116 protein-coding genes and 1 tRNA gene (1 of these 117 only partly in view) are annotated in these 113,310 nt (G+C 59.8%); 58 read left to right on the top strand and 59 right to left on the bottom strand.

The annotated features are described in order from the left end of the window. Positions 1–138 precede the first annotated feature (138 nt). Positions 139–270, top strand: a complete 132-nt coding sequence (locus tag SA339_05000; protein MDW5562566.1) for a hypothetical protein — start codon at positions 139–141, stop codon at positions 268–270. Between the two features lie 6 nt (positions 271–276). Then, positions 277–1,176, top strand: a complete 900-nt coding sequence (locus SA339_04995) for a site-specific integrase (protein ID MDW5562565.1) — start codon at positions 277–279, stop codon at positions 1,174–1,176. 445 nt (positions 1,177–1,621) lie between these two features. On the opposite strand, the gene SA339_04990 is transcribed toward SA339_04995, so the two are convergent. From SA339_04990 to SA339_04975, 4 genes are all read right to left on the bottom strand, one after another. Continuing rightward, positions 1,622–2,002: a transcriptional regulator gene (locus tag SA339_04990; GenBank protein ID MDW5562564.1), complete on the bottom strand. Its 381-nt coding sequence runs from the start codon at positions 2,000–2,002 to the stop codon at positions 1,622–1,624. 232 nt (positions 2,003–2,234) lie between these two features. Further along, the gene (locus tag SA339_04985) at positions 2,235–2,456 is read right to left on the bottom strand and encodes a sulfurtransferase TusA family protein (protein ID MDW5562563.1); all 222 of its coding nucleotides are present in this window, start codon (positions 2,454–2,456) and stop codon (positions 2,235–2,237) included. Between the two features lie 15 nt (positions 2,457–2,471). Further along, on the bottom strand, positions 2,472–3,284 hold the full coding sequence (locus tag SA339_04980; protein MDW5562562.1) for a hypothetical protein: 813 nt from the start codon (positions 3,282–3,284) through the stop codon (positions 2,472–2,474). Positions 3,285–3,678: 394 nt separating this feature from the next. Next, entirely contained in the window at positions 3,679–3,996 is a 318-nt protein-coding gene (locus SA339_04975) for a hypothetical protein (protein ID MDW5562561.1), read from the bottom strand. 466 nt (positions 3,997–4,462) lie between these two features. Between SA339_04975 and SA339_04970 the strand changes: the two genes are divergently transcribed. Next, positions 4,463–5,029 (top strand): hypothetical protein, encoded by a 567-nt coding sequence (locus SA339_04970; GenBank protein ID MDW5562560.1) that lies wholly within the window; start codon positions 4,463–4,465, stop codon positions 5,027–5,029. 3 nt (positions 5,030–5,032) lie between these two features. Here the strand turns inward: SA339_04970 and mcrC are convergent, their stop codons facing one another. Together mcrC and atwA are read right to left on the bottom strand one after the other, a co-directional pair. Further along, positions 5,033–5,635 carry a methyl-coenzyme M reductase I operon protein C gene (gene mcrC, locus SA339_04965; protein MDW5562559.1) on the bottom strand — a complete coding sequence of 201 codons (603 nt, stop codon included), beginning with the start codon at positions 5,633–5,635 and terminating at the stop codon, positions 5,033–5,035. Continuing rightward, the gene (atwA, locus tag SA339_04960; GenBank protein ID MDW5562558.1) at positions 5,632–7,257 is read right to left on the bottom strand and encodes a methyl coenzyme M reductase system, component A2; all 1,626 of its coding nucleotides are present in this window, start codon (positions 7,255–7,257) and stop codon (positions 5,632–5,634) included. The genes mcrC and atwA overlap by 4 nt, the downstream gene beginning before the upstream one ends. Before the next feature lie 235 nt (positions 7,258–7,492). On the opposite strand from atwA, the gene SA339_04955 reads away from it, so the two are divergent. Together SA339_04955 and SA339_04950 are read left to right on the top strand one after the other, a co-directional pair. Beyond that, entirely contained in the window at positions 7,493–8,470 is a 978-nt protein-coding gene (locus tag SA339_04955; protein ID MDW5562557.1) for a DUF2111 domain-containing protein, read from the top strand. Between the two features lie 55 nt (positions 8,471–8,525). Next, positions 8,526–8,864, top strand: a complete 339-nt coding sequence (locus SA339_04950; GenBank protein MDW5562556.1) for a hypothetical protein — start codon at positions 8,526–8,528, stop codon at positions 8,862–8,864. A gap of 7 nt (positions 8,865–8,871) precedes the next feature. Here SA339_04950 and SA339_04945 read toward each other — a convergent pair whose 3' ends face one another. After that, the gene (locus SA339_04945) at positions 8,872–9,165 is read right to left on the bottom strand and encodes a carboxymuconolactone decarboxylase family protein (GenBank protein ID MDW5562555.1); all 294 of its coding nucleotides are present in this window, start codon (positions 9,163–9,165) and stop codon (positions 8,872–8,874) included. A gap of 137 nt (positions 9,166–9,302) precedes the next feature. On the opposite strand from SA339_04945, the gene SA339_04940 reads away from it, so the two are divergent. Further along, positions 9,303–9,851 (top strand): hypothetical protein, encoded by a 549-nt coding sequence (locus tag SA339_04940; protein ID MDW5562554.1) that lies wholly within the window; start codon positions 9,303–9,305, stop codon positions 9,849–9,851. A 251-nt stretch (positions 9,852–10,102) separates the two neighbouring features. Here SA339_04940 and SA339_04935 read toward each other — a convergent pair whose 3' ends face one another. The 7 genes from SA339_04935 to SA339_04905 all read right to left on the bottom strand — a co-directional run bounded on the left by SA339_04935 (position 10,103) and on the right by SA339_04905 (position 16,687). Further along, positions 10,103–10,381, bottom strand: a complete 279-nt coding sequence (locus SA339_04935; protein ID MDW5562553.1) for a DUF2098 domain-containing protein — start codon at positions 10,379–10,381, stop codon at positions 10,103–10,105. Between the two features lie 5 nt (positions 10,382–10,386). Beyond that, on the bottom strand, positions 10,387–12,051 hold the full coding sequence (gene mcrA, locus SA339_04930) for a coenzyme-B sulfoethylthiotransferase subunit alpha (GenBank protein MDW5562552.1): 1,665 nt from the start codon (positions 12,049–12,051) through the stop codon (positions 10,387–10,389). A 4-nt stretch (positions 12,052–12,055) separates the two neighbouring features. Next, entirely contained in the window at positions 12,056–12,829 is a 774-nt protein-coding gene (mcrG, locus tag SA339_04925) for a coenzyme-B sulfoethylthiotransferase subunit gamma (protein ID MDW5562551.1), read from the bottom strand. 5 nt (positions 12,830–12,834) lie between these two features. After that, complete coding sequence (gene mcrD / locus SA339_04920; protein ID MDW5562550.1) at positions 12,835–13,257, bottom strand: methyl-coenzyme M reductase operon protein D; 423 nt, start codon at positions 13,255–13,257, stop codon at positions 12,835–12,837. Positions 13,258–13,275: 18 nt separating this feature from the next. Further along, positions 13,276–14,595, bottom strand: coding sequence for a coenzyme-B sulfoethylthiotransferase subunit beta (mcrB, locus tag SA339_04915; protein MDW5562549.1), 1,320 nt, complete (start codon positions 14,593–14,595; stop codon positions 13,276–13,278). A 248-nt stretch (positions 14,596–14,843) separates the two neighbouring features. Next, complete coding sequence (locus tag SA339_04910; protein ID MDW5562548.1) at positions 14,844–15,470, bottom strand: TfuA-related McrA-glycine thioamidation protein; 627 nt, start codon at positions 15,468–15,470, stop codon at positions 14,844–14,846. Positions 15,471–15,484: 14 nt separating this feature from the next. After that, positions 15,485–16,687 (bottom strand): YcaO-related McrA-glycine thioamidation protein, encoded by a 1,203-nt coding sequence (locus tag SA339_04905; GenBank protein MDW5562547.1) that lies wholly within the window; start codon positions 16,685–16,687, stop codon positions 15,485–15,487. Positions 16,688–16,788: 101 nt separating this feature from the next. On the opposite strand from SA339_04905, the gene SA339_04900 reads away from it, so the two are divergent. After that, complete coding sequence (locus SA339_04900) at positions 16,789–17,619, top strand: hypothetical protein (protein MDW5562546.1); 831 nt, start codon at positions 16,789–16,791, stop codon at positions 17,617–17,619. Here SA339_04900 and SA339_04895 read toward each other — a convergent pair whose 3' ends face one another. After that, entirely contained in the window at positions 17,620–18,093 is a 474-nt protein-coding gene (locus tag SA339_04895; GenBank protein ID MDW5562545.1) for an Lrp/AsnC family transcriptional regulator, read from the bottom strand. Between the two features lie 167 nt (positions 18,094–18,260). Continuing rightward, positions 18,261–19,901 carry a methylamine methyltransferase corrinoid protein reductive activase gene (locus SA339_04890; GenBank protein ID MDW5562544.1) on the bottom strand — a complete coding sequence of 547 codons (1,641 nt, stop codon included), beginning with the start codon at positions 19,899–19,901 and terminating at the stop codon, positions 18,261–18,263. A 106-nt stretch (positions 19,902–20,007) separates the two neighbouring features. Between SA339_04890 and SA339_04885 the strand changes: the two genes are divergently transcribed. Further along, complete coding sequence (locus SA339_04885) at positions 20,008–21,075, top strand: uroporphyrinogen decarboxylase family protein (protein ID MDW5562543.1); 1,068 nt, start codon at positions 20,008–20,010, stop codon at positions 21,073–21,075. A gap of 66 nt (positions 21,076–21,141) precedes the next feature. On the opposite strand, the gene SA339_04880 is transcribed toward SA339_04885, so the two are convergent. The 4 genes from SA339_04880 to SA339_04865 all read right to left on the bottom strand — a co-directional run bounded on the left by SA339_04880 (position 21,142) and on the right by SA339_04865 (position 25,013). Beyond that, entirely contained in the window at positions 21,142–22,140 is a 999-nt protein-coding gene (locus SA339_04880) for an MtaA/CmuA family methyltransferase (protein MDW5562542.1), read from the bottom strand. 270 nt (positions 22,141–22,410) lie between these two features. Continuing rightward, positions 22,411–23,298, bottom strand: a complete 888-nt coding sequence (ligD, locus tag SA339_04875) for a non-homologous end-joining DNA ligase (protein ID MDW5562541.1) — start codon at positions 23,296–23,298, stop codon at positions 22,411–22,413. Between the two features lie 117 nt (positions 23,299–23,415). After that, positions 23,416–24,054 carry a B12-binding domain-containing protein gene (locus SA339_04870; GenBank protein ID MDW5562540.1) on the bottom strand — a complete coding sequence of 213 codons (639 nt, stop codon included), beginning with the start codon at positions 24,052–24,054 and terminating at the stop codon, positions 23,416–23,418. A 233-nt stretch (positions 24,055–24,287) separates the two neighbouring features. Next, the gene (locus tag SA339_04865; GenBank protein ID MDW5562539.1) at positions 24,288–25,013 is read right to left on the bottom strand and encodes a metallophosphoesterase; all 726 of its coding nucleotides are present in this window, start codon (positions 25,011–25,013) and stop codon (positions 24,288–24,290) included. Between the two features lie 126 nt (positions 25,014–25,139). Between SA339_04865 and SA339_04860 the strand changes: the two genes are divergently transcribed. Together SA339_04860 and SA339_04855 are read left to right on the top strand one after the other, a co-directional pair. Beyond that, the gene (locus SA339_04860) at positions 25,140–25,916 is read left to right on the top strand and encodes a ribonuclease H-like domain-containing protein (GenBank protein ID MDW5562538.1); all 777 of its coding nucleotides are present in this window, start codon (positions 25,140–25,142) and stop codon (positions 25,914–25,916) included. Next, entirely contained in the window at positions 25,913–27,481 is a 1,569-nt protein-coding gene (locus SA339_04855) for a DHH family phosphoesterase (protein MDW5562537.1), read from the top strand. Before SA339_04860 ends, SA339_04855 begins: the two co-directional genes overlap by 4 nt. Here the strand turns inward: SA339_04855 and argF are convergent. Then, positions 27,471–28,382, bottom strand: coding sequence for an ornithine carbamoyltransferase (argF, locus tag SA339_04850; GenBank protein ID MDW5562536.1), 912 nt, complete (start codon positions 28,380–28,382; stop codon positions 27,471–27,473). The genes SA339_04855 and argF overlap by 11 nt on opposite strands. Before the next feature lie 294 nt (positions 28,383–28,676). On the opposite strand from argF, the gene SA339_04845 reads away from it, so the two are divergent. Further along, positions 28,677–28,749, top strand: a tRNA-His gene (locus tag SA339_04845). Positions 28,750–28,812: 63 nt separating this feature from the next. Here SA339_04845 and SA339_04840 read toward each other — a convergent pair. Next, positions 28,813–30,021 carry a DUF835 domain-containing protein gene (locus SA339_04840; protein ID MDW5562535.1) on the bottom strand — a complete coding sequence of 403 codons (1,209 nt, stop codon included), beginning with the start codon at positions 30,019–30,021 and terminating at the stop codon, positions 28,813–28,815. A gap of 91 nt (positions 30,022–30,112) precedes the next feature. Continuing rightward, on the bottom strand, positions 30,113–31,318 hold the full coding sequence (locus SA339_04835; GenBank protein MDW5562534.1) for a GNAT family N-acetyltransferase: 1,206 nt from the start codon (positions 31,316–31,318) through the stop codon (positions 30,113–30,115). A gap of 61 nt (positions 31,319–31,379) precedes the next feature. On the opposite strand from SA339_04835, the gene SA339_04830 reads away from it, so the two are divergent. Further along, positions 31,380–32,831, top strand: a complete 1,452-nt coding sequence (locus tag SA339_04830; protein MDW5562533.1) for an RtcB family protein — start codon at positions 31,380–31,382, stop codon at positions 32,829–32,831. Here the strand turns inward: SA339_04830 and SA339_04825 are convergent. The 4 genes from SA339_04825 to SA339_04810 form a co-directional block, all read right to left on the bottom strand. Continuing rightward, the gene (locus SA339_04825) at positions 32,828–34,138 is read right to left on the bottom strand and encodes an HD domain-containing protein (protein ID MDW5562532.1); all 1,311 of its coding nucleotides are present in this window, start codon (positions 34,136–34,138) and stop codon (positions 32,828–32,830) included. The two genes, SA339_04830 and SA339_04825, sit on opposite strands and share 4 nt — an antisense overlap. A 76-nt stretch (positions 34,139–34,214) precedes the next feature. Continuing rightward, entirely contained in the window at positions 34,215–34,598 is a 384-nt protein-coding gene (gene sepF, locus SA339_04820; GenBank protein ID MDW5562531.1) for a cell division protein SepF, read from the bottom strand. Between the two features lie 191 nt (positions 34,599–34,789). Beyond that, positions 34,790–35,287, bottom strand: a complete 498-nt coding sequence (locus SA339_04815; GenBank protein ID MDW5562530.1) for a PUA domain-containing protein — start codon at positions 35,285–35,287, stop codon at positions 34,790–34,792. Positions 35,288–35,328: 41 nt separating this feature from the next. Beyond that, positions 35,329–35,595: a hypothetical protein gene (locus SA339_04810; GenBank protein ID MDW5562529.1), complete on the bottom strand. Its 267-nt coding sequence runs from the start codon at positions 35,593–35,595 to the stop codon at positions 35,329–35,331. Positions 35,596–35,811: 216 nt separating this feature from the next. Here SA339_04810 and SA339_04805 point away from each other — a divergent pair, with 216 nt between their 5' ends. The 4 genes from SA339_04805 (at position 35,812) to SA339_04790 (ending at position 38,251) form a co-directional block, all read left to right on the top strand. After that, positions 35,812–36,561 (top strand): hypothetical protein, encoded by a 750-nt coding sequence (locus SA339_04805; protein ID MDW5562528.1) that lies wholly within the window; start codon positions 35,812–35,814, stop codon positions 36,559–36,561. Continuing rightward, positions 36,558–37,064: a hypothetical protein gene (locus tag SA339_04800; GenBank protein ID MDW5562527.1), complete on the top strand. Its 507-nt coding sequence runs from the start codon at positions 36,558–36,560 to the stop codon at positions 37,062–37,064. The genes SA339_04805 and SA339_04800 overlap by 4 nt, the downstream gene beginning before the upstream one ends. 96 nt (positions 37,065–37,160) lie before the next feature. Beyond that, positions 37,161–37,874 (top strand): hypothetical protein, encoded by a 714-nt coding sequence (locus SA339_04795; protein MDW5562526.1) that lies wholly within the window; start codon positions 37,161–37,163, stop codon positions 37,872–37,874. An 8-nt stretch (positions 37,875–37,882) separates the two neighbouring features. Beyond that, on the top strand, positions 37,883–38,251 hold the full coding sequence (locus SA339_04790; GenBank protein MDW5562525.1) for a PadR family transcriptional regulator: 369 nt from the start codon (positions 37,883–37,885) through the stop codon (positions 38,249–38,251). Between the two features lie 6 nt (positions 38,252–38,257). On the opposite strand, the gene SA339_04785 is transcribed toward SA339_04790, so the two are convergent. The 7 genes from SA339_04785 to SA339_04755 form a co-directional block, all read right to left on the bottom strand. Next, a complete protein-coding gene (locus SA339_04785) occupies positions 38,258–38,986 on the bottom strand; it encodes a HesA/MoeB/ThiF family protein (protein ID MDW5562524.1) in 729 nt (242 codons plus the stop codon). A gap of 101 nt (positions 38,987–39,087) precedes the next feature. Continuing rightward, positions 39,088–40,113 (bottom strand): ABC transporter permease subunit, encoded by a 1,026-nt coding sequence (locus SA339_04780; GenBank protein MDW5562523.1) that lies wholly within the window; start codon positions 40,111–40,113, stop codon positions 39,088–39,090. Beyond that, on the bottom strand, positions 40,110–41,033 hold the full coding sequence (locus SA339_04775; GenBank protein ID MDW5562522.1) for an ABC transporter ATP-binding protein: 924 nt from the start codon (positions 41,031–41,033) through the stop codon (positions 40,110–40,112). Before SA339_04775 ends, SA339_04780 begins: the two co-directional genes overlap by 4 nt. A gap of 181 nt (positions 41,034–41,214) precedes the next feature. Continuing rightward, positions 41,215–41,817 (bottom strand): hypothetical protein, encoded by a 603-nt coding sequence (locus tag SA339_04770; GenBank protein ID MDW5562521.1) that lies wholly within the window; start codon positions 41,815–41,817, stop codon positions 41,215–41,217. A gap of 46 nt (positions 41,818–41,863) precedes the next feature. After that, positions 41,864–43,447, bottom strand: coding sequence for an aldehyde dehydrogenase family protein (locus tag SA339_04765; GenBank protein MDW5562520.1), 1,584 nt, complete (start codon positions 43,445–43,447; stop codon positions 41,864–41,866). A 62-nt stretch (positions 43,448–43,509) separates the two neighbouring features. Beyond that, positions 43,510–44,784, bottom strand: coding sequence for an oligosaccharide flippase family protein (locus SA339_04760; protein ID MDW5562519.1), 1,275 nt, complete (start codon positions 44,782–44,784; stop codon positions 43,510–43,512). 152 nt (positions 44,785–44,936) lie between these two features. Next, positions 44,937–45,788: a universal stress protein gene (locus SA339_04755; protein ID MDW5562518.1), complete on the bottom strand. Its 852-nt coding sequence runs from the start codon at positions 45,786–45,788 to the stop codon at positions 44,937–44,939. Between the two features lie 156 nt (positions 45,789–45,944). Between SA339_04755 and SA339_04750 the strand changes: the two genes are divergently transcribed. Both SA339_04750 and SA339_04745 read left to right on the top strand, forming a co-directional pair. Further along, positions 45,945–46,859 carry a DMT family transporter gene (locus SA339_04750; GenBank protein ID MDW5562517.1) on the top strand — a complete coding sequence of 305 codons (915 nt, stop codon included), beginning with the start codon at positions 45,945–45,947 and terminating at the stop codon, positions 46,857–46,859. 458 nt (positions 46,860–47,317) lie between these two features. Then, positions 47,318–47,686, top strand: a complete 369-nt coding sequence (locus SA339_04745; GenBank protein ID MDW5562516.1) for a helix-turn-helix domain-containing protein — start codon at positions 47,318–47,320, stop codon at positions 47,684–47,686. Here SA339_04745 and SA339_04740 read toward each other — a convergent pair. Next, positions 47,683–48,582, bottom strand: a complete 900-nt coding sequence (locus SA339_04740; GenBank protein ID MDW5562515.1) for an NAD-dependent epimerase/dehydratase family protein — start codon at positions 48,580–48,582, stop codon at positions 47,683–47,685. The two genes, SA339_04745 and SA339_04740, sit on opposite strands and share 4 nt — an antisense overlap. 66 nt (positions 48,583–48,648) lie before the next feature. On the opposite strand from SA339_04740, the gene SA339_04735 reads away from it, so the two are divergent. Together SA339_04735 and SA339_04730 are read left to right on the top strand one after the other, a co-directional pair. Further along, entirely contained in the window at positions 48,649–48,900 is a 252-nt protein-coding gene (locus tag SA339_04735) for a hypothetical protein (protein MDW5562514.1), read from the top strand. A gap of 101 nt (positions 48,901–49,001) precedes the next feature. Next, the gene (locus tag SA339_04730; GenBank protein MDW5562513.1) at positions 49,002–49,316 is read left to right on the top strand and encodes a hypothetical protein; all 315 of its coding nucleotides are present in this window, start codon (positions 49,002–49,004) and stop codon (positions 49,314–49,316) included. A 16-nt stretch (positions 49,317–49,332) separates the two neighbouring features. Here the strand turns inward: SA339_04730 and SA339_04725 are convergent, their stop codons facing one another. The 8 genes from SA339_04725 to SA339_04690 form a co-directional block, all read right to left on the bottom strand. Further along, the gene (locus tag SA339_04725; protein ID MDW5562512.1) at positions 49,333–50,400 is read right to left on the bottom strand and encodes a DUF2117 domain-containing protein; all 1,068 of its coding nucleotides are present in this window, start codon (positions 50,398–50,400) and stop codon (positions 49,333–49,335) included. Positions 50,401–50,419: 19 nt separating this feature from the next. After that, positions 50,420–51,556, bottom strand: a complete 1,137-nt coding sequence (locus SA339_04720; GenBank protein MDW5562511.1) for a CBS domain-containing protein — start codon at positions 51,554–51,556, stop codon at positions 50,420–50,422. A 46-nt stretch (positions 51,557–51,602) separates the two neighbouring features. Next, a complete protein-coding gene (locus SA339_04715) occupies positions 51,603–52,364 on the bottom strand; it encodes a ZIP family metal transporter (protein ID MDW5562510.1) in 762 nt (253 codons plus the stop codon). A gap of 254 nt (positions 52,365–52,618) precedes the next feature. Then, on the bottom strand, positions 52,619–53,164 hold the full coding sequence (cobO, locus tag SA339_04710) for a cob(I)yrinic acid a,c-diamide adenosyltransferase (protein MDW5562509.1): 546 nt from the start codon (positions 53,162–53,164) through the stop codon (positions 52,619–52,621). A 45-nt stretch (positions 53,165–53,209) separates the two neighbouring features. Further along, positions 53,210–54,442, bottom strand: a complete 1,233-nt coding sequence (locus SA339_04705) for an NAD(P)/FAD-dependent oxidoreductase (GenBank protein ID MDW5562508.1) — start codon at positions 54,440–54,442, stop codon at positions 53,210–53,212. A 1-nt stretch (position 54,443) separates the two neighbouring features. Continuing rightward, positions 54,444–55,499: an NAD(P)/FAD-dependent oxidoreductase gene (locus SA339_04700; protein ID MDW5562507.1), complete on the bottom strand. Its 1,056-nt coding sequence runs from the start codon at positions 55,497–55,499 to the stop codon at positions 54,444–54,446. Further along, positions 55,492–56,160 (bottom strand): hypothetical protein, encoded by a 669-nt coding sequence (locus tag SA339_04695; GenBank protein ID MDW5562506.1) that lies wholly within the window; start codon positions 56,158–56,160, stop codon positions 55,492–55,494. The genes SA339_04700 and SA339_04695 overlap by 8 nt, the downstream gene beginning before the upstream one ends. Positions 56,161–56,429: 269 nt before the next feature. Continuing rightward, positions 56,430–57,008, bottom strand: a complete 579-nt coding sequence (locus SA339_04690) for a flavodoxin family protein (protein MDW5562505.1) — start codon at positions 57,006–57,008, stop codon at positions 56,430–56,432. A gap of 112 nt (positions 57,009–57,120) precedes the next feature. Here SA339_04690 and SA339_04685 point away from each other — a divergent pair, with 112 nt between their 5' ends. From SA339_04685 to SA339_04590, 20 genes are all read left to right on the top strand, one after another. Continuing rightward, positions 57,121–58,464 carry an anthranilate synthase component I family protein gene (locus tag SA339_04685; GenBank protein MDW5562504.1) on the top strand — a complete coding sequence of 448 codons (1,344 nt, stop codon included), beginning with the start codon at positions 57,121–57,123 and terminating at the stop codon, positions 58,462–58,464. Further along, positions 58,461–59,039, top strand: a complete 579-nt coding sequence (locus SA339_04680; GenBank protein MDW5562503.1) for an aminodeoxychorismate/anthranilate synthase component II — start codon at positions 58,461–58,463, stop codon at positions 59,037–59,039. Before SA339_04685 ends, SA339_04680 begins: the two co-directional genes overlap by 4 nt. Beyond that, positions 59,036–60,016 carry an anthranilate phosphoribosyltransferase gene (gene trpD, locus SA339_04675; GenBank protein ID MDW5562502.1) on the top strand — a complete coding sequence of 327 codons (981 nt, stop codon included), beginning with the start codon at positions 59,036–59,038 and terminating at the stop codon, positions 60,014–60,016. Before SA339_04680 ends, trpD begins: the two co-directional genes overlap by 4 nt. Positions 60,017–60,020: 4 nt before the next feature. Then, positions 60,021–60,788 carry an indole-3-glycerol-phosphate synthase gene (locus SA339_04670; protein MDW5562501.1) on the top strand — a complete coding sequence of 256 codons (768 nt, stop codon included), beginning with the start codon at positions 60,021–60,023 and terminating at the stop codon, positions 60,786–60,788. Next, positions 60,785–61,402 (top strand): phosphoribosylanthranilate isomerase, encoded by a 618-nt coding sequence (locus SA339_04665; GenBank protein MDW5562500.1) that lies wholly within the window; start codon positions 60,785–60,787, stop codon positions 61,400–61,402. The genes SA339_04670 and SA339_04665 overlap by 4 nt, the downstream gene beginning before the upstream one ends. Then, positions 61,393–62,577, top strand: a complete 1,185-nt coding sequence (gene trpB / locus SA339_04660; protein ID MDW5562499.1) for a tryptophan synthase subunit beta — start codon at positions 61,393–61,395, stop codon at positions 62,575–62,577. The genes SA339_04665 and trpB overlap by 10 nt, the downstream gene beginning before the upstream one ends. Next, complete coding sequence (gene trpA, locus SA339_04655; GenBank protein ID MDW5562498.1) at positions 62,577–63,347, top strand: tryptophan synthase subunit alpha; 771 nt, start codon at positions 62,577–62,579, stop codon at positions 63,345–63,347. Before trpB ends, trpA begins: the two co-directional genes overlap by 1 nt. Positions 63,348–63,717: 370 nt before the next feature. After that, entirely contained in the window at positions 63,718–64,488 is a 771-nt protein-coding gene (gene cbiM, locus SA339_04650; protein MDW5562497.1) for a cobalt transporter CbiM, read from the top strand. A 1-nt stretch (position 64,489) separates the two neighbouring features. Continuing rightward, positions 64,490–64,813 (top strand): hypothetical protein, encoded by a 324-nt coding sequence (locus tag SA339_04645; protein ID MDW5562496.1) that lies wholly within the window; start codon positions 64,490–64,492, stop codon positions 64,811–64,813. A 2-nt stretch (positions 64,814–64,815) separates the two neighbouring features. Continuing rightward, positions 64,816–65,679, top strand: coding sequence for a cobalt ECF transporter T component CbiQ (gene cbiQ / locus SA339_04640; GenBank protein MDW5562495.1), 864 nt, complete (start codon positions 64,816–64,818; stop codon positions 65,677–65,679). A 6-nt stretch (positions 65,680–65,685) separates the two neighbouring features. Continuing rightward, a complete protein-coding gene (locus SA339_04635) occupies positions 65,686–66,582 on the top strand; it encodes an ABC transporter ATP-binding protein (GenBank protein MDW5562494.1) in 897 nt (298 codons plus the stop codon). A gap of 213 nt (positions 66,583–66,795) precedes the next feature. After that, positions 66,796–67,320, top strand: coding sequence for an SAM-dependent methyltransferase (locus tag SA339_04630; protein ID MDW5562493.1), 525 nt, complete (start codon positions 66,796–66,798; stop codon positions 67,318–67,320). Then, the gene (locus tag SA339_04625; GenBank protein ID MDW5562492.1) at positions 67,320–67,928 is read left to right on the top strand and encodes a cobalt-factor II C(20)-methyltransferase; all 609 of its coding nucleotides are present in this window, start codon (positions 67,320–67,322) and stop codon (positions 67,926–67,928) included. The genes SA339_04630 and SA339_04625 overlap by 1 nt, the downstream gene beginning before the upstream one ends. 1 nt (position 67,929) lies before the next feature. Next, a complete protein-coding gene (locus SA339_04620) occupies positions 67,930–68,649 on the top strand; it encodes a cobalt-precorrin-4/precorrin-4 C(11)-methyltransferase (protein ID MDW5562491.1) in 720 nt (239 codons plus the stop codon). Then, positions 68,646–69,509 (top strand): cobalt-precorrin 5A hydrolase, encoded by an 864-nt coding sequence (gene cbiG, locus SA339_04615; protein ID MDW5562490.1) that lies wholly within the window; start codon positions 68,646–68,648, stop codon positions 69,507–69,509. The genes SA339_04620 and cbiG overlap by 4 nt, the downstream gene beginning before the upstream one ends. Further along, positions 69,484–70,278 (top strand): precorrin-3B C(17)-methyltransferase, encoded by a 795-nt coding sequence (gene cobJ / locus SA339_04610; GenBank protein MDW5562489.1) that lies wholly within the window; start codon positions 69,484–69,486, stop codon positions 70,276–70,278. The genes cbiG and cobJ overlap by 26 nt, the downstream gene beginning before the upstream one ends. After that, entirely contained in the window at positions 70,226–70,891 is a 666-nt protein-coding gene (locus SA339_04605; protein ID MDW5562488.1) for a precorrin-8X methylmutase, read from the top strand. Before cobJ ends, SA339_04605 begins: the two co-directional genes overlap by 53 nt. Then, positions 70,888–71,895 carry a cobalt-precorrin-5B (C(1))-methyltransferase gene (locus SA339_04600; GenBank protein ID MDW5562487.1) on the top strand — a complete coding sequence of 336 codons (1,008 nt, stop codon included), beginning with the start codon at positions 70,888–70,890 and terminating at the stop codon, positions 71,893–71,895. The genes SA339_04605 and SA339_04600 overlap by 4 nt, the downstream gene beginning before the upstream one ends. Next, on the top strand, positions 71,892–72,476 hold the full coding sequence (locus tag SA339_04595; GenBank protein ID MDW5562486.1) for a cobalt-precorrin-7 (C(5))-methyltransferase: 585 nt from the start codon (positions 71,892–71,894) through the stop codon (positions 72,474–72,476). The genes SA339_04600 and SA339_04595 overlap by 4 nt, the downstream gene beginning before the upstream one ends. A gap of 4 nt (positions 72,477–72,480) precedes the next feature. Next, complete coding sequence (locus SA339_04590) at positions 72,481–73,833, top strand: cobyrinate a,c-diamide synthase (protein ID MDW5562485.1); 1,353 nt, start codon at positions 72,481–72,483, stop codon at positions 73,831–73,833. Positions 73,834–73,903: 70 nt separating this feature from the next. Here the strand turns inward: SA339_04590 and SA339_04585 are convergent, their stop codons facing one another. From SA339_04585 to SA339_04555, 7 genes are read right to left on the bottom strand one after another with little or no spacing between them, the layout of a single operon-like run. After that, the gene (locus SA339_04585; GenBank protein MDW5562484.1) at positions 73,904–74,662 is read right to left on the bottom strand and encodes a uroporphyrinogen-III synthase; all 759 of its coding nucleotides are present in this window, start codon (positions 74,660–74,662) and stop codon (positions 73,904–73,906) included. An 11-nt stretch (positions 74,663–74,673) separates the two neighbouring features. Next, the gene (gene cobA, locus SA339_04580) at positions 74,674–75,420 is read right to left on the bottom strand and encodes a uroporphyrinogen-III C-methyltransferase (protein MDW5562483.1); all 747 of its coding nucleotides are present in this window, start codon (positions 75,418–75,420) and stop codon (positions 74,674–74,676) included. Next, a complete protein-coding gene (hemC, locus tag SA339_04575) occupies positions 75,407–76,297 on the bottom strand; it encodes a hydroxymethylbilane synthase (GenBank protein ID MDW5562482.1) in 891 nt (296 codons plus the stop codon). Before hemC ends, cobA begins: the two co-directional genes overlap by 14 nt. Next, complete coding sequence (hemL, locus tag SA339_04570; GenBank protein MDW5562481.1) at positions 76,294–77,568, bottom strand: glutamate-1-semialdehyde 2,1-aminomutase; 1,275 nt, start codon at positions 77,566–77,568, stop codon at positions 76,294–76,296. Before hemL ends, hemC begins: the two co-directional genes overlap by 4 nt. Further along, positions 77,565–78,506: a porphobilinogen synthase gene (gene hemB, locus SA339_04565; protein MDW5562480.1), complete on the bottom strand. Its 942-nt coding sequence runs from the start codon at positions 78,504–78,506 to the stop codon at positions 77,565–77,567. Before hemB ends, hemL begins: the two co-directional genes overlap by 4 nt. A 16-nt stretch (positions 78,507–78,522) precedes the next feature. Further along, positions 78,523–79,800: a glutamyl-tRNA reductase gene (hemA, locus tag SA339_04560; protein ID MDW5562479.1), complete on the bottom strand. Its 1,278-nt coding sequence runs from the start codon at positions 79,798–79,800 to the stop codon at positions 78,523–78,525. Then, a complete protein-coding gene (locus SA339_04555) occupies positions 79,801–80,409 on the bottom strand; it encodes an NAD(P)-dependent oxidoreductase (GenBank protein MDW5562478.1) in 609 nt (202 codons plus the stop codon). A gap of 198 nt (positions 80,410–80,607) precedes the next feature. Here SA339_04555 and cfbA point away from each other — a divergent pair, with 198 nt between their 5' ends. The 5 genes from cfbA to SA339_04530 are packed head-to-tail and all read left to right on the top strand — an operon-like array spanning position 80,608 to position 85,532. After that, on the top strand, positions 80,608–81,006 hold the full coding sequence (gene cfbA / locus SA339_04550) for a sirohydrochlorin nickelochelatase (GenBank protein ID MDW5562477.1): 399 nt from the start codon (positions 80,608–80,610) through the stop codon (positions 81,004–81,006). Positions 81,007–81,008: 2 nt separating this feature from the next. Beyond that, positions 81,009–82,304 (top strand): coenzyme F430 synthase, encoded by a 1,296-nt coding sequence (gene cfbE, locus SA339_04545; GenBank protein ID MDW5562476.1) that lies wholly within the window; start codon positions 81,009–81,011, stop codon positions 82,302–82,304. Beyond that, entirely contained in the window at positions 82,301–83,386 is a 1,086-nt protein-coding gene (gene cfbD / locus SA339_04540) for a Ni-sirohydrochlorin a,c-diamide reductive cyclase catalytic subunit (GenBank protein ID MDW5562475.1), read from the top strand. The genes cfbE and cfbD overlap by 4 nt, the downstream gene beginning before the upstream one ends. Then, the gene (locus SA339_04535; GenBank protein MDW5562474.1) at positions 83,383–84,162 is read left to right on the top strand and encodes a nitrogenase iron protein NifH; all 780 of its coding nucleotides are present in this window, start codon (positions 83,383–83,385) and stop codon (positions 84,160–84,162) included. Before cfbD ends, SA339_04535 begins: the two co-directional genes overlap by 4 nt. Continuing rightward, positions 84,159–85,532 carry a cobyrinate a,c-diamide synthase gene (locus tag SA339_04530; protein ID MDW5562473.1) on the top strand — a complete coding sequence of 458 codons (1,374 nt, stop codon included), beginning with the start codon at positions 84,159–84,161 and terminating at the stop codon, positions 85,530–85,532. Before SA339_04535 ends, SA339_04530 begins: the two co-directional genes overlap by 4 nt. Here the strand turns inward: SA339_04530 and SA339_04525 are convergent. Continuing rightward, a complete protein-coding gene (locus tag SA339_04525) occupies positions 85,523–86,560 on the bottom strand; it encodes an FAD-dependent oxidoreductase (GenBank protein MDW5562472.1) in 1,038 nt (345 codons plus the stop codon). The two genes, SA339_04530 and SA339_04525, sit on opposite strands and share 10 nt — an antisense overlap. 256 nt (positions 86,561–86,816) lie before the next feature. Between SA339_04525 and SA339_04520 the strand changes: the two genes are divergently transcribed. Together SA339_04520 and SA339_04515 are read left to right on the top strand one after the other, a co-directional pair. Then, a complete protein-coding gene (locus SA339_04520) occupies positions 86,817–88,262 on the top strand; it encodes an MFS transporter (GenBank protein MDW5562471.1) in 1,446 nt (481 codons plus the stop codon). Then, positions 88,262–88,423, top strand: coding sequence for a hypothetical protein (locus tag SA339_04515; protein ID MDW5562470.1), 162 nt, complete (start codon positions 88,262–88,264; stop codon positions 88,421–88,423). The genes SA339_04520 and SA339_04515 overlap by 1 nt, the downstream gene beginning before the upstream one ends. A 169-nt stretch (positions 88,424–88,592) precedes the next feature. Here SA339_04515 and SA339_04510 read toward each other — a convergent pair whose 3' ends face one another. Continuing rightward, a complete protein-coding gene (locus SA339_04510) occupies positions 88,593–89,321 on the bottom strand; it encodes a metal-dependent hydrolase (GenBank protein MDW5562469.1) in 729 nt (242 codons plus the stop codon). Between the two features lie 83 nt (positions 89,322–89,404). On the opposite strand from SA339_04510, the gene SA339_04505 reads away from it, so the two are divergent. From SA339_04505 to SA339_04485, 5 genes are all read left to right on the top strand, one after another. Next, on the top strand, positions 89,405–90,526 hold the full coding sequence (locus SA339_04505) for an acyltransferase (GenBank protein MDW5562468.1): 1,122 nt from the start codon (positions 89,405–89,407) through the stop codon (positions 90,524–90,526). 102 nt (positions 90,527–90,628) lie between these two features. After that, positions 90,629–91,378: an ABC transporter ATP-binding protein gene (locus SA339_04500; GenBank protein MDW5562467.1), complete on the top strand. Its 750-nt coding sequence runs from the start codon at positions 90,629–90,631 to the stop codon at positions 91,376–91,378. Continuing rightward, complete coding sequence (locus tag SA339_04495) at positions 91,354–92,580, top strand: SufD family Fe-S cluster assembly protein (GenBank protein ID MDW5562466.1); 1,227 nt, start codon at positions 91,354–91,356, stop codon at positions 92,578–92,580. The genes SA339_04500 and SA339_04495 overlap by 25 nt, the downstream gene beginning before the upstream one ends. Before the next feature lie 186 nt (positions 92,581–92,766). Continuing rightward, complete coding sequence (locus tag SA339_04490; protein ID MDW5562465.1) at positions 92,767–93,213, top strand: hypothetical protein; 447 nt, start codon at positions 92,767–92,769, stop codon at positions 93,211–93,213. Positions 93,214–93,420: 207 nt separating this feature from the next. Further along, complete coding sequence (locus SA339_04485; GenBank protein ID MDW5562464.1) at positions 93,421–96,129, top strand: hypothetical protein; 2,709 nt, start codon at positions 93,421–93,423, stop codon at positions 96,127–96,129. A 3-nt stretch (positions 96,130–96,132) separates the two neighbouring features. Here SA339_04485 and SA339_04480 read toward each other — a convergent pair whose 3' ends face one another. After that, complete coding sequence (locus SA339_04480; GenBank protein ID MDW5562463.1) at positions 96,133–96,549, bottom strand: VOC family protein; 417 nt, start codon at positions 96,547–96,549, stop codon at positions 96,133–96,135. Between the two features lie 107 nt (positions 96,550–96,656). On the opposite strand from SA339_04480, the gene SA339_04475 reads away from it, so the two are divergent. From SA339_04475 to SA339_04465, 3 genes are all read left to right on the top strand, one after another. Continuing rightward, positions 96,657–97,484 (top strand): ABC transporter permease, encoded by an 828-nt coding sequence (locus tag SA339_04475; protein MDW5562462.1) that lies wholly within the window; start codon positions 96,657–96,659, stop codon positions 97,482–97,484. Between the two features lie 119 nt (positions 97,485–97,603). After that, complete coding sequence (locus SA339_04470; protein MDW5562461.1) at positions 97,604–99,364, top strand: hypothetical protein; 1,761 nt, start codon at positions 97,604–97,606, stop codon at positions 99,362–99,364. Positions 99,365–99,400: 36 nt separating this feature from the next. Beyond that, on the top strand, positions 99,401–100,510 hold the full coding sequence (locus SA339_04465; GenBank protein MDW5562460.1) for a glycosyltransferase family 4 protein: 1,110 nt from the start codon (positions 99,401–99,403) through the stop codon (positions 100,508–100,510). Here SA339_04465 and SA339_04460 read toward each other — a convergent pair whose 3' ends face one another. Continuing rightward, positions 100,511–102,205, bottom strand: a complete 1,695-nt coding sequence (locus tag SA339_04460; GenBank protein MDW5562459.1) for a hypothetical protein — start codon at positions 102,203–102,205, stop codon at positions 100,511–100,513. A gap of 435 nt (positions 102,206–102,640) precedes the next feature. Here SA339_04460 and SA339_04455 point away from each other — a divergent pair, with 435 nt between their 5' ends. Continuing rightward, a complete protein-coding gene (locus SA339_04455; GenBank protein MDW5562458.1) occupies positions 102,641–104,065 on the top strand; it encodes a hypothetical protein in 1,425 nt (474 codons plus the stop codon). A gap of 57 nt (positions 104,066–104,122) precedes the next feature. After that, on the top strand, positions 104,123–105,322 hold the full coding sequence (locus SA339_04450) for a hypothetical protein (protein MDW5562457.1): 1,200 nt from the start codon (positions 104,123–104,125) through the stop codon (positions 105,320–105,322). Between the two features lie 98 nt (positions 105,323–105,420). Here the strand turns inward: SA339_04450 and SA339_04445 are convergent, their stop codons facing one another. Continuing rightward, the gene (locus SA339_04445) at positions 105,421–106,536 is read right to left on the bottom strand and encodes a GNAT family N-acetyltransferase (protein ID MDW5562456.1); all 1,116 of its coding nucleotides are present in this window, start codon (positions 106,534–106,536) and stop codon (positions 105,421–105,423) included. A gap of 13 nt (positions 106,537–106,549) precedes the next feature. After that, positions 106,550–107,443, bottom strand: coding sequence for a GNAT family N-acetyltransferase (locus tag SA339_04440; protein MDW5562455.1), 894 nt, complete (start codon positions 107,441–107,443; stop codon positions 106,550–106,552). A 723-nt stretch (positions 107,444–108,166) separates the two neighbouring features. Here SA339_04440 and SA339_04435 point away from each other — a divergent pair. Further along, positions 108,167–109,648 (top strand): oligosaccharide flippase family protein, encoded by a 1,482-nt coding sequence (locus SA339_04435; GenBank protein ID MDW5562454.1) that lies wholly within the window; start codon positions 108,167–108,169, stop codon positions 109,646–109,648. A 39-nt stretch (positions 109,649–109,687) separates the two neighbouring features. Here SA339_04435 and SA339_04430 read toward each other — a convergent pair whose 3' ends face one another. The 3 genes from SA339_04430 to SA339_04420 form a co-directional block, all read right to left on the bottom strand. After that, on the bottom strand, positions 109,688–110,803 hold the full coding sequence (locus tag SA339_04430; protein ID MDW5562453.1) for a GNAT family N-acetyltransferase: 1,116 nt from the start codon (positions 110,801–110,803) through the stop codon (positions 109,688–109,690). After that, positions 110,800–111,978 (bottom strand): GNAT family N-acetyltransferase, encoded by a 1,179-nt coding sequence (locus tag SA339_04425; protein ID MDW5562452.1) that lies wholly within the window; start codon positions 111,976–111,978, stop codon positions 110,800–110,802. The genes SA339_04430 and SA339_04425 overlap by 4 nt, the downstream gene beginning before the upstream one ends. A gap of 174 nt (positions 111,979–112,152) precedes the next feature. Continuing rightward, a protein-coding gene (locus SA339_04420) for a hypothetical protein (GenBank protein ID MDW5562451.1) crosses the window boundary here: on the bottom strand, positions 112,153–113,310 show its 3' portion. 255 nt of this gene lie beyond the right edge of the window; only the last 1,158 of its 1,413 coding nucleotides appear in the window; its start codon lies off the right edge, out of view; its stop codon occupies positions 112,153–112,155.

Here is a 113,310-nt window from a genome sequence, read left to right as displayed (position 1 = left end):
GGACTTTTCCAGGGCCTTGTCGGAAGCTTACCATCAGAAGGAACAGGGATGCAAGGTAAGCCTCAAAAGGGAAGTGGGAACCAACGACTGGACAGTTAAGGCCGTGGATAAGGAAGAGCGATACCTGGGGGCCTGAACATGGCACTCATCGAAAGCCACGGGATCCCGAAGATCATCTTAAGCCTGGATCAATGGAAATGCCTCCGCGCTACTGGCCAGGTAACGGTGGCGACCATCAGCGGGCCAGTAACCATCAAGCTGGGGGCCTGACTGTGAATGCCAAGGCGAAGCAAGTGGGCCGAGGACATGGACGCCTGGGAGGCGGCACTATTTGGGGAGGGGAAATCACCGAACACGGTGGAGACCTACCTGGAAGCGGCCGACTATGCGTTGAGGTTCGCAAAGGAACACGACTGGCCGCTGAATCCCCGTCAGTTAACCCCAGCACATGTTTACCAGTATTACGAGAACCTCCAGGGCTATCGGTCAAAGACCCAAGCAACGTACATGTTCGGCTTCATGCACCTCATGAAGTTCGTAAAGAACCCAGGCGTGAAGAGCCTGAAGCTGCACCTGAAACCGGAGCGCGGAGAGGTCTACTGGCTGGAACGAGAGCAAATAATGAAGCTCCTGGAGTGCTGGCCGACAGAACGGTTGCTGGCCGCCAGAGTATTGTGGATCTACACGGGGATAAGGGAGGTCGAAACCCGGCATCTAAGGAAGCGGAACTTGACAGAGAGATGGTTATCGGTAGAATCGGGCAAGGGTCGAAAGGCCAGGAAGATACCGATCGACGACGAGTTCTGGGCCATGATGCAGCCATATCTGACCTGGAGGGAGCAGTACGAAAGGAGATGGGGAAAGACAGACTACTTCCTGGCTCATCCGGAAGATCACCTTCACGTGAGGGGTCCGCTAAAGCCATTCAGCGAAGGAACCTTAAGCGAGATGTCGAAGGAACACGGTCGATCGATAGGGATAGAGCATGCGAATTCCCACCCGTTCCGGCGACAGTTCGGCCGAGATCTCTACTACAACCAGTGTCCGCCCACTCAGATCCAAGCCTACTACGGTCACACGACTCTGGAGCAGACCATGAGGTACATCGGAGTGGAGGAAGAGATCGCCTGGGAAGCGATGAAGAAATATCGGTCATCCTACCGGAGGAAGACCTAGGAACAGAAAACCTGAAAATTGTACCTGACGCCGCAAAGCCAGATTCCTTTTCCAACCTAGATATCCTTATCCCCCAAAGTTTACTGGCTGTTCAGAATATGAACCGTTATCGCATGGTTAAAACGCTCGTACACGCAACCGCCGAGAGGCATACTGTGCTTCTTGATGAGAATATTATCCCTGAAGGTCGTGCACTGAGGTTCAAATGGAGCTCTCTCCTCGAGAAAGGTCGGGAGGTGGGCCCTGAACAAGGAAGCGTTACCTGATCGCGATACCCTCAACTAACGGATGGACGGCAACAGCGGAGGTTGTCCCGAGGATCAGGTCAGGTAGTTAGGGCGGAATATGCTTGGCTTGCTCCCTTGCTCGTCACGAGGGCAGATAATGCCTCTACATATGCTATCTTAAAACGACAATCAGATTGTATGCTCGCAGCAAGAAAAAATTACTGTGGTTCGCAATTACCACAAATGCATGGGGGCACCTTGTTCCCAGAATAGAACTCATATAGCTGGGTCAATGTCCCTTTGGTCTTGACGAAACGGCATATGCGGCAGGTCTCATCACTAGGGTCCATGCCGTGATTGACGTTATCGATAGCCTTTTCGATCTCCGCTTTAAATTCCCTATTATTCAGCACGCCATCCATGATCTCATTTGACCGTTGCTTGGAATTAAGATATTGAGACATGGCAGCATCGGTCACACCAAAACGACGGGCAATTTCTGCCTGGGTCAGGCCATGGTTTTTTATCAGACCCTTTGCTATCTCTCTCCGGATATACGGTATCAGATAGCAGGCGATGAGTTCGCAAGGGGTCTTCATTTATCCTTGTGGACAATTTGAGGGTATTAAAATCTATATTGCCGATGTAGTCTGCGGCCACATTATTCAATTAATTAATTAAATAATAATGAGGAGCATGGTTGCTCCTCCCATTCCATCCCTCGACTGGGGAGATCTATAGGCCTGGAGTCTCAGTGTCTCATGACCATACTTCAGATGGATAGGTTAAGCGTGAGTGTTGTCGTAGTTAATTTATCCACTGGATCAGATATCATCTTAGTTTCTTGATCTGGTAGATGAAAATGCCATCTTCCACTGATGAGTTCAGGAGATCGTTGCCTGTCCGTTTGCACCAAATGGGGACATCCATTCTTGAACCTTCAGCGGTCGTCTTGAGGATCAGCTCTTCACCGACCTTCATCTTCTTCACTTTTTTTGCGAGATGAACGATGGGCATGGGGCACTCCAGTCCACAGCAGTCTAGTATTTCCATGCTATCCCCTTCCCATCAGTATTCCATTTTGGAACTTGCCTTTTTTTCTTCGCTCACACACTCGCATTCGGTAATGGTCCCATCGATCTTGGCCAGTTGGGACTCGTTTCCCATTTCGTTGTAGATGGCCTTGGCTCTCTGCAGGCGCTCATAGCCTTCCGTTTTATGACCCAGGTCGATGTTAGTCTCCGCATACCAACATGAGGCCAAGGCCTCAAGGTAAAGTCCATAACGGGATGCCCTCAGTGCTTGTATCGATTGCTGGAAGGCTTTTCCGCTTTCATCCCAGCTCGATTTCATTGCCAGGAGTTCCGCATAGACCAGGAACGCGATGCCCAGGTTGATCGGTTCTGGTGGCTCTACATCATTATTGATGAGGTCGGTAGCCTCCGCCATTAGGGACATGGCCTCGTCCAGACCTCCTCTTCGCAACCAAAGATGGGCGATGAATGCGGTAAGTCGTCCCTTTAGGGCCGGATCGCCATCACTCACCAGCTCCTTGGCCATTTCCAATTCTGCCAATGCCATGCATGGCTCCCGGTTGCGCTCGAACACCATGGCGTGATAGAAGTGGCCAAGAGCCTGGCCATAGCAATCATCGGCTCTCTCAGCCGTTTTAATATAATCGTCGATGTCCTGATGAGCGTCAAGTTCCCGTCCTAAGGCCAGATATGCCAATCCCCGGTAGAAGCACATCGATCCATGTGTCGACTCTTGTGCCATCCTATCGCAGATCGTTAGGGCTTCCTCGATGTTCTTCAATGCCAGAGATGCATTTCCTTGACACAAGTTACGCTGCGTCTTGGTGATCAGGACGTTGCTCAGCATTTCATAATCTTCCGATTTTCGGAAGACATCTTCTGCCTTTGATAGGGATGCTTCAGCATCGGTGTTCTGACGGATCGATATGAACAACTTTGCCCTCAGCAGTTCATACTCTCCCCTCTCAAGCCCAATTCGCCCCTCCATTTCCTCCAGCCCCTTTTACACCCGGCAATGCCGAAGAGCCCCAGCTACATCGTCCCTCGGACGAGGGCGTGGAACTCTAGGTGGCTCAAACGATGCGGGTCGATCCATACTGACAGCGATGATTTTTTCTAAGGGTTGATAAATATATCTGACGATTGTAAATTATTGGAAATATCGACAATTGTTAATAATGGCAATCAACGGATCGGTGCCAACCTTATTCTTGAAAAAAGTTCACGTAAAAACTGAGCAACTATTCCGGTTCGAGACTAAGCCAAAAGTCCTGCACTTCGGCGCTTTCGACCTTGATTGAGCACAATGACTCCGCGCCCAGCGATTTCAAAATGTTCTCATCGACCCCTTTCACGGATTGTTCCATCGATTCCTCGGAATTCCAGAACGTGATATAGATTGACGTGTCTTGGTCTTTCACCGATGATTGAATTATGTATCCTCGATAACCATCAGCCCATTGCTTGAAAATTTCTTCTGCCCTCCGATTGGCTAGTCTTCTCATCCCTGGCTTGAAGGATGCGATGACTATATGGGCGAAGATCCTCTCGGATTCCATCAATACAGTATCATTTCTTCAGAGATAAATGAAAGGCTTTACGATTGATTAATATTATCTAGATTAAATTAATTATATTTACAACCATGAGTTAGCTTTATTAACCGTGTTAATAAAATCAAGGTATGCCTCCGACCGGCATACCGTCAAGGGCATTTGTCCTTGTTGCCCATAAGATTCCCCAAAAATCCACTTAGCGCCGGCCGGGAGGTACCTTTTCGATAAGATGTCGCAGTTAATCTGGGAGGGAAGCGTACATGGTCCAGGGGTTCGTAATATTTCCTGTGGGCTGGGGTGGTGGACCGCATTACAGTATTGGGTTCCTTCGGATGACGAATATTGCATATTTTTAATCTTCGAGAATATGGGCTCATCCACGTCCTTCTCTGCCTCCTGGCAGGATGTACTATCCAACGATGAAAAACATTAACATAGGGCTAGCCCAATGGAGCCTGGGAGTGTACCGATGGACAGAGAGACCATCCTCGCGGCCGTGGAAGACAGGATAAAGGCGATACCTGGGGTCATGGACATGAGATATCTGGACCCTGCCCTCAAGGAGGAGGTCACCAACCTGGAGACCGAAGCGGAGAAGAATGGCGCCTGCGGCGGTCTTATGCCTTTTGTCAATAAGGGAGTATGGGAGGCCCTGGGTCGGGAGGTCAGCCTGATAATCGTCGGCGACGCTCATTTCCTCGTGGACAACAAGGGCCTGTTATACATGATGGATCAGAAGGGCCAGATCATGGGCGAGTACATCACTCCTGAGCAGAGGGAGAAGCTGTTGGAGGAGAAGCCGGATACCAAGTTCCTGTCCGAGGATTTTATCCTGCATCCCGAGGTCGAGATATTCGGTGAACCTTACTTCCTTATCGACGAGATCGGCTTCCAATACCTGGACGGCATCGAGGGAATTACTAGGGTCACCTCCGGTAGCATGTCCACACTGTCCGATGATTACATTCGGGAGGTCTTAGGCTTTGCCGGACCCAACAAGTGGACCCATCTGGTAGGCTTCGACCTCATCAAGTAAGGATCACAGGTTCCGGCGGACCTTGGACACTATCTCGTCGAGCTTATGCTGCGGCGAGGTGGTTCCTCTAACAACGCCGGTGACGATGTCAACGATGGAACCCTTGGAGGCTATGTCCTCCTTGCGGGGCATCACCAGCCTCGTCTTCACCCCGATGCGAGCGAAGTCCTCGAAATCCACCGGAGCCTGGCACACGATCACCGCTGGAAGGTCCACGTTCCTCAGGATAAGTCTGGCCTTGTAGATGATGTGATTCCTAACGTTACCCAGGTGAATGAGGGCAAGTTTGAATTGCTGGATGCGGTCCACCTCAATCTGGTCCAGACCGAAGATGGAACCTGTACTCACATCCGGCGCGTCGCTCGGCACGCCCGAGCCGGCGTTGACGACCAGGACGCTGGTGTCGATCCCTTCCTCTCGGAGGGCGTAGGTGATCTCGCATACCGGCTTGGTGATGTGTCTCTTGCCCGGCCCCATGGCTACAGCCACGACGTCTCGACCGCTCTCCGATATTGTGGCCCGCTGGGCCAGCCCACCGCCCACGCCGAGGCCCCTGGACTCCCGGCATTCGACGAAGCTTAGATGCCTTCCGATCCTATCCTTCACTCTTCCGCACCGCCCCCAAGCATGATCTCGGCCTCCTTGGCGGTTAGGTGGTCCACGATCTTCTTCGGTTCCCCGGCGACCACGACCTTACCGTCCTTCATGAGGACCGCTCGATCACAGCAGTTGATGACGAAGTCCATATCGTGCGAAACTATAAGGAATGTCTCCCCCAGCTCCTTGCGGGCGTGCAATACCGACTTGGCGACGGCGAGCTTGGTTATGGGGTCCATGGTGCCGGTGGGCTCGTCGAGGATGATGAGCCGGGGCTCCTTGATCAGAACTTGGGCCAGAGCGACCCTTTGCTTCTCCCCCACCGACAGGTTGTCGGGGTAAGCATACAGGATCCGCTCCACCTCCATGCGGGTAAAGCCTACTCCCAGCAGCACCTGAATGACCTTCATCTTGGCCAGTTCAGCTGGCAGGTTCATGCCGATGCAAACCGTAAGGTTCTGAAGGATCGTATCGAAGGGGTAGAGCGAGAATTCCTGGTGCAGGAAGCCGATGTATTGGGTTGCCCGTCCCTTTCCCTCCGGGCCCGGCTCCGCCATGTTGACCCAGTCATCGCCCACCCTGACGGATATCTTCCCGCTGGAAGGCTCGCATATGCCGGCGATCATGCGGGATAAAGTGGTCTTACCAGCACCCGAGAGGCCCACCAGGCCTACGATCTCCTTCTCCCCCACGTCCAGGGAAACGTCGTCTACCGCCTTGACCACTCCACGGGTGTACGAGTAATAATAGCGCTTGGCATTCTCGATCCGGATCAGCGGTTGGCCGATCTCTACCTTGTCCTCCGTCCGCAGGTCGAAGCCGACGGTGAACTCGGCGGTGACATCCTCCGGCTTCCCGATCTTCATCATCTCTCCGGACTCTAGCCATACCGCGCGATCGGCCATCTCGTTGATGGCCTTGGGCCAGTGCGAGGTCACTACCATGGCCATCCCATTGGAGCGCACCGCCTCCACCAGCACCTTGTGTACGATGTCCGCGGTCTGGGGATCAAGGGTGCCAGTGGGCTCGTCGGCCAGGAACAGTATAGGGTCCTTGGCCAGCTGGCGTGCCAGCACGCACCTCTGCTTCTCTCCGCCGGAGAGGTCTCTGGCGATGTGAGTTACCCGATGGTCGAGCTTGACCAGCCTGAGTAGCTCCAGTGCACGGTCGACCTTCTGTTTCTCCGGCATCTGTTCCCCAAGAGCTTCGAAGACGTTCTCGATGACCGTCATTTCCCCGAAAAGGGCGAAGGTCCTCTGGAGCATGATGGCGATCCGCCTTCGGACCTGGACCTTCAGGGGATCGTCGTCCTCGAGGGCCCAGAAATCGACCTCCTTAATCTTCATGTCGCTGCCGCACTTGCCGCACTTTGTACCCTCAAAGGGAAGTTCGGTCCAACCACAGGCATCACAGGAATTGAAACGATAGATGACCTTGCCAGCGTCCGGCTTGTAGTCCGGGGATCCCCGCAACATGCTAATAAGGACGGATTTTCCCGCTCCGCTGCGACCGATCAGGCCCAAGATCTCCCCGGAACCTATGGTCGCACTCACATCCCGTAGAACATAGTTGCCACCGAATTTCTTGCTGACGTTCTTGATGAGTACAAAATCCTCTGATCCCGGCGCCATATTGAACCAGCAACCCCTCTTAACACTATAAAGTCTTTGATTCTTAAATATGATTTAGGCGGTCTAGCGTACCAATCCCTTATTATTCTTCGCCCTCATCCTACCACTACCGATCTGTAGAATACTGGCAATGAAGTTAACTCTTACCAGCCACTATGCTCGACATCGCATTGCCCGACGTTCCGAGCATGATAAATCGAAAGTATATTAGGATGGATGGACCATCCATGCAACCATGGTTTTGAAGTTCCAGGCATACTCAGGAGGGGGGCCGGACCCTAAGTTCTCCCTGTATCATGTTTGGAAGACTTACTCGGTCATCAACAGCAAAGGTCCGATCGGGCGCAAGACCCTGGCCCAGATCTTAGGAATAGGGGAAGGCAGTACCCGGACCATTCTAGACAAGATGATCCGCGAGGGGTCAGTTGAAAATACCAAGCTCGGTGCCGTGTTAACCGAACGTGGAGTCAAGAACTTTCGCGGCTCCGGTATCGCCGTCACTCCGGTCCGGATTGCTGGATTGACTATCTCCAACCAGGACTGTGCAGTGCATGTTAAGGGCATGGCCGACCGCATCGGTACGGGATATGAGCAGCGGGACGAAGCGGTGCGCATGGGCGCCATAGGCGCCACTACGCTGGTGGTCAGCGGCGGCAGGCTCCTGTTCCCCGGAGACCATCAGGACCCTGATCAGGCCATCCTGGCCCCCATACGCTCAGCCTTCACCCTGGAGGAGAATGACGTGGTGATCATCGGCACCGCCAACTCCTACGAGATGGCGGAGAAGGGTGCGGTCACCGCGGCCCTATCTCTGAGCGACACCCCCCGCCCGTGCTGGAAGGACGGGGCGGCCAATGGGTTGATCAGCCCCGATGCCGAGGCCGAGGACCTCAGATGTCTGGCCTTGGCCGTACACGAGCTGGTCGGTCGGCTCCCGGTCACCATGCGCAGCAGGAACCACTACGGAGTACGGTGCGAGGATGGAGAGGTCATCGACACCAACTTCACCGGCCCGGTGCTGGAAGAGTCTTTGAAGCGCAGTGCTTCGGTGCGTAAGATCTCGCCCTACGGACCTTACCGCGGCGTGCCGGTGGTCGTCGTGCCCATCGTCAGGAAGAACGAGGCGGTCGCGGTATTCGGGATCGTGGACATCACCAAAGGTGGCATGTTCGAGGTGGTGGCTCGAGCGCGCAAGGAACGCAGCATCGGTTGAGCAGCGTGTAATGTTCGGGGAAAGCCTTAATTGGGCCCCTTCCCTCTGACCCACCATGAGCGCGGAAGAAGAGTGCAGCAAGGTCTGCTTGACCGTCGATCCCGGCGTCTGCAGGTTCAAGACCAAGATCACCGCCAAGTATGTCGATGGCAACGTTCGTTTCGATATCCAGACCGACTGTCCCCATGTCAAGAAGGTCACTGACCAGTTGGCCGAGGACATGAGCCCCTTCGACGCGCTCAAGATGCCCTTCTCCGCCAACCCCATATATGAGGCGTGCGGCAAGGTCCTCGCCCACTCCGCATGTCCGGTGCCGTCGGCGATCATCAAATCCGCTGAGGCCGCTTCCGGCCTGGGGCTCAAGAGGACGGTAAAGTTCGAGTTCGACTGCTGAACCGAGGCTAGCCTTCCAGAATCTGATCGACAACCGGGCTCCAGATCACTGCCGAGGGTCCTACGAGATACATGGCCACCAGCATGGCTTCTCTAAGCTCATCCTTGGTCGCTCCTAGCTCCTTGGCCGCCTGGGCATGGGTCTCCAGGCAGGTGTCGCACTTCATGGTCAAGGCTAACGAGACGGCGATGAGCTCCTTCTCCTTGGCTGTGAGGGCCCCTTCCTTGAAGACCTCTTTCTTCAGGGCGTAGAGCTTATTGATCGCCTGGGGCTGCTGCTTGGCAATGAGCGATAGGGACATGCCAGTATGACCGGCAGGGCGAGTAATAATACTTCCCTTGCCAAAGCAAAGGCCGCCAATTGCGAGCGGAGGAGCGATAAGTAACATCCTGGCATAGATTTATGAGTCCTTAATCGATTGCGGCGGGTATGGCGAGCATGAACGATGTTCTAGGACTTTTACAGGGGATGAGGGGCACCGTCCATGCCTTCGTCCTTAACGATGATTGTCGAGGCAAGATCTGGGACATCGAGAAGGACATCAAGGCCGCTCTGGGGATTCCCGTCATCAATAAGGGGGTCGAGGAGTGCCTCAAGCGCAAGCACGTGGTCTGCATAATCAAGAAGGCCAGTTTCCGGCCCCCACCGGAACCGACGGTCATGCTGCTCACAAATACTGGCGTTGTCCTGGGAGAGGAGATCCTGCCCCCATTCAAGAAGAAGTTTCTCGAGAACGTGAAAGAGGAATACATCTGGCTCTCCGAGGAGTTTGTCATCTATCCGGAGAGGAGAGGGGGCAATAAGGAGTTCTTTGTCATGCCCCCGGTCTCGTTCCCGGAGGTCGAGGAGCTCGGTTTCACGAACGTCGTTTCTTGCTCCCCTTCCGCCCCGGCCGACATGATGCTGCGGGAGATGCACGGCTATCAGGACGATGCCAAGCTAGCCTCCATCCTGATCGGGTTCGACAGCGACAAGGACATCAGCTGACACCTTCCCGACGTGAAGACTTGAACCAGCCGGCCCCTGTTCAGGGGTCCGGCTGAAGCTGTTCTCCAGCTAGGTCGAAGGGGCATGCTGCCCGTGCCTGGTTTGCGATCGATAAGCAGACCTACGACCATCTTTCAATACATTGACAGCCGTGCTCTCGCCCTTTATCGTTAAGATTGGGAGCGATGGCTTCGCCCAAGAAAGGAATGTAAAAAGGTGAAGGGAAGGGGTTTGGATTCGCCCGAAGGTCCTTATCCCGCGCCGGAGGGAGTTATCCTGGAGACCTTCTCTGCCATCTCCGCCATCTCTTGGCGGAGACGTTCGATGTCTTCCAACTGCTCCCTCTGGCCTTTTTCATGATCGGCGGCACCGCGGTACTCATCCGGTAAGGCGGGGTCAAGGGTGGTCGCATCGTAGTAGAGGTGCGAGGTATCCAGGAGGACCCAGGTTACCTTGCCCTCTTCCATGATGTCCTCTATCTTGCCTACCGTCCCGGTGTTTCTGTACTTGACGATGTCACCTACGATCATGTTGCTCACTGAGCGGGGATGATGACGGACCTTTCGCCAGCGGGCATGAACTCCCTCATGGCGCCACGGCCGAACTCCTTCGTGATGTTGGCGAAGTCGAACGGCATGTTCTTGTCGGCGAAGGCGACCTTGATCAGCGGGCTGCAGCAGAACGCATCGCCGCGAGCCGCATGAGAGGCAGCCGCAATTCCGGAGTAGCCGGACAGGTGACCGACATTCATGGCGTAGTTCGGGTAGTTCGGACCCCTCAGCTCGAAGGGCAGACCCTCGTCGCTCCTGTAGGACAGGGAGTTGGCGGAACCGCACTGGTCCTGCAGGTCGTACCCGTAGAACCCGAGGCGGCCGTGCCTCTCCTTGTGCTGGAGCATGGACAGGTACCAGCCGTTGACACCGAAGTCGGCGTTGCCGGTGGCCATCGCGCAAGCGATACCAGTGGCGGCAGCGGCAACGGTCGCACGCTGGGAACCACCGAAGTGGGCCTCCATCGCGGCGGGGTACCTCTCATACATCTCGAGGGCGTAGGTGTTGACCTCAGAGCCGAGCTTCTCCATCAGTTCCATGGAGGGCTTGCTCTTGCACAGTCCACCGTACTTGGACTTGACCAGGTCGATGGCCCAGTAGGTGTAGTCCTCCAGGATGTCATCGGTGTAGGCCGCGGTAGCGTACTGGGTGAACCCGACACCGCCGGACATGTAGGAACCGAGGTAGATCTGGTCGAGGACGACAGCGCCCAGCGCAACGGTCTCGAGGGCGGCCCTGGCGGGGTCGTCCGGCTTGACACGCATGGACTGGACCATATCAGCAAGGAACCCGAAGGGAATTCCACCGGGCTCGTTGGGGCCCCTGGCACGCCTGGCGGGCATCATGGTACCCATCTCGACGACGGACGCGTGCTTGGCGGCGAACGCGAAGTCGGCGATGGCGGCCTCACCGGCAGCCAGTCTGTAGCTGCTGATGAAAGACATCGAGATCTGCATGGCGCTCCACCGGGACATGGTACCGCCGTCGCAAACGCGGCCGACGATGGTCGGGCAAGCAACCTTCTGCCACAGGGACTTGCCGATGGCGTCCTTCAGCTGCTTAGCCTGGTCCTTGGGGAACTCCTTGTTGATGTCGATGACGAACCGCTTGTCGATCTGGCTGATCAGCTCGTCGTCACCGGAGAAGACCTTCACGTAGCAGTCCGCGGTAAGGGCGGGGCTGCACTCGGCCATGTGCTCCTGAACGACGGCGCCACCGGGCATGGCGTGGTTCACGGTCTCGAGGTAGTGGTTAATGGTCTCAGGAGTGACCTCCTTGCCGAGCCTCTTCTCGATAACCGCGTGAGCGGTGTCCATTCCGGAGATGACGGTCCTGCGGATATCATCCCACGCCTGCTGCATGGCGGCGTTGTTGACGAAGTGCAGGTCATCAGCCTCGGCATAGATGTCGGTGTGGGACAGCTGATACGGCATCAGCACACGCTGGCCCAGAGGTACACCGATGTCCTGGTTCATCATCGGTATGCCACGCTGCTTGGCGATCTTGTTCGCCTGCTCAACCCACTCCCTCTTCCTCTTGGACTGCTTCCAGCCGCCAAAGGTGTAGTAGGTGGTGTTGACCGCAGTGGGGGCCTCCTTGAACTTCTTCTTCATCGCGTCCAGGAACAACTTGTCCTTTTCCTTAGCCATAGTTTTACTCCCCCTTCAGGGCGTAAGCCTGGAACCCGCAGAGGGTCCTCAGCCTGTGTATCCTCAGGTTCATGGCCATGACCTCGGGGTCGTCCCTCATGTCAACTCCATCGGCCCTGAAGATGGTGGTCATCTTCTTGAGGTCAGCGTCCGGCAGGGGCTTGCCCACAGAGATGGGCTTGTCCAGCGGCAGAGCGACCTGGTCCTTTACGTACTCAACCTCGCCCTTCTTGGCGTTCCAGCGGTACCTCTGCCAGGCATCGAACATCAGGCCGTTCTCGTCCAGCCTGCAAGCGTGCCCGTGCACAGTGGCGCCCCTGATACCAGTCTTGGCGGGGTCGAAGGTCTCGTTGTCGATGAGCTCCTTAGCGGCCTTCTCCAGATCCCTCTCTCTCATTTCGATGATCTGCCTGCCGGAAAGGGTACCGGTGTCGAAACCGCGCATCCTGGTCATGTACATCCAGGCCCTAAGGTAGGGAACCATGGGGGCGAAGTACACCGAGTCGGTGAACTGGATGTATCTGATCCTGTCGCCCTTCTTGGCGCCCTCGATGGGGGTGACCAACTTGCGGATGAGGTCATCCGGCTCGTTGCCCTCCTCCAGTGGGGGGTGAATGCTCTTGTAGTCTTCTCCGGGGGCCCTGTGGCCCATGATCCTAACGACGTCGTCCATGGCGACATCCCTGAGCTTCTTCAGCTTCTGGGAAGGGTCCATGTACCGGCGCCTGTTCTTGGCGACCTGGCTGTCGCCAGGATAGAACTGAGCTTGGTATGCCATAGTGATTACCTCTTGCATTTCCTGTAATCGGTCACGGTAGGCCTGTACTTCGAATATCTGCCCACTTCCAGGTTGAACCCGAACGGGAGGAGTTCAGTACAAATGCTGTCGATCTCCTCCAGTGCTTGCTGGACATGGTCGATGTCGTCGATCTCGACGAACACCCTCCCTACCAGCAGGCGTAGTTCGACCTGCTTGTCCTTGACTGTAATCACCCTTCGTTCAGGGTGCTCGTTGGGCAATCCCTTGTTGGGGCCAGAACTCAGAACCGCTGGCAATCCCTCGCCAGCGATATTGACCTGCCTCACATGGGGGACTGTATAGATCCTGTTCAGGAGCTTCTCGGTCGTTTCGGCCTTGAGCAACCTGTTTGGAAATATCAGGATCTCCGGCAACGGGACAGCTTCGGGGGCATCATTCATCGTCATCAGGCTACACCAGACCGCTTACTTCAGCTTCTTGGCCTCCTTGCCAATCGCCTTCAACGGGGCCTTGAACTCGGGAATGTCGCCGAACACATCCCTAACCAGGGAAGAGGTGCTCTCAGGCGAGAAGTACTGGGTACCCGCATCAAGGGAGCAGGAAGCGGCGATGCACGGGATAACGAATCCCTTGGAGTGCTTGGTCACGACGTGGTTACCGTGGAACAGACCAGGTCCGCCACCACCATAGATGGAGTGGCTGAAGAAGGACATACCGACGGACACACCCATGGCCCGACCGAAGTCGACACCAGGCAGACCGGTCTCGTGCTCGAGCAGGTCGTTGAAGTACAGGATGGTCGCAGGAACAGCCTGGGACGCTCTGGCAGCACCGATGTTAACCATGCAAGCAGCGAGCATACCGCTGGCCGCGTAGGCGTTCCACAGCGGGAAGTCGTTGGTGGTGTACACCTTGTATCCAGAGGGCAGCTTCTCCTTGACCTTGATGACCTTGTCTTCGAGGGCGCGGCCGACGACGGACTCAACAACGGTCCCGACGGTACCGGTCTTGCCGTTCTCCTTGACGAGGTCAACGGTCATGTTGTTCGCATTCAGGCCCTGGTAGGCCAGACCGAGCAGGTGGTACCTCTCAAAAGGTCCAATGGCGTCACCAAGCTCGAACATCGCAGTCTGCTCGAAGATCGAAGCCAGAGCGGCAGCGTTCATCGAGTTCTTGCCGGACAGAGCGACAAGGTGGTTGGCCATGATGTTCCTAAGGGCGTAACCGGCACCCTCGTTGTTCTGCGGAACCTCCAGGATGGACTTCAGGTTGGAGCCCAGGAAGTTCAGGGTCTGGGGATATCTGCCCCATACAGCTCCCTTTACCATGTTCGCGTGGAACATGTCCACGTTGAACTCGTCGATGACGGCCTGGGTAAGGGCGGCAGCAGCCGAAGTGAAGCCGGTGGTGTACTCGACACCAGCGTCGACACGGTTGGTCGGGACCTGGATAATCATCCTCTTCCCGTCCATGATGACCTTGACCTCGGTGTCATCGTCCTTGTCGACCTTCAGGATGTCCTTGACCCTCTTCGCGAGCTTTTCGCCGTTCGCAACGACCGCAGCGTCGATCTCCTTGCCCTTGATATATCCACCGCCGACGCGTCCGGTCTTGAGGCTCTTCTCAAGTCCAGGCATGTCCACGGCGATGGTTCTCTTGGCCAAGGATGCAATCCGCTTCACAGCGTCGTTGTTCAGAGGGCTGATCGCCTCAAGGGGTACATCCTTCTCGATAAGCTTACCCCTGTCGTCATACAAGTCTATCTTGTCCTTGTATTTCGCCAAATTTCTACCTCCATTCAATTGTTGTCCCTCACCCGGCAGAGTCCCCCCGACCGGGCTAAGAAAATTGAATGATCCTCATCGTCCGAGTGAGCCCCTAACGATGAAAATCGAATCCCCTATGTCATGCCCCATAAGCAAAGAGAGACATATAAACATGGTGCTGGTTGGATACACCAACCACCGTAAACAATCGTGATTTTTGGGTATGTGCCAGAACGTCTCGGATTTTGTTAACACCGGTTAATTTTTCAAAAAAAATCGCATCCATCCTTAACGGCCCTAAGTAGCAAAATCGCATCATTTTGCTTGTAGTCCATTCCTTCGTTTTTTAGAAATTTCACGAGGGCTTCTAACTCCTCATTTTTCATTTCTATTTTAGAGATTTGATAAAGATAATCATACGTTCTTTTCGGGTAGTATGTATGCTTGAGCGACGCGATGAGGCTCTCAACGGAATCGGTGCTTATGATCCCACACTCAGCGGCGGCCTCGAGGTTGAGTCGGAGGTTTATGAGCGGTTCGGACAACGCCCGTTGAGAGAACGGATCGTAGGCGAGCACCACCTCATCATCGCCGTTGATCCTACCGGATGCGTACTCCGCGAATATTCTCCCGATACCGATCATCCCGAGGTCGGAGAGCTCGGCCGCCCTCAAGGCGCCCATGCTGCTTGCTCCGTAGACCTTAACGCCGCGATCCAACAGGGAAAGTATCTCCCGGTGACCGACCGCAGCGTCGGTAAGAAGGACGCCATCGATTATCCCCACAGTGTCGACCTCGGGAGGCAGGGCCATCAGATCACCCCGCTTCACCGGCGGTCGATAATCGGCGTCCAGGATCTCTCTCGCCCTCTCCAGCTCCAGGCTGGGCCCCAGATAGATGACTGGCCTCAGACCATACCTCCCATCATCCTTGGTCCCACCCGGTCCTCGTCGATGGCGAAAACCTCCAGCCCGGGAACGATGACCCGGACCACCGGGATGCCGAGGTCCTTACGGGTGAGGTCCACTACCACGGTGCTCTTGAGCCCCCGGGAGTTGAGCTGGGAGCGGACGACCTGAAGGTCGTCGAAGATATCGTCGGTGTCCATGCAAGGCAGGTCGGAAAGCTCGACCCCGGGGCCGCCCTCGGTCAACCACATCTTGTTGATGCGCTTCATCCGCTCATAGCCGAGCTTGCGGGAATGCTCCCCTTGCACCGTGTCCTCCCTCGCCCCGTGGATCTGGGTAAGCCGACTTTGGGCCACCTCGAGGAGGGCCTTGATCGCCGCGACCTCAGGGTTCAGATGGGTCCCGATGCCCAAAGTAAGGAGCGCGGGGTCTTGCATGACCACGTCGTCGGCCGCTGCGGCGATGGTAGGCACCCCGATGTCCGAGGTGAGGTTCTTCAGGTGGACCTCCACCCCCTTGGACGTAAACATGTTCATCAACCTCTTGACCGGACCGTCCTCGGGAAGCACGATGTCGCCCTGGATCTTGCGGCGTCCTTCGACTAGGGACCATGCGTCACGCTCAATGACTTCGCATAGGCCGTGCAGCACCGCCTCTTCGAGGTTGTTGCCGGAGGCGAGGCCATTGGTGGAGGTGCGGAACAGCGCAAGGTCCAACCGCGAGACGTAGGGGTGGAAGACCGCACTTGCCGGTACCCATATCTCCTCCATGCCATTCAGGTCGTAGCCCTTGACCCACCCCACCGGCTGTTTCAGCAGATGAAAGGCTGAGGCGGGGGTCAGTATCAGCTCCATGGGGTCGACGGCATTATGGGACTCCATGAACTCCTCCACACCCTTGCGCACGATATTGAATCCCCGGACCTCGGCGCTGTAACGTTCGAAACCTTCCATCAGCGCCGATACCTTGGCCTCCTCCTTGGTCAGACCCTTTCCGTTGTAGACCGATATCGCCCCGCTCTCCGCCGAAGGGCGGATGGCCGAGAACACCGGGATGCCTATGCGGTCCAGATCGGTAATGTCCGCAAGCCTGGTGATCCCCGCCTTCTTCATCAGGGGTTCGACCCTTTCCAGGGTCTCCATGGGGTCCACCGCTCTCTCCCCGTCCGAGGTCGACCGCTTGGGTCGGGGTCCCAACAACATGCTGTCGCCATGCCCTCCCCCGATTATAAACTTCTCGAAGCATCCTCGGACCTGGCACCAAGATAATATACGCGGGTGTCCTGTCTACTGCCGGTCCACCCATGAAGGTCGAAAAGATCATGGATCTCCCTGAACTAGCGTTCAACGAGCCCGCGTTCAACCTGCTCCCGGATGAGTCCTTCACCGTGATGCTCCTCGGCGATGAGGCGTCGGAGGCCAGGCTGTTGGTCGATGAGCAGGACTGGCCCCTCTGCCTCGCCCTCCTCACGGACAAGGGATGGAGAGGCACTAACTTCATCCTCAGAGGCCCCAGCCTGGAAGCGGTAGAGAAGTTCGAGCAGCTGGATGGGGAGATCGTAAGGACGACCCAGGAAGAATGGATGAGGGCGACCAGGGAGTATTACTCCCTAGACCTTATGAGGAATAATGCCCCGGCCATGGAGGACTTCTCCCCAGAGCGGGCGAGACTGGTGAAAATGCTTATTGCCGACGTGTGGGGGGACCGGAAGGGAGAGACCTGCCTGGACTGCGGGTGCGGGTCGGGCATGGGGGCGGCAGTCCTGAGGGAGATGGGATTGAACCCACTGGCCTATGACAACGACCCGACTCTACTATCCCTCGGCCTCTCCAAGGGACGGCTGCTCCCCGAGGAAACCATGCTCATCGACGCCACCCTAGCCGGGCATTATGTACGCCCCGCCGAGCTTGGTCTTGCTCTCATGGCCGGCACCATCAATGACTTCACCTCGCTGATCTGGAGCGCCATCCTTCATGAGCTGATGGACCTCTCCGCCGAGACCATGGTCACTGTGGAGAGCCAGAAAGAGGCCGATCTTGTGAAGATGTGGGCTCTGGGAGAGCAGAAGAAGGTCCGGGTGTTCGAGAACGAGAATGACCGCTTCTACGATCGATGGGTCTGTCTCATTGAATGATCACTTGGCCCCTTGAGCCGAGAGGATCGGAGCTTCCAACTCGGCATTGGGGTTGATGACCATGCGGTCGATCACGATGTCGACTTCCACGTTATGGACGTTAGGGATCTTGAGAATCTCATTCTGTATGAGCTCGTAGAGGGAATCTACGCTCTTGGTATAGACCATGCAGACGAGCCCGTGGTCACCGAACACCCTCATGACCGACTCGATCTCCCTGTATCCACGCAACTGATCGATGACCGCGTTGACCGCCGTGCCCATGATCTCCAACGCGATGATCCCTTTCATCAAGCCCATTCGGCTGGGGTTCGTGACCACGGTGTATTGGGTGATATAGCCCTCCTGCTCCATCCGAGACAGACGGCGGGAAACCGTAGCCTTTGATATGCCTAAAACCTCGGATATCTTGCCTAAGCTCTCCCTAGAATTATCCCGCAGCATCCTCAATATCTTCAGGTCGGTTTCGTCCATGCCTTCCCCTGCAACATTGTTCCAAAACCAATCCTAGAAGAGGATAGATTGTGGAGTTCGTTTCACATAATGGCATAATATGTATTAATCGTTGTCGAAAAGAAATAAAAGGTGTTGCCCCCCCGGAAGGGAGGGAAAGTAGTTATCAGGACTCAATGGTCGCCCGATCAGCTGCGTTCGGTGACCTTCAGGTCGCTGAACCGATAAACATGTTGGGGACAGACCGACTCACAGTTCTTGCACGCTGTGCCCAGGCAGAACTCGGTAGCGATCTTTATGGTGTAGCCATATTGCCCGCCATCAAGCACTTCCAGCGCCCTCTCCGGGCACTCCTTGGCGCACTTCCGGCAACCGATGCAGCCTTCGAAACCCCCCATGAGGTACACGCCGACGTTGTCCAGTATCTTGAGGCCCTTGTCCCCGATGATCGGAATGTCCGAGGAGACGATGCGCCGGGTGGTCTTCGGGCGGACGATCGGCGGCAACGGCCGGAGACCGGCCGCGCGCAGCGATTCGTTGTACAGGTCGAAGGGCATGCCCTCCCCCCAGTAGGCGATCTCATTGACATACATGTCCTCGAAGATCTTGCTGGTGGCGAACATGATGTGCTTGGAGGCTATGGAATCGGCCACCTTCTGCATCTCGTCCACCGCTTCGTCCTTGACCAGTAGATCATAGGCCATCATCAGGGAAGTATTGCCCGCCTGCACGGTCCGTTCCACGACGCGCGGTACCATTCCTACCGTCTGGGCTTTAATCGGGTCCACGTAAGTGCCTGAAGCTCCGGCCAGATACATGGCCTTGACATCCGCGTCGTCGATCCCGACTTCTTCTATGAGTGTACGGTGCCCGGCCCGGATGGCGCCCATGGCCTTACCGGCCTCGCCGAGATCATGCTCTCCGAAGGCAATCCCATCTTGGAAGTGAAGCTGCTTGTCCGGCGTGCAAATGAATGGCGGCTTAATGAGTCCGGACTCCAGGCCAAGGGCGACCGCGGCGACGACCCCCGTGCCGGTGATCCCCCGGGCCCTGATGTCACTGACTGGCCGGACGTCCCCGGTGGAGGGATTCATCTTGGTGCCCACCACGGGCTTCAGGTGCTCGTTGAGCACCACGTTGTTCCACATCCCGTCCTCAGCGAAGCTGAAGTCTGAGATGGCGAAGGGGGCGGCGAGCATTCCACAGTCGATCGCCTGGCCCTCCATAGCCGGACCGGCCGCGGCCGAGCCGGTGTATAGTTCACCATCGTGGTACAGCCCCATCTCCGCATTGGTCCCGTAGTCGGTGACCATGCAGGTGTCCTTCTCATCCAACATGTTGGACTTGATGATCATGGCTAGAGCATCGGCGCCAATCTCATGACGGATCGACGGAGGAATAACCACCGCAGTCTCCGATCTCACCGCGGTAAGACCGATATCGCCGGCGGTGATGACCTTCGCTCGCCGGTCAGGGACCTTGACATTGAGGCGTTTCAGAAGGGACTGGCCGGCATATGCCAGATCCCTGATCTCGATGCCTTCGAACATTGAGACCTGGGCAGGGTTGCCGCATACGGCGATCCGGTCGATCGTCTTTGGGTCCACCCCATGCACCTCGATGAGACGACCGACCGTATCCATCACGATCTTGTGACCGACGTTCGCGCCGTTCTCAAGCCAGAAGTGCAAGTGGTCCATGATATTGGCGCCCGGGAGCGGATGGCGCATGGTGATCGCCGTGGAAATTATCTTGCCGTTCTTGGAGAGGTCGACGAGATGCGTCCGGTATCCACTAGTACCAACATCTAGAGCAATTCCAAATCCCATAGAAATTCCCTGCTGGATGGAGCGGTATGGGAATATAAAAAGAATCTCACGAAAATGGGACGAGCCCTCCGAGCACACACCCGGAGCGGATATCAGGTACGAAATCATGAACTATCGTTCAGGCCATCTCTCCTCGATGAACTCGAAGGAGAGGTTCCAGGCGGCCATGCTAGGTGATGTTCCCGACCGTATACCGGTGTTCTATCAACACTTCAGCGCCGGGAGGCACGTGCTCAATGCCACCGGACTGACGATCAGGGAAGGATTTCATGACCCCGAGACCTTCGCCCGCCTGTGCCTCAAGGGACAGGAGCTGTTCGGGTTCGACAACATCATGTTGGGGTGGGGCGACCTGCTGACCGAAGCCCGGGCCATGGGCAGCACCTGGCGGTTCCCGGAGAAGGACTTCTACCCCCGAATTGACAGCTACGCTGTAAAGGACCTGGCGGATGTCGACCGCCTCGCTGTCGTTGACCCAATGGAGGACGAGTTCTGGTCTGTCCCTCTCAAGGCAGGGCGAATCGTGAGAGACAAAATCGGAACGGAAATTGCCATCGTCGGGAGCACCCTGTCCCCGTTCTTCGTAGCCACCGAACTGCGTGGGTATGAGAACATAATGATGGACGCTCTCTCCACACCGGATGTGGTAGAGAAGATGGTCTCCGTAGCCCTTGAATCGCTCAAGCTGTACGGCGAGAGGCTGTCGGCCCTGGGGATCGAGGAGGTGTTCATCGACGACAGCGGAGCCTCCGGCGCCCTCGTCTCGGAAGATATGTGCGGGGCCTTTGATACCAAGTTCGTGAAGGCGCAGGTCCAGCGTTACCGTGCCCTCGGCCTTAGGTCCATAATCCACAACGACGCACAGATGCCATATCTGGACCTGCAGGCGGGGACGGGGGCGGCCTGCCTCCACTTCAACAACGATCTGGTCGACCTGCCCGAGGTCTTCGCCAGGTACCGGGGCAAGGTAACCCTGATGTCCGGCATCAACCACCAGGAGCTGCTGTTCAAGCACACCCCGGCAGAGGTAGAGGATGCTGTCAGGAAGGTCATCGATCTCTACGGAAAAGAACCTGGCCTGGTCATCGCTCCCGGCTGCGAGGTCCCGTTCAAGAGCCCCTTGGAGAACATGGTCATGCTCAGACAGGCCTGCGAGACGTATGGGCGCCTTTAAAAGCAATATAAAAAAATGAGATAACTGGAAGGGGTTTGGATCGGTCTGACCGTTCCAAGGACCTTTTCAGCCCTTGATGGCCTTGACCATGGCCTCGATGTTGGCCTTGGGCACACGGGCAGCGAGTCCGCAACCAGGGGCGACGATGTTGAAGCCGGCCTCCTTGATCTGCAGAGCGTGCTCGCGGCACTCCTCGGGGGTTCCCTGGAGCAGCGGGCGGACGACACCCATGTTGCCGACGAGGGCAGCGCGGTTGTCGACGATCTTGACGGCCTCGAACGGGTTGACCTTCTCTTCGATGGACAGACCATCGGCACCGGTGTCGATCATGTGGTCGAGCAGGACGGTGGTGTTGCCGCAGATGTGCAGGATCTTCTTGGCACCCTCGGCTCCGATCCAGGTCTCCTTGATGTAGGGCTTGGCGAACTCGTCGAACATCTCGGCGGACATCATGTCGGTCGAGGCGGAGGGGTCGCTCATGGCGATGACGTCAGCACCAGCGGCCACTAGAGCCTTCTGGTACTCCTTCTCCATAGCGGCGGCGACCTTGCAGAACTTGTGGACGGTTTCCGGCTCAGTGATCATCATGAGCAGCAGGGTCTCGGTCCCGATCATGTGGCCAGCGATGGTCACAGGGCCAGTGGTACCGACGACGATGGGCAGCTCGTGGCCGACCTCCTTCTTCAAGATCTTGGTGGCCTCGATGACGGTCTTAGCCCTTCCCTTGTGCATGAAGTCCTTGTCGAACACAGGGTCAGCGTCGGACTCGAAGGGGTGCTTCTTGACCATGGGGGTCCTGTCGACCTTGCCCAGGTCCACGGTGGCGCCGAGAGCCTCAGCCTCGACGGTCAGGCAGAAGGGGATCCTGGCGTTCTCGAACCCAAAGACCTTGGCGCCAGCAGCGCCGAGGGTGGCCATCATCCTGGCATCAGTGTGAGCCTCTGGCCAGTGTACACCAACGGCATCCATCTGGTCAACGGTGACGGACTGGGTAACGCATCCAACTGCGGGCCTGTCAAGCTGCTTGCGAGAGAGGGCTGCTAGAAACCTTTCCTTAGGTGTCACGATTTATCCTCCTAATATTTCAGTAACTTGGTTCGCAATTAGACTTACCATATAATTAGTTTTCGTCACATTGGATAAACAATTGTTGTTCTTGAAAACACTGGCCATATCATCTACCTGCCTGGTCAGATGAAACAACGTTTCATGGGATGAACGATCTGCGAGACCAGTCCCGTGACCCACATCCTCGCCCGCGGAGGCGGACCCGACCGCGGCGTCAAGCGTCTCCGGTACAATGTTGCGTTAGCCCATGAGGGTGTGATCCGCCTCTCAGCGCCTCGCCCGGGCGATCGCTTCCTTGACCGAACCGGAGGAACGCTCGATGGCTCGCCAGGGATCACCTCTCTCCTCCAGCCGAGCAAGGACCGAACTGATGCTGAAGCTCCTCGAGTTCAGCCCCGAGCCCTCCAGTTCACTCCACTCTAGAGGGGTAGCCACCGGGGCACCGTCCCGGGCCCTCAGTGCATAGGGGGGCACAGCGGTCTGGGCGTAAGAGTTGCGGTAGACGTCGACCAGCAGTCGGCCACTCCTCGCTTCGACCAACCTCTCGGTGGTGAACCGCTCATCGCCCTCCACCATCCTGGATGCGATCATCTTGGCGAGAGACAGCACCTCCTCGAAGCTGGCCACACGGTCGAGAGGCACGGTGACATGGAGGCCGCGAGACCCAGTGGTCATGACGAAGGGCGTCAGCCCCAGCCCCCTCAGTTCCTTGGCCGCGCTCCTGGCGGCGTCCTTGACCACAGAGAAATCCTTGTCCGAGGGATCCATGTCCAGAATCATCCTATCGGGGCGCTCCAGGGAGCTCGCACGGCTCAACCAGACATGAGGGGTCAGGCAGGCCAGATTGGCCAAGTATACCATGTCGGCCTCCTTCTCGCACACCGCGTGCACGACCTGGCCGCCCTTCTTCCGAACTGCCACCGTTCTGAACCATGGGGGAAATCGCTCGGAGACCTGCTTCTGGTAGAAGCTTTCGCCATCAATGCCGTCAGGATAGCGGAGCATGCTCACCGGGCGCCCCTCAATGTGAGGGAGTATGAACCTCGAGGTGGCCGAGTAATAGTCGATCACATCTCCCTTGGTCAGGCCGTCCCGAGGATACAAGACCTTGTCCCGGTTGGTCACCTCGACCTCCACACCGTCATAGATTGCCATTCGACCCCCATGGTCCCGATGAATGCAAGCTTGCTAAGCGCACGTAGATGATTATGCATCGAAAATAAAAAAATGTTAAAGGTGAAGGGCAGGTGCCCTTCGGGTTCGTGAATGTTTTTACTTTATCAGAGTCTGGACGACCTGGACCGCTTCGACCGCGTCGTAGGCCCAGCCGTTGGCTCCAATCTGGTTGGAGAACTCCTTGGAGGTAGCGCCACCGCCGATGATGGTCTTTACCTTGCCCTTGAGGTTCTCTTCCTTCAAGATCCTCTCGATCTCCTTCATGCCCGCCAGGGTGGGGGTCATCAGGGTAGAGGTGGCCAGTACCTGGGCGCCCTCGGACTTAACCTTCTCGACCAGGTTCTTGACGGGAACGTCACGACCCATGTCGAAGATGGTCAGGCCGGCACCAGTGAGCATGGCCTTCACGATGTTCTTGCCGATGTCGTGCACATCGCCCTCAACGACCGCGAGGACGACCTTGCCGGGAACGGCATTAGCGTCGACCTTCAGTTTGGGAAGAGTGACGTCAAGTGCCTGGTACATGGTCTGGGCGGACAGAAGTACCTGGGGCAAGAAGTACTGCTTGCTCTCATACTTCTGACCTACAACAGCCATAGCCTTGCTCAAGCTGTCGAAGATGATGACCTTGGGGTCGACTCCGGCAGCCAAAGCCTGCTCCGCAAGGGGCTTGGCTTCCTTTATCTTTCCCCTTACTACGACATCTGCTAGCTTATCAAGTATCTCGTTGCTCATTTAGATTCCCTCCTCAATTATCAAAAAGGTTGAAAATGGAATAATGTTGCATCATAATAAATTCTTTTATGGATGGTTAATCCATCCAAACTAAACACTGGTTAAATGTTTTACCATCTGGCTCTGTTTTTAGGAAAACGATTGTTACATTGTTGCATTCTGGTTTCGGTATCCTAGCTGACCTGTTAACAGTGTTTAGAAGACTCCTCGGAATTATATGTATTTCGTATCGACTATAATCTAAGGCCCTCCAATGAGGCTAGTGTACCCAGGGGCAGGAGCCCGATATCACTGCAGGCGAAAATCTCCCCCCTGCGCACATCGCAGTTTTTTAATATTGGCGAAAGACAATCTCCAGGGCCTACTCCAGTGAGATCGGTTCCTGAGGCCAAAGGACTGTAGGGCGGGAGGACGAGGATGCGCTCCTCCCTTAACCAGAGATGGCAGGGGAGCTTGAGGTAAGCGCCAACGCGGTCGACTATCTTGACCGAGGGATGCTCGTGCCCCATGACCAACGGACGCTCGCCGCAAGGGAGGTGGCCGTGGACGAAGGTGATCCCCGCGGCTTTATACTGGGCCACAACTGGTACCTGTATCCTCGATACTATATTCTCTATGTAATTATCATGATTGCCTTTGACCAATACGATATCGGTCCGGTCCGATACACTATCCAGTACCGACCGCACATCTTTCATCTCCTGGCCCAGGTTTCGGCTGAACTCATGCTTGAGGTCGCCGAGGATGACCAGGCGGTCGGGTTCGTACCTGTCGACCAACCTGGACAGGGAGGCGATGACCGTCTTCGTCTGGATGCGGGGGATGTGAATACCCTCGGCCTCCAAGGCCGATTCGTAGCCGATGTGCAGATCGGCGATCACCACGGTCCTCTCCTCCGGAAGGTGGAGGCACAGATCAGAGGACATAAACACATTGTCGAAAGCCTCGATATCGTCCATCGCTTCAGCGGTCCAGCCCGGTCAGGCATGGTTTCGAAGCGGAGAACACTATTAGAATCTTGTCTCCGGTCGTTTTCGCCTGACCTCCCGAAAGATGTATGAACGAGGTCCGGTCTTGACGGCACCGTGATCAGGAACACCTTTCAGATCCTGCCCTCCGTCGGCAATGGTAAGGAGAGGACTCTGTGGAAGAGCGGGGTGCGGGACTGGGACGAGTTCCGCGGCGAGAGAAAGGTAAAGGGCATCTCCGCGGACCGTAAGGTAGACATGGACCGCCACCTGGACCGCGCCGACCATTTCCTAGACCGGGGGATGACCGACTATTTCTGCAAGATCCTCCCCACGGTCGAGCACTGGCGACTGTACGACCGATTCAGGAAGGAAACCGCGTTCCTCGACATCGAGACGGACGGACGCTCGTCCTACGCCAACGTCACCGTGGTGGGCATTCACCGCGACGGACAGACCATCGCCCTGGTGAAGGGACAGAACCTCAGCGCAGAGACGCTGTCCGAGGCGCTGGAGGGCGTGAAGCTCATGGTGACATTTAACGGCAGCTCGTTCGACCTTCCCATCCTGGGCTATCATTTCCCCCTCGCCGTGCCCCGGGTACCCCACTATGATCTCCGTCATGCTTGCCGCCGGGTCGGGCTGACCGGGGGGCTCAAGTCGATAGAGAAGCAAATGGGAATGGCCCGGGCCAGAGAGGTAGAGTATGTCACGGGGGAAGAGGCGGTATACTTGTGGCGGGCGTGGGAACGGTCGGGGAGCAAGAACGCCCTGAAGCTCCTGAAGCGATACAACGAGGAGGATACTGTGAACCTCCTACCTATCGCCGATCGAGTGTATGGGATGCTTAAGGACCGCATCGTGAGCTGTTCCGGGGAGTGTTGCGGGACATGACCGCCCGGGACGAGTACGGATTCGAGAGCGCGGCGGCGGCCGCTGCGGGAATGCTCATCTCCTCACGTTCGGTGCTCGTCGTCGGGCATATCGATGCGGATGGCATAACCGCGTCCGCCATCGCCTCCACAGCGTTGACGAGGGCAGGCATACCACACGAGGTATGCTCTGTCAAGAAATTGGACGAAACGGAAATCGCTCGGAGCATGGAACATAGGGCTGAGAGGATATGGTTCGTGGATCTAGGAAGCGGATCGCTCTCCAAACTTGACAGGGAGAGGTGCGTCATCACCGATCATCACCGCGTCGATCCCACGGCAGCGGGAGAGTGGCGGGGGCACGTGAACCCTCACCTCTTCGGCATCGATGGTTCCACCGAGATATCAGGGGCAGGAGTGACATATGTGGTGGCAAAAAGGATGGATGCAAGGAATGCCGACCTCTCCGCCCTCGCTGTCGTCGGAGCGGTGGGTGACTACCAGGAAGCTGCGGAAGGTCGCCTGGTTGGATACAACCGCGCCATCCTCGGCGATGCCACCGCCCTCAGGTTGATCGCCGCAGAGAAGGATGTGAGGTTGTTCGGCCGGCAGACTCGCCCGGTCCACGCTCTTTTGCAGTACTCCTCAGAGCCGTCGCTTATGCCGTTCATTGCCGGGGGAGGGGGACGAAGCGAGGCCACCCCGGTCGACAGCGCGGAGGATGAGGACGATAAAATGGCCACCATCGACTTCCTCGAGGAGCTGGGGATCGCCATCGATCAAGGTGATACTTTCCGCACCTGGAGCCAGCTTAGCTTCGAGGAGAAGAGGACGATCGTCAGCGCCCTGGTCGCCCGCATGATCGACCAAGGCAAGGGTTTGCCTATGGTCCGCCGCTTGATCGGGGAGGTATATACGCTATCGCCTGACATTCCGGGAGCTCCCCCTGGTTGGCTGGTAGGCCCCGAAGGCACCGCCAAGGGGGGCAACGGTTGCACGTGGAGGCCAAGCGCCAGGGTCCTCCTGGACGCGAAGGAGTTCTCCACTCTGCTCAATGCCTGCGGTCGCCATGAGAGGGCCGAAGTAGGAATGAAGGTATGCCTGGGAAACAGGGGGGAGGCATTGGGCACTGCTCTTTTGCAGCAGGACGATCACCGCCGGAAGCTGAGAGAGGCCATCGATCTGGTCAAGACCTCCCCGGAACATGGGGCCAGGACGGTAACTCCCAGGGGCGTGGAGCTGAAAGCGGTGCGTTACTTCCATGGGGGCATGGAGATCGAGGACACCATCGTGGGCATCGTGACCGGTATGTTATTGGGAAGCCCTGATTTCCCTCATGATCGCCCGCTCATCGCCTTCGCCCAGGCCGGGGACGGCAGCTGTACAGTCAAGGTGTCCGGCAGGGGCACCAGGGACCTTACACGGAGGGGGCTCGATCTGTCATCGGCCATGCGCACCGCGTCCGAGCGGGTGGGCGGGACGGGCGGAGGCCATAATATCGCTGCCGGGGCCACGGTGCCCGAGGGCAGGGAGGAGGAGTTCCTCCTGGCCATCGACCTGGAGATCAGCTCACAGCTCAGCCCATGAGCTTGACCAGGATGGCCTTCTGAGCATGCATGCGGTTCTCGGCTTGATCGAAGACCACGCTATGCGGCCCGTCGATGACGTCGGCGGTGACCTCCGAGCCGCGGTGGGCGGGCAGACAATGCATGAACAGACAGCCCCTGTTGGCTAGGGCCATGAGGTCCCGGTTGACCTGGAACGGCATGAGAAGGCGCTCCTTCATCTGGGCTTCGGCCTCCTGGCCCATGGAGATCCAGGTGTCGGTGTAGATAATATCTGCCCCCTTGGCCGCTTCCGCCGGGGAGGTGGTGACCCCGCTGCTGACCCCTTTCTTTTCGGCCAAGGACGCGGCGCTCTTCAGCAATTCGCGGTCCGGGCGGTACTCCGCAGGGGTGGCGGCGACGAAGTCCATGCCCACCAGGGCGGCTCCCAGGGCCAGGGAGTTGCACACATTGTTGCCGTCGCCGATGTAGGCCAGCTTCAGGCCTTCGAAACCTCCCTTGTGTTCCTGGATGGTCAAAAGGTCGGCGACCACCTGGCAGGGGTGCTCGAGGTTATCCAGAGCATTGACCACCGGCACGCTGGCCTTGCATGCAAGCTCGACCACGTTGTCGTGGTTGAACGCCCGGTACACGATGCCGTCGACGAACCGGCTGAGGACCATTGCGGTGTCCGCCACGGTCTCCCCCCGTCCAAGCTGGGAATCCTTCTGGCTGAGAAAAATGGAATGCCCTCCAAGTTGGAGCATCCCTACCTCGAAGGATACCCTGGTACGGGTGCTGGATTTCTCGAATATCATGGCCAGGGTCCTGCCCTTCAGCTGCTGACCGCTCTTCTCGTTCTTCCTCTTCAGCTCCAAGGCCGAGCTGAGGATATCTTCAATATCCTCACGTAGGTCCAGCACCGAAATGACGTCCCTTTTCATGTTTTCGGTGAGAAAAGAAAGGTACACCACTTAACCGTTATGTAGTGCTATGTACAACCGGGCATCGATTGTGTCGTGCAAAGGTCGAGGTGATTCTGGACGGTACAGTTCAGGGGCACTCCGTCCGATGAGTAGGATGGTGAGACCCGGAACGACGATAATGGGCATCCGGTGCATGAGAACATGGTCCGACCAGACGCAAATCTGCCAACGGGCCCGCTCGACTGATTACAATGGTCAAGCGCCCTGAAGAAAGATTTAATTAGATTAAGGCATTGAGGACATGCCGCTACGGCCGGGTTGGGGTAGCCTGGCATCCTGTGGGACTGTGGATCCCTAGACTCGAGTTCAAATCTCGGACCCGGCCCCCTCTTCTATCTTCTCGACCAGCGATGCCATATTGTAACATATTGATGGGATTCCCTACCTCTCAATTCGAAGGCTCATCGATGACCTCGAACTCCCGCTCGATGAACGCCAGGTCCTTGGCATCTATAGCTAGAGGGTCGATAGGAACAATGAATTTGGAGCCGGATACCACCACCGCGTCGCGCACCGCGTAGATGAGCTTCAACACCTTGTCCAGCTGGTTCTCTGAAATCAAGTAGTCGAGCCCGTCCAGCAACAGCACGGAGTTGCTACCCTTCTGCAGGAAGTCGACCATGGTATGCTGGATTATGGTCAGGGCGGCGGGGTCCAGGCGATCCTGTCCGGGCTGGCCGGACAGCCACATCACGGGCGCCTTAACCGGGCCGTACCTTTCGGTGACCTGCTGCGGATGGAGATTAGTGATGAGCAACCCACGGCTGCCGTTCTCCACCTCGCTGGCGAACATGCGGTAGGAAGCATCGGCCCTCTTTGCTTTGACCAGATCACAATGGCCGCTCACCAGGGTGACCTTGGCGACCTTGGCCTTGCGGGCATCGTTGTCCGACTTGATCTGGGGAGCCCCGAACGGTTTGTAGTTAATGATGGTATACGCGAAGATGAAGCCCGTAGTCAGCAGTCCGATGGGCAGGAGGTTATGCATGTCCATGACCGACCACGCCAGGAAGTTATCCATCACCGTGAAGGCAAAGGGGAAGAACAGCCCCATGGAGACCAAGGTGCAGTGCCGCCTCAGCCTCTCGTCCTCGGTCCGGTCCCAGATCTCATTGAGGAAAAGGATGGGGGGTACGCAGAATAGCCCCAGGATGACTAACCAGACTATGGTGGATATGTTGGGTGACCACCAGTAACCGCCCTCTCCGTTCACCACCTCGTTCGGCAGCAGGACGACGGCGAGGGCGGCCGCGGCCGAGAGCGCCATGAAGCTCTGCTTCTTATTTATCACCCAGGAGCCCTGAGCCTCATAGGGGGGGTATAGTGATAGGTATAGGATCGCGGAGGCCATCAGAACCCCGGAGAACATCACGTAGCGGGTGAACAGGTGGGCGAGGCTGTCGCTCCCAGAATTGTGAAGGAGGAACATGGCAGAGGCATAGATGGCCACCGTGCACATGGCGATCATGTACACTTGGGAGATCTTGAGGTACGGGTTCAGCTTTAAAATGAATATGCCGAGCCCAAGGCATACTATGCCGGCTACAAGCACGTCGACCGAATAGATAGAGCCGCCCCCAACATGTCCGTCGAACAAAAACATTCATACATACAAATAATGAGCGACCCAGGTCGCAATCTTTGGAGCAGGAAGGATGGCAGGCTCCGCGGTCTGAGAGGCCGGAACCTCACACCCAATCGGTGTCGCCGAGCATGATGTGGGCCCGCAGCCCCTTCCTGGTCAGGCTGGCCATGAGGGGACCTGCCCCTGCTCGCTCCAGAGCGATTACCTTCATCTCGTGATCTCCCGTGTACCGGACCTGGGAAAGGAACCCGACCTCGGTCATCTGCTTCCCGTAAGGATGCCCCTCCGGCAGACAGCACAATACGGTCTCGATGAGCATGCCCTTGGCCAACGTTATGCAGTCCATCAACAGCAGGGGTATGACATCCGGTGATCGAGGGTCGGCTAGGCAGTCCACGATGTTCAGGAACCGGGAGCCGTCCTTGGATTCTTCGCGCATGACCATGTATCCGACCAGCCGCCCGTCGTGGCGGGCGGTGCGGACGATGAAGTCCCCAGAGCGGGGGTCGCAATACCTCCAGTTGAGGTAGGCGCTATCCCGGACGATCATGACATCGAAATCCTCGCTGGCCCGGAGGTACAGCTCATCGAACTCGCTCCCCATCTCACCTTCCTGGCCCAAGGTGATACCGCCTCCCACGTCAACCCGGGGGCCCAGGGATCGGCGGAGGATCTGGTAGCTGGAATACCCCAGACGCTTGATGGAACCGAAACGGACCTTCTTGAAGAACTGCTCCTCATCGATGATGTAGCGATGCTGAAGCATGACAATGCCCAGGTCCTTGAACCCCTGCTTGGTCACGCTGAGGTTATAGGAGGCCCAGTTGGGGAACCCAAAGTCCAGTTCCACATTGTGGTGGTCCTTCATGCCGTTGCGGCACTTCATGGTACGGCCGATGAGCCCCGCCCCCCGGAAGGCGGGATCGGTGCACAGGTCCACGCCCTGAGAGGCGATTATCGTTCTATCCCCGACCTTCATGCGAACGGGCATGGACGCGGAGTGGGAGATAACGCTGTCCCCGTTCAGGGCCACGCACACCAGGTGGAACCCTAGAGGGTTACCCAGGAATTTCCATCTCCAATGCTCCAGATGGTCCACGGTCGTGCTGGTGGCGGGCCAGCCCATGACGTTCTCTAGGAACGGCACTATCGCTGTCTCATCACCTTCCAGATAGGCACGGACCTCTATGTCTAGTGGGAGGTCCGCAGGATCGGACCTATCCGACGAAACCGATTTAACACCCTTTGGAGACCATGCCTTTTTGGGTAAAAAACCTTGTGCCCAGTGTTGACGGCCGGTATAAAACATGATTTTCGCTCCCGGAAGAGATTATATCATAGTCGCCCCATAGTCCGCCCCGGTGAGCGAAATGGGATATTCTGGACCGCTTGAGAAGATAGATGATTATCGTTGGAGGATCCCCCAGAGCTACAAGACCGGCATGCGCACCGACGCCGTCATCTTCGCCAGCGAGCGGATGGTTCCCAGCCTCCGGGAGGACAACGCTCCTGAGCAAGCGGCCAATGTGGCCTTCCTTCCGGGCATCGTGGGTAACGCGATGGCTATGCCTGACATCCACTGGGGCTACGGGTTCCCCATCGGCGGGGTCGCGGCCATGGACCTCGAGGAAGGAGTCATTTCACCTGGAGGAATTGGTTTCGACATCAACTGCGGCGTCAGACTGATTCGCACCGATCTGGAAGAGAAGGATGTCCGCCCGGGGATCAAGGACCTTATCGGCACCCTGTTCAAGAACGTCCCCGCCGGGGTCGGCTCGGAGGGGGTGGTGGACATTGCCTCGGCCCAGATCGACGACATACTGCTGCGAGGGGCAGAGTGGGCGGTGGACAACGGCTACGGATGGCCGGAGGACCTGGAAGCCACGGAGGAGGGGGGCCGCATGAAGACCGCCGACCCCATCAAGGTCAGCTCCAAGGCCAAACAGAGAGGGGTTCCCCAGATCGGCTCGCTGGGCTCGGGCAACCACTTCCTGGAGGTGGACGTGGTGGACAAGGTTTTCGATACTGAGGCCGCAGAAGCCTTCGGGCTGAGGGAGGGTCAGATCACCGTTTCCGTCCACTGCGGTTCCCGAGGATGCGGGCATCAGATCGCCACCGACTATCTGCAGGTGATGGAGAGGTACATCAAACAGAGCGGGACGCAGCTTCCTGACCGTCAGCTGGCCTGCGCTCCGGTACGGTCCAAGGAGGGCGAGGATTACCTCAAGGCGATGTCCTGCGGGGCCAATTTCGCGTGGGCCAACCGGCAGATGATACTCCACTGGATCAGACAGTCCTTCGAGGAGCATTTCAAGCGGGACGCCGAGAGCATGGGCATGCACCAGGTATACGATGTGGCGCACAACATCGCCAAGGTCGAGGAACATCTCGTGGATGGTAAGAAGCGCAATGTCGTCGTCCACCGGAAGGGCGCCACCCGTGCGTTCCCCCGTGACCGCCCAGAGGTCCCGTCCAAGTACCGTGCGGTCGGCCAGCCGGTCCTCATTCCGGGAGACATGGGCAACGGCAGTTATGTCCTGGTGGGCACCGACCTGACGATGTCCGAGGCGTTCGGCTCGACCTGCCACGGCGCCGGGCGGGTAATGTCCAGGAACGAGGCGCTGCGCAAGTTCACCGTGCAGGGTATCCGCGATGGACTATCGGCCAAGGGGATATTCCTCAAGTCTGCGACCAAGGATGGCATACTGGAGGAGGCCCCGGAGGCCTACAAGAACATCGAGTCGGTCATCGACGTGGTGGTGGGTGCCGGTCTCTCTCGCAAAGTGGCCCGGATCACTCCCATCGGCGTGATGAAGGGTTAGCCGAACAGCGCCTTGAGGGCCGCCCGCTCCACTTCTTCTTTGTTCCTCGGAGGGGTTGACACCATGACCGCCCAGTCGTGGACCCCCCGCGATTGGATGGCCTTAGCCAACGGACTGTAGCGGGACAGTGGCCTTACTCTGTCCCCTTCCAGGATCGGTATGTCGGTCTTGCCGATCCGGGGCTCGCATAGGAGAAGGGACCGGTTAGGTATGTCCAGCAGGACCTCGGACTCATCGACGCCGGCCCGCTCGGCGATCTCCCTCTCCTTCTCCTTCCGCCGGCGATACTCTGACAGCTCGACCAGCCGCTGGAGCTGCTCGTCGGTCAGTCCGGATACCGGCAGCATGACCGTCTTCTTGTACAGCCGACGGTAGTCCAGGAGGGTCATGACCCGTGAGGTTGCCCCCCCGCAGGCCTTTAACCGGGAAGCCAGCTCGCAGTCCGTGACAAGATGGGCGTCGCCCATCACTTCATGGGGAGCATGCTCCACCGCCTTGCACAGCATAAGCTCGGCAATGCGGGCGGTCTTGTGATAATATACCGAAGTATACATCAGAGCCCTCGCAACCATGAGGCCCTCGGCCGCGGCCAATCCGTTCTTGCTGATGACCAGATCCCCGTGGAACACGGCCACCGTCTGCAGCAGACGATCGACGTCGATTGTCCCGTGGGCGACCCCGGTGTAGTAGGCATCCCGCTTGAGGTAGTCCATCTGGTCTACGTCCAGAGGGCCGGAGATTATCTGACTCAGGTAACGCTTGGTCCCGAAATGGGCCTGCCCACCTTCCACCAACAGAGCTTGTCCCGGTCGTGGGTCCTTGCGCGAGGCCACTATGAGCTCGCACACCTCATCGGACGATATGCCGTTGCTCTCCAGCACCTCGATTATCGGACGGATCGGGCCCAGCACCTCCTGCGCCCTCTCGCCGACCGATGGTAGCTCCCCCCGGATCAGCGCGGTCGTCGTATCCATATGGTCCTTTCCCGACCGGTCGTGCACGATCTCCTCCAAAGTGTGGGAGAACGGGGCGTGCCCGATGTCATGTAGGAGGGCGGCGGCCAGCAGGGTCCTCCCTTCGTCCTCGGGAAGGTCAAGGGCACGCGCCATTAGACTAGCCATGTGATAGGTACCCAGCGAGTGCTCCAAGCGAGTGTGATTCGCTCCGGGGAACACGAAGTGGGCAAGCCCCAGCTGATGCACGCCATGCATGCGCTGCATCTCCGGGCGTTCTAGAAGCTCAAGGAAGACGTCCTCGACCTTCACGCTACCGTACACACAGTCATGGATCACCTTGGAACCGGCCACGACGATGAAGCGGCCGGGAAGATAATAATGCTTGGCCCCCCGTCGGGACCAAGTTTTTCTTAAAAACTTAAGGGGCTTACCGGAAGCCGCCCCGGATCTTGTTGCGGTCGATCTTCAAGCCCCGTGGGGTGACCACGATCAGGTCATGCCCGATGGCCGCCACATCGCCGCTGTTGTCCCTGGCGACCGCCTTGAGTTCACTGGTGATCCTCTTGAGAGTGTCGGTATCGTTCGCAATATTTGCGTAATCAAGGATCAGAACGTTGCCATCGTATACTGGCTGGGTAAGGTCGGCGAGGTCCTCATAGCGGTATATCTCAGCGAGCTTGACCATTCCCTTTCCGCCCGCGGAGGCCTCCTCCTCGAAGTACATGGCCCCGAGGTCAATGTATTGGTCCGTCTCCACGGTCTGTACGTCTTCCTTGTTCTTGCTAAAAGGCTTCCTGTTGAGTAGAGCCATGGCATCCCTATTCCGCGGTTATACGGTCTAGAATATTTAGCTCTTTCATACTGCGATGTAGATATTTGAGCCGTCCTATCTGGATAATGCTCTGCCCCCGGGGGCGGAAGGTGCCTAAAAAGGCATCGCTCAGTCCTCCCGCCGGCGAGGTCGTTGTTCTAACTGAAGAATATGCCGAGGCCGCGATCCGTTCAACTGTCCTCGTCCACTTTCCACAGCTTGTCCGCTACGAAGTGGATGCTCTTGATCGCCTTCCCGGGGGACTTGGTCCCCATCTGCTCGCCGGAGATCAGCGCCTCCCCTATCATCAGAGGGCGGCCGTTCTTGATGTCCTTCACCCAAACCAGGTCACCGGGCATGATCGATGGGTCGGCGTCCACTATGCCCGGGCCCATAACGTCCGCGCCCTTGGTGACGTAGGGCACGGCACCCATGTCCACGGTCACGAAAGCCTTGGTAGCGGGGTGCTTGAGCAGCCCCCTGACCGTCAGGAAGGCTTTTCCCTGGTAGACGATGCCCTGCACCTGGTTGCCGATGAACAGGACGTCGTACTCGGAGCTCTCGCCCCTGTCTACCGCCTCTCCGGGCAGGAACACCTCCACTCCCAGCCGAGCTTTGATCTCCTCGTCAAGAGCTTTGATCTCCTTCTCCCTGAGCCGGTGGCGCTTCCTGATCCTTATCTCGCTCATTGCCCTCCCATCTCTGGACCCGACTAAAGAGCTTTTCGACCCTACCTGCGCTTCTTGAACAGCTTGCCGAAGAAGCCTTTATTCTCGGTATCCTCCGCTTTGGCCGGAGTGACCTCCGCTCCCTTTACCGGACCGGGCGTGGCCGTCCCTCGGGGCACCTGCGGCTCGTTGATCTCCCGGACCACCTTTTCGAGCTCGTCAACGCCGGACATGGCGAACTCCGCGCCACAGTGAGGACACCGAGGGGCATCGGCCCGAACCCTCTGGTCGCACACTGGACATTCGATCTCCACGATATCCTGTTCCATCGATAGCCCTGGCCACGAGTATTCTATCAAGGATATAATGATAACTGGGCCAGAGGCAGGACCTTCTCCCGACGCGAGAGCATGTTCTCAGATGGTAAGCCTGGGGCGGTAAAGGTGATAAACAGATCACCACAATGTCCGTCCATGCGATGGGGCTTGCTTGGTGTAAGATTATCGATCGCTATCGTATACCTAGTGATCGCAGCGATCATAGTGATGAGCATTTTGCCTCTGGCCACCGGGAAGCTTCAGGTCTCGGTCCCTGAGGGTGAGGGCGGGGGGCCAGTGGCGGAAGGGAACAAGGTGACTTTGACCGTCCCGGTCGACATCACTAACGACGGGTACTTCAACATCGAGGACCTGACCGTCCGGTTCAGGGTCGCCGACCGGGGCGTGGTCCTCACCGAGCAGTCCTCTGTGCCGGTGGATGTGATCGCCGGCCGGACCAACCACCTCAATCTGACGATTACCCTGGACATGGACACCATCAGCGAAGAGAGGCTCAAGGATCTGGTGTTCAACTCCACCACCCTTGATCTCAATGTGGGCGTGGAGGCGGGATACTCTCTGGGACTGGTCAAGGCCTCCATCAGCACCAACCAACAGATGGAGTGGCACCCGATGGTCAGCAACGTCAGCATAGACACCAGCAACATCCAGTGGCACAACAACGGCACCAGCATGGACCTACTGGTCCCCTACTCCTTCGATGCCTCAGAGTTCGCACAGGGTAAGGCCGTGGGCATGCAAGCGACCCTCATGAACTCCACCGCGGTGCTGGGCACGGCGTCGCAGGAGCTCACCGTCGGACCGCATAACTCCGGTCAATTCCGTTTCGTGGTCTCCCAGCAGGCATTCCAGTGGCTGCAGTCCCATCCCGAGGCCTTAACCATAGGGGCGGACCTTTCCCTGATGGGGGCGACGATGCACTTCTCCAGGTCCATTCCGTCGGGAGGGCTGACATGAGCGAGTTCTCCCTGAGCATCGGCAACGTAGGCAGGGGCATCGTCTCATCGGTCTTCGCCGCGGTGAAGTATATCCTGATTCCCATCCTAGTCCTCACCGCTCTCACCGAGCTCTTCGCCCAGATCCAGGGAGCGACGGCCCTCGCCGACCAGCTCGACCTCGATAGGATCAGGTTGTTCGCCATCGTGCTCGGCATCCCAATCACCATGCTCGCCTTCTTCCGGGGGTTCTACCCCAAGGGCACTCGATCCCGCTTCGTCTTCGGTGCCGGGGTCAGCGTCCTGGTGTGCATCTGGACGTGGACGATGATGATGGGTGGCCACATCACCTTGGAGATGGAGGAGGTCGGGTTCACCCTATCCTACGTCGGTTTCGTCCTCCTGTTCATTCTCGCCGCCGCCCTCGGAGGGGTGTACTGCCTGGTCGAGATGATCTCCTACCGCAAGGAGTGGCTGGCCTCGGAGGACGGCCGGGAGGTCCATCCGGTGCATGATGTAGCCTGACATCTCGGCCCTTCCTCCTTCGAAACGAGGTCATAAGACTTTAATAGCTCACTAGAGCTAGACGCCCAACTACGGTGCACTCATATGGGAATCAGCATGGCCATTTGTGAGCTGGACAGCGTCAACTCGCTGTGCAAGAAGGACAAGGAAATGATCATCAAGGCCCGATTGCCGTCAGTGCAGGGCCTGGAGGCCTGCGCCGACTACGACGAGACGGTCATGACCGAGGACGCCAAGAAAGTGTTTGCCTCGGACTGGGAGGGCTTCCTGAAGAGGAACCGTTTGGATGAGGATAAGGAGTGCTTCCTTCTCGACAAGGTGAAAAAGGAGGAGGACGTGGCAAAGCTCAGGCCGGTGGCGAAGAAGGTGTTCACCGGATGGGTGGTGCTGGCCAAGATGTCCCCGGCCCAGGCCGAGGGCGCGGTGCGGACCGCCGGCCCCGACAACCTCCTGACGAAGTGGGATACCGTCCCCTTGGACGAGACCAACGTGATCTGCGGCAAGTGCCCGATGTCGTGGGACAAGGGGCGGGGGTGCATCGGTTCGTTCGGACCGGAGACCTCCCAGCTGCCGGAGATCGCCAAGAAGTACGGGCTAGCCATCGTCGCCCGGGTGCCCGAGCTCGCCGCCAGCAGGGAGAAGCTGTCGGCCGAGGACGCCCGCAAGCTGGCCGAGGAATGCAGGGTCCTAAAGGAGAAGCTCGAGGTAGAAGGGAAAGGACCGGCCCGGCGGTACGGCGGGGTCGTCGAGCGCATGGCGCTGATGGCTGAGCTGTGCGCCCAGAACGGCATGCGGTTCTACTTCCTTTGAGGGGCCACATGGACGCGATAGAAGGGCTGGACTACAAGGAGGTCAACGAGGCCTTCAATCTTTCCAGCTTCCATGCTGGATTTCTCAAGCTGGCCATCCTTAAGCTGGTGTCCCAGAGACCCTTGCACGGCTACGCCTTAATGAAGGAGATCGAGCGGATGAGCGAGGGGACCTGGAGGCCCAGCCCCGGTTCGATCTACCCGGCCCTTCAGGACCTTCTGGGCTCCGGATACATCGCCCAGCAACTGGAGGGTCGCAAGCGGATCTATACCATCACCCCTCACGGCGACACCGTCCTGCGATTCGCCTTGGACCACCTGAGGGTCAGCATCAGGAACCTGGGGAACCTCCTGGAATACCAGACCCAGAGCGAGTGAAACCCTTTATCTCCTTTTTCCACAAGCCGGGCAGTTGTCCGCCGGGAAGATCTCGATGGTCTCCCAGCTGTTGTGCTCCAAGTCTCCTATCAGCAGCCGTGAGCGCAGCGGCTGCCCTATGCCGGTCAGCAGCTTGATGGCCTCAGCCGCCTCCAGGCAGCCGAACACCCCAGCGGTTGGGCCGAGGATGGGGAACATTCGCTTACGTTCCGGGACCCGGGGGAACAGGCAGCGCAGGCAGGGAGTCCCTTTGTCGATGACGGTGATCTGTCCGTGCAGACCTTCGACAGCGGCGTGAACGAAGGGCGTCGAGGTCTGCAGGGCATGATCGTTGAGCACGAGCCTCGGCGGGATGCTGTCCAGGCAGTCGATGATCACATCGGCGCCTCGGAAGACCTCGGCGATGTTGTCCGGAGTGACCTCGACCTGATGGACCTCGACCTCGACCTGGGGATTGAAGCGCTTGAGCTTCCAGGCAGCGGATGCGGGCTTGGACACTTTGCCCACGTCCTCCTCCCAGTGCATGATCTGGCGGTTCAGGTTGGTCATGTCCGGGACCTGGGGGTCAGCGAGGATCAGCCTCCCCACCCCCGCTCCTGCCAGATAGGTCGACACAGGGCTGCCCAGCCCCCCCACGCCCATGACCCCCACGGTGCTATCGGCCAGCTTGTGTTGCCCCTCTTGCCCCATGCCGGGAAGGATCATCTGCCGGAGGTACCGTTCGGTCGAAGCCATGATGTTCCGGGAACGGCGGCGCCCCTATTAGGCCTGCCGGTATTGCCGCCGCATGGCGTTGCTGGCAGGGTGGTCGTCCCGGCGGGGGCGCCGTTCCGCCCTCACTTCCACCGGACCAGGATGTTCTCCCTCTGGAATGTCTTCAGGCTGAGGTAGGTGATCCCGATGTCGACGAGCAGCACGAGGCCGCACAGCAGGAGCATGATCTCCGGCCCTAGGCTGAAGAAACCGGCCAGGGCAATGACGAAGAACACCACCACCGGCAGTACGACCAGGGAGCCGATCTGCTGCGAGGCCCGCACATCGCTCACCCTCGACGACACGACCACGTTCAGAGCGATGCTGGTGATGCAGAACAGGGGAGCGAGAACGAACACTCCGATGATCCACACCGCATCCGGTAGGGGGGAGTAGCCCAGCACCGAAGAGGTCAGGAAGTCGACGATGACCACAAAGGGGATGAACGATAGCCAGGTCGCCAGCATACATGGGATGAAGATGGAGGCGGCTTTGCCCAGGAGGAGCTCGGCGTCGGTCGTGGGAGTGGCCAGCAGGGGCTCCAGGCTCTTGTTGAGCTTTTCCCCCACGAAGGAGTAGGAGGCCATCACCGTGGGGATGATGACCGGGATCATAATGAAGAAGATCAGCAGGAAGTTGATGAACTGAAGCAGAAAGGCCTCGTCCTCCGAGGTACCGCTGACATCCACCGAGCCGGTGTACGTGCTGTTGATGGAGTTCATGTTAAGATAATTGGAGTGGAACATGGCCGAACCATTGAGCGTGGAGTTGCCGACGAAGGAGTCACGCACCAGGCAGTTGCTGAGGTTGGAGGCCTCGAATCTGCAGTTGGTCGCAATCACATCGGTCAGTTCGCAGCGCTGGAAGATGGTATTCGAGTACGTGCCGTTGACCACTGTTTCCCCGGCGATCACCGTCATGTTGGTTGAGTTGGCGACATCCAGCGGCTCGCCGTTGCTGGCCGACATGGTGAACGGTGCCAGGTAGATGACCGGCAGGATTACTGCCAGCAACAGGGGCATCAGCAGGATGGAGTACATCACGTACTTGTTGGTGCGGAACTCAGCGAGGTCCTTCCTCGCCACGACCCATAGTTTGTCATACCTCACTGTTGTCCCCCCAGCAAGCGAACATAGACGTCCTCGAGGGTACGTTTGAGCTCGTTCACGAACTCAACCTCCCCTCCGTTGCGGACCAGGGCCCCGATGATCGCGGGGTTGGTGAGCTCGGGATCGGTAACATCGATGAGCAGTTTACTCTCGATCTGCTTGACCTCAACCACGCCGTTAACCGCCCTAACTGCGCTTACCATGGCCGGGGTAACCGTGCGCAGATGGACCACCGTGGTTCGCCCCCAGAACTCCCGGGAGAGTTCCTCCGGCGATCCCGTAGCCAGGAGCCTGGTCTTCATGACCCCGACGGCATCGCATAACCTCTCCGCATCATCGAGGTTGTGGGTGTTGATGAAGATCGTCCGCCCTTCCCTCTTGAGATCAAGCAGAAAGTTGCGAACCGTTAACGATGCCACCGGATCGAGACCGGAGGTCGGTTCATCCAGGAACAGGAACTCGGGATCGTGGACCAAAGCCCGGGCGATGGCGATCTTCTGCTTCATGCCCTTGGAGAACTTGCCCACGGTGTCGTCCCTGCGATCCCAGATACCGAGGATCTCGAGGAGCTCGCGGATGCGCCGCTCCCGTTTGTCCGCAGGCACGTCGTATAAGGAGGCGTAGAACTCCAGGTTCCGGTGGGCCGACAGCGTTTCGTACAGGCCGGGCACCTCCGGTAGGAACCCGATCATCGAGCGGATCTTGATGGCGTCGTTGGGATTGGTGGCGTCCAGGCCATTAACCAGGACCGATCCACTGGTAGGGGCGATGAGGGTGCATATCATGCGGATGGTCGTCGTCTTGCCTGCTCCGTTGGGGCCGATGAAGCCGAACACCTCCCCGTCGCGAATCTTCAGGTTCAGATTGTCCACCGCGGTCATTCCGTTGAACTTCCGGGTGAGGTCGTGGGTCTCGATCATCAGGTTTCCTCCGATATTGTCATGTCATTGGCCTACAGCCTTGGTCCAGCCACGGCGAGGGCAGGCTATCGAGCCTGGCGCATGGGGATGATACGCGGATGGCTAGAAGAATATTGTCTTCTGGGAATAATTTGTATCGACGTTCGACAGCTTCCAGCTGCATCGCTGCTCGTCGGTGGGCTCACGCAGGTGGTGTAGCGACCTGAGGGATCGCTGCCGGCTGGCGGTTGAGGGCCGACCTGAGCTCGTCCATGTTGATCTTGAGAATGACCATCTCTCCGATGGCGTCGATATCGCTCGTCCGTATGGGGATGAGCGAGGAGGCCATGAACGTCCTCTGCAATGCTAGCTGGTCCATGGCATCGCGGTCCAGCTTCACCTGGATATAAGGTATCGTCCACTCGCCCTGGGGATCGATGAACACGTTGTCGACGTTGCCGACGAAGGCAGCGTTAGCACAGATGACCCGCATGCCCATGAACGCCCCGGCCGGGGTGAGGCTATCGCCGTCGGGAGCGATGATCTCACCCAGCGCGGACACCGGGCGACGCATGATGACCGCGTCGGAGACCGACTGTAGCTCGCTCGTCTTGACATAGATCTTGCTTACCCCGAAGATGCGCTTCTTGCTTCCGGCCGTATCTTCGAGGCCCCGCCGAAGGCCGACCTTGAGAGCCGATATCTTCCAGGCCACCAGGTCCATGCCCACCCCCTCGATGGTGCCGATGACCCTGGCATCCGAGCTGATAAGTTCCAGGCCGATGATCTCCTCAAGACCGAGCATCGACGCCGATACGGTCCCCCACATTTAAATTAATTGTTCATCACGCTCATGTCTGTCGGCACAGCGTCCGGCTCTGCTCCCGCATGAATTGCTGGAGGTAGTAGATCGACCCCGTTCCCTTGCCGGTGGAGCCCGACGCTTTCCAACCGGTGAACGACTGACCTCCGACCATCGCTCCAGTGGACCCTCCGCGCTCCCGGTTGGCGTACACCACCCCGAACTCGATGTTATCGAAGAAGTACTTGAGCTCGACCTCGTTGGCCGAGAAGATACCGGCGGTGAGACCGAACTCGGTGGCGTTCGCCCTCCTCAATGCGTCGGGAAGGGTCCTGAACTGCTGGGCGCACAAGATGGGGACGAACAGTTCGTCCCTTACCAGGGGGTGCTCCTCGGGCAGACCGGAAATGATGGTCGGGGCGACATAATGACCTCGGGCGAGGTTACCCTCTTCCACCCTATTGCCTCCGGTAAGGACCTTGCCGCCTACTCTCCCCTGCTCTGCCCATCGGAGGTAGTTGTCCCTCGCGGCCCTGGTAATCACCGGCCCCATGAAGGTGTCGCGCTGGAAGGGGTCGCCCACCACCAGCCGCTCCGCCTGCTCCACTAGCTGCTCCATGAGGACATCGAAGATCAGGTCCTGGGCATAGAGCCGGGAGCAGGCCGAGCACTTCTGGCCGGAGTAACCGAAGGCCGAGGACAAGACCCCACGCGCGGCGACCTCGAGGTCCGCCTCGGCGGTCACGATGATGGGGTTCTTGCTGCCCATCTCGGCGATGACCGGGCGCTGCCGACCTTGGGCCGAGGCCATGATTCCCCGGCCGACACCGAGGGACCCGGTGAACACCACCCCGTCGACCCCGGGATGGTGAGCCAGGGTTCCTCCTACCTCCTCACCGGTGCCAGCGACCATGTTGAGCACCCCGTCGGGGACCCCCGCCTGCGACATTATCTCGTAGAACATCTGCACTGGCAGGGGGGCGGTGGAGCTGGGCTTGAGGACCGCGGTGTTACCCGTAAGCAGCGCCCCGGCGGTCATCCCCACGGTGATGGCTAGGGGGAAGTTGAAAGGACATATGACCGCCCATACTCCATATGGGCGGAGGGCGACGGTGACATCCTCTTCCGGATAAGGTGGATCGCTAACCCTCTCGAATCCATTGTTGCGCCTTACTTCTGAGCAGTAATACTCGATGAAGTCAAGGGCCTCGTCCACGTCGGCCATCGCTTCATAGCGGTTCTTCCCGTTGTCCAGGGTGATGGCCGCGGCTAGCTCGTACTTGGTGCGGCGCATGATCTCGGCAGCCCGCTCCAGGTATCTGGCTCGGACTGCCCAGTCCTCGCGGGACCACCATCGGAAGGCCTCCCGGGACGACCTCACCGCTTCGCCGACCTCGTCCGCGGTCCCTAGCTGGAACAATCCGACCACCATCTCCTCGTCCCCAGGGCTGAGGTCGTGGTACTGCCTCTCCGACAACCTGGGTCGACCGTCGATGTGGTTGGGGTAGTCGATCTCGGCCTCGTTGACCTGCTCCACCAGGCGCTCCGCCGCCCGTTCATATCCGGTGTGGAAACTCTCCCCGTTGCCCTGAACGACCAGGCGCTGGTAGGTCTCCTCGTTCTTGAACGTCATGACCCTCGTTCTATGACTATTCCAACGCCGGATATTTCATCCCGTCGGGGCCTGACCTGCGATCAGGGGGTCCCAACGCGCCGCCGGGGCCTCCATTCGCGTTCGATCACGAACAGGTAAAGGCCACTGAGCAAGATGTTGAAGAGACCGGTGATGAACATGATGGCCACCACCATCATGGGGGTGAAGAGCACGCCAGCGGCGACCAAGGCTCCGACCAAGGAAAGCATGACCAGGACTGAGGAGCTCACGATGATTATGTAGGCATGGCCATCGGTGGCCAGGCCATAGAGCATGAACAGGTTCGCCAGGCCGAGGAACATGATGGCCACTCCCAGCCAGGGGAGGAGGGCTGCGATCTGGTCCTTGTATTTATTGCCAGGTATCAGGATGTTTACCACGAAGTCTGGGAAAAGGAAGTATACTGCCACCACCAGGCCGGAGAGGGCCAGGGTCATCGCGAACGCGATCTTGAGGATGCGGTTGCCCTCCTCGCTGCGGGACCTCATGGCATGGGCCTTGGAGATCTTTGGGAACATGACGGTGGAGACCGCTCCGGGGAGGTACAGGATGATCTTGGCCAGCTGGGATGCCGCAGAGTATACATCGGCCTCGGTCGCGGGAAGAAGGCTGGTAGCGAAGATGACGTCCGCCTGGGTGATTATCGTGTAGCCGAGGAGGGCCACCGTCGCGGGGATAGTGAAACGCCAAATGTCCCTGCTCTCCACGGCGGTCCCGTCCATGAAGAAGTACTTGCGGACGTACAGGATCGAGGCCCCGCAAGCGAAGGCGAGACCGATGATCACTCCTCCCAAAGCTCCAGAGACCCCGTAGCCGAGAAGGACCATCCCTGCGCCCAGGGTGAGCTTGAGAGCGAAGTTGATGACAGTCACCGAGCCGAAGGGGGTGAACCGCTGGAGAGCCTGCATGGTCCCTTGGCCTACCGGCGAGACCATGGAGATGACGACCCCGATGGCCAGCAGCAGGATCGGAAGGGTCCCCGTCAGCTTGAGGGTCGCGGCCACGTCGGGCATGCCAAGGACTATGATCAGCAGGATGGCGATGGCCACCCCTGCCATGCTGGTCAGCACCAGTATGCGTTTCAACAACCAGGCCACCACATTATCCTGGCCTAGGGCGTGATACTTGGACACGTAGCGTATGATGACGTTCTGGACCGCGGTGGATGGCACGGTGACGATGTACAGGATCGAGAGGAGGGTGTTCAGCTCGGCCAGCTCGTCCGATATGGTGTTGATCATAATGATCTGGTAGAGGAAGTTGCATCCACCCCCGACCACCGTGGCAACGAGCATGATGAAGGCGGGTCCGGCCATTCCCTCAGCGTTAATGAATCGAGCTAACCTCTCGAACATCGTCGGCCTAGCCAATAGAAGACTGGTTCTTAATGTTTGCCTAATTTTGGCGGACCTATCTCTCACCCCATCAGTCGACCGATGGCAGGGGTGAGGCCGTCCTGGTCATCGCCCTACCTCTCGCAAGGGATAATCAATAACGGCACCTGGGACCTCCTTATCACCGTTTCGGAGTTACCGCCCAGGGTGAGCTCGCGCAGAAGGCTCTTGCGGTGCGCTCCCAGGAGGATCAGGGATATGTTCAGCTCCCGGGACGCCTCCAGGATGTTGTAAGAAACGGTGCCGAAATGGACGTGGGTGGAAGCGTTACAGCCCTTGCCCTCCAGCTCCTCCCTTAGATCCTCGAGCTTGGCCATGACCTCATCCAGCACCCTCTTGAACTTGACCTCATCGTCCATGTTGGCCTTGGCGCCCTCTACCACGTGGAACAGCACAGATTCTTTAAGGCCGAGCTCGGAGAGCTGAGGTATGAGATCCATGCAGGCGGAGGTGCAGTTCGAGAAGTCGATGGGTACCAGGGCTTTGCGAAAGATGGCTTGGCAAGCCGGCGCGACCATGGTGCGTCCCTCCGTCTCGATGACCTTGAGCTTGTTCACCAGCACCGGAGTGGTCGACGAGCGCAGGATACCGAAAGAGGTTGAACCCATCAGGAACTCCCGGGTCTTGCCCTTTCCGCTGGAAGCCATGGCGATCAGACTCACCTCCTCCCGTTTGGCCACGTCCAGCACCTTCTCGATCGGGTTCCCCTGCTCCACGATCTCGGCTGAGGCGATGCCAGCACCGTCCAGGCTCCTCCTCAGATCGTCCATCATGGTCCTCTGCTCGGCGGTCAGACCCCCGCCGACCGGTACCACGTGGCAGAGGATGATCTCCTTCGTGCCCAGATGCTTCAGTTCCAGGAGGCAATCCAACATCCTCAACGACTGCTCGGAAAAGTCCAGTGGGAACAATATCCGCTCGAACATAACGACCGCCCGCTACGGGTGGACCTCCGTTCCAATATTCAGGCCGCCCCTATCTAATTCTTCCGCGACCCAGCCGCAGGTCGCCTTGGAGGCACGGACACAAGCGGGAAAGGATATGTGCAGGGAGGGTTTTTACCCGGCCCGGAGCGGACCTGAGTGAGGGGCGAAGGACTGGGCGGCGGTGAAGGGGACGGAGAGAGGTACGCCCTGCTCCTGTCTTTGGCTGCAGCTCTGCTCTTCGGTTCCCAGTACGTCGTGATCAAGGATGGGATGGGAGGGGCGAGCCCTTTCCTCTTCGGCGCTCTGACCATGGGGATCGGAGGAATTCTGGCTCTCCTCATCGCCCGCCGGCGGGGGCGCATCGACCCTTCCATTTTCCGCCACTGGGAGGTATGGGCGGGCATGCTGTCCACCACCTGCTTGATCGCCTTCCAGTACGTCGGTCTCACCCTTTCCCCGGCCTCTATCGGCGGCCTGATCGTTGGGAGCAACGTGATCTTCGTGGCCCCTCTGTCGGCGCTGATCTTCGGCGAGATCATCAGCCGCAGGCAGGTACTAGGAGTGATGGTCGGTCTCCTGGGGCTGTTCACCTTAACAACCAACTGGGACCTTTCCACCCTCAGCTCGAGCGTGTTCGTCGGAGACCTGTTGCTCCTCGGCGCCTCCTTCAGCATAGCCTCCAGCTACCCGCTGACCAAGCTGGCAGTGAGGCATATGAACAACGTCGAATGGGTGATGTCGTTCCATCTCCTGAGCGTTCTACCCCTGGTCGCCCTGATGGTGATCTCCGGGGGACCGGGGGACCCGACCTCGATGTCGGTGCCCGCGGTGCTGTACGTTGGCTTGCTGTGCACCTCGGTGCCGACCATCCTGTGGGCCACCGGTCTGCGCTCGCTCTCCATGACCACCTCGGCCACCGTCCTTCTATCCGAGTCGGCCTTCGCCGTGCTCCTGGGCGCACTGGTCATGAACGAGCCGCTGGGGCCGGTGACCCTAGTAGGGGCAGGTATGGTGTTCACCGCCATCTTCCTGGTGGTCCGGACCAATGGCCCAAAGAAAGATAGAGAGTAAAATGAAAGGGTTTTACCGCCTGAAAAGCAAGAAGAAACTTACTTCTTCTTCTTTTCATCCTTCTTGGCGTCCTTCTTGGTTCCGCACTTGGCACAAGCCATGTAGGTCCTCGCCGAGGGACCTTGGCCCCCATTAATAATCGTTGTGTTCTAAGATTCGAAGTTCAATAAAATCCTGCCCCCGAGCCGGGCGATCCCTCCTATCGCCTGTCGGGACCTGGAGATCGGCCCGAGCTTGCAATTTCCACCCGCCAAGGGCAGTTAACATGTTAGTTACATACATAAAATCCATTTTAAGTATTATGAAATTATAATCAATGTTCCAAATTGCGATTTTTGAGCCATTCCGCGATTGGATATTACATCTGGCTCAGAAAAATATCTAAGCTTCAATATTGATAATCAACCAAGATATTTTAAATATCCCACTACGCGGTTCGACGTATAAGGTGAGAGATAATGCACGCTCTGGAAACATCAAGGCTACTAACTGAGGAGTACTCTGCAAAGATACTGCTTGCGACCATGGGCAAGGCGAAGAGCGCCTTCGAGCTTTCCGAGAAGCTGGGCATTCCGATCGCCGCTTGTTACCGGAAGATCAACCTGCTCGAGTCCGCCGGCCTTATCTACTGCGACGAGCGCAAGCTGACCCAGGCGGGGAAGAGGATCAATCTGTACAAGGCCCGTGTCAAGAACGCCCAGATCACGTTCGAGAAGAACAAGATAAAGGCCAAGATAGAGATGATCGACGGGACCACCGAGGACTACAACTACAATGTGGATATGACCGTCTTCGTCAAGGAAGGGGAAAAACTGTTGGACTTTTAATCGTCCTTCCTGAAGAAAGCCTTGAGGCCCTCCTCCAGAGAGATGCGGGTGGTAAACCCAACCGCCTCTCTGGCGCGATCCACCCTGGCCACGGAATGCTTGATGTCCGCGGTCCGGGGCGCCACGTGCTCGATGTCCACGGGCCTGGGGCAGACCTTCTTCACGGTTTTAGCAAGGTCCAGAATGCTGGTCGCCTGCCCTGAGCCTCCGTTCAGGGTCAACCCGCTGCGGTCCGACTCCAGGACCAGGCGCACCAGCCTGGCAACGTCCGCGGCATGCAGGAAATCCCTAGTCTGGGACCCATCCCCTTCGATCTTCAGCGGCAGGCCCGATGCGGCGTTCTGAGTGAACTTGGTGATCACCCCGGAGTAAGGGCTCTTGGGATCGGCGCGGGGGGAGTAGAAGTTGAACGGCCGAAGGACCGCCCACCGCATCCCGTATGATGAGCCGAAAGCTTGCACGAAGTGTTCAGCCGAAAGCTTGCTGGAGCCGTAGACCGACAGTGGCGCGGTGGGATGGTCCTCGTCCACGGGGATGTAGTGAGGGTTCCCGTACGCCGCGGCGCTGGAGATGAACACGAACTTGGAGACACCGGCGTCACGGGCCGCCTTCAGCGTCCTCACCGTTCCCAGGACGTTGGTCTCCACATCAAAGGCGGGGTCCTCGGTGGACCTCTGGACCGAGACCTGGGCGGCGGTGTGGACCACCGCATCCGCGCCCCGGCAGGCATCCAGCATGGCTGCCTGATCCCGGATGTCGGCGATGGTTATGCGCCCCTTGGCGCTGTCGAAGGTCGGTTCTCGAAGATCGACGCCCCATGCCTCGTGCTCAGATGCAAGCTCCTCGAACAAGTAGGATGATAACTGTCCGGACCCACCAGTAACCAGCACTTTCACGCCCAAGTGATGCACCATTCCGTTCTTAAATCATTCACCGCGCGTATCCTTCCAGGAAGAGCAAGATTGATAACGTGGGACCACATCAATCAGGCCGGTGAGTCTATGCTGGCCTTGGCATTGGGTGTGTCGACGCTCATCGGAATAATCCTGCTCATCTTCGTTCTGATAGTACTTGTGGTCATCATCAAAGCACTCGCCGTGCTCATTCCCGGGGCGGCGGTCGCCCTGGTGGTCTGGCTCCTGACCTCCAGCCCCCTCTATACCGGCCTGACGTTCCTGGTCGTCACCGTCCTATTCATCATCTACCGGCACTAGCTCCATGCCCGCCGGGAGCATACTGGAAGGTTGCCGAGGACATTGTGACAGTCGTAACGTTTATCAATGATTGGAATTCCATCTTACGTGAAGTGAGCACAATGCAAGAGAGCACCACCGCAGTCCAATCAAAACCCCTCGAGATGGGGTGCCTGGAGAGCAAGAACGTCATCACCACGGATGGGAGGATGATAGGCGTCCTTACCGGGGCGTGGGTGGATACCACCAACTGGACGGTCTCTTCCCTGGTCGTCGAGCTGGAGAAGGACGTGGTCGAGGACCTGAACGTGAAGAAGCCGCTGCTCCGCACGCCCAAGGTGACCCTCCCGACATCGACCGTACAGCGCATCGCTGACGTCGTCCAGTTGAACACCGACATGACCAACCTGAGCACCATCGTCGCTCAGCCCAGCTGAGCCGGGTATCGGCCAGCTAATCCTTTTCCACTGTGATGAGGGCATCCCCGGCCAGGGCGGCGATGTGTTCAGCGAGGATGGCCAGGTCGCCCTGGTAGGTAGTCTCCTGGCCACCGTCGAATATTGTTCTTCTGACCAATTCTCCGAGCTGATCATCGTTCCCCGGCCGAAGAACTATCCTCACTGAGCCCGGGGCAGCGGCATCATCGAGGCATATGCGGTCCTCATCCCCGTCCACGATGCCGATCACCGGCACACCCAGACGGGCGAGGAGAGACCTCGATATCCTGGTGGTGTCATCGCCGACCGTCACAGCGGCCCTCGCTCCCCTGGCCCGAAAGATGGAATCCTCAGCCCGGTGATCTATGAGTATGAGCTTATCCCCTTGGGGCGGCGGGACCATCCGGACCTCGGAGCTTGTCCGTCTTACTGACCCCGAGCGGATGACCGCTCGCCGGAGGTCCTTGACCTTGACCTTCTGGAGGCCGTGCTCCTTCACCGCCACGTTCACGAACTCCAGCTTTCCGTCGCGTAGCAGGACGGTCACGTCGCTGGACGTCGCCCTTCCCACCACGTTGCCGTTGATCCAGATATTCTCTCCCGGAATGATCCCATGAAGCGTTCTGGTGCCCTCGGCGGGCACCTCAGGAGGCGGGGCGGGCACTTCCCTCGTCCCAAGCTCCCGGAGCACGGTTTTCAGTAGGTCGGGCAGGACGGGACGCCACACCACGTGGAAGCCCCGGTCGAGCTGCAGGAGGGGGACCTTCGTTGCCCCGGCCACCCGGCCGAAGACGATGCCGCCGAATCCCAGCCCGGACTCCAGGGTTTTAGACCAGTTGAGCATGACCACCGAATCGCATCCTTCGTCCATCTCCCTAATGGCATGGGAGACCAGCTGGCGGGGGACGATGGAGATGCGCTCCTCCAGCCCGGCATCGATGATGGCCGCGGCACCCATGGCCCCGCCCAAGGTGGCGATGACCTCAGCCTCCTTCTCGAGACGGTCCATGACCTGGAGCGCCATCCCCGAGTCGATGACCTCAGCCCCATGGACTATCACGCCGATCCGCATGGCCTCGGGCATGCCCCCGCGGATAATAGATTTACTGCTTCACCCGGTCCCTGCCCTTTTCTGCGGCGCGCACTTGCAGAATGTGGAGGAGGTCGGACCGGCTGATGATACCCACGATCCTCCCTTGGTCCAGGACTACCAGCCGCCCGATGCGGTTCTTGGACACCGCCTGGACGGCCTCGATGGCCGGGGTATCGGGAGTCACAGTGAGCACTTCTTTGGTCATGACCCTATCCACGGTAACCTCGTCCTGTTGATCAGAGGGCACCTTCTGGGCGTCCTGGAGGGTGACGATACCTACTAGCCTTTCCCCCTCCACCACCGGGTACCCCATGTGCTTCTCAGCCATGATCCGACGGAAGAGATCCTTGATGCTCTCCCGGGGGGACACGGTCGACACCGGGAAGGTCATTATCTGACCGACGGTCAGGCCTTCCATAGCCTGAGCCACCAGGGTGCCACGCTCCTCCTCCCCCGCCCCGATGTAGATGAACAGGGCGATTAGGATCAGCCAGGGATTGAAGAAGATAAAACCCAGGATAGCCATCGCCACGGCTATCATCTTGCCCACCTTGACGGCGATGGTGGTCGCCCGGATAAAGCCCAATCTCTTGGCCAACACCGCCCGGAGCACCCGGCCTCCGTCCATGGGGAAGGCGGGGACGATGTTGAATGCACCCAGCAGGAGGTTGTAAAAGGAGATCAGGCCGGCGGTGATGGCCGCTATCTCCCATCCCAGCCCGGACTGGGTGTCAAGAAGGTACCAGACCGGCAGGAAGACGACCCCTATGGCCAGGCTGGTGGCCGGGCCGACGAAGGCCATGAACGCCTCCCCCGGAGCATCTTTGGGCTGGCTCTCGATCTCCGAGACCCCTCCGAAGAGGAAGAGAGTGATGCCCGATATCTTGTATCCGTTGCGCAGCGCCACGTAGGAGTGGGCCAGTTCATGGAGTAGCACCGCGATGAAGAAAAGGATCGAAGCGAAGAAGCCCAGGACCAGCTGCCAGCGCATGTCGAGGGACAGCCCGCCGTACCCCAGGGTGAATCCCAGGATGGCGGTCCGGGCGAAAGCGAAGGAGAGGGCGAACAGCGGCAGGATGATCAGGAAGGATATGTGGATCTTGATGGGGATCCCCAGCAGGCGCCCTATCTTCAGCGAAGCCTTCATGCTGCATTCTATTGGACGCTCGAGTTAATAGCGTTTGACGGCGGGCTTAGATGCCCGACGCCTGGAGCGCCGCGTCAAGTATGTACATGAGCACGATGCCCACGACCACCAGAGCGAAGGCCTTGTACTGATCATGCTCCTCGTGGAATGCCTCGGGCAGGAGGTCGTAGATGCCGACGTACATGAAGGTCCCGCCGGCCAGGGCCAGGGGCACTCCGACCTCGATGGTCTGCAGCCAGTCGATGAGCGGGAACGCCACCAGGGCAGCCACCGGAGTGATCAGAGAGAAAAGGACCATGTACATCACCCCAGTCCTCCGCTTGATCTCCGCCAGCCGGAAGGTGGTGGTGAGGGAGAACACATCAATGGCCTTATGAGCGAGGATAGCCAGGAAGACGATGCTACCTAGGTCGCCCCCCAGGACCACCGCCACCCCCAGGGCAAATCCGTCCATGGCCGAGTGTACGCTCAACCCTACGAACGCGGTGGTGCTGGTCAGGATGTGCTGGTGGTCGGTGGTATGCTCGTCGCAGTCCTCGCGGTGGCGATGCTGGAGGATGACCTCGATGAGCAGTATGATGACAAAACCCAGCATCACCAGCATCAGCGCGCGGCTCGCGTCCATGGAGTCCACGGCCTCCGGCAGCAGGATGAGGAAGGTGGCCCCGATGAACACCCCGGCGCTCAGCGCGGCCATGAGGTGAAGCTGCACCGAGCTCCACCTGCCCAGCAGAGGAAGGCTTCCTCCCAGCAGGGAGACCAGTACGATTAGCGCGGAGAATATCAGCAGGAGCATCAACGAATCCATTTTATCCGAACCCGTTCTGGAGATGAGCGATGCATTATTAAAGATTGAGTGATTGTTAATAATCCCTTACCTGGAACGGCCATCGGCTCCAGTCGATGGCTGCCGGCACAATAGACGTGGACGCCAGCGACGGCCCGGTGGTCGAGCGTCTGAAGAACGTGATCGAGTTCACGGAGAGGACCCGTACCCGAGACATCTGATTAGCACCTAGGCATGAAGCTCGGGCTGTTCTGTTTGGGCCATGGGAGGGATGATCAGCGCTCGATCCCGGCCCGGGCTTGGATCCCTTTGGTATAGGGGTGCTTGAGGCAACGCATCTCTGTCACCAGGTCCGCCAGCTCGATGATGTCTTCGGGAGCATATCGGCCGGTAAGCACAACCTCGACATGAGGTGGGCGCTCCTTGAGGACTTTGACCACATCCTCTACCCGCACGAGGCCGAACTTCATGCTGACATTGACCTCGTCCATGATCACCATGTCGTACTTGCCAGAGTGCATGAGCTCCCGGGATTTGTTCAGGGCTGCGGCAGCGGCATCGATGTCCGCTTGACTGACATTCTCCTCGCAGATCAGGCAGTCGCGGCCCATGGGCAGGAGGGTGAGGTGCTGCAGCTCCTTCGATATCTGGTACTCTCCGTAGTACTGGTCGCACTTCATGAACTGCACCATGGCCACGTTGAGATCGTTGCCCATGGCCCGCAACGCCAGGCCCAAGGCTGCGGTCGTCTTCCCTTTCCCGTTGCCCGTGTACACGTGGACGAGACCTAACTTGGCCCTGATGTCGCTGCTGCTGGTCACTTCAAGCTCTCCGTTGGATTATACATCCAACTTTGAAGTAAATAGTTAACGGTGACGCAGCACCGTGACCGTGGCTTTCATGCGGCGCTTGCGCATGCCCTCCTTGATAACATTGGCGAGGCGGGTGCTGGGTTGCGACAGAAGAGGTAATACCTCCTCCGCCTGCTCGGGGAACACGCACTCCGACATGATAAGGCCGCACAGCATGGTCCGATCTCCCTCGGGGATCGAGGTCTCGGCCCACGTCCCGAGGATGGCATCCTTGAGCGCAGCACCCTTTTCCAACTCCTCCCCCATTAGATCCTTCACCGCCCGGTCGTAGCACTCCAGCTTCTTCATCGACTTCGACCGGACCGCACCGGCGGCCACCGCACCGGCCCCGCTCCCACAGGCGAAGGAGGGCATGATGCCCTCTCCCACGAAGGCCAGGGTCTGCCCGGCAGCGTCACCGGCGAACAACACGTTCCCCTGGCGGGGGCCTCCCAGGAAGCCCGGCAGGGGTGCGTCCCCGCTCTTGACCTCCAGCACCTTATCCAGGTCGAAGTATTCCGAGACCACCGGGTTCCCCGCGGCCCACTCCTGGATGGTCGTGCGCCTCGATTCATCCAAACCGATGACGCCCAGGCCCACGTTAGCTCTCCGGGGGCCCTTGGGGATGATCCACCCGTAGCCCAGGCCGACCTCCGGCTCGAGAAAGATCTGCATGCCGTTGGGCAGCTTCTTCTTGGCCACCAATTCATACTCGATGCCGCGGGCCATGGTATCATCGGGGTACAGCTTGAGGTCCATCAGCTTGGCCACGGTGGAATGGACTCCGTCTGCCGCGATCACTACCTTGGGACGGATCTTGACTTCTTTGCCCTGATGCACCAGGGTCGCGCTGGCGACCTTCCCATCGCGCATCTCCAGGTCCGCGAGACGGGTGTCCGCTTGTACGCAGGCCCCGGCCTCCGCCGCGCGGGCCGCCAGCAGCTTGTCGAAGATCTTGCGTTCAAGGGCGATGCTCCGCCAGTACGGCTCGTTGGAGGTGATCCTCAAGCGCCGGTCGAGGATGAAACGTGTGTGGTCGTGGACCGTCGCCACGGCCTGCGGCGGCAGCTTGAGCCCGAGCTGGCGGACCAGCGACTCTCCGACCACCTCGCCGCACTGCACCGGTGTACCGATTTCCTTCTTGCGGTCGATGAGCAGGGTCTTGCACCCGCCCTCCGCGGCCGCCGCTGCCGCCCCGCTGCCTGCCGGTCCCGCTCCTACTACCAGAATTTCCCAATCCTTGTCCAATTTACCACCCGTAGAAAGCTGATGGATAATAAGCCCCGTAGATGACCCTGAACTCTGGCCGGGTGAGATAGCACCACCCAAGCTTCAGGGGATTGGCCCCGAATCCTTTGGCCGCACGCGCGTAGTCGCCGTCGGTCATGACCTTGAACTTGGCGAAGGCCCGCATGAACTTCCCTGAGGCGAAGGGCGACGAGACCCACCACTCTTGGTAGCTCATCGGTCGGTCGGCAAGGACCGCCTCCGCCGCCCTTCGCCCGGAGAGCATGGCCACCCTGATGCCCCCGGCGGTAAGCGGGTTGGCCATCGCCGCGGCGTCCCCGGTCAGGTATACATTGTCGCGGACGATGTTATTGAGGCCCCCCATGGGTATGGCCCGCCGGTGAGTCTCCAGAACTTCCTCGCCCTCCATGCTGTCGGTTCCCCGGGGGAATCCTATGCGGGCATGGTCCCCGGCCGGGAACTCCCAGCGGTAGCCGCCCTTGTAGCGCTCGGCCTGGATGAAGGTGATGGTGTCGTCCCTGACCTTTCGCTTCACGATGTGCTGCTCAGTCCACATCATTATGGGCGGTTCCTCGCGGAAGAGGGCTTTTCTGATCATCGAGTTGGCACCATCGGCGGCGATGACATGCTTGGCCCGAACCATGGCCCCCGAGGTCATGGTCAGCACCGTTCCCTTGACGGTACTCTCGATCTTCTCCACCGCATCGCGGACGACTTTTCCCCCCATGTCCAGGTACCTTTGCACCACCCCGCGCAGGAAGGCGGGGCGGTCGAGGATGTAACCTATGGCCCGGCCTTCGATTACATCGCCTCCGGGCCACTCCTCTCTCACATTGGAGATATTATGCACGATGTTCGTCGGTCGGAGGGGGGAGAGGTACTTGAACGCCGTGCGGGAGACTGCTTCCCCGCACATGCGGTGGTATCTTGCGAACTTGTCCCCGTCAAGGCGATCGACCATAAGGACGTCCAGATCCTCGTTCCCCGACCGGAGGAAGAAACCCGCGGACACCCCCGCCGGGCCGGAGCCGACGACGACCACGTCGCGATCATCCAACGGCAACAGCCCCCCGACGCAGGCTATGGGCTTCCACCGCGGAGTACCCGAGGTCGAAGGCCATGAAGGCGAAGAAGTATAGTAACGAGGGCAGGAATCCCACTAGGCACAGGGCGAGGACGGCAACCTTAAGGAACGGTCGATTATGGAACAGCATCGCCATCCATCCCCTCCCGTTGTCCACCCACGGCAGGTCGTTCACCCGTTCATCGATGAAAGCGAACACGATGATCATGATGACTCCGACCGGATCGATGGTCCCGAACCCGGTCAGCAGCGCCGCGGCCTCGATGATGATGGCCACGATCGCACCTATCCTGAACGCCAATGTGTCGAGCTTGCCCGCCATGAGCAAGGCGACCAGGATGCCCACGAATATCGTGGCCGAGCCAAGGTCGACCGCCATTAGAGCGCCGAGCCAGATGCCTCCGGGAAAGGCCAGGAGCAGAGCGGTCCGCCTCTGATATGAGTCTGTATCATAGGCTTGATCTCCGTACTTGATCATGACGCCAAGACCGAGAAAGGACGCCGGGATCAGCACATCCATGACCAGATCGCTGCGTTGGAACACTACCCCGTGGAACAGGGCGGCCAGGGTCATGACCGTGGCCAGCACCGAATAGATAAAAAGGCGTTGATTGGCCCCTTCCTTCTCGGTCATTCGTCCGGCAAAGGCAGAAGGGCCCGAAAAAGGTTTCCTAGGTCCACGAGGATTCTATCCCAGAAGAACGGAGAGCTCATGGTGCAACTGGCGGCCCGTCTGGCGCATGGCTCCGGTGCGGGATCCCTACCGGCGACTGGAAGGCCCATTAGACATGTGCCCCCTACCTATACTTCGGACGTCCTTTGAGCTTTCGGCGGGTGTAGAGGGAAAGCCCCTGACCAATGTCCTCGCAATGCTGAAGATAGCTTGTTGCGACCGGACGGACCTCAGGGAGCGTTCAGCCGCTTAAGCACCCAGGCCATGTTGCGGCCTAGGTCTCTCATGGTGGTCAGCCCTTCCTCGTCCTTGTCCATGTCCCCCGGTCGTAGGGCGGTGGCCACGTTCCAGTAGGACGATCCGACCACGATCATCTGGCCGATGAGGAAGAAGTTGTTCATGGCCTCGAACGCCGCCAGCGCACCGGCTCTGCGGTTGACCGCGACCGAGGCGCCCACCTTGCGCTTGAACAGGTCCCCGTTCGCTCGGTTAACGTAACCCACACGGTCGATGAAGGCTTTGGTCTGGGCGTTCATGCTGCCGAAGTACACGGGGGAGCCGATGATTATCCCATCAGCGGCGGCGATCCGCTCCACCCATTCGTTGACCTTGTCGTCCTTCCGCTTGCATCGGCGGTCCTTCTTCTGCCCGCACACCCCGCACGCCTGGCAAGGGGCGATGTCCTCGCTGCCCATTTGGACCAGCTCGGTCTCGATGCCTTCCTTTGCCAGCTCCTCGAGCACGACCTGGAGGGCCCGATTGGTGTTCCCGTTCTTCCTCGGGCTACCGTTGAACGCGATGACCTTCATGGGCAGGGAGAGCGGAGAACTCCATATTTGTGCCCTTTGCGGCCTTAATCTGTACATATATGTTCAATAATGCTTTAATATGTCTATTGTTGTACCTTTGAGTATGCATTCCATGCCTGTCACCGTTCAGCGTCTTGATGTCACCCTTCCCCCCTTCGAGGTCTACCGCAGGCTCAGGCCGCAGTTCCATGGATCGTTCATATTGGAATCGGCGGTCGGAGCTTCGCGCACCATCGCCTATTCCTTCCTCGGGTTCGGCCCCATGGACCGCCTGGTCTGCCGTAATGGCAGGGTCGAGGGCGGGATGGGGCTGGACCACCTCCGTGAGGAACCGGGAGCGTTCCTCCGGAAGCTCACCGAGGGCTTTGACCTCAGCGCCGCCAACTTCCCATTCATGGGTGGTCTGGTGGGCTACTTCTCCTATGAGTTCGCCGGACGGGCGGAGCCTTCCCTAACCCCCCTGCCTTCCGAGTTCCCGGAGTTCGAGCTCGGCCTGTACCGGGAGTGCCTGGTCTACGACCACTCCAACTTTCAAGTGTACTTGCTGTCGGTCGGGGAGCCGGGCCCGCTGGGCGAGGCCATCGGGTCGATGCCCGAACCGGTGTACCGTGACCTCAAGGTCGGGAAGGTCGTCGCCGACCAGGAGAGGGGGCGGTTCGAGGACGGGGTTCGGACGATCAAGGACCGCATCGAGGCCGGGGAGACCTTCCAGACCGTACTGTCCCGCCGCGTGTCCACTTCCTATCGGGGAGACCTCCTAAACCAATATGCGGCACTGCGCGAGCTCAACCCCTCGCCCTACATGTTCTTCCTGGACTTCGATGACCGGACCGTCCTGGGCTCCAGCCCGGAGACCCTCCTGACGGTACGCGGGCGGGAGGCCACCACCTTCCCCATCGCCGGCACGAGGCCACTGGGCACAGGACGGGACCGCAGGCGGTACCGCGAGGAGCTGCTGGCCGACGAGAAGGAACGCGCCGAACACGCCATGCTCGTCGACCTCGCCCGCAACGACCTGTCCCGGGTTTGCGAGGGCGGTTCGGTATCTGTCCCGGAGTACATGCGGGTGGAGGAGTTCTCTCATGTCCAACACATCGTGTCCAAGGTCCAAGGGACCATGAAGGAAGGGTGCTCGGCAATGGATGCCCTCATCTCGGTGTTCCCCGCCGGCACAGTCTCCGGCGCCCCCAAGCCCCGCTCCATGGAGATCATCGGCGAGGTGGAGGGCCACGGCCGCGGGCCTTACGCCGGCGGAGTGGGTTATGTCTCATTCAACGGCAACCTGGACTCGGCCATCACCATCCGTTCGGCATTCGCCGCCGACGGACGGCTGTACTTCCAGGCCGGTGCGGGCATCGTCGCCGATTCCGACCCCGGGAGGGAATTTGAGGAGACCGAGCAGAAGTTGGGGGCGCTCAGGGTCTCGCTCGACCAGGCTACGGGGGTGAAGGCATGAATGTGCTGGTGATCGACAACTACGACTCTTTCGTCTACAACCTGAGCCATTCGCTGGAAGACCTCGGCGCCAGGTGCACCGTGGTCCGCAACGATGCCGTCACCGTGGATGAGGTGCGGACGTTCAATCCGGATGCCATTGTCATATCGCCAGGGCCGGGCGTGCCCGGCGACCGCCGAGACTTCGGCGTATGCGGTGATGTCCTGACCTCGATCTCCCACGAGGTCCCGACCCTGGGCGTTTGCCTGGGACACCAGGGCATCGCCCACCACTACGGCGGACACGTGGTCAGGGCGCCAGCGGTGCATGGTAAGACCTCACTGGTCGAGCATGATGGCACCGGTATTTACGAGGGGCTTCCAGCCCCGTTCACCGCCGGGAGGTATCACTCCTATGTCGTCGCCGACGACCTGCCCCCTGAGCTGGAGGTGGTCTCGCGGACCGCCGACGGAACGATCATGGGCATCCGCCACCGTTGCTACCCCATCGAAGGCGTTCAATTCCACCCTGAGTCGGTCCTGACTCCCGACGGGCAAATGGTGCTCGCCAACTTCCTGCGGGGGGCCAGGGCATGATCACGGAGAACCCCGAGGCCCTGGCCGACATGCTGGTATCCGGCACCTTCAGCCACCCGTTGATGGTTTCCACTCTCACAGAAATGGCCAGCCGCGGCGAGACCCCACGAGAGGTGGCCGCCCTGGCCACCGCCTTCCGCCGGGCCGCGGTGCCGGTCAGAACGCACCACGCCGCAATCCTGGACATGTGCGGGACGGGGGGCGCCTCGTTCCGCACCTTCAATGTCTCGTCCATCGCTTCCCTCGTGGTATCCTCGCTCGGAGTGCCGGTGGCCAAGCACGGCAACCGCTCCAACCGGGGGTGCGGGAGCGCGGACTTCTTCGAGTCCATTGGGGCCCGATTGTCCCTCTCGCCAGAGGAGGCAGGGACCTCGCTCGATGAATTAGACTTTGCCTTCCTGTTCGCCCCCTCCTTCCATCCGGCGATGCGCCACGCCGTTCCGGTGAGAAAAGAGATCTCCACGCGGACGGTATTCAACATGCTCGGTCCCCTGCTGAACCCGGTGGATGCAAGGCGCCGGCAGCTCATCGGGGTGTACTCCCCTCGCCTCCTGGACCTCTTCCCGCCGGTGCTGTCGTCGATGGGCGTGGAGCGCGCCCTCATCGTGCACGGCCGCCCGGGGATGGATGAGGTGTCCGTTCTCGGGCCGACGGCTGCGGTGCTGGTGAACGGCGACAGGACGGAAAGGTTCCTCATCGACCCTCGGGAGATGGGGCTCTATCACCCGGTGCCCGGCGATGTCGGCGAGCTGACACCGGCGCTCTCGGCCTCCACTGCCTACGAGATATTGGGCGGGAGGAGAGGAGCGAGGCGGGACATGGTGGTGCTCAACGCCGCCTGCGGCCTCCTGGCCTTCGGAGCGGTCAAGGATCTGGACATGGGTGTGCGGCGGTGCGAGGCAGCCATCGATTCCGGCAGGGCGATGGCTAGGATGAACGAGTATATCGCCCGAACCCGCCGGTCGATCTCGAGCTGAGCCCATGACGGACATGTTGGAGACTCTGGTGCGCGACGCCCAGCGCACGGTCGGTTCCGGGTACTACGATGTCGTCGATTCCTTCAGACCGGGGGTCGGGCTATCCGCCGCGTTGTCGGCGCACCCGCGGTTCCCGGTGATCGCCGAGGTCAAACTGGCTTCGCCCTCTCGAGGGTCCTTTTCGATCCACTCGCCAGAAAAGCTCATCGGGAGCTACATCTCGGGCGGGGCCGCCGCCCTCTCCGTGCTCACCGAGCCAGGAGCGTTCCAAGGCTCCCTGGACTCCCTGCGCAAAGCGGTTCGAAGCGGCAGGCCAGTGCTTATGAAGGACTTCCTGGTATCCCGGCGTCAGCTGGAGGCTGCTGCGGCCATCGGGGCGGGGACAGTGCTCATGATCCAGGAAGTATTCGATTTTCTCCCGCTCTCGAGCAGGGACGGGCTGATTGACCTCGCCCACCAATCCGGCCTCGAGGTCCTGCTGGAAGCGGGAAGCGAGAAGACGCTGATGGAGGCGATGAAGAGCGATGCCGACCTGCTGGGAATAAATCAGAGGGACCTGAGGACATTTATCATCGACAAGGACAAGGGTGTTCGTCTCCTCCCCCTGGCCCTCCAGGCCTCCCGCCCGGTGGTGGTCATGAGCGGTATCGAGGAGAGGAGGGCGGTGGAGGTGCTGAAGGAGATGGGAGCCAGCGGCGTGCTCGTCGGCGGCAGCCTATCCTCTTCGAAGGACCCTGAGGCCGCCTTGGGCGGGCTGGTGGTGCCGAGATGACCGAGGTCAAGGTATGCGGGCTGATGAGCGAGAGAGACGTCCGCATCGCCGAGGAGGCCGATCATCTGGGCTTCGTGGTCGCCACCGGCACCCGGCGCTCTCTCGAACCGAGTGCGGCCAGGGACCTGATGGCCGGGGCGGGAAAACCAACGGTGGCGGTCGTGACCTCCGCCGATCCCGCCTTCATCATCGATCTGGTCCGTGACCTGAGGCCGGGCGCGGTGCAGCTGAGCGGGCCGGTGGGCCGTGAGGCCATGGAGGCGGTCACCGATGAGGCTGGCTGCGAGATATGGGCGGTGGTGCACATCGACGATGCCGTGCCCACGCTGGACCTCGGAACGCTGTCGCTCGCGGACCGGGTGGTGCTCGATACGGCCACTCCCCAAGGGGGCGGGAGCGGAAGGACCCACGACCTTGATGTAAGCGCGAGGCTGGTACGGGAGCTCGGTTCGCGGACCTCGTTGGCCGGGGGTCTGACCCCGGAGAACGTGGCCGCCGCCGTCCGCAAGGTGAGGCCGTCCATGGTGGACGTGTCCAGCGGCGTAGAGACGCAGGGAAAAAAAGATGCCGCCAAGATCAGGCGGTTCATAGATGAGGTGAGAGGTTGCCATTGAAGGACAGGACGCGATTTGGGCAGTACGGGGGACAGTATGTTCCGGAGATCCTCATGCCCGCGCTGGAAGAATTGGAGAAGGCATACGAAAAGGCAAAGCGGGATCCTGGATTCAAGAAGGAGCTCAATGAGTACATGCGCCACTACGGGGGCCGGCCGACGCCCTTGTACTTCGCCCGTCGGCTGACGGAAAAATGTGGCGGGGCCAAGATCTACCTGAAGCGCGAGGACCTCTGCCACGGCGGAGCGCACAAATTCAATAATGTGATGGGGCAGGCACTGCTGTGCAAGCGCATGGGCAAGACCAGGGTGATCGCCGAGACCGGAGCGGGGCAGCATGGCACCGCCACCGCCATGGCCGCCGCCGTGCTTGGGTTGAAGGCAGAGATATACATGGGGAGCGAGGACATCGCCCGCCAGGAGATGAACGTCTTCCGTATGAAGCTCATGGGGGCGAAGGTGCATCCCGTAGACTCGGGCTCGCGGACGCTGAAGGATGCGCTGAACGAGGCGTTCCGGGACTGGGCGGCAACGGTCGAAAGCACCTATTATATGCTGGGGACGGCGGCTGGGCCTCACCCCTACCCGGCGATGGTCAGGGACTTCCAGAGCGTCATCGGCCGGGAGGCCAGGAGGCAGCTGCTGAACCAGGAAGGAAAGCTGCCGGACCTCTTAGTAGCCTGCGTCGGCGGCGGCTCCAATGCCATCGGCACCTTCCATCCGTTCCTCGGGGACGAGGACGTGGCGTTTCTCGGCGCCGAGGCCGCGGGGAGTGGCATCGACACCGGAAGGCACTCCGCATCCATATCCGGAGGAAGCGTAGGGGTGCTGCATGGCTGCAAGTCATATCTCCTGCAGGACGAGAACGGCATGATCCGTGAGACGCACTCGGTCGCGGCCGGCCTGGACTATCCAGGGGTCGGGCCGGAGCACTCGCTGTTCAAGGACATCGGGAGAGCGGAATACGTCGGGGTGACGGACGAGGAGGCGCTGTTCGCCTTCCGCACCCTGAGCGAGGTAGAGGGCATCATCCCTGCGCTCGAGTCGTCACACGCGGTGTTCGCCGGGATGCAGAGGGCGAAGAATATGGCCAAAGACCAGGTGGTCGTGATCACCGTCTCCGGACGGGGGGACAAGGACCTCGACACCGTCATCAAGCTCTTGGGGGTGCAGTGATGGCCCACATCCGCGAAGCACTCGCCGGGGGGCGGAAGCTCATATGCTTCATCACCGCGGGGTACCCGAGCCCCTCGCTCTCGATCGCTCATGCCCTCGCTTGCGTGGAGGGAGGAGCGGACGTCATCGAGCTGGGCGTCCCATTCTCCGACCCGGTGGCCGACGGCAAGGTGATCCAGTTCACCTCGCAGAAGGCGCTGGAGGGCGGGATGACCCCTCGGAAGGTGTTCGACCTGGTCCGCGAGATACGGGAAAGTAGCGATGTGCCCATCGTGCTCATGGGCTACTACAATCCGATCTTCCAGATCGGCGAGGAAAGCTACGTCCAGCTATCGGCCGAGAGCGGTGTGGACGGCCTCATCGTTCCCGACCTGCCATGCGAGGAGTCCAGATCCCTGGCGGAGCATTGCCGGGCGCGGGGGCTCGATCTCGTGCAGCTCGTCGGCCCCACCACCTCGGCCCCGCGGATGGCCAAGATCGCCGCCGCCAGCTCCGGCTTCCTGTACGTGGTGAGCGCGCTGGGGACCACGGGAACGAGGTCGTCGTTCTCCGACGGCGTGGGAGAGGTAATCCGCCGAGCGAAAGGTAGCGCCGGGGACCTTCCCCTCGGGGTCGGGTTCGGCATCTCCCGTCGTGAGCATGCCGAGGCCATGTATCGGGAGGGAGCGGATGCGGCTATCGTGGGCAGCGCCATCCTCCAGGGCATCATCGATGGGGCGTCGCCGGATGATACCCGGAAGTTCGTCCATGACCTTAAGGCAAAAGGGTAGACACCCTTGTGCCCTAACCACCCGATGGTAGACCGATTAGCCATCGGGCCCCTTCCCTTCTTTTGAGACCGTCCTGCACATGCATTCTGCGTGGGATACATGCAGATCCCTCTTTGACGACGATCAAACCTCAATGATTGCTTGGACCAATCAAAAAAATGCGAATATGTAATGGGCCACTGTCGGCAGTACCTGGGTCGAAAAAAGTGATCGGTTTCTATCATGCCAGTTCGGTGGCTGCCTCGCTAGTTTGTCGAGCTGCAAGCGCCCCTTGGGGCAACAAAGTAACAAAATAATTGCGAGCTTTCAAATAGTGCCTTAGTATTCTTCCGTAATACTAATTTCTTTATCGTGATACGGGGATACGGAAATGCATATTCCAGATGGATATTTGGGGCCAGCGACCTGGGGAATATTGTTCCTGGTCATGCTGGTTATATGGTTCTTTGCATTTAGGAATGCAAATAAAAATTTGGGACCGCGCAATGTGCCCATGCTTTCGTTCATGGCCGCTCTGTCGTTCATCCTTATGATGTTCAACCTGCCGATTCCGGACGGGACCACGGCCCATATGGTCGGGGCAGTACTTGCAGCCATCGTGTTAGGTCCATATGGGGCGACCATTGCCCTGAGCATCGCTCTCCTGATCCAGGCGTTATTGTTCGGAGATGGCGGGATCACCGCATTTGGGGCCAATGTCTTCAACATGGGCGTCGTAATGCCGTTCACAGGCATCCTGGCCTATGTCGGCGTCAAGAAGCTGTTGGAGAGAGGCAAGATGTCCATCCCCGGACAGAGGGCCGTAGCAGCCTTCGTTGGGGGATATGTTGGCCTGAACCTTGCTGCGCTCTGCGCTGCTATCGAGTTCGGACTGCAACCGGCGATCGCTCCTGGTTACGCTCCCTATGGATTGGACGTGGCGATTCCGGCGATGGTCTCGGTACACCTCTTGGTGGGCATCGTGGAAGGTTTGGCCACGGCAGCGGTCGTCTATTACCTTGCGGACCACAGGCCTGATCTGCTCCAGCTGAAGAAGCTGGCCCCGAATTGGATGCAGGGTATGCTCAAGGAGGACCTCGGAAAGGCATCGCAGCCCGTGGGGAAGAAGAAAGCTCCAGCCGAGGTAAAAGGAGGCAACTGAGATGGTCGATGCGAAACTATCAACATTCCCAAAGAAGTGGCTGGCGATCCTTCTCGTCCTTGCGGTTGTGTCCCCTATTGGCATTCTTGTGGTGTGGGATTACGGCGACGCCTGGGGCGAATGGGGCGAGGTCGGGGAGTGGGCGCCCCAGCAATTCTGGAACGCCCCATTCCCGGACTACGATCTCAGCGGATGGGAGGGCCAGTTCATGGCCTCGCTTGGCTACATCATCTCGGCCCTGGTCGGAGTGGTGGCGATAATCGTGGTCACATACCTTCTTAGCAAGGCATTGGCACGCAAGAATAACGACGACTCCTCGGGTTGAGCATGTTCGAGCGACTGCTGTCCGAGATAACCAAGGTCGCCCAGCAGTCGCTGGACATGGAAACGATGTCGGCGAGGGACGGGGCCCTGCAACGCCTTGACCCTCGCTTTGTTTTTCTCCTTCTGATCTCTCTCGTCGTGGTCACTGTGCTGTTGCACAGTCCCATGAGTATACTGCTCATGATCGGCCTTTCGACCGGGCTCGCTCTTATGTCGAACATACCGCTGAAATGGCTTTTCAAGCGGGTGTGGCTCTTCGTCCCGTTGTTCACAGTGGTGATCCTGATCCCAGCGATGACCAGCCTGATCACTCCCGGCCACCAGGTCGGTCCTGCCCTGGAGGTCTTTGGGACCACCTTCTACCTAACCAGAGAAGGTTTGGCATTCGCCATGACCTTCACGCTCCGGGTCGGAGCGGCCGTAACCTTCAGCGTACTGATGGTCGCCACCATTGGCTGGTCACGATTGATGCGCACAATGGCCCAGCTACGATTACCTCCAGCGTTCGTGGTCACCATGGATATGACCTATCGATACATCCATGTGCTGCTGGACATGGTGGCGAATATGTTCATCGCCAGGAAGAGCAGGATGGTGGGCAAACCGACGTCCAAAGAGCTTCGCAATATCGGTAGTTCGGTCGTGGCGAGCCTGTTCAGTAAATCCTATCAGATGAGCGAGAATGTCTACATGGCCATGGTTTCCAGGGGTTACACCGGCAGGCCTCGTATGATGGCCGAGTTCCGAAGCGGCCGAATCGATAAAGTATTCGCTATGGTTATAGTGGGGTTCATGGCGATCGTCACCTGCTTCGATCTACTGGTGCCGAATAACCTGCACGGACTTCTCTCGATCATCGGAATGTGAGAAATCATGGAGCAATCAATCGTCTCATTAAAAGGAGTCATGTATAGGTATCCGGATGGAAATGTCGCACTCGACGGGCTCGACCTGGACATCAAGAAGGGCGAAGCTATTGCCATCGTCGGACCCAATGGTGCCGGAAAGTCCACCCTGCTGCAGATCATCGCCGGGCTCATCCCCATCTCGTCCGGCACACTGACCATCATGGGCAAGGCAGTCACCGCGGAAAGCGTCGAGAAGCCTCACGAACTTGAATGGCTCAGGGAGAAGTTGGGAATTGTCTTTCAGGATTCCGATGTTGCCCTGTTCAACTCCACGGCGTGGAACGACATCATATTCGGCCCTCTCCATATGGGCCTCCCGACCGATGAGGTCATCGCCCGAGGGGAGAGGGTGTTGGAGCTTCTTGGCATCCAGCACCTTCGTGACCGAGCTCCGTATCGCATGAGCGGCGGGGAGAAGAGAAAGGTCTCCATCGCATCGGTCCTCTCCCTCGAGCCGGAAATACTGTTGTTCGATGAACCGACCTCGGATCTCGACCCGCGGAGCAGGAGGGGGGTGGTCGATCTGCTCAAGCGCATGACCGCCGAGGGTAAGACGATCATCGTGGCGACCCATGATGTCAACGCCGTCCCCGATTTCGCCACCCGCATCGTAGTGCTGAAAAGGAAGGTCCTGGCCAGCGGCGATGTGCGGACCATACTGTCGGACGAAAGCCTCCTCGAAGCTTCGGAGCTTGATGTGCCGGAGATCGCTCGCCTGTTCAAGGTGTTGTCCTCGATCGGCTATATGACGGACGAGCTGCCCTTCTGCATAGATGAAGCGGTGAAACAGATCAAAGCGAAAAGTATCAGGGTCCACATCCATCCGACCGAGACCAAAGAGGGGCAGGGGTGCAACCCGTAGGTTGATCCTTGGTTTTGTCTAAGCTTTCATCTGGCCACCGGACCTCATGATTTTCCATTAATTAGCTTCCTCCTTTTCTGGACAAAGAGGAGGAGATGAGCTGCGACGGCCATCTGATCCGTGGAAATGGCCATTCAATATGGGCTGATCGCGAGGGGGTGCAGTTGGATGCTATTTCCATCTTAAATATGAGTTGGATGATATCTCCAATTGATGAGGTTCAAGGGCGGGCCGACCCAAGACGAGGTCATGGCCGTTTCCATCCAAAAGCTCGGGATAAAGAAGGGCGATATCCTCGCCGACATCGGCTGCGGCACCGGCAAGGTGGCGATCGCTATGGGAGAGACCGCCGACAAGGTCTACGCCATCGATGTGCGGAACGAGGCCATCGAAGCATCCCGTGTTAACGTCAAAGCATGGGGGCGCGTCAATGTGGAGGTACGCCAGCAGGATGGGCTGGAATTCCTCAAGGATTGCGAGGACCTGGACGGGGCGTTCGTCGGGGGGACCAGACGGTTAAACGACATGTTGGGCCTCCTTAATGACAAGGTCCATGGGCGCATCGTTGTAAACACCGTCCTCCTGAAATCGATGAACCAGGCGGTGGATACCATGGTCAAGCTGGGCATCTTCAAGGAGGCGACCCAGGTACAGGTCTGCCGCTCCCATAACCTGGCGGGCAGCATCATGTTCAAGCCTATCGATCCAGTATTCATTATCGTGGGCGAGGTGGGCTGATGCTCATCGGCCTGGGCCTGGGACCGGGGGACAAGGAGCTTCTTACCCTAAAGGCCGTCCGCCTGCTCCGCTCGGCGGACAAGGTGTTCGTCCCCGGCAAGATGGCCAGGGAATTGGTGAGGGATCATTGCGATCCGATCGTGCTGGAGTTCCCTATGGTCAACGATGAGGAGGCCATCAGACAGGCCTTGGAGCGGAACGCCGAGCTGATCGCCCCGGTGGCGATCAGGGGAACGGCGGTACTGGGCATACTGGGGGACCCCAACTTCTACTCGACCTTCTCACGACAGTGCGAGATCCTGAAGGACACATATCCGGAGATCGATATCGCGGTCGAGCCAGGCATCAGCTCGATAACGGCGTTCGCCTCCAGGCTGCAGGTTCCGGTCAACTCCGGATTCATGGTCACCGACGGTTCGGACAATGAGTGCCTGGTGCTGCTAAAGGTACGCTCTCCCCGAGACACTATAGCTCGATTGCGCTCTTCTGGCTACTCGAAGTTCCACCTGGTGGAGAGGATGTACCTGGAGAACGAGAAGGTGTACGACGAGGACGAAATGCCGGAAAGGTGCGACTACATGAGCGTGATGTTCGCCCGGAGGGCGTGACATGGACGCGCCAGTAGTATGGTTCGTCGGCGCCGGTCCCGGGGATCCCGATCTCATCACCATGCGAGGGAATGATCTATTGGTAGGGGCGGACGTCCTGATTTATGCCGGGTCGCTGGTCAATCCCACGCTGGTCGAAAGGTCCAGGGCGGAGGTGAAGCTGGACAGCTGGGGGATGAAGGTCGAAGAGATGGTCCCCGTCATGGTCGACGCCGCCCTCGCTGGGAAGCGGGTGGTCCGCCTGCACAGCGGGGACCCGGCCCTTTACGGCTCAATCGTGGAGCAGATCGCCGAACTTGAACGGCACGGCGTGGAGGTCAGGATCATTCCCGGCGTCAGTTCTCTGTTCGCCGCCTCCGCCGCGCTGAAGACTCAGTATACTCTCAAAGGGGTCTCGGAAACGCTTATCATCACCCGACCGGCCGGTGAGACATTGGAGGAGGATGACATCGCCAAGCTGTCCGAAGCCGGAACGTCCATGGTCATATTCCTGGGTACCGACAAGCTTGCCGCGATAGTGGAGAAGCTACGCTGCCCGCCGGACACCCCCGCGGCGGTTATCTACCATGCTTCCTGGCCGGACCAGAAGATTGTGCAGGGCTGCGTCTCCGATATCGCCCAGAAGGCCAAGGAGGCGGGCATCCACAAGACCGCCCTCATCATCATCGGCGGCATAGTGGATCCCATGGGGCGGTACCATAGGTCGGTGCTATACTCATGAGAATCGCGGTGGTCCACGCCGGCCATCAGGCTCAGGCTGAGACCCTGGCCGGGTGGCTGGACGCGGAGATCGTCGAATATTCGGACGATGCATTCGAGAGAGCGTTCCAGGAGCATGAGGCCATCGTGGCGATCATGGCCATGGGGATCGTGGTAAGAAGAATAGCGCCACTGTTGAAGGACAAATGGATTGATCCCGCCGTTACCGTGGTCACCCCAGACCTCAATTATTGCGTCCCAGTGCTCGGGGGTCACCACGGCGCCAACGAAATCGCCAGGACCTTGTCTGGCCACGACATCGTGCCGGTCCTCTCCACCGCCACCGATGCCCTGGGGAGGGACTCGGTGGAGGGGATCGCTGCCAGGCACGGCCTGGAGGTCGTGAACAAGAGCTCGACGGTGGCGGTGAACAAGGCGTTCCTGCAAGGCGACGTCCCCGTATTCCGGGTTGACGGGCCAGCAGTCGTGCTGGCATCGTCCAACGTGTCCGTCCTGGCGACCAAAGGGGAGTATGTGGTAGGTATCGGCTGCAACCGCGGCACCTCCGCCGAAGAGATCAGAGCGGCGGTGATGGATTCCTTGACCGCCGCCGGGATCGACCCGCGAGATGTGCTGGCATTCACGTCAACGGTTAAGAAGGCCGATGAGGCCGGTCTGCTGGAGGCAGTCAGGGAGATGGGCGGGAGGCTATTCCTCATCGATGATGAGACGATCAACTCTCAGATCGTGGTCCCGTCGAAGGCCGAACTCATCGGCCTGGTGGGAGTGGCCGAGCCATCGGCCCTCGCGCTGGCAAAAAGGAAGGAGATCGTCATGAGTAGGAGGGCATACGGAAATGTCACAGTCGCGATCACAAGATGAGACCAAAGGAAAGCTGTACGTGGTCAGCACCGGTCCCGGAGACCTGGACAACCTCACTCCATTGGCACGGAAAGCCATCACCGAGTCAGAGGTCATCATCGGCAACCAATTCTACCTGGAACAGATGCAGCCGCTGTTGGAGGGTAAAAAAGTCATCAACTCCCATATGGGAAGGGAGGTGGACCGGGCCAGGGAGGCAGTCCATATGGCCATAGACCATAAAGTCGCCATGGTCAGCGGCGGGGACGCCGGGGTCTATGGCATGGCCAGCATCGTCTTGGAGCTTGCACAGCACGAGGCTCCGGGCCTTGAGGTGAAGATAGTGCCCGGCGTCACCGCGGCCACCGCCGCGGCATCGATCCTCGGCTCTCCGCTGTCCAGTGATTTTCTGATCATCTCGCTGAGCGATCTCCTGACTCCCTGGGAGGTTATCGAAAAGCGCCTCGACCTCGGGTTCCAGATGGGGATCCCCATGGCGGTTTACAATCCCCGGAGCCACAACCGCCCCAGTAACCTGAGGAAAGCGCTGGAAATCGGCCTCCGCCATGCAAAACCGGATACGCCGGTGGGCATCGTCAGGAACGCCTATCGTGGAGAGGGAGAGAGCTGCGCGGTCACTGACCTCGGGTCGCTTTACGAGGATGACAGCATGGTCGATATGCATTCGATGGTGATCATCGGCGGAGAGGGCACCAGGCTTCTAAGGGAGGGAGAGCATGTCAAAGGAATCATCACGCCAAGAGGCTACCACCGAAAGTACGTATATTGATCTGGGTGCGGATACGGCAGAAGGCTACAGCATATCCAGCCGCAGTCGGCAGCTTGCCCGCAGAATGGTCGGCAACGTCAGCCTGGAGGACCGGATCCGGCAGCGGTGCTCCATCGCCGTGGGGGACTTCGCCATGGCCGATCTCCTGCGGTTCAACCATGGGGCGGTCCAGGCCGGCCTCGACGCCCTGGAGGTCAGGGCCACCATCTACGCGGACATCCGCATGGTACAGATCGGCATTCAGAAGCGGGGCCACGGATCGAGGGTGGATTGCCTGCTGGACCACGGTCCAGAGATCGCCGCGTCGAAGGGCATCACCCGGACGAGCGCGGGAATGCTGGCCCTGGGCGATGAGCTGAAGGGATCGATCGTGGTCATCGGCAACGCCCCCTCCTGCCTCCTTTCCCTGTGCGAGCTGATCGGGAAGGGGATCCGGCCGGCCCTGGTGATCGGGTGTCCGGTGGGGTTCGTCAATGCCGCGGAGTCGAAGGATGAACTTCGTAAGCTGGACATTCCGTCGATTTCCACCGAGGGCACCAGGGGAGGCACCCCGGTGGCTGTGGCCTCCATCAACGAGCTGATAACCATGTTCGCGGAGAAGAATGTGAAATGATAGATCCGGTCTCTAAATTCGAGTACCCTGAGCAGTGGATCTCATTATGCAAAGAGCGGGACGACCTCTCGTTCGTCGAGAGCGGACTCGCGGTGCTCACCTCCGATGGCAAGGTGCTTAGAAGGGGATATACCACCGGAACGACCGCGGCAGCCGCATGCCAGGCAGCCATCGAGTCTTTGGGGGTCAAGGAGCTGAGAGAGGTCAACGTCACCATCGCATGCGGCATCATCGTACCGGTAGAGGTCCTAGCCGGCCATGGAAGTGCCGCCTGCTACAAGTATCCCGGGGACTACCCCGACGATGCGACGGCAGGGACCGAGTTCAGGGCCATGTTCATCAGGTACCAGGACGAAACAAGTTTGGACGTCGGTCCCGGGATCGGCCGATGGGACCACGACACCCCTCGATACGGTAAAGGAGATGCGGCCATCAGCCACACGGCCATGGCATGCATCCTCTCGTCAGTGACCGCAGCCTGTCGGGCCCGTGGACAGAAGGGCGCGCTGATCTATCTGGAAGCGGTCGACGGGGATCGGATTGCTCTCAGGACCCTCAACCACCGCGTTGGGGTCCTGGGCGGCATTTCGGTTCTAGGCTCTACCGGCCTGGTGGAACCGTGGGACGACCATCTCGGCCAGGACTCCATTGAAAGAGCCAAGAGGGCGGAAAAGGCAGTGATCACCACCGGTCGGGTCGGGCTGAAGTACGCACGGTTGCGATATCCCGACCAGGAAGTCGTCCTGGTAGGCGCGAACATCAGGGAAGCGCTGGACTCCAGGAAGCAAGGTCTGACTCTGTTCGGTCTCCCCGCGCTGATCATCAAGTTCATCGACCCGTCGGTGCTGGAAGGCCGCAAAGAGAGAACGATCGAGGAAGTTGTCCATTCCCGAGACGGGCCGAACCTGCTTCACACCTCAGTCCAGAGGTTCAAATCGCTATACCCCGGGCATGGCATCGTAATCATCGATCGGGCGGGCCGGGTGATGGAGGCCGTGCCATGATCGTGATAGGGGTCGGTTGCGGCCCGGGAATGATGACAACGGATGCCGTGGCCCGCCTCCGTGCCGCCGAACGGGTGTATGGCTCAAAGCGGGCGCTGGAACTCGCCGGCCCGTACATCCCGCCTCACTGCCAGGTCACCCCGCTGAAGGACTACTCCCGTCTGGACGACCTGCCCCGGGACGCCATCTTGCTATCGACCGGCGACCCCATGCTAGCAGGCCTCGGCCATCTAGGGGAGGAGGTCATCCCCGGGATATCCTCGATGCAATGCGCGTTCTCCCGGCTGCGCCTCCCGTTGACCAAGGCGGTGGTAGTGGACGCTCACGGAAAGGACGAGGGGGCCGCCCGGCAGGAGATGCTGGACGAAGTGACCAGGGGGAGAATACCCTTCGTGCTCACCGAGCCGGGGTTCGACCTCAGGGCCCTGGCCGCCTTGATGATCGAGCGGGGCCTCGACTGCACCATCGTTGTCTTCGAGAACCTTGGGTATCCCGATGAGATCATCTCCTTCGGCAATCCCGGGCGCCTGCCTACAATTTCCTCCAAGCTGTTCTCCCTCATACTCGTGAAGGACGGTTGATCAAATGTTACGCCCAAGGGTCCTGATCGCCGGGGAGAGGAGCGGAACGGGAAAGTCGACCATCACCGTGGGCATCCTCGCCGCCCTGAGGGCGCGGGGGCTGGAGGTACAGCCATTCAAGACTGGGCCGGACTTCCTGGACCCCATGCACCATAACGAGGTCGGGGACCGCATCTCGAGGAACCTCGACACCTGGATGTTTTCGGGTTGGGTCCCCACGGCATTCCAGGCGGCGTCCGACGGCGCCGACATCAGCGTGATCGAGGGGGCGATGGGGCTGTACGACGGCCTGGACGGCCGTTCGGAGGAGGGCAGCTCCGCTCACCTGGCCAAAAGGCTCGGCTGCCCGGTCATCCTGGTCCTCGATGCTGCCTCCACCGCCCGGAGCGTCGGAGCGGTGGCCAAGGGATTCAAGACCTTCGATCCGGCGGTCGACCTTAGGGGGGTCATCTTCAACCGGGTCGGCGGGACGAGGCACCTCGGCATGCTTGAGGACGCCATCCAAGGCCTGGGGTTGGTGAGCCTGGGCGGGATACCGAAGAACAAGGACATCCAGCTGGAGAGCAGACATCTGGGACTGGTACCGGCGAAGGAGACGGACAACAGCTGCAGGTATGACGGCATAAGGGAGATGGTCGAGGCTCACTTGGACCTGGACCAGTTGTGGCGCATCGCCTCGGAGGCCCCCGGCTGGATCGAAGAAAAGAGACCGTGCCTTGAACGCATGGGCGATTTCCGCCTTGCGGTGGCCAGGGACGAAGCTTTCAACTTTTACTACGAGGACAACCTGGACATCATGCGATCGTTGGGAGCCAGCGTGGTCGAGTTCTCCCCGCTGCACGGGGACCTGCCCGACGCCGACGGCTATTACTTCGGAGGAGGTTACCCCGAGTTACATCTTGACGGGCTCGCTTCCAATGCTACGGCCATCGGATCGCTAGCAAGGAGGGTCGAGGAGGGCGCCCCGGTCTACGCAGAGTGCGGCGGCCTGATGTACCTCTGCCGAACGGTCCGGGGGTTGGACGGCGCAGAGAGGGAGATGGCAGGGGTGTTCGATGCCAAGGTGGAGATGACCTCCAAGCTCCAGGCCTTGGGATATGTCGAGGCAAGATGCGTCGACGATTGCGTCCTCTCCCCCGCCGGCGGGGTCACGAGAGGCCATGTGTTCCATTATTCCCGCGTCGCCAGCCATGGGGAGCGAAGCTTCTGCTACGAGCTTTCGAGGAGCAAGGGCATTGACGGGCCGAAGGACGGCCTGGTGAAAGGGAACGCCCTGGCCTCGTACCTCCACCTACATTTCGGGAGCAATCTTGAGTTCGCCAGGGGGTTGGCCCGCTCCTGTCTGAGGGAAGGCTGAACAGACGATAGTTCAGCGACCGATCGCCGAATCCGAGATGGGTTAAGCCGCATCGTCGCCGGACCGATCATCAGGACTTGGTCCTGAGCTCCGCCACGAGGTCCCGGAAGGTGGCGTTGGTCGGCACCGCCTGGACGCGCACCCCCATCTGCTCCAGCCGCTTCCTCGTCGGTCCCCCCATGGCTCCCACTAGTCGGGAGTTGAGCATTCCTATCACTTCGTGGCGGGAGGCGATCCCCTCCGCCGCCTCGATGAACGCGGCAGCCGATAGCGATGAGGAGAAAGCGAAAGCGTCCACCCGCCCTGCCATGCTTTCCTCCACCAGGTAACGAACCTCCGCGCTCTTGGGATCGGCCACCAGATCGTAGAGGATCACTTCGGTGACCTCGGCACCAGCCTGGACCAGGCCGTCGAAGAGGATCCGCTCGCCGTGCGCCGAGCGCAGGAGAAAGACCCGCTTGTACGCCAGGTCCTTGGCCATCTGCCGGATGATCCCTTCGGACGAGTACTCATCAGGAATGACATCCGCCGCGATGCCCCTGGCCGCCATGGCCTTGGCGGTGAGGGGGCCGATGGCGATGCGGAAGGAAGATGAGAGAAGCGATGCCACGTTCTCTCCCCGCCTCGACATCATCTTGACCAGAGCGTCCACCCCGGTGGAGCTTGTCAGCACGACGACGTCCACCTTGCCGTCCCTCGCCGAGGTCAGGAAAGCATCGAACTCTGGCCCGTCGTTCGGTTCGATCCGGAGGGGAGAGGCGGCCACGACCTCGAAGCCCATCTCCCGGGCCGCGAGGATGGATTCCTCCAACTTGTCCTTCGGCCTCATGACCGCCAGCCTCATCGGAGATCACCCAGGACCTCACCGAGATTGGCGACTCCGCCGACCACGACCACCGCCGGGGCGCCGATGTCCTGGCGGCGGCACTCTTCGGCGATGCTTTCAAGGTTGGAAAGCACCACCTTCTGGGACGGGGTGGATCCCCGGTGTACCACCGCCACCGGAGTCGAGGGGTCCATGCCCTCGGCGACCAGCCGGGCCATGTTCTGGTCCAGGTTAGCCATGCCCATGAGGATCACGATGGTCCCTCCCGTCCGCGCCAGCGCGGCCCAGTTGATTCTCTCATCCGGCCGGTCATCGCGCTCGTGGCCGGTGACGAAGGTGACGAGAGGCGCATGATCGCGATGGGTGACCGGGATCCCGGCCATGGCCGGGGCGGCGATGGCTGAGGTGACTCCAGGGACCACGTGCACGGCGACACCGGCCTTCCGGAGCTCCTCGGCTTCCTCCCCTCCCCGCCCGAACATGAATGGGTCTCCGCCCTTCAGACGGATGACCCTGCGGCCCTGCTGGGCCTCCTCGACGATGATGCGGTTGATACCTTCCTGCTTCACCTTGTGGTGGCCGCCCTGCTTCCCGACATCGATGAGCTTGGCTCCGGGCCGCGCCTGAGACAGCAGGTCAGGGTTGGCCAGCTGATCGTAGACGATCACGTCCGCCGACCTCACCAGATCCATGCCCCGGACGGTGATCAGCCCGAGGTCTCCCGGCCCCGCGCCCACGAGGTACACCTCACCGGCCAACATCGCACCCCCCGACCACTGGACCCAGGATCTCGGCTATCGCTGTCAGACCTTCCTTCAGGTTATCCAGCGGAATCGTCCGGTCGACGAACGCCCTTTCCGGCGGGGCCTCGGAGACCACCGAGCCCCGGACGCGAAGGGCGTTGCCCTGCTTCGAAGCCCACACCCCGATGGGCACCGAGCAGCCGCCGCCGAGAGCCCGCAGGACAAAACGCTCGGCCTCCACCTCCGTTCTCGTCCTCTCATCGTCCAGCCGACGAAGGATGGGGAGATGTTGGCTGCCCGCGGCGCACACGACGGCGATGGCCCCCTGACCGACCGCGGGAATGAATACCTCGGGGTCCAGGGTAAAGCCCCGCTCTTCGATCCCCAGGCGGGACAAGCCCGCCCGGGCCAGCACGATGGCGTCGTACTCCCCGTCCTTCCACTTCCTGATCCTTGTTGGGACGTTGCCGCGCAGGTCCCTGACCTCAAGGTCAGGCCTCTTCCACAGCAGCATGGAACGGCGGCGCACGCTGGACGAGCCGACCACCGCCCCCTTGGGCAGGTCCTCGAGCGGGTATCTCGAAAGGAGGATGTCCTCCACCGGGCCCCGCGGCAGGACCGCTGCCAGCTCGGTTCCGGGGGTGAGGTCGACGGGCATGTCTTTGAGGCTGTTGACCGCCGCGTCGATCTCCCCCGAGACGATGCGCTGATCAAGCTCTTTAGTGAACGCTCCATAACCGCCGAGGGAGGCCAGGGGACGGTCGGTGACCCTGTCCCCGATGGTCTTGATCTCCCGGACCTCGATGTCGACCTCCGGGCTGCACCTCCCCAGCTCCCAGACCACCATGGTGGTCTGGGCGAGAGCGAGGGCGCTCCCGCGGGTGCCGATGATCATGAGGAGACCTCCGTGAGGGCCTCGGCGATGGCATCGACCACCCGCCGCACGTCCTCGTCGCTGTGCGCCGTGGACAGGAAGTTCGTCTCGAACTGCGATGGCGCCAGGTAGACGCCGTTTTCCAGCAGCCGGAGGAACATACGGTCGAACAGCGCGGTGTCGGCGCGCAGGGCATCCTGGTAATTCTTCACCGGCTCGGGTGAGAGGAACAGCTGGAACATCGAACCTATTCCCGCCACCTGGTGGGGGACCTTGCTGTCGGAGAGCGCATCCCTCAGCCCATCGCGAAGGGCGGCCCCCTTTCGGTCGAGGGCCTCATGGCCCTGGCGCTCCAGCTCCCTGATGGTCGCCAGCCCGGCGGCCAGGGACATGGGGTTGCCGGAGAATGTGCCGGCCTGGTAGACTTTCCCCACCGGCGACACCATGCTCATGATCTCCTCCGATGCCCCGAACGCCCCGATGGGCATCCCTCCCCCGGCGATCTTGCCCAGGGTGGTCATGTCCGGGGTGACGCCATATAGGCGTTGGGCCCCGCCCATGCTCAGCCGGAAGCCGGTGATGACCTCGTCGAATATGAGCAGCGAGCCGTGCTCGGTGGCCAGCTCCCGGAGGCCCTGGAGGTACCCCTCGTGGGGCAGCACCGGACCGACGTTGCCCATGACCGGCTCGACGATGATCGCCGCTACCTCCCCCCGGTTGGCCTTAAGCACCCGCTGGGCCGAAGCCAGATCATTGTAAGGCGCCAGCAGGGTGTTCGAGGCCACCTCCTCCAGCACCCCGAGGGAATTGGGGGCGCTGTGGGTCGTGGCGCCGGAGCCGGCCTTCACCAGGACGGCGTCGTGGGCACCGTGGAAGCATCCCTCGAACTTGAGGACCTTCTTCCGCCCGGTGTATCCCCTGGCCAGCCGAAGGGCGTGCATGGTCGCCTCGGTCCCGCTGCTCACGATGCGCAGCATCTCCATGGATGGGAAGTTCTTGGTGATCGTTTCGGCGAACTCAATCTCGGCCTCGATCGGTGCGCCGTAGAGAGTCCCTCTCTCGGCCTGTTCCTTCAAGGCCGCAACGACCACCGGGTGGGCATGACCGAGGATCAGGGGGCCGAAGGCCATGCAGTGATCTATGTACTCCCTGCCGTCGACGTCGGTGATGTGGGAGCCCTTCGCCGAGGCGATATAGCGGGGATAAGGCCGGAACGCGCGCACCGGGGAGGAGACCCCTCCGGGCATCAGGTATCTCGCTCTCTCATACATTTGCCTGGACCGCTCGCTCATGGCTTACCCTCCAGCAGCGCGGCGGCCTCCCTGGCGAAGTAGGTGATGATCATGTCCGCCCCTGCCCGCTTGATCGAAAGGAGCGCCTCCATCATCGCCCGGTTGTGGTCCAACCAGCCGTTGGCTGCAGCCGCCTTTATCATTGAGTACTCCCCGCTCACGTTATAAGCGGCGATGGGCAGATCGAAGGTAGAGCGGGCCTCGCGGACAATGTCCAGATACGGGAGCGCGGGCTTGACCATGAGGATGTCGGCGCCCTCCTCCACGTCCTGGCGCATCTCCCTGATGGCCTCCCTGGAGTTAGCAGGGTCCATCTGGTGCGTTCTCCGATCCCCTGACCGGGGGGCGCTCTCCGCCGCATCACGGAACGGGCCGTAGAACGCCGAGGCGTACTTGGCGGCGTATGACATGACGGGCACGTCCTCGAAGCCAGCCTCATCTAGCGATTCTCGGATCACCTTCACCTGACCATCCATCATGCCCGAGGGCGCGATGACGTCCGCCCCGGCCTCGGCCTGGCTTATGGCGGTGAGGCCGTACAGCTCAAGGGTCGAGTCGTTGTCCACCACATCGCCGTGCACCACGCCGCAGTGGCCGTGATCGGTGTACTCGCACAGGCACAGGTCGGCGATGACCAGGACGTCGGACGACGTCTTGATCTCGCGGATGGCCCTCTGTGTGATACCATCCTCAGCCCATGCACCGCTCCCCCGGGCGTCCTTGATGCGTGGTATACCGAACAGCAGGACTGCAGGGATGCCCGCGTCGCTCGCCGCCTTCGCCTCCCTGCCGATGTCGCCAAGCGGGAAAGCGCTGATGCCAGGCATGGAGGCGATCCCCTTGGGGGCGCTGAGGGTTTCGTTGACGAACATCGGATACACGAGGTCCTTGACCGACAGCTCGTTCTCCCTGACAAGGTCCCTAAGGGCAGGCCTCATGCGAAGCCTTCGGCCTCTACTTGCTGGAAACATTAATTACACCGTCCAATCTGAAAATGCCCTCGATTATCTCGATTATCTCCTCATCCCCCTCCCGGAAGGCTTCCTTCAGCACCTTGGTGGGGTCAGCCAGGAACTTCTTGGTCATCACATCGGCGAGGTCCTGAAGGACCGCGTCGGCCGGTTCCTTGCCCGACGATAAGCGGTTCAAGGCCTTGCGGACCTCCCGTTCCTTCATCTCGGCATACTTGCCATACAGGCGCCCCAGGAGCTCGTTGGCCCTCATCTCCTTGATATGCGCCCCGACGGACTCCAGCTCCGATGTGATTATCTTCTCCGCGCTGCGGATCTCGGCGCGACGCTTCAGGAGGTTCTCCTCCGCCTTGCCGCGCAGGCCGTCGATATCGAAATATTCCACGCCGGGCAACTCGGCGACCTCCGCTTCCACGTTGCGGGGGAAGCTGACGTCGATGACAATTATCTCGCTTTCCAGCGTCCGGGAAGCCATCGCCTTCTCCATGTGGCTCCTGGTCAGCACCATGTGCGTCGCCGATGTGGCCACGAGAACGACGTCAGCCTGGGATATGAACTCCACGAAATTGTCGAACCGCACCGCCTTCCCGTTGAGGACCCATGCCAGCTCGACCGCCCGGGAGTAGGTGCGGTTGGATACGAACACCGTCATCGGCTCCTTGCCCACCAGGTGCTTGGCGACGAGGGTGGCCATCTCTCCGGCGCCGACCACCAGAATGTTCTTCCCTTTCAGAGTGCCCAGCTTCTCCTCGGCCAGCTCGACCGCGGCGGTGCCGATGGAGACACAGCCCTTGTTGAGCCGGGTCTCGGTCCGGACCTTCTTGCCCACGGAGATGGCCTTGCGGAAGACGATGGAAAGCATCGGACCGACGGTACCCTCGCGCTCGGCGCGCTCGTACGCCTCCTTGACCTGGGACTGGATCTGGTCCTCCCCGATGATCATCGACTCCAGCCCGCTGGCGACCCGCAGGATGTGCTTCACCGAGTCCCTGCCCGAGAGGTACTGCACCAGGTTCTGGTCGATGTCGAACGGCACCAGGCCATTAACGAGGTCCTCCAGACCCTTCCTGGAGGCGTTGATGTCTTCGGTGGCAAGGTAGATCTCCACCCGATTACAGGTCCGCAAGGCGATGCATTCGTTGACTCCAGGCAACGAAATGGCCGCCCTCATCAACCTGGACGGGTCCAATTCTCCCAGCTTCTCGATGTCGGCCATGCGGGCCTGCTTGTGGGTGATGTGCGCGCTCAGTATGGAGTCCATTCAGCTCACCACGATGCTCATTGCCCTCTCCCGGGCCTTCCCCGGATCGTTCTCCAGGGCCTTCCAGACCTCCTTGTCCTCAAGCACCTTCCACAGCCGCCGCTCCCGCTCGAGCTGCGAGGGCACTCTCTCCTTGGCCGCTTCCCTCAGCTCCTGCTGCAGGACCACCATGAGGTCGTACCGCCGGTCCAGCAGCCTATCCAGCTCCAGACGGAGGTACTTGGACATCCCCGGACTCCGTCCCTCGGTGGATACGGCAACCTTGTAGTTCTCACGCTCCACCACTGACGGTATCAGGAAGGTGGACAGACCGTCGGCCCGATTGCAGAGCCTGCCCCGCAAGGCGGCCTCCGCGGCGATGACATCGTTCGTCCCCTTGTCGTTCGTTGCGGCGATCACCAGGTCGGCCCAGCCGACCATGTTGGTAAGATTATCCTCCACGGTGCCGGAACGGAGGACGATGGAAGGATGGAAGCCATCGACAAACTCACGTGCCACGACGATTACCTCGGCCTCCGAGGCGAGATAGTTGGCCTTCCTCCGGCCCACCTCTCCCCCGCCGAAGACGACAACCTTACGGCTACTCAGATCGACCCATAGCGGTTGCATTTGATCCCCTTGTCAGGAGGGTATCCTCGTAGGAGAGATAATAGTAATCCTATTTAATTGGATGTATCATCCAACTGCAATCCAGCCAAAGGCCCAATTTTCTGGCACGTTGGTCGGGACTTGAAAAAAGGTTAATTAAGGGTGGGCCTAATACCGGCACAACCGCCTCGGCGGTTAGTGACATAGGGGATTTCGAACATGAAGAACGGAGTATTAGTCGTAGGACACGGAAGCAAGCTGCAGTTCAACAAGGACCTGGTTGTCAACGCGGCGACCAAGTTGGCCAAACTGGACGATTTCGGTCCGGTGACCGCGGCGTTCATGCAGCTCAATCAGCCGGACATCAAGACCGGGATCAAGACCCTGGTCGACCAGGGCGTGGACATGATCTACGTCCAGCCATGCTTCCTGGCATCGGGCATCCACCTCACCGAGGATATCCCGGGAGAGATCGGCCTGAAGAAGGGAGAGCGGGAGACCAAGATGGTAGTGGACGGTAAGAACATCACCCTCCGCTACTGCGATCCCATCGGTAACGATGACCGCATCGCCCAGATCCTGGCCGACAGGGTCAGGTCCCGGATGAAGCAGGCATAGGTATGAACCGAAGGGTCCTGGTGCTGGACCTCACCCACGGCGGTGAGGTACTGGCACGGGAGTTCGCATCCATGGGCGATAGTGTAACTGCCGTGGATGTCTATCATACCGCATCGGCGGAAAAGAAAGAGACCTTGGCCGCCGAGGGAGTGCGCGTCCTGGAAGTGGCACCTCCGGAGAGCTTCGACCTAGGGGTCGTGCCGATCCACTGTCCCGACCGTTTCATCGGCCAGGCGATGCTGGACCGGCGCATCACCGCCCACCAGGCGGTCGGAGAACTTGCGTCCTTCGATCTTCCGGTGGTCGAGTTCACCGGAGTCAGGGGTAAGACCTCCGCCTGCCATGTCCTAGCCCACGTCCTGGGGCGGTCTGGGAAAAGTGTGCTCCTGCACACCAGTAGAGGGCGGCATCTGTTCGCCGATGGTGAGTGGAGGACATTGATGGATAAGGTGAGCATTGCCCCGCCCTCGGTCCTCTCCATCTCCAAGGACCATCCGCCGTGCGACGTCGGTGTGTTCGAGGTAAGCCTGGGCGGCACCGGTCTGGCCGACGTATCGGTCATCACTGGCCTGGACGATGATTATCCCATCGCCGCCGGGACGCGAAGGGCCTTCGACGGCAAGGTCCAGATGGCCCGTACCGCCAAGGTGCTGGTCTGCCCGGAGAAGGAGAGAGCCCTATGGGAACCGCACGTTCCCAAGGGTACCCCCTTGATCACCTTTGGCTTGGGAGGAGACCTCGAGATTGCGCTCCCCCAGAAGCTGGCATTGGGCAAGGGTGCCCCGCTGACGGTGCACTGGAAGGGCGAAATGTACGATGTGCGCCTGCCCGGCACCTTCCTCGCCCCCAGCTATACCACCGCTCTCACCGCCGGTCTGGCCGCGGCCGGCGCACTGGGCTCGGACATGGAACGGGCGGTGAGCTCGCTGGCAACATTCAAGGGCGTCCCCGGCCGGGGGGATGTCGCCCGGGAGGGCGGCAAATACCTGATCCGGGAGCGCAACCCCGGCGTCAGCGCGGGCTCGATCGACTGGAACATCGGCGTGCTCGAACGTAACTATGGCCAAATGGACATCGGGATCGCCCTGGACCCGGTGAACCTGAAGGTATGCGAGAAGCTTGACATCGATGACGTGCACAGGGTGCTGTCCTGCCACCCCGCGGTGAAGGGGCAGTACATCATAAACATGCCAGGCCTGGGCCGGGAGGCCTCGGGGTATCTGCGCATCGACGGACCTATGGACGTCCGGGGAAAGCACGATGTCCTGGTGCACTGCATCAAGGAGGGGTACCTGTGAAGGACGTCCTGCACCCCCGCCCGAACCCGATCATCGCCGCCATGTATACCCTGAGGGACCTCGACGTCGATGTCATCCTTATGCACGGCCCGGCCGGGTGCGGCTTCATGGCCGCCCGCCGGCTGGAAGAGGCGGGCGTCAGGGTAATGACCACCGGGATGCAGGAGAACGACCTCATCTTCGGAGCAGAGGAAAAGCTGGTCCGCATCCTGAAGAACATCGACGATCGCTTCCACCCCCGCATCATCGGCGTGGTGGGCACCTGCGCCTCGATGATCATCGGAGAGAATCTCGATGGGGCGGTCAAGAAGGCCGGGGTAAAAGCCACCGTTCTTCCGGTCGACGTGCATGGTTGCTCCGGTCCCAACACCTCCGGAGCGATAAGAACGCTGGAAGTGGCGGCCGAGAAAGGCGTGATATCGGAGAAGGAACGGGATAGGCAGAAGAACATGCTGACCCGGGCAACCGCCATCGAGCGGGAGAGGGGGCTGACGAGCCAGGAATACCTTGAACCTCATCCCGGAGCCACTAAGCTGGCGGTAGGAATGGAGGTGGTCAGGGTGCTGCGCCAGGGCGGCAGGGTCGCCGTGGCCCTTAATGCCAAGAAGGAGACCGCCTACGGTTTCGCGGACATCATGCGTGCCGTCCAATATGCAAGAGAAAAGGTCGGCGGGGAGACCGTTTACATCGGCAACCTGGACCCCGAGGTCGGCCTGCCGAGGATAAGAAGGTACGCCACCAATATCCTGAGGGATCTGGATGAGGCGGGAGCGAGGCCGTCCATACTGACCGGCGGCCTGGACGAGTATCCTGTGGCCGGAGAGCCCGCCTCCCGGGCGCTGGAAGGCTGCCGTGCCGATCTTCGCATCGTGGCCGGTCTCCCCCATGCGGTGCCCGGTCTGCGCGCCGAGGACATCCTGGTCACCGACCAGCCCAGGGAGCTACGCAACTACATCAACCAGGGCTACCTCCGTTCAGTGGGGGAGATCAATACCCATGCCGAGGTCATGAGCACCGACAAGGTGCTCTACTGCGAGCTGGGCAACACCATCAGGGAGATCGTGGATGGGGGGCTGGCATGAGACAGATGGCCATATATGGTAAAGGGGGCATCGGCAAGTCCACGGTGTCCGCCAACCTCGCCGCCTACTTCGCGGAATCGGGGCTGCGGACGTGGTATATCGGCTGCGACCCCAAGTCCGACGGGAGCATGACCCTGCTCCATGGTCGGAAGATACCGACCTTCCTGGAGCAGATGAAGGTGGGTGACGAGGAAGTCGTCTTCCAGGGATTCAAAGGGATCAACTGCGTCGAGACCGGTGGTCCCCTGGCGGGGGTGGGCTGTGCCGGCCGGGGGATCATTGTGGCCGTCCAGAAGCTGGGGCGGGACCACTTCCGGGAGGAGGATGACGTCCTGATTTATGACGTTCCGGGGGACGTGGTGTGCGGCGGCTTCGCCGCTCCCCTCCGGGAGAAGTACGCCAACGAGGTGTACATCGTCACCAGCGGGGAGTACCTCGCGCTGTATGCGGCCAACAACATCGCCCGAGGGCTCGCCAACCTCGGCGTGGCGCTGGGGGGCATCATCTGCAACTCCCGTGAGGTGGAGAACGAGAGGGCAGCGGTCGCCGAGTTCGCCCGCCGCATCGGCTCCCAGCTCATAGGGTTCGTCCCCCGTAGTGCGGTGGTCCGGGATTGTGAGAATCGGGGGATGACGGTGATTGAGGGCGCCCCGAACGATTCACAGGCCGATGCTTACCGACATCTGGGCCGCTCCATCCTAGAGAACCGAGCCATGGCCGTGCCGACGCCCATGGAACCGGAAGACATCCGCGTCCTGCTGCGGGAGACCCGATGACCCCGCCGCGCGTGGTCATCGCCGGAGCGGGCAGCGGGGTCGGCAAGACGGTTATCGCCACCGGCCTGATGTCCCGCCTGTCCCACCGGCGTCGGGTCCAGGGATACAAGGTCGGCCCGGACTTCATCGACCCGATGTACCACGCCGCGGCCACCGGCCGACCGTCCCGGAACCTGGACTCGTTCTTCATGGACCGCGACAAGTTGGTCCACCTTTTTGGATGGTCATCCAAGGACGCGGACCTCGCCGTGGTCGAAGGCGTCCGCGGCCTGTACGACGGGCTGACCGCCACCGGCGATACCGGATCCACTGCAGAGATCGCCAAGTTCATCCGCGCCCCCGTCGTACTCGTGGTCAACGCCCGCAGCCTGGCCAAAAGCGCCGCGGCGCATGTGCTGGGGTTCAAGATGCTCGACCCCGAGGTCGACATTGCGGGCGTCATCCTTAACAACGTCAGCGGGGACCGCCACCGCCAAAAGGCCGTGGAGGCGGTGGAGTCGCTGACGGGGACGGAGGTCCTGGGGACCATCGAGCGGCAACGGGAGCGTCTGCCAGAGAGGCACCTGGGCCTGATAACGATGGACGAGGCGGGGGATGCCGGAAAGCTCATGGCCCAGCTGGAGGAGCTGGTCGCCGACGTCGACCTCGACCGACTGGAGGAGATCGCGCGAAGCGCCCCTCATCTGGAAGCTGAGACCACACCGCCGTTCGAGGTCCGGGAGGACCGGGGGGTCACCTTTGCTGTGCCCCGGGACCGCTCATTCTGCTTCTACTACCAGGAGAACATCGAGGCCCTGGCCGCAGCCGGGGCCAGGGTGGTGACCTTTCGGCCGACCGACGGCGAGCGGCTCCCGGACTGCGATGCCCTGTACATGGGGGGTGGGTATCCAGAGGTCCACGCCGCAGCCCTGGAGGCGAACTCGGACTTCCGCGAGGGGGCGAAGCAGCTATCCGCGGAGGGAGGATTGGTCTACGGGGAATGCGGAGGCATGATGGCGATGTGCCGGTCCATCAACGCTTTCGGAGAGATGCACGACATGGCCGGTATTTTCGATGCCCAGGCCACCCTCACCCGAGACCGGCAGGGGCTGGCGTATGTGAGGGCCAAGGGAACGGAGGACAACTTCCTCTTTCCTGGGATGGAGATCAGGGCGCACGAGTTCCACTACTCTCGCCTGGAGCCACTGCCACCAGGCCCCTACGGCTTCGCTGTTCTCAGGGGCACCGGGATAGGCGGGGCCATGGATGGCATAATGGTGAGGCGGTCGATGGGCACATATATGCACCAGCATGCCCTGGCCAACCTCTCCTGGGGGCCCTCCCTGGTCCGAGCCGCCGGTGAGCGGCCCGAAAGCGGCCTTCAGACCTGACCTGCCATGCGCCCCAGGTAAGCGTGGACGTCCAGCGCGCAACCCTTGGCGTCTTGCACTGCCGTCGGCAGATCCATCGGGCCCTTGGCCGAGCCGGCAAGGAAGACGCCGGCCACGGAGGTGCGCGAACCGTCGGCCGTGGGGAATCCAGTGACCCCCTGGGCAATCCCCACCTCATCCATCATCAGGAGGTTGGAGGCAGACTGCCTGACGCCGGTGGCGAGGATGACCAGGTCGGCAGGGATCTCGTAAAGTTCCCGGAGCAGGGTGTTCTCTCCGCACACCACCAGGCGGCCATCCCTCTCCATCACCAGCGACGGTTGGCCTCTGATAAAACGCACACCGGTCCGCCTGGCCTCCCGATATAGGGCCTCCTGCCCCACCCCTGCGGTGCGGATGTCGATGTACAGGACGGTGACCTCCGCTTCCGGGTTCCCCTTCTTCAAAGCGAGGGCGTTCTTGATGGAGCTGGCGCAGCACAGGGCGCTGCAGTAGGGGACCCCCCGCCGTTCGGTCCGAGACCCCACGCACTGCACGAAGACCGCTGCTCTCAGCTCCCCATCAGCCGGATCTTTGCCCAGAGCCAGGCGCTCCTCGAGCTCCATGGTCGTCAGGACCCCTTTCTTGAGGCCGTGCCCGAACTCGGGCACGAGCGCCGCAGGAACGCACTCCAGCCCAGTGGCAAGCACCACCGCATCGGCCTCGATACGCTGCCCGTCGTCCAGCTCGACGGCGTGCTTCCCTTCCCGAGGCTCCCAGGAGGTAACCTCCCGGGAAAGGAAGGTCCCTATGCCACCGTCCCCTTCGACCCGATCGACAAGTTGATGTACGATCGGCCAGGACGGACGGCGATCCGGGAAGAGCAGATGGAGTCTGGATGCCCGACCCCCGAGGCACGGGCTTCGTTCCACGAGGGATACCTCATGACCCAGGGACGAAAGGGCCAAGGAGGCCGACATCCCGGCGATCCCTCCGCCGATGATCAGTACCTTTCCCCGCGCCCTCGACTTGGCTCCTTCCCGGCTCACGAGGCCTCTAACGCCGGCGGATTTCATCAATCTTTTGCACCGCAGGAATGTCGTCGCCGGTGATAATCACCCTTCTCCGGAGGGCCCCTAAGGGATCGGCAGGAGAGACCCTTGCCCAGGAAGGCCAGTCATCCAGTTGCATCTCGTTCGGGGATGCTTTCCCGCCTAGTAGTATCGATGATGATAACCACGTGCTAACCGGTTTATAACGTCCTTCTAGTCGCGTAGAATGGGACTTCGGTCCTAGTGATTTCAGATGGGATGCACGAACAGTCTTACGGAGACGGAGGTCTGCAGAGGCTTCCGCGGCGTCATCAACGATGGAGTGGCCACCTCGGTCATGTCCACGTTGACGAGCAGCACCTTCCTCACCGCCTTCGCCCTCTCTCTGGGAGCTTCTGAGCTGGTGATCGGGTTGTTGGCGATGATACCCGCCCTTGCGAACATCATCCAGTTGCCAACGATCTACCTCATTGAGAGGGTTCGCGTCCGCCGATCCATAACCATCACGGCCGCAGCCCTCAGCCGGGCCTTCTGGCTCGTGATCGCCATCATCCCCATGGTCGTCCCCTTCGAGATCGCTCTCCCGCTGGTGCTCGTAGCTTTGGTGCCCAACTCCATCCTCGGCTCCATCGGCGGGTGCAGCTGGAACTCCTGGATGCACGACCTTCTCCCAACCCGCCACCTGGGGAAGTTCTTCTCCAAGCGCATGCTGCTGGCCACCGCTTCCAGCATACCGATGGGTCTGTTCGCGGGCTTCTTCCTCACCTGGTGGGGCAACGCCTTCCCGTCCATGGCCATCGAGGGATACTCCATCCTGTTCATCGGCGGGTTCGTGGTCGGCCTCATCGGCGTGCTATGCATATCTACCATTCCCGAGCCGGAAATGACGAGCGCCGGGAATATGCCCAAGTTTGGGACCCTCCTCAGAAAGCCCTTCGAGGACCCCAACTTCAAGAACCTGATAGTGTTCCTTACCTCCTGGAGCTTCGCCATCAACCTCGCGCTGCCGTTCCTGAGCGTGTACATGCTCACCAGCCTGGGCATGGACACTTCGTCGGTAATGGTGTTCACGGTCATCGGTCAAATCTCAAGCCTCGCCTTCTTCAAGATGTGGGGCAACCTCTCCGACCGCTACTCCAACAAGTCAGTGCTGCGCGTGTCCGGTCCCATCCTCATCGGGTGCTTCCTGCTGTGGGCCTCCACGGTGCTCTTCCACTCGACCTCCATCATCGTCCTGCTGGTCGTGGTGGCGGAAGTGATGATGGGTATGGCCACCTCTGGGGTGGGCCTGGTCTCCGGCAACATCAGCCTCAAGCTGGCCCCCAGCGGGGAGGCCACCGCCTACCTGGCCTCATCCTCGCTGTTCGCAGCGCTGGCTACGGGCATCGCTCCCCTCCTGGGCGGGATCATTGCCATGTACGTTCCGAATTGGGAGTACTTCTTCCTCGCCGCCGCTATGCTAGGTTTTTTCTCCTTGCACAGGCTTACCCTAATAAAGGAGGACGGCGAAGTGCAAGAGCGCGTAGTAGTGAAGGAGCTCCTCTGTGAGATAAGGAAGGGGTGCTCCGCCAGCCACCTCAGGAAGGGCATCTATGATGCTTCCGTCGGGCTGGTCGAGGCCACTGCCGCGCGCTATCGACGGAGCCGGACCGAGGACGGTCTGACCCCCAACTCCCCTCTGTCCTCCAGGAGGTACTGATGAAGTTACCGACCGCATTGCAGAGCTTATCCCTGTTGGGAGTGGCTGCCGTCCTGTTGGCGATCCCTCTGTTCATCGTCAGCGTCGTTATCGGCAGGCTCTACGACGATCCCGAGCCACGAAGGTTCGTGGAATTTGTCCTCCTTCCCCCATCAGACTAAGCTAAGGCCCGCGACCTTTGGTCCTTCCGCTTGACGGAGGCATAGGCCACCGGCGACCCGGCCTACTGAAACAGCACCCCGTCGCGTCCTCGGAGGATGCGCCCTGTTCTTAGGCTCACACATACCCTAGCCGTGGCTTTCCATGGCGATCGACCTTCGAACCGACCGATCACCGCGACCCGGAGGGGGACGCCCTATCGCTCCCTTCCTCCGGCGCCTCCAACAGCTCCCCCCGTTTCTCCCTGATGAAGAGAAACCCGCCGCCCACGATGGCACAGGCCCCCGCCATTAACTTGGGCGGGAGGTCCACGGCGTCCACGGGAGAAAATAGCAGCGCCACGATACTGAGCCCTCCTACTACCGCCAGCAGGGCGAACAGGGGCAGGCGGATGGCCCGCACGCGCTCCACCAGACCCTCCCAGGAGCCAAGCTTGTCGTGGTACAGTGCGGTGATGATGATGAGGAACGATGCCCCGAAGAGCCATTCCAGGGGGGAGGTGATCTCGGTGACGAATGAGTTCTCGAAGTAGCCTGGATAGTGGTACGGTTGGAATGGGCCGAGCGCGGGCCACAGCAAGGTGACCGGATTGTCCCACATGGTGTCCAGCACCAGATGGCTGGCGACCCCCACGGCCAGGACGAGGACCAGAGGAGTCAACTTGGACCTCCAGGCCACCACCCCGACCAGAGTGATCATCCCCAGGAACAGGAGGGAGTGGGCAAAGATGCGTCCGGAATCGAGAGTGCTCTGCAGTAGGAGATGACCGAGGGGCTTGTCGATGATGTCAGGCAGTATGGCGCCCAACGCGGCCGCCAGGACCACCCTCCTGTCGCCCATAGAGCGATATAGGAGCAGGCCCAGCATCGTGCCGATGAGCAGATGACAGAAGACGAGCACGGCCGTGCATGATGGTCGTCCTAAAAATAATTGACCACGCCAATTTTTATATTCTACCTTGACCGAAACCTATCTGACGAGCTATGGCCGATCCGGGCAAAGGGTGGATTAAGGAATTAAATTACATGCGGGCGTTCGCCATACTGGGCGTGGTGGCCATCCACGCCGTCAGCTATTCTGAAGCCATCACCGGACAGAGCATGATCCCCCCGGCCGCCGAGTACATTGCTCACCTGAGCGACTTTGCCGTTCCCCTCTTCTTCATCATCTCCGGCTATATCCTGGCACTTCGGCCTCTGGAGCCCAAGGATCGAGGCACCTTCTACCGCCGCCGCCTGTTGACGGTAGTGCCCCCATACATCTTCTTCTCCACCGTCTACCTGCTCTACAACTACCTTATCATGGGTCAGACCGACCTGTTCCAGGCGGCATGGTCCTACCTACTGTTCGACACCACTGGGGTCTTCTGGTTTCTCGGGGCGATGATCCAGATGTACCTCCTGTTCCCCTTCCTTTCGATTTGGCTGGATCGACTGATCGTCGCCCGCAAGGCCTGGAAGCTGCCGGTGTACGCCGGCATATTGTACGTGGCGTGGTGGGCTGTCCTGCTCGGTGCCACCACCGACTCGGTCAACGCCCTCTCCCTGCCCACCGACAACGCCGGAGGCCGACTGGCCGAGCTGCTGTTCCCGGGATACCTCCTGTTCTTCGCCCTGGGCATGTACCTCGCTCGCACCCCCGGGACCGGCCTCCGGAGCATCAACGGGATCGGCCGCCTGCCTATGGCCGTCATCGTCCTGGCCATGCCCATAGGCATGGGGCTCATGGGAAAAGGGTCCTTCTTGTGGGCCATGGTCGTCGTACCGTACGCCATCCTCGCTTCCTCCCTGGTATACCGGGCCTCGGCCGTGCTGGCCTCCAGGCAAGGGATGATCTCTTCGCTCTTCGAGGTCCTGGGACGATACTCGTTCGGGATCTATATGGTGCATATCCTAGCGCTCGCGATCGTGGTGAACCGCCTGTGGGCCGTCGGCCTGTTCGCCTCCGACGTAGGATTCTACCTCCTGATGTACGTGGGGGCCATCGTCGTCAGCGTGGCCATATTATTCATCATCGACCTGTTCCCGTACGGCACGAAGGTCTCCGGGGTCCGGACCAAGGGCGGGGGACGCCAGAGGCTGCGATGGTGGAGGGCGACGGATTGAACACTGTTAAGACGGCTATTTAGCCTCCAGGAGGTTCGGTTCTTCCGTTCGAAGCTATGAAAGGGTTATTATCAACGATTTGGTTCTAAGGGCGGGAGGACCATGTTAGAGATCAAGAACCTCACTGTCGAGGTGGGCAACCGCCGCGTGCTGAAGGACATAAACCTCTCGGTCATGTCCGGCTCCACCAGCGTGCTGTTCGGGCCCAACGGCTCGGGCAAATCGACCCTCCTCTCTACCATCATGGGATTGGGCAACTACAAGGTAGTCAGCGGCCAGATAGTCCTGGACGGTAAGGACATCACGGACATGCCCATTCACGAGCGGGCCAAGCTCGGTATTGGGCTGATGTCCCAGCGCCCCCCGAACCTGGTTGGAGTGCAGCTGAAGACCATGCTTCGTGTCACCGGTCACGGGAAAGTGGACCCCAACGCCCTGGCCGGCACCCTGGGGATGGACAGGTTCCTGGACCGGGATGTCAACGTGGGGTTCTCCGGCGGCGAGATCAAGCGCTCCGAGCTGCTCCAGCTGGCAGCGCAGAATCCCTGCATGTATCTCCTGGACGAGCCGGAGTCGGGAGTCGACCTGGAGAGCATCGAGAAGGTCGGTAAGATGATCCATGATCTGATCGCCGGCGGCATCACCTGCGCCGGGAGGCGGGAGCGTGAGGGCAAGAGCGCCCTGGTCATCACCCACACCGGGCAGATTTTAGACTACATGGAGGCAGACCGCGGGTACGTGCTGTGCAACGGCACCATCTCCTGCGCTGGCAATCCGAGGGAGCTGTTGAGGGAAATCCGCGCGAAGGGCTACGAGGAGTGTGTCAAATGTCGGCTAGTAAGGATGAACTGAAGAAGCGTGCGGAAAGCGCCCTGCAGAAGAAAGCCAGCTTCGGGGAGGATTTCGATCTCAGTAAGTTCAGGGAGGGCGCCAACGATATACCTCTGGAATCCAGCCTGGTGAAGCTTCCTGACGAGCTGCAGGACACCCTCCTACGCTCCGGGGTCGTCCCTTCGGAGCAGGGGCGGGAGGGCAGCTTCGTCATCCTCGACAACTCGGTGATCGCTTCCTCCACCCTGGGAAAGGGGTTCGAGCTGATGGACACCCGCGAGGCTCTGAAGAAGCACGATTGGCTCAAGGATTATTCCTGGCAGGCGGTGCAGCCCGACGCCGATAAGTATACTGCTAGCACCTACCTCGCCGATGCTCCGGGCTACTTCATTCGGGCGCTGCCGGGGCAGAAGGTCAAGCTGCCGGTACAGACCTGCCTGATGGTGGGCCACGAGAACACCGCCCAGACCATCCACAACATCATCATCGTGGAGGAGGGCGCTTCCCTCGAGGTCGTCACCGGATGCGCCACCAGTCCCCATGTCGAGCGGGCGATCCACATGGGCATCTCGGAGTTCTATGTCCATAAAGGTGGGAAGCTCACCTTTACGATGATACACAACTGGGCCGAGCAGGTGGGGGTGCGGCCTCGCACCGGGATCGTAGTGGAGGAAGGCGGGTCGTACGTGAATAACTATGTCATTCTCAAGAAGGTCCGCAGCGTGCAGACCTATCCCACCGCCAAGCTGGTCGGCAGGGGGGCCGTCGCCCACTTCAATACCGTGGCTGTCGCCCAACCGGGCGCGGAGCTGGACCTGGGTTCCCGGGCCATCCTCAGCGCTCCGGGGTCCAAGGCCGAGATCATCTCCCGATCAATCACCACCGGCGGCACGGTGATCAACCGCGGCCGGCTGGTCGGCGAAGCCCCGGATATCAAGGCCCATCTGGAGTGCCGCGGCCTCATCCTGGGGAACAAGGGTGCGAACATCGCCATACCTGAGCTGGAGGCCCGGGTGCCGGACGTGGAGATGACCCATGAGGCTTCGCTGGGCAAGATCGCCCGGGACCAGGTGGAGTACATCATGTCCCGCGGTCTGACCGAGGAGGAGGCGGTGGGCATGATCGTCCGCGGGTTCCTAGAGGTCGGCATCCGGAACATTCCGGAGGAGCTTAAGGCGGAGATCGACCAGACCATAGCCCAGAGCGAGCTGGCCAAAGGCTAGACCGCTCTGGCCCCAAATCTTTATATTATTATAGAATTATCAGCAAAAGGTCGGTCAGGGGACATTAATATCAGTCCGCATAGTCAATCTGGCCGGCACATAATTTGTGTGGAATACGAATATGCCGGTAAAAAGATTAATAAGGCATCTATACTTCCGGAATACTCAGTACGGAGGCACTCTGTAATGAGAATTTCAGCAGACCAGGAGGAACTTTGCATCCTTGAGGCAATAAGGACTGCAAATGCTCACCGGGAAGAACTGGCCGAGTCGTTGGTAGACAACTCGGTACTGATCATCATGGCGGCGACCGCCAGGCGTGACCTGACCGTTCGCGAGATCTCGACCGTGACCGCGATACCCTTGGCCACCTGCTACAAGCTGGTGGAGAAGATGGCGGGCATCGGGCTACTCGCTGAGACCGGGAAGGTTCGCACCTCGACCCGGGGCAAGGCATCGATGTACAGCTCGTCCATGAAGACCTTCGGGGTCGACGTGTCCAATGGGCTTATCGAGATCAGCATCGTGTGGAAGAACGGCCAGACCATGAGCGTGGTACGGGAAGTATGCTCCACTGCGATATCCAACGAGATCGTATCCAGCGCCGAGGCCGAAGGCCTGGCGACCAAGTGAAAACGACCATCATCGAAGCTTTTCCACGCCGTGGTTCCCGAGGCCCGGCGTGGTAAACTCCTCTTTCTTTATGTACGCCCCTCGGATTCGGCCAGCAGTCCATTCACATGGTCCATATCCACACGGCGGGTCGATCGTTTAATGATGATTCTTATAAATTAGTAAAGCTATTATATTCCTAAGGGGTGTCCTAGCCGAGGAATCTGATTGTTACCCCAGGGTCAGAGACCGCCAGCTGTAGCCATTGCCGCCATCCTTTTGGTGTGCTCGCTCTCCCCCCTGGTCCTGGTCTCCGGCCCGGCCGAAGCGAGGTTAAGCGGGGCAGAGCCCCTGAACGGTAATCAGGAGCTCATCGCCAACCCCTCTCTGCCGTACATCTACTACGGAGGCAATTCGCAGATCACCGCGTACAACTATCAGACCGGGGCAAGGACCTCCGAGGGACTCAGTGGGGCAAGCTCCTACGTAGACTCCATGGACCTCAGCGCCGACGGAACCAAGCTGGCGGTCGCCTGTGGCGCGACCATATACATCTTGACCTTGACAGCGGGAGTGCCGACCTCGTCGAGCGCCATCAGCTCACAGAGCGGGAACGTGAAGAGCCTCTGTTTCGGCGCCGATGGCGGCATATATGTCACGTACGAGAGCAGTTCGTACATCGATACTTATAACCCGTCCTCAGGTTACGTCGCCGGCCTGGGTGTGGACACGGGACTGGCCAACACCTGCATCCTAAGGACCAATGAGGCCCGGACAGTGCTTTTGGCAGCGACCATGGGGAGTGCCGCCGATACCGTCATCATAAGTTATTCTCTCGCCGGGGGCTCCACAGCGATTCCCTCCAAGACCGGCCAGCTGGGGTCCGTCACCGGCAAGCTGGCCCAGTTCGAGGCTACTAACGACCGCATCTATCTGGCGTGCACCAACGCGGCGGGCATACAGGTAGTCTCTCTATCCACGATGGCCCTCGAGACGGTCTTCAGCATGCCGTCATACCCCTCCGGAGTCGCCCTCTCCCGGGACGACTCGGTGATCTACGGCATCAGCACGGGAGGGACTTACCCTGCCGGCCAGTCCGTCATCTACGCTTTCGATCATTCCGGCAACCAGCTCTCCAGGAAGTATGTGAGCTACGAGACTGGGCCAATCGTTCCCACCGCCGACAGCTGGGTCGTGGGCACCGCTGCCCCGCTCACCCTGGAGACGATCGGCCCGGAGATCGAGGCCAACTCCCCCGCCGCGGACGCGGTGTACGCTTACTCTCCCGCTTACGTCCGGTTCAACATAACCCACGATCCGGTGATCGAGGCTTCGTCGATCACCGCAACCGTCGACGGCACGGTGTATCCCGTGCTGCGGATGAGCTCCGACGTCTACCAGATCAACCTGACCTCTGCGCTCTCTCCCGGCACCCACGCCGTGGAGGTCGACGTTCCTTGGGGGGGAACGACCGTCCCAGCCACCTGGACCTTCGTCAGCGGCTCCGCCGAGGCCACGGCCCTCCGGCCGATGTTGAACCTAGTCGAGCCGGCGGCAGGCTCGAGCTCCACCGTCAGCCCCGACCGCATCGTCCTGGAGATGACCGCGGCGTCGCCTCCGCCCTACAAGGCCAACGCTACCGTCACGGTTAACGACCTGGCCCTGAGCGCGGTCGCCGGACCTGACGATCCCTCGAGGTTCGTCGCCACCATCCCGTCCGGCCTGGACCTGGTCGGCGACAATACCGTGACCGCCCGCGTCTCGACCGACGGCCTCGAAGTGAACGACTCGTGGACCTTCACAGTGGTCGATGACACAGCCTCCGGATGGGCGGGAGGGACGGTCGATTATGGTGACAACTTCAGTATGCCCTCGCCCGCCGATTGGACGGTCCAACGGGACTCCAGGGGGTGGGAACTGACGATCACCGGGCCGTCGTACAACAGCGTCAGCACCACCGTTCTCGTGGATATCGCCCACGACACCTCGGTCAGGGCGAACCAGGCCTATATCGACACCTACGCCCAGACGGTCCTCTCGGACACCATCAAAGGGGGCGAGCCGGCGGAGATGGTCGGGGACGTCAATCACACCGCAATCTCCTACCTGACCGCCGGAGTGTGGAAGATCCGCCTTACCGCCCAGGGCATCCAGGAGGCTTATGCGCTGATCGTGGACGAGGTCAACGGGAACCGCTGGCTCATCAAGTGCTCGGCTTCCGACACCAACTTCATAGACCTGTGGCCGACCTTCGAGCACGTGATCAGCGGGGTGAAGATCAAGGCCGACAACATCACCCCGGTGGTCGCTCCTCCGGGGACCCAGGGTTATGCTTACTATCGCATGCTGGGCGACTACCAGCTGATGGTGCCGGATAACTGGACCCTCAAGCGAGAGGCCGTCATTGGCGATACCACAGCATCGCTCAAGCTCACCGGCCCTCGCGTCGGGGAGCTTCATGTCACCATCCTCCTTGAGAACGGCACCGATCCGTCGCTCCGGGACGACCCCGCCTATCTGCCATCCCTGGTCCCGAACAAGTTCCTTCCCGGACTGAAGGCCAGGGGCATCGAGGCCTCGGTGTATGAGGGGGCACGCATCCTGAGCATTTCCGATCATACCGCCATGGTGTTCTCCATCACGTGGACAGATCCGCAGAACAATATAACGATGATCCAGGAGGTCTACTACATCGTGGACGGGCCAAGCCATCGCTACTGGATGTTTACCTGCGAGACTCCTGAAGGGGCTTATCAGTCCTACGCCCCGATCTTCGACCGGGTCGCCCAGAGCTTTTCCCCGCTCAGCCGGGCGGGCGCCCCGTCCGCCGAGAGCGGCCCGATCTCCGAGACCGTCCTGGTGTTCGCGGTGCTGGGCATCATCGCGGCGGCGACCATCATCCTCGTGGTGGCGAAACGGTATCGGCCGAGGATCTGAGGGTCATCCGGGCGAGGCTTCCATGACCTCGAACTCGTTCCCGTCCTCGTCGGTGAACCTTGCCACCAGGCGGCCGCTGGAATCGCGCATCGGCTTCAGCGGGAAGTCCACCGCCTCGTCCACCATGACCTTGTGAAAATCGTAGATCGAATCGGTGATGAAGGTTATGCCAGTGTTAATCCCTGGCTCCTCACCCCCCGATCGGGGGAGATGGAGCACGAGGTCGGGGCCGTCCCTCATGGACAGCCGGGCGAAGCCGTTCCGCTCGTCGGTGGCCACGAGGGTGAGGCCGAACACCGTGGTGTATACCTCCACCGCTCGGGGGAGATCGCTGACAGGCACCCAGACCTGTCCCACTCTAAGCAGCTTGCCGCGTTCGATCTCCGGGGTCTCCCCGCCCATAGGGTCTCCGAGGGGCATGCCCGCAAGAGGGGCGGGAGGGATTTATTATGGTTGCTGCCCAGTTGTGATGGCCCCAACGATTTATAGTGGGCTTCGCATGTGTGGGTGAGCATCAGTGACGGTTGATGGTTAGCGTAAAGGAGAAGTACATCCGCCCCAAGGCCTCCCGATGGGAGCTTGGCCTCAAGGAGATATGGGATTACCGGGAACTGCTCTATTTCCTCACCCTGAAGCAGATCAAGACCAAATACAAGCAGACGGCCATCGGCGTGCTGTGGGCGGTCTTGCAGCCCCTTCTCACCACGGTCATCTTCGCGGTCATCTTCTACAACGTCGCCGGACTAAAAACCGGCGGGGTGAAGCCGGTGCCCTTCCTCTATGCCGGCCTGATGCTGTGGACCTTCTTCTCCACCGCCCTCAACGGTGCATCGATGAGCTTGGTCACCAACTCGGCGATGGTCACCAAGGTATACTTCCCCCGCCTCCTGCTGCCCCTGAGCCTGGTCATCGCAGCCTTGCTGGACTATGGAATCGCATGGGGATTGTTCTTCGTCATCATCATCGCCACCGGAACGGGGTTGTCCCTCTACCTGCCATTGGTCATTCTCCCCCTGGTGCTGACCTTCCTGCTGGTGACCGGCCTATCGTTCTTCATGTCGGCCATGGCCGCCAAGTACCGCGATGTGCAATACATCGTGCCATTCTTCATCACCATCCTCCTGTACGCCACACCTGTGCTTTATCCAGCCTCCTGGGTGCAGGACCCGACCCTGAAGTGGTTCCTCACCCTGAACCCCCTGGCAGGAATAATGTCCGCCCAGCGTGCCTTCATCTTCGATTCCGCCCTCGACATCCAGCTGTTCCTGGTGTCCATCCCCCTGACCCTGGCGGTGTTCTTCTTCGGGCTGCTGTACTTCAAAGCCTACGAGCGGCGGTTGGCCGATGTCATCTGAGCCTGCGACCGGCCTTCCGTCGCGACCATACCGCTGGCAGAGTCCCGTGGGTGGTTACTATAGCCGAAACATTATTATTGGTTCAGTAATAAATACGCCTAGTCACGCGAGGCAAAGCAATGGGACAGGGATCTAAGCCGATGGTGGGAGTGTCTGAGGATCAAAGGCTTCATAGGTACTTTGTCCTCCTCGGGGTGCTTTCGTTCGTCATCATGACCGCGGCGGTGCTCGTGGTATACAATAACCCCATGAGCGGGTACGAGTATTCGGTCTATGAAAGCACGCCGTTGATCTTCTGGCTGGCGGTCATCTTCTGCCAGCTCACCGGCATCCTGCTGTTCTACACCTACTATGGGACAAAACACAAGCTGTGGGCGGTGGGGCTGTTCGAGATCATCCTCTCCAACTTCGTGCTTATCTCGCTGTATCTCATCAAGGGGTTCATCTACATCGAGAGGACCGATTCCCTCTCCTACGTCGGTTACGCCAAGGACATCTTCGCCAGCGGTTTCTTCAGCGCCTCCAACTTCTACCCTTACGCCTCGATCATCATGGCCATGACCGGTGACATCATCGGCCAGGGCATGATCCTGATGTCCCAGATCTTCCCGGCCATCTTCTTCACCGCCTACACCGTGGGCATCCTCTGCTGGTCCCGGACCATCATCCCCAAGCCCATGTATGTGACCTCGATGATGCTGGCGTCCATGCCCATCTTCTTCGCCTGGTTCATCCCCACCTTGTTCAATGAGACCCTGAGCGTGCTGCTACTCCCGCTCTTCTTCTTCGTGCTGTGGAAGTGCCAGAGCGGCGATTGGCGGTTCAAGGTGCCTCTCGTCCTGTTCGTCATATTCTTCACCATCGGGCATCCCCTGGTGGCGATGTTCGCCATCATCTTCCTGGCGATCGTGGCGGTCACCGAGAAGGTGACCGCGAAGAAGACCCGGTCCGTCTCCATCTACATGGCCTTGTTCGGCTTCGCTTTGCTGTTCGGATGGATCGTCTTCCATTCCACTCTGGTCGTCGACCTGCAGAACATCATCAAGGAGCTCATGGTTCTGGGAGAGGGCACCAGCACCTTCGCCAATGCCTCTGCCCAGGCGTCCGAGATCGGGCTCCTGTCCACGCTGCAATCGGTGCTCGTGTGCACCATCGACGACCTGATCTATGCGGTGATCGCCCTCGCCGCCGCGGTGTACGTGCTCAGGCGGGGCTGGAGGACGCACATCATGACCGTCCTGGTCGCGCTCTTCATCATCGGGGGCGTGTTCCTGGCCGGGATCGTGCTCTTCACCTACACCCACAACCCGTACCGGCTGATCAACCTGGATTTCATCATCATCTTCACCATCCCCCTGGTCGGGTTCGTTCTGTACACCCTGAGGTCGGGAGGCAGGAAGAACCTGCACCGCCTGGTCTCGCTGGTCATCGTCCTCTGCCTGGTGAGCACCGTGTACACGGTGTACCAGGACCCCAACAGCAGGTTCCCCAACGCCTCGGTGACCAAGGCGGAGACTGTAGGTTCCAACTGGCTGATCACCGATAAGAGCGATGACTTTACCCTCTTCACCGTCCAGACCTCACCTTGGAGGTATACCAACCTCCTCTACGGCGCGTCGTACACCAGGGGCGAAGGTTCAGCGATCCAGGACAACGATATCACTACGGGAGCCCACTTCAGCTCGTTCCTGAACTTCAATGATACAGCGACCACTGCTGCCTACCTGGTCATCACCACCTATGAGGAGATGGCCTACACCAAGGCCTGGGCGGCCACCGAAAAGCAGACGGCGAGCGACTTTCAGGGACTCGAGTACCAGAGGACGGTAGGTCATGTGTACGAAGGCGGCGACATGACGGTGTACATGCGGTCGCGGTGACCGTCGTGAGCTGCATCACGGCCTGGAGGCAGGCGCATGCCTGACCAGCATAAGGGCTCGGTGATTATGGTGGGCCCCCTCCCCCCGCCCAACGGCGGAGTGGCCAACTTCGTCCGCAACATGCGGGATTTCTTACCATACAACGGGTTCGAGGTCACGGTGTTCCGGACCGGAGGTTCGGGTTCGCGCTACCCCTTTCTCCAGCCGCTCCGCGACCTGAGGGCCGTGATCAGCTTTAACTTCACCTCCAAGCGCTACCGGGCGGACATCGTTCACGTCCACACCTCGTCCTATTACAGTTTCCTGCGCAACGTGCCGTACATCAACCGGGCGAAGCGCATAGCGCGGGCCGTGGTCGTCCACATCCACGGCGGGATGTTCAAGGAATTCTACGAACAGGCCTCCTCACCGACCAGATGGTTGGTGCGGAGGACGCTCGGGAAGGCCGACGCCGTGCTGGTCACGTCACCCTCGTGGGTGGACAGCATCGGCCCGATCGTCGGTAAAGGGCGGGAGGTCCTCTCCCTGCCTAACGGCTTCGATGCGAGGGCCTTCCGGCCCGGGGATCGGGACGAGGCCAGGAGGGCTCTCGGCATCCCGGTCGAAGGGCGGGTACTGGTGACGGTGGGATACCTGGAGCCGATCAAGGGACATGCCCATCTCATCGAGGCCATGGCCGAGGTCGGCGAGCAAGTGCCCGATGCCCGCCTTTTCATCCTCGGCGACGGTTCCCTGAGGCAAAAGCTCGCGGACCGGGTGGCAGAGCTTCATCTAACGGAAATGGTGCAATTCGTCCACCCGCCCATGCCCTCGTCCAGCATCGCCCAGTGGATGACCGCCGCAGATGTCTTCGTCCTTCCCAGCCTTGGAGAGGGCAATCCGACGGTGATGTTCGAGTGCCTGGGCTGCGGCCGTCCGTTCGTGGGGACGAGGGTGGGGGGCATTCCCGACATCATATCCTCAGAGAAGCTCGGCCTGCTGTGCCCTCCCGGGGACTCGGCCTCGCTGGCCAAGTGCATCGAGGATGCCCTGGACCGCCGGTGGGATGCCGATGAGATCGCGACCCAGGCGCAACGTTACGCCTGGCCCAACCTCGCTGACCAGCTATCGGCGGTCTACCTTCGCCTGCTGACCGAGCACCGGTGATCAGCGATTGGGGATGAAGCGGGAACGGGCGATGTAGGTGTCCACCGCGGTCAGGCCGTGGATATGGCTGAAGGTGTGGACCCTACTGGCCCCAGGGAACTCCTTAGGCTCCAAATATGCCGTCCTTGTCTCCCGATAGCTCTTCTCGTCCATCTCCTGGATGCGGTTGATATTGACCGCATAGCCGTAGCATCGGGAGCAGTCCTGCGAGGGACGGTACAACACACCATCCATTTCGAAGATTCGTCCGGCGGGCCGGGCCGTGCTGGCGTCGGAGATGATGGGATTCAGGGGATGGGGCTCCCAGCGATCCGCCAAGAGGTCCTCGGAGTAGAATAGGAAGAGTTCGTCGTTGATCGGTCCGCCCTCGTTCTCCCGGATGTTGGTGAACATCCACCACAAACCGTTCCGTCGCACCAATGTGGTGTCGACGGCCGAGACCCCGGTCATGATCTCCTTCACCGGCTTCCAGTTGTACGGGAACTCGGTCGCCTCATAAAGCTCGATGGTCCGGTTGTTGGAGGATTCCGGCACCATGTAATGAGTGCCCTTCCACTGGAAAACGAAGGGATAGGATAGATGGTAGGGGCGCTCCAGCACGGTCACCGGAGCCTGATGGCCCCCCTTGGCATCGACCTTGATGACCGATATGTGCGCGTGGTTGCGACTTCTGGGGAGTACCAGCTCCTCGACGAAGATGTAGAAGTCCTTGTCATCTTGGGCGACCATGGGATCCCCCCACCAGGTGTGAGGAGGGGGCACAAGATGCTTGAACCCGGAGTAGTTGGACGGTATCTTCCCGTCCATACTGTACATGACCCCCCAGCGCTCTTCGAACAGCGCCCGCTTGGTCAGGAAGGTGAGGTCCCGGGGTAAGCGTCGCAGGTAGAAGGACAGCATGTCCAGGTTGCCCGGGCCGGAGCGGTGCAGGGGCCCCCAATCGGTCACCGTCCCGTCGTTCTTGGCGGTAAGAGGCTCGTTGCCCCTCGCCGATTGCTCGTCCAGCAGGCGGGGGAGAAACGATATGCCCTTGATGTAGAGCTGGTCACGGTTCTTCTTCTCCGAACGAGTGATGGTGTGCGAGTGCGAAATGTAGATGATGGATGTGGTGCCCCCGCATATCCGGCGGACGTGAGCGGAGGTGATCGGCTCGTGATGGTAGATCTCCCAGAAGCCCGGGGAATGGCCATCGTAACTTTCCCCGTCGCCGGCGGAGAAAGACCAAACGCCCTGTCTCGCGCACCTCGACAGCTCGCCCAGGGGGGTGACCTTTCCTATGTCGATCAGGACGTCAAGGTCCTTTTCTTTTATTTTGCTCACCACTTCCTCAGAAATGGTCCGGTGGGGATCCGCGGTGCGCTTGAGATACACCCGTCCCGCCTTGTCCAGCTCCTTGGGCAGATCCTCCCGGGCCAGTGGGTCCAGGGCCTGGCGGTTCTTCCGACGGTCTAACCAGATGTAGGTGTCGTAAAGGAACGATTCCGTGGCCCGCGTGGGGTCGATCGGTTTTTCGGTCCCCCCGTCCACCACCACCAAGACGATCTCCGCTGACTCCAGCTTGGCCATCCTCTCGATCGACCGAGCGGCCCAGTATGGCACGCTCGCACCGTCCAACAACAAACCGACCCTAAGCTTGGAACTCATCCCATCCACCGGTGCCAAGTGTGGCCGATCGTGACCGACTTTACCTAGCACCAAGCCAGTATTGAATTCAATCGATATAATGTAATGCCGTGATATTCAAAAAGGGGAAGTTGGATATATATTACTCAAAATAATTCGGGCAGCAGCTACAAGGCAGGTTCCTCATGCTAGCATTTATGGTGAAGTTTTCACATCCCCGGTGGCGGTGGGCCATAGGACGGGGGAGCCGATGGAGGGGGAGCATCGAGTGATCAGGTCCTTTGATTCAATGAAAGAAAGGCACAGGCGACAGTGGCCGCTTTTCTTGCAGCCCCATCATCATACGGCCCTCGCTCCAAGGAGCGGGGCCTGAGGGCTGCATCCATCCGGAGGAAATGTGGGGAAGGAGCGCGTGAAGATGGGAGGCCGGAGCGTGGAGGGCGTGATCATCGAATGTGATGACATGACCTATGTGTCGGTAGGGCAGAGAGTCGGGAGAGTGGAGCTTTGAGCTTCGTTCCCTACAGCGTGGGATTGAGGTTCTACGACAGCATGCCCCCGAGGGCTCGTCGAATGGTCAGCACCATGATGCGTCCTTTGCCCCGAAGGACCTTACTGGGTAGCGGATTCTACAAGCGATTGGTCGATCTGCGCAGCTCCGAGCATTGGTCCGCCGAGGAGCTGGAACGCTACCAAATCAATCGGCTGCGCGCTATGCTGACCCATGCGGAAAAAAGTGTGCCGTATTACCACGATCAGTTCCATCGATCAGGGCTGGACCCGAGCTCCGCGGACCTAAGAACATTGGAGAAAATACCGATCCTGACCAAGGACATCGTCAGGAACGAATATTCTCGATTGGTGGCGGTCGACTTCTCCGAACAGGCGGGGGAAGCCAATACTACCGGTTCCACCGGCCGCCCCCTTCGGTTCCTCCTTGACCAGCAGACCCGCGAAATTGAGCAGGCCGCGGTATGGCGGCACTACCTGGCCAGCGGTGCCTCGGGCCTCAGCGCTCGCATCGCTTCCTTCCGCGGCGACTTCGTCTCTGAACGAGCCAGCGGATCTCTGTGGAGATGGGACGGCCGGGTAGGGGAGCTCACCTTCAACACCTATGCGCTGGAGCCGATCAATGTTCGGAGAATGGCTGATCGATTGAACCGCTTCCGCCCCGAAATCATCAGGGGGTACCCTCATTCGCTATATGTGCTGGCCAAGGGAATGGAAGCTTCCAGCATATCCTTGGACGTAGCCCCGAAGTTCGTGCACACCAGCTCCGAGCAGCTACCCCGGTTCATGCGGGAAACTATCGAGAACAGCCTCGGCTGTCCGATCTACGATTGGTACGGGCAGTCCGAGAACGTCATCTCAGCGGGAGAATGCGCCGAGGGCTCATATCACCAGACCATGGAGGCTGGGATAGTAAGGGTGGTGGAGGACGGATGGGGGATGGAGCGCGTGATAGGCACTAGCCTGTGGAATAAATCCATGCCCCTCATCAACTACGATGTGGGAGACCATGTGGCCATTGGGGACGGTTGCTCATGCGGATGTAGCCATCTGACCTTCAGGTCGATCGAAGGGAGGGTCAACGACATGATCATCACTACCGACGGCACGGCCCTTTCCGGAGTGGGCATCGACAACTACTACGAGAAAGAGATCATACCTCGGCTTTCAGGTGTGCCCGAATACCTGAAGCTGATTCAGGAGAAGGCGGGGGACTTTACGGTGGAGCTGTTCCGACGCGAGGGGATGACCGAAGGTGACTTGACCCTCGTGGAGGAGAGGTTCCGCAGCCTGCTGGGGTACGAGGCCGGGATCAGGATAAAGAGCCTCGACATCTTCCCGGAACAGAAGAAATGGAAGAACGTGGAGTCGAGGCTGGCCCCTGAAGATATGGTCCGATTGATTGCTCCGCGGACTGCATGAGATATTTATTTGTATCAATAAATACAATAAGGGACCATCCAACAACGGGGGACCACGGTGGACACGAGCTCATTCTCGCGGGAGGCCAGGGCGTTCGTCCTGGACGGAGACGTCAGCGGCCTGGGGGTGGCCAGGAGCCTGGGGAGAGTTGGGATTCCTCTCACAGTGGTCGATTACTCCCCTTCGGCTGGCTTATCCACACGCTACGGCCAGGGATTGCTCACCGCCAGCCCCCGGAGCGAACCGGCATCGGCGCGCGATGCGCTCATGGAGGAGGCGGCCAAGTTAGGCGAGAAGGGAGTTATCTTCCCCGCCTCCGATCACTGGGTGCAGTTCGTATCCCAGCATCGCACCGCCCTTTCCGCGGGATTCGAGATAATCCTTCCTGACGAGAGGGTCTGTCGAGGATTGACCGATAAAAGGTTCCAGCAGGACGAGGCTGAGCGTCTGGGCATACCCATCGCCAGGACCTTTTACCCCCGGACCCCTGGGGACGTCGAGGAACTGCGGGACCGGCTGCAGTATCCGGTGTTCGTTAAGCCTTACGCCGGCCACCTGTGGAGGGTCCACTTCCCCAACAAGGGCTTTCGGGCCGATGGTCCTGAACACCTCACTTCCATCTTCGATCGGGTCTTCCCTACCGGCCTGGAAGCGATGGTACAGGAGATCGTGGTCGGACCGAACACCAACCACTTCGAGGTGAGCGTCTACATCGACAAGAAAGGGCGGACCAGGGGCGTGTTCACCGCCCAGAAGATACGGCAGTACCCCATCGATTTCGGGATGGGGACGCTGGTGAGGAGCGTGCGCAACGAAGAGGTGGCCGCCCTGGGGGTCCGCTTGCTGGAAGGAATGGGGTACCGGGGGATTGCCGATATTGAGTTCAAGCTCGACGCGCGGGACGGGACCTACAAGATGCTGGACATCAACTGCCGGTTCTGGTATCAGACAGTCCAGGCCACCCAGGCGGGGATCAACTTTCCACTGATCCAGTACCTTGATCTTACCGGCCAGGAAATTCCCGAGACCCCGGAGCAGCGTGACGGAGTGGGCTGGCTCAACGGGCCGTCGGACCTACTGTCGGTCATCGGCCGCCGCGGCCAGCTGAACCCCTTAACCGATGTGCTCCAACCCTGGACGAAGGCCCGGTGCTACTCCTACTACGCCTGGGACGACCCTCGGCCAGCCATATCACGTACCTTCTCCCGAGCCACCTTCGCCAACCTCATCTTCCAGGCGGGAGGAAGGGAAGTTTAGGGAGACGTAATGACGTTTCCGTCGACCGCCGTGAGCCTCGAGGCTCGGGCTGCTTTCGACTCAGGCCGCTGAAACGGACCTCAGTCCAGGGGCGATCCTCAGGTGCGTGGAACGTTCACCGCGACCTCGTCCCCCTTGAAGCCCAGCCGAGTGCTGACCTTCTGCACAAGCGGGGAAGCGGACACCTTGCTGAGGACGGCGACCAGGCCTCGGGTCGCCCTGATCCCTATGAGCGGACTCTCCACCCCGCCCATTTCGTACTTGTAGCTCTCTCCTCCGATCCCCATGACGCACCTCTTCGCTCCCCTGTCCTGCAGCTGGTCCATGGCATGCATCATGACCAGCCAGCCGGGCGAGTAGCGCAGGAAATCGTTGCTCATGCCGGTCTTATCGCCGTAGCATGTCTCTCCATCCAGGATGTCAAAGTCTTGGGCAGCGATCCTGCCATCGATGAGGAGTTCGAAAACATGTCCGATACCGGCGCGGTACGAGCTGGCGGTGGAGAGCTTCAGATACCGGACGTTATCGGGATTCTGGAAGTAGCTCCCGCCCTTGGAGGCCCAGCGCTCGATGTGATGCTTCGCGTAGAGATCCACCGCCTGGTCGATGCCATCCGCCGGTAGTCGGCGGAATTCGATATGGTGGCCCTCCCTCTCCAGCAGATTGAGGCGGTATCTGATGTTCTTCTTCGTCTTGGTATCCAGCGTATCGAACAACCGGCCACCCTCTGTAAAATGGGCGGTCAGCATTCGACCGGGAGGGAAATCGTAACTCTGCCAGCTCGTCCTTACTTCCTCTATCAGTGTGGTGTTGGCCGGAGTGCTCACCAGGTTGATCATCGTGAAAAGGTTCCAATCTAGGCGTTTAATCTCCCGCATCATAAGGTCAAGGATGTCCTTGCGCTCCGGCATGAATAGCAGGGAGGTGGTGGATAGCCGCAATCGATCCCTCATCTCCCCGGCCAGGGCGAGCACTTTAACCGGCAGCTTCCCGATGCGATATTGATATGTGGTCAGTGGAGCCACTCCCACCAGGTCCCCACCGTCCTCGACGACTATCACCCGGGGCTCGGCGATGTGCCCGTATCCCTCGAACCATGCCCTCGTCAGATAGTTGGAAGCGAAGACCGTGCCCCCGCATTCCCGCCTCAATGATTCCCATCGCTCCTCGAAATCGGGCAGCTCCTCAGGAGAATCGATCAGTGTGACCTTCACCTATTTCCCCCCATCATTGGACTATGCTCTCCTGGTCGTGCTCCGGTCCGATCGATTGGGCGGCCGGCTTGACATCCCTCTTACCGGACATGATGCCAAGACGGTCCTTCACTCCTTGCATCCGAGGCTGCAGGACGAGGCGAACGGCAAGAGACACTATTCCTCGGGTCGCTCCAATCCCCACTAACGGCCTCTCCTCCCCGCCCATCTTGTACTTGTAGCTCTCTCCCCCCCACCCCAGCTCGAACTCCTCCACACCCTGGTCTCGCAAGGTCATGAGCAGACGGTGGCTGATGAGCCATCCCGGCGAGTATCGGCCGAACCGGTCGTCCATTCCGATCCGCTCGCCATAGGCTCTCTTCCCTTCTTGGAATCCGAACACCTGGGCCGCCACCTCTCCGTTGATACGCAGCTGGTAGGCGTAACCGTAGTGGCGGGCGCAGGCTTCTCGCGTGGCCAGCTTCATGAACTTGACGTTCTCCGGGTTCCGGAAGTAGCTCCCGCCCTTGGAGGCCCAGCGCTCGATGTGCTGTCTCGCGTAGAGATCCACCGCCTGGTCGATGCCGTCCGCTGTGATCTCCTCCAGCCTCACCTCCATCTTCTCCCGCTCCATGCGGTTGACTATCTTCCGATAGTTCCTCCTCGCATTGTAATCATACATCTCGCTCAGGTCCCCGGCAGCAGGGAGAGGTACCACCAGGTTGCTCTTCTCATCGCACTCGATGACGTTCCAGGTTGACCTCACCCTTTCGATGAAATGGCCTGTGGGCTCCGATCTCTCCATATTGATCGCCCACAGGACGCTCCAGTCAAGCTTCTTGATCTCGCCCAGGAGGGTTTCGAGCACATCGAAACGATCCGGACGATAGAGTATCGAGTTGGTTGAGAGCCTGAGCCTGTCGCGCATGTCCCCGGCGAGAGAGAGGACCTTTATAGGGAGGCCTTTTACGCGATATCGATAGGTACACAGGGGTGCCAGACCCACGATTTCTCCATTCTCCTCGATAATTATGACTCGGGGAGCGGCAGAGCCTGAGAACGCTTCAAACCATGCCCGAGTCAGGAAGAATGAGGAATAGACCGTACCCCCACACTCGCGCCGGAGATCCTCCCAACCCCCCTCATGCTCCGATAACCCATCGAGGGAATTGATTACTTTCGCCTGCAGCTAAGCACCGTAGAATATAGCGATGCTTCCAATATATCTTAGTTGTGTTTTATTTAAATATTTCACATATATTATGGCGCAGCAATCATTCTGAGAGTTTGCAATGACGGTACGCCGGAACATCGCAATTCTCGGATCGCTTTGAAATCCGGGGGCCTGTTCCGCCTGATGGCTCGTGAACGCTTAGCATCTGTTCACCCATGCCTCCAGGGCAGACAACAGCGGTCGGGGCGAATACCTGACTGCCTCAATGTGACCATTCGACGAAATGAGATAAAATACCCAGTCCGGATAAGGCCGTTCGACCTGCGGCGCCCTATGATGGCGGATGAAAGTTAAATATGGATTTGGACCTAGATGGTCCCAGAAGGCTTGTTCGACGAGGCTAGGAAGAACTCAATCAGACCGGAGATTCTATTAAGAACCTGTTCATATTTATCAGACAATTAAAGTGGGTGAAGCATGGGGTACAAGGATCTTGCCAAGGATGCGGTGATCATCGGGATCACGCAAGTCATGGTGAACCTAGGCAATTTCCTCCTGCTGCCATTCATCACCAACGGCCTATCGACCAACGACTATGGGCTGTGGACCCAGGTGCTGGTCATAATCTCCCTGCTATCCTCGGTAGCGATGCTGGGCCAGGTCATGACCATCCTGCGGTTCATGAGGGCGAAAGATGATAAAAGGAGCATCAGCACCGAATATTTCACTGTTGTCGGCATGGTCACGCTAGGCAGTGCGTGCCTATCTCTACCGCTGTGCATCCTGTCTGTCCCCCTGGCCAATATCCTGCTAGACAACGGAAGCTATGCTGCCTTGCTTGCAATGGCCGCGATGATCATTCCCTTAGAAGCGTTGGTCGGTATGAACTACGCTTACTTCCGAGCGATGGGGAAGATTAGGACCTTTGCAGCACTGAGCATCTTCCATGCTTTTGGTGAGATCAGCCTTATCCTTGTGTTCGTCCTCGGCGGGCTAGGGGTGTTCGGGGCAGTGCTGGGTTCGCTCGTCATCGGCATTCTCGCCTTCTCCATCGGCTTCGCCCTGGTCGTCCACCAGGTCGGCATAACTCGCCCCAGCTGGAAGATGGCTAGGCGCAACATGAAATTCGGGTTGCCCCTCGCTCCTAACAACATCATCCGATGGGTCATACAATCCAGTGACAGGATCCTCGTCAACCTCATCCTGGGGTTGACCATGGCCGGCATATATTCAGCGGCCTACAACATCGGCGGAGTAATGTTCCTGATAGTCGCCCCCATCCAGATGATCCTCTACCCCACGCTGGCGAAGCTCTACGATGAGGGCAACATCGATGAGGTCAAGGAATACATGAGACGATCCTTCCGTTACTACATGATGCTGGCGATGCCCGCTGTAGTCGGCTTATCCATACTGGCCTCCCCTATCATGATCGCTATGACCAATCCGAATTACGCTATCGGTGCCATAGTTATCCCGCTCGTCGCCATCGCTGGATTAGCCAACGGGATGTTTAAGTTCGTGGAGAACGTCACCCACCTGGTCAAGAAGACCCATCTCAATCTCATCACCTTTGGCTTTCCAGCGCTCACCGATGTCGTCCTTGTCCTCGTACTAACTCCTCACATGGGAATAGCAGGGGCCGCCCTGGCTACTACCATCTCTTACATCGAGATGCTCATCATCGGTGTGCTCATCTCCCGTAAGTTCCTGAGGTTCTCCGTGGAGTGGAACTTCGTGCTCAAGAGCGCCGCGGCCTCACTGGCGATGATCGCCCTCATACTATTGATTAACCCCAGTAACATAATGGGGATTGCCCTGGCCATTGCGGTGAGCATTCCGGCCTACTTCGCCATGCTGTACGTCCTCAGGGGATTCACTCGAGTCGAGGTGGACATTGTCAAGGAATACATCCACCGGGCCCTCGCCTGGAAGAAAGAGAAGAGGCTGGAGCACTAAGAGCAGATATCTCAGTGTTCGGAAAAAAAATATTATCCCTCAGTCGGTCTCCGAGCCGGTCTTGACGACCTTGTTAGTGAGCCCGAACCGATCGTCGAGCCGCTGCATGAACGGCGACATCAGGACCCGGTTCATCAGGGACACGACACCTCGGGAGGCCCGCACCCCGATGAGCGGGGTGACCTCTCCGCCCATCTCGTACTTGTAGGACTCTGTCCCCGCGCCGATCACTAGGGTGGTGTATCCCTTGTCCCTCAATTCGTTGAAAAAGTAATAGTTCATCAGCCAACCGGGGGAATGGTCCATCAGCGCATTGTTCATGCCGAAACGGTAACCGTAGGCGCGGTCCCCGTCAAAGAACCCGAAGCGCTGGGAAGCGATCTGACCGTCGATCAGGAGCTCGTAGGCGAAGCCTACGTCCCGCTTGTATGCCGCCATGACCGCCTCCCTGAGGAAGCCAGGGTTCTCCGGGTTCCGGAAGTAGCTCCCTCCCTTGGAGGCCCAGCGCTCGATGTGCTGCTGAGTGTAAACATCGACCGCCCGGTCGATGTCTTCTGCCGCCAGCCGCTTGAGCTCTATGGTATGCCCGGCCCGTTCCATACGTCGCAGGTTCTTCTTCAGGTTGCGCCGGGCGTTGAAGTTGAAGTTCTGGGTGATGTCCCCCTCCGCCGGTAGGGTGAGGGTGAGCTTCTGGCCCTGGGGGAACTCCGTGGTGAACCATTTCCCTCGAACCGCTTCAAGGAAGTCCTTGGTGGCCCGATTGCTCTCCAGGTTGATGGTCGTCATCATGCCCCAGTCCAGGCGCTTGATCTGGTCGATGATCTCATGGAGGACATCAGCCCGCCCCTGAGGATAGAGCACCTGAGTGGTGGAAAGCCGTAGGCGGTCCTTCATCTCGCCGGCGAGGGCCAGCATCTTAACGGGGATCCCGGCGACCTTGTACCGGTATGTCGTCAATGGCGCAACGCCAACCAGCTCACCCTTGTCCTCGATCAGGATGACCCTAGGAGCCGCCGATGCCTCATTGGCCTTGAACCAGGCCTGGGTCAGGTAGTTGGAAGAGAACACAGTGCCCCTGCATTCCCTCCTTAACACTTCCCAGCGATCCTCGTGCTCAGCAAGCTCCTCGTAAGAAGTTATGACTGTGCTCTTCAATCCTCAACACCTCCTGGTGATAGCGGCGCCTGGTTTCGCGTCCCTTCCGACATATCGTCCGCTCCCACAGGGGTTTCCCCCGGAGCGATGTGGACGCTCGCCGGGCCGCTCTGATTGAGCCTAGACCCGATGGCCTTTACCGGCCTTGACGATGCGATGCGGGACACCCAGGAAGCGATCCCCCGGGTCGCTCCTATGCCCACCAGAGGGGACTCAACCCCTCCCATCTCGTACTTGTACCGCTCCGAGCCGCGGCCCATCACGCAGCATTCGATCCCTTTCTCCCGAAGCTCGGCGAACAGGGAATTGCAAATGAGCCAACCGGGGGAGTAGGGCATGAAATCATTGCTCATGCCGATGCGGTAGCCATAGGCCGTTCTCCCCTCCAGAAAGCCGAACATCTGGGCGGCGACCTGGCCGTCGATCTCCAGCTCGTAAACGAAGCCCTTTTTCCGAGTGTAGGCGGCCTTGCTGGCCATCTTCAGGAAATCGACGTTGTTCGTGTTGCTGAAGTGGCTCCCCCCCTTGGTGGCCCAGCGCCCGATATGCTGCTGGGCATAGGTCTCGGCGGCTCGATCGATGTCCTCGTAGGGCACGTTCCTAAAGGTCATACGGTGACCCTCCCGCTCGATCTTGTTGAGTGCTTTCTTCAACGTCCGCTTCCCCTTCTTGTCGAACAGGCAGCTGATCTCGCCGCTGTCGGGTATGGGGATGGTCACCTTACTGACCGGGTCGAAATCGAGGCAGTTCCAGGTGGATGAGGCCTTCTCCATGTACTGGTCGACTAGCTTGCACCGGTCCATGTTGGCCGTCCATAGCACGTTCCAGTCCTGGCGCTTGATGGCCATGACCAGGGATTCAAGAGCTTCAGGGTCCTCACTCCGGTAAAGGACCGAGTTGGTGTACAGCCGAAGCAGTCCCTTGACGTCCCCAGCCAGGGTCAACATCTTGAAGGGAAATCCAGCTACCCGGTACCTGTAATAGGCCAGCGGGGCGACACCAATGAGGCCATGGTCATTCTCTACGACGACCACCCTGGGGGAAGCCGTCTTGGAGAACGCCTCGAACCACGTCCGAACGAGGAAATCAGAGGAGAAGACCGTCCCGCCGCTCTCGAGCCTCAACCGTTCCCAGCGGTCCTCGAAATCCCGCATCTCCTCGATCGATCCTATCACAGAGGTTTTCAAAGTGGTCCCCGGTACGAGAGTTATATGAATAAATGCGTATATAATTTATTTTCCGCCATCCTTTTATGCTCCCAGCCGTTCCTCCCCCGTTCGAAGCTCGATCGGCCGATAGTCTCTACAAGAGCCTGATGGTGATCCTCAGCGGGATAAGCACCAAAGAACCTAGTGCGTTGAAGGGGCATTCTTGACCTCGCCTTCGATGTTGACAACTACCAATCGGCGCTTTCCTCCCTTGGTCTGATCGATCCGGGGGACCTTGACCAGGGTGATCGGATCGAACCAGTCGGAGAGCTTCTGCCGCTGGGCTTCGATGATCCTCTGCTCCACCTCGGGAGTCAGGTTGTCCCTCGGACAGATATGGAGTTCGATCGCCCCCGGCCGGTTCTGAACGAACTGGAACGTGCTCACATAGTCCCATATGAACTTGTCCACCCATACCGACAGGCCGGGGAACCTGGTGCCCTGCTTGGTGATAAGGTAGTTCTGCTTCCGTCCATCCAGCCGCTCCACGGTCCTCACCCTCCGCCCGCAGGTCGGGCATTTCACGAGTTCTGCGATGCGACCGTAGTCCTGGGTCCGGTAGCGGATTAGCGGCATGGCCTCGTTCCACAGTCCGGTACCCACCAGCTCGAAGCCGTACTCGTCCTCCCGGTTCTCTGCGTACCCATATAGAGGGTTCATATGATACGTGGTCCGCGTCCCGTCGTAGCAGCCATAGCCGAGGAGGACGTGCTCCGACGCCCCGTAGAAAAAGCATATGGGGACATGGAAAACCTCCTGGAAGAAGTCAAGCTGCTCGGAGGTGACCTCCTCCGATGCCAGGAAGATGCCCTTGACGTTCAGGGTCCGTCCGGTAGCCTTGAGATGAGCGGCCACGACCTCGAGGCAGGAGGGATAGGTGTGAATGAACTCCGGCCGGAACTCCTGCGATCGGTCGATGATGTGGTCCAGCCACTTGTCGTTGAGGTGGCGGGGGGATACCAGCAGGCGGCGGTCCTGGCGGCGGCAGGGGGGCTTGTCCTCGGGGGCGATCCCGTCCGCCGCGATGCGGAGGATCCTAGCTCCTCGCTCGTAGCCGTACCGGCCCCACATGTCCTCGATGAACGCCTCCTCCACCTGATACTCATCGCGGTTCTTCCAGAGCACAACCCCTTGGCCGGTCGATCCGCCGCTGGTGGTGTATATGAGGGACAGTTTGCTGAACCGGTCGGAAATGAACTCTTCCGGATGAGAGGTGATCTCCTGCTTGTCGATGTAGGGGAACAGACGCAGGGAATCCATCGCGGTGGAAGGAACGATCTTGTCCGGATCCAGATTCAC

Source organism: Methanomassiliicoccus sp. (assembly GCA_033485155.1).
In the GTDB taxonomy this organism is placed as follows: Archaea; Thermoplasmatota; Thermoplasmata; order Methanomassiliicoccales; family Methanomassiliicoccaceae; genus UBA6.
The sequence above is the reverse complement of the archived record's forward strand: the minus strand, read 5'-3'. Positions and strand labels throughout refer to the sequence as shown.

What these genes read in the sequence shown, in the direction of transcription:
- SA339_04885 (MDW5562543.1), top strand. Translation starts at nt 20,008, where the DNA reads ATGAACTATCGTTCAGGCCATCTCTCCTCGATGAACTCGAAGGAGAGG.
- cbiG (MDW5562490.1), top strand. Translation starts at nt 68,646, where the DNA reads ATGAGAATCGCGGTGGTCCACGCCGGCCATCAGGCTCAGGCTGAGACC.
- SA339_04865 (MDW5562539.1), bottom strand. Translation starts at nt 25,013, where the DNA reads ATGGACGATATCGAGGCTTTCGACAATGTGTTTATGTCCTCTGATCTG.
- SA339_04785 (MDW5562524.1), bottom strand. Translation starts at nt 38,986, where the DNA reads ATGGCTTCGACCGAACGGTACCTCCGGCAGATGATCCTTCCCGGCATG.
- SA339_04665 (MDW5562500.1), top strand. Translation starts at nt 60,785, where the DNA reads ATGACCGAGGTCAAGGTATGCGGGCTGATGAGCGAGAGAGACGTCCGC.
- hemB (MDW5562480.1), bottom strand. Translation starts at nt 78,506, where the DNA reads ATGAGGCCTGCCCTTAGGGACCTTGTCAGGGAGAACGAGCTGTCGGTC.
- SA339_04440 (MDW5562455.1), bottom strand. Translation starts at nt 107,443, where the DNA reads ATGCGCGACAGGCTCAGGCTCTCAACCAACTCGATACTCTATCGTCCG.
- SA339_04895 (MDW5562545.1), bottom strand. Translation starts at nt 18,093, where the DNA reads ATGGACGAAACCGACCTGAAGATATTGAGGATGCTGCGGGATAATTCT.
- ligD (MDW5562541.1), bottom strand. Translation starts at nt 23,298, where the DNA reads ATGGCAATCTATGACGGTGTGGAGGTCGAGGTGACCAACCGGGACAAG.
- sepF (MDW5562531.1), bottom strand. Translation starts at nt 34,598, where the DNA reads ATGGCTCTACTCAACAGGAAGCCTTTTAGCAAGAACAAGGAAGACGTA.
- SA339_05000 (MDW5562566.1), top strand. Translation starts at nt 139, where the DNA reads ATGGCACTCATCGAAAGCCACGGGATCCCGAAGATCATCTTAAGCCTG.
- SA339_04975 (MDW5562561.1), bottom strand. Translation starts at nt 3,996, where the DNA reads ATGGAATCCGAGAGGATCTTCGCCCATATAGTCATCGCATCCTTCAAG.
- SA339_04475 (MDW5562462.1), top strand. Translation starts at nt 96,657, where the DNA reads ATGGTTAGCGTAAAGGAGAAGTACATCCGCCCCAAGGCCTCCCGATGG.
- SA339_04520 (MDW5562471.1), top strand. Translation starts at nt 86,817, where the DNA reads ATGGGATGCACGAACAGTCTTACGGAGACGGAGGTCTGCAGAGGCTTC.
- SA339_04890 (MDW5562544.1), bottom strand. Translation starts at nt 19,901, where the DNA reads ATGGGATTTGGAATTGCTCTAGATGTTGGTACTAGTGGATACCGGACG.
- SA339_04790 (MDW5562525.1), top strand. Translation starts at nt 37,883, where the DNA reads ATGGACGCGATAGAAGGGCTGGACTACAAGGAGGTCAACGAGGCCTTC.
- SA339_04535 (MDW5562474.1), top strand. Translation starts at nt 83,383, where the DNA reads ATGAGACAGATGGCCATATATGGTAAAGGGGGCATCGGCAAGTCCACG.
- SA339_04765 (MDW5562520.1), bottom strand. Translation starts at nt 43,447, where the DNA reads ATGACGTTCAAGAACGAGGAGACCTACCAGCGCCTGGTCGTTCAGGGC.
- trpA (MDW5562498.1), top strand. Translation starts at nt 62,577, where the DNA reads ATGGCCCACATCCGCGAAGCACTCGCCGGGGGGCGGAAGCTCATATGC.
- SA339_04530 (MDW5562473.1), top strand. Translation starts at nt 84,159, where the DNA reads ATGACCCCGCCGCGCGTGGTCATCGCCGGAGCGGGCAGCGGGGTCGGC.
- mcrD (MDW5562550.1), bottom strand. Translation starts at nt 13,257, where the DNA reads ATGACGATGAATGATGCCCCCGAAGCTGTCCCGTTGCCGGAGATCCTG.
- SA339_04595 (MDW5562486.1), top strand. Translation starts at nt 71,892, where the DNA reads ATGATCGTGATAGGGGTCGGTTGCGGCCCGGGAATGATGACAACGGAT.
- SA339_04555 (MDW5562478.1), bottom strand. Translation starts at nt 80,409, where the DNA reads ATGCAACCGCTATGGGTCGATCTGAGTAGCCGTAAGGTTGTCGTCTTC.
- SA339_04945 (MDW5562555.1), bottom strand. Translation starts at nt 9,165, where the DNA reads ATGTCCCTATCGCTCATTGCCAAGCAGCAGCCCCAGGCGATCAATAAG.
- SA339_04805 (MDW5562528.1), top strand. Translation starts at nt 35,812, where the DNA reads ATGAGCATTTTGCCTCTGGCCACCGGGAAGCTTCAGGTCTCGGTCCCT.
- SA339_04645 (MDW5562496.1), top strand. Translation starts at nt 64,490, where the DNA reads ATGGTCGATGCGAAACTATCAACATTCCCAAAGAAGTGGCTGGCGATC.
- SA339_04730 (MDW5562513.1), top strand. Translation starts at nt 49,002, where the DNA reads ATGCAAGAGAGCACCACCGCAGTCCAATCAAAACCCCTCGAGATGGGG.
- SA339_04995 (MDW5562565.1), top strand. Translation starts at nt 277, where the DNA reads ATGCCAAGGCGAAGCAAGTGGGCCGAGGACATGGACGCCTGGGAGGCG.
- cbiM (MDW5562497.1), top strand. Translation starts at nt 63,718, where the DNA reads ATGCATATTCCAGATGGATATTTGGGGCCAGCGACCTGGGGAATATTG.
- SA339_04855 (MDW5562537.1), top strand. Translation starts at nt 25,913, where the DNA reads ATGACCGCCCGGGACGAGTACGGATTCGAGAGCGCGGCGGCGGCCGCT.
- SA339_04635 (MDW5562494.1), top strand. Translation starts at nt 65,686, where the DNA reads ATGGAGCAATCAATCGTCTCATTAAAAGGAGTCATGTATAGGTATCCG.
- SA339_04720 (MDW5562511.1), bottom strand. Translation starts at nt 51,556, where the DNA reads ATGAAGGCTTCGCTGAAGATAGGGCGCCTGCTGGGGATCCCCATCAAG.
- SA339_04590 (MDW5562485.1), top strand. Translation starts at nt 72,481, where the DNA reads ATGTTACGCCCAAGGGTCCTGATCGCCGGGGAGAGGAGCGGAACGGGA.
- SA339_04935 (MDW5562553.1), bottom strand. Translation starts at nt 10,381, where the DNA reads ATGATCGTAGGTGACATCGTCAAGTACAGAAACACCGGGACGGTAGGC.
- SA339_04685 (MDW5562504.1), top strand. Translation starts at nt 57,121, where the DNA reads ATGCCTGTCACCGTTCAGCGTCTTGATGTCACCCTTCCCCCCTTCGAG.
- SA339_04435 (MDW5562454.1), top strand. Translation starts at nt 108,167, where the DNA reads ATGGGGTACAAGGATCTTGCCAAGGATGCGGTGATCATCGGGATCACG.
- SA339_04835 (MDW5562534.1), bottom strand. Translation starts at nt 31,318, where the DNA reads ATGTTTTATACCGGCCGTCAACACTGGGCACAAGGTTTTTTACCCAAA.
- mcrG (MDW5562551.1), bottom strand. Translation starts at nt 12,829, where the DNA reads ATGGCATACCAAGCTCAGTTCTATCCTGGCGACAGCCAGGTCGCCAAG.
- SA339_04465 (MDW5562460.1), top strand. Translation starts at nt 99,401, where the DNA reads ATGCCTGACCAGCATAAGGGCTCGGTGATTATGGTGGGCCCCCTCCCC.
- SA339_04670 (MDW5562501.1), top strand. Translation starts at nt 60,021, where the DNA reads ATGACGGACATGTTGGAGACTCTGGTGCGCGACGCCCAGCGCACGGTC.
- SA339_04800 (MDW5562527.1), top strand. Translation starts at nt 36,558, where the DNA reads ATGAGCGAGTTCTCCCTGAGCATCGGCAACGTAGGCAGGGGCATCGTC.
- cfbE (MDW5562476.1), top strand. Translation starts at nt 81,009, where the DNA reads ATGAACCGAAGGGTCCTGGTGCTGGACCTCACCCACGGCGGTGAGGTA.
- SA339_04980 (MDW5562562.1), bottom strand. Translation starts at nt 3,284, where the DNA reads ATGCTGAGCAACGTCCTGATCACCAAGACGCAGCGTAACTTGTGTCAA.
- SA339_04760 (MDW5562519.1), bottom strand. Translation starts at nt 44,784, where the DNA reads ATGGCCGGACCCGCCTTCATCATGCTCGTTGCCACGGTGGTCGGGGGT.
- atwA (MDW5562558.1), bottom strand. Translation starts at nt 7,257, where the DNA reads ATGGCGCCGGGATCAGAGGATTTTGTACTCATCAAGAACGTCAGCAAG.
- SA339_04870 (MDW5562540.1), bottom strand. Translation starts at nt 24,054, where the DNA reads ATGAGCAACGAGATACTTGATAAGCTAGCAGATGTCGTAGTAAGGGGA.
- cfbA (MDW5562477.1), top strand. Translation starts at nt 80,608, where the DNA reads ATGAAGAACGGAGTATTAGTCGTAGGACACGGAAGCAAGCTGCAGTTC.
- hemL (MDW5562481.1), bottom strand. Translation starts at nt 77,568, where the DNA reads ATGAGCGAGCGGTCCAGGCAAATGTATGAGAGAGCGAGATACCTGATG.
- SA339_04630 (MDW5562493.1), top strand. Translation starts at nt 66,796, where the DNA reads ATGAGGTTCAAGGGCGGGCCGACCCAAGACGAGGTCATGGCCGTTTCC.
- SA339_04745 (MDW5562516.1), top strand. Translation starts at nt 47,318, where the DNA reads ATGCACGCTCTGGAAACATCAAGGCTACTAACTGAGGAGTACTCTGCA.
- SA339_04795 (MDW5562526.1), top strand. Translation starts at nt 37,161, where the DNA reads ATGGCCATTTGTGAGCTGGACAGCGTCAACTCGCTGTGCAAGAAGGAC.
- SA339_04500 (MDW5562467.1), top strand. Translation starts at nt 90,629, where the DNA reads ATGTTAGAGATCAAGAACCTCACTGTCGAGGTGGGCAACCGCCGCGTG.
- trpD (MDW5562502.1), top strand. Translation starts at nt 59,036, where the DNA reads ATGATCACGGAGAACCCCGAGGCCCTGGCCGACATGCTGGTATCCGGC.
- SA339_04620 (MDW5562491.1), top strand. Translation starts at nt 67,930, where the DNA reads ATGGACGCGCCAGTAGTATGGTTCGTCGGCGCCGGTCCCGGGGATCCC.
- SA339_04770 (MDW5562521.1), bottom strand. Translation starts at nt 41,817, where the DNA reads ATGCTCGGTCTTGAGGAGATCATCGGCCTGGAACTTATCAGCTCGGAT.
- SA339_04505 (MDW5562468.1), top strand. Translation starts at nt 89,405, where the DNA reads ATGGCCGATCCGGGCAAAGGGTGGATTAAGGAATTAAATTACATGCGG.
- SA339_04695 (MDW5562506.1), bottom strand. Translation starts at nt 56,160, where the DNA reads ATGACCGAGAAGGAAGGGGCCAATCAACGCCTTTTTATCTATTCGGTG.
- SA339_04955 (MDW5562557.1), top strand. Translation starts at nt 7,493, where the DNA reads ATGGTTTTGAAGTTCCAGGCATACTCAGGAGGGGGGCCGGACCCTAAG.
- argF (MDW5562536.1), bottom strand. Translation starts at nt 28,382, where the DNA reads ATGAAAAGGGACGTCATTTCGGTGCTGGACCTACGTGAGGATATTGAA.
- SA339_04725 (MDW5562512.1), bottom strand. Translation starts at nt 50,400, where the DNA reads ATGCCCGAGGCCATGCGGATCGGCGTGATAGTCCATGGGGCTGAGGTC.
- hemA (MDW5562479.1), bottom strand. Translation starts at nt 79,800, where the DNA reads ATGGACTCCATACTGAGCGCGCACATCACCCACAAGCAGGCCCGCATG.
- mcrA (MDW5562552.1), bottom strand. Translation starts at nt 12,051, where the DNA reads ATGGCTAAGGAAAAGGACAAGTTGTTCCTGGACGCGATGAAGAAGAAG.
- SA339_04600 (MDW5562487.1), top strand. Translation starts at nt 70,888, where the DNA reads ATGATAGATCCGGTCTCTAAATTCGAGTACCCTGAGCAGTGGATCTCA.
- SA339_04905 (MDW5562547.1), bottom strand. Translation starts at nt 16,687, where the DNA reads ATGTTGTTGGGACCCCGACCCAAGCGGTCGACCTCGGACGGGGAGAGA.
- cobA (MDW5562483.1), bottom strand. Translation starts at nt 75,420, where the DNA reads ATGTTGGCCGGTGAGGTGTACCTCGTGGGCGCGGGGCCGGGAGACCTC.
- cbiQ (MDW5562495.1), top strand. Translation starts at nt 64,816, where the DNA reads ATGTTCGAGCGACTGCTGTCCGAGATAACCAAGGTCGCCCAGCAGTCG.
- SA339_04755 (MDW5562518.1), bottom strand. Translation starts at nt 45,788, where the DNA reads ATGTTCGAGCGGATATTGTTCCCACTGGACTTTTCCGAGCAGTCGTTG.
- SA339_04940 (MDW5562554.1), top strand. Translation starts at nt 9,303, where the DNA reads ATGAACGATGTTCTAGGACTTTTACAGGGGATGAGGGGCACCGTCCAT.
- SA339_04985 (MDW5562563.1), bottom strand. Translation starts at nt 2,456, where the DNA reads ATGGAAATACTAGACTGCTGTGGACTGGAGTGCCCCATGCCCATCGTT.
- SA339_04585 (MDW5562484.1), bottom strand. Translation starts at nt 74,662, where the DNA reads ATGAGGCCGAAGGACAAGTTGGAGGAATCCATCCTCGCGGCCCGGGAG.
- SA339_04480 (MDW5562463.1), bottom strand. Translation starts at nt 96,549, where the DNA reads ATGCCCCTCGGAGACCCTATGGGCGGGGAGACCCCGGAGATCGAACGC.
- SA339_04775 (MDW5562522.1), bottom strand. Translation starts at nt 41,033, where the DNA reads ATGATCGAGACCCACGACCTCACCCGGAAGTTCAACGGAATGACCGCG.
- SA339_04970 (MDW5562560.1), top strand. Translation starts at nt 4,463, where the DNA reads ATGGACAGAGAGACCATCCTCGCGGCCGTGGAAGACAGGATAAAGGCG.
- SA339_04490 (MDW5562465.1), top strand. Translation starts at nt 92,767, where the DNA reads ATGAGAATTTCAGCAGACCAGGAGGAACTTTGCATCCTTGAGGCAATA.
- SA339_04680 (MDW5562503.1), top strand. Translation starts at nt 58,461, where the DNA reads ATGAATGTGCTGGTGATCGACAACTACGACTCTTTCGTCTACAACCTG.
- SA339_04625 (MDW5562492.1), top strand. Translation starts at nt 67,320, where the DNA reads ATGCTCATCGGCCTGGGCCTGGGACCGGGGGACAAGGAGCTTCTTACC.
- hemC (MDW5562482.1), bottom strand. Translation starts at nt 76,297, where the DNA reads ATGATCATCGGCACCCGCGGGAGCGCCCTCGCTCTCGCCCAGACCACC.
- SA339_04900 (MDW5562546.1), top strand. Translation starts at nt 16,789, where the DNA reads ATGAAGGTCGAAAAGATCATGGATCTCCCTGAACTAGCGTTCAACGAG.
- SA339_04990 (MDW5562564.1), bottom strand. Translation starts at nt 2,002, where the DNA reads ATGAAGACCCCTTGCGAACTCATCGCCTGCTATCTGATACCGTATATC.
- SA339_04605 (MDW5562488.1), top strand. Translation starts at nt 70,226, where the DNA reads ATGTCAAAGGAATCATCACGCCAAGAGGCTACCACCGAAAGTACGTAT.
- SA339_04470 (MDW5562461.1), top strand. Translation starts at nt 97,604, where the DNA reads ATGGGACAGGGATCTAAGCCGATGGTGGGAGTGTCTGAGGATCAAAGG.
- SA339_04715 (MDW5562510.1), bottom strand. Translation starts at nt 52,364, where the DNA reads ATGGATTCGTTGATGCTCCTGCTGATATTCTCCGCGCTAATCGTACTG.
- SA339_04950 (MDW5562556.1), top strand. Translation starts at nt 8,526, where the DNA reads ATGAGCGCGGAAGAAGAGTGCAGCAAGGTCTGCTTGACCGTCGATCCC.
- cobJ (MDW5562489.1), top strand. Translation starts at nt 69,484, where the DNA reads ATGTCACAGTCGCGATCACAAGATGAGACCAAAGGAAAGCTGTACGTG.
- SA339_04810 (MDW5562529.1), bottom strand. Translation starts at nt 35,595, where the DNA reads ATGGAACAGGATATCGTGGAGATCGAATGTCCAGTGTGCGACCAGAGG.
- SA339_04815 (MDW5562530.1), bottom strand. Translation starts at nt 35,287, where the DNA reads ATGAGCGAGATAAGGATCAGGAAGCGCCACCGGCTCAGGGAGAAGGAG.
- SA339_04830 (MDW5562533.1), top strand. Translation starts at nt 31,380, where the DNA reads ATGGGATATTCTGGACCGCTTGAGAAGATAGATGATTATCGTTGGAGG.
- SA339_04690 (MDW5562505.1), bottom strand. Translation starts at nt 57,008, where the DNA reads ATGAAGGTCATCGCGTTCAACGGTAGCCCGAGGAAGAACGGGAACACC.
- SA339_04515 (MDW5562470.1), top strand. Translation starts at nt 88,262, where the DNA reads ATGAAGTTACCGACCGCATTGCAGAGCTTATCCCTGTTGGGAGTGGCT.
- SA339_04495 (MDW5562466.1), top strand. Translation starts at nt 91,354, where the DNA reads ATGTCGGCTAGTAAGGATGAACTGAAGAAGCGTGCGGAAAGCGCCCTG.